Raw genomic sequence first — 115,343 nt, 5'->3', positions numbered from 1 at the left:
CCGTAGAGCTTGCCATCCTCGTACTTGGGCGTCCAGGGGCCCAGATCGCTGCGCCAGCCGCTGAACTCGGGCTGCTTGTCCAGATGGCCGTACAGCACGATGGTGTCGGCGCTATCCAGCTTGGTGGCCGGCACCTCAAAGAAGATGATAGGCGTGCGGCCTTCCAGACGAATGACTTCCAGCTTGAGCCCGGCCACTTTTTTGCTCTCGACCCAGCCCGCCGCGTCGCGTAGTACCCGTTCGATATGACCGTTAGCGGCCCAGTCGGCGTCGAACATCGGGCTCTTGGCCGGAATGGCGATGTAATGCGTCAGCGCGGGGACGATTTCATCGTCCCAAACCTGGGCTGCAAAGTCGGCAATGGCCGTGGCTTGGTCGGGCTGCAAGGGCAAGGCGGGGTCGCGAGCATTCATGATGGGGTTCCAGCTTGTGGCGGAGGAGCCTGTATTTTAGAGCAAGGTTCGGCGTTCAACCAAACGGCACAAGCAACGAACCAAGCACCAAACACCACAAGAGCCGCCCAACGTCAACCATGCCGATCATATAAATAGTTATTTGCAAATTCAGCCATCTCATAAAGGCAACCATCAGATAGCGTGAATCTTCACAATTCGCTCAAATAGATCGTTATGTGGACGCCAATTCAAAAAACTGAAAAGATAGACCAATACAATTTCTCACCCACGCACCATTCATAAAATTGGGCGTTCGGGTGTGTAGTTATGTTTTCTAAAAATTCAGGGAATTCAATGAAGTTCACTTCCATCGCATGCGCAGCAGTACTGGCTGCCGCTTCCATCGGCGCCGCTCAAGCGGCCCCCCTCGTCACCAACGGTGACTTCAATACAGGCACCGGCATCGGTTTGCTCGGCACCAAGGCAACAGCTCCTGGCTGGAGCTCGGACAATGAAGGCACCGCCTTCAACTTCCTGGTGGACCAGAATGCCGACACCACCGGCTTCCAGTCCAACTCCGGCACCATCCAGTTGTACGGCCCAGGTACGGGCTACTTCAATGGCTTCAGGGATAGCAGCAACGGCAACCGCTTTTTCGGTAGTGACGCTGACTACCTGCCCGCCAAGCTTTATCAGACCATCACCGGGCTGCAAGTCAACCAGCACTACACGCTGAGCTTCGAATGGGCAGGCGCGCAGTTTGTTCGGCAGGGCCCGAGCGAAGGCGTGGCGAACGCCAGCCAATGGCATGTCACCGTCGGTAACGGCGGCAACAATGTGCTGGACGTACGCACGACCATGCATGACAACCCCAATGGCAAAGGCTTCGGCGGATGGTTCGACGTTAGCTATGATTTCATCGCCCAAAGCACCTCGGCGACATTGACGTTTTTGGCTGAAGGCAAGAACCTGAACGGACCTTCTTTCGCCCTGCTAGACAATGTGGTCATCACGACTGCAGTCCCTGAGCCAAGCACCTACGCGCTGCTGTTGGCAGGTTTGGGCGCGGTTGGTTTTATTGCCCGCCGCCGTAAGGCTGACTGATTGATTGACGTACCGCTGAGTCGCGCAATCAGATCCGTCTTTCTTTGATTGTGTATTGATTCCGCCTCTGAGGCTCTGCAGGCAAACCGGGCAGCCACAAGGCGCCCGGTTTTCTATTCCGCGCCAGATCGCTGAACCTCCTTCACTCTATGAATCAAGCGCAATACTGGGTTAATTTGCTCAGCCAACTGGGCACTGATGCGTTCCGGCTTTGCCTGTGGCTGCTGCTGCTGAGCGCCGTCTTTGTGCCCTTGGAGTTTTATCTTTCACGCCGGCCTGCGACAGAAAAGCGGGCCAGGATTGAGCCCTTCGACTTCCTCTATTTCTTCATCAACGGTTTGCTGCCCAGCTTGCTGTTGACGGCTCCTTTGGCTTTGCTGGCCGTCCTTGCGAGGCAGTTGGTGCCCGAGGCGCTACCCCAAGTTGTGGCTACGCTGTCCCTATGGCTGCGGCTCCTGCTGGTGCTGCTGGTCAGCGAGGTGGGCTTTTACTGGGGTCACCGCTTTAGTCACAAGGTGCCGTTTTTGTGGCGCTTCCACGCAGTTCACCATGCACCCAAGGGCCTGAACTTTCTGGTCAATCTGCATGCCCATCCGCTGGATTTGTGCTTCAACCGCCTGTGCGGCTTCATTCCGCTCTATTTGCTCGGGCTGATCGGCCCAAGCGCCGGCGGCACTGTCACACCAATCGCACTGATCGTGTTCAGTACCTTTTGGTCTCATTTTGTGCACGCCGATGTGCGCTGGCGCCTGGGGCCGCTCGAGCAGTTGATCTCATCGCCGGCTTTCCACCATTGGCATCACAACCGGGACGAACGGCCCGACTGCAACTTTGCCTCGCTGCTGCCCTGGATGGACCGTCTGTTTGGCACGCATTACCTGCCCAAACATTGGCCGACCGCCTACGGCATCACCGCAGACCATCCGGCTGGACTATGGCAACAACTGGCCGAGCCGCTGAAGCCTGCCGCGCGCCCATCAGGGCCAAGTGCTACAAGCCAGGCCTAGCCAAATCGTTCGACCAGCCAGCTTTGCAAGCGAGCAAATACCTGCTCGCGTTCCGGCTCGTTGAATATCTCGTGAAACAGGGGCTCAAAGCACTGCGCCTTGACCAGGCCCTGCGGTGCGCTGGCTGCGAACTCGGCCGAGCCAGCCGGCGCCACGCACTTGTCGCTGCCGGCCCACATCAACAAGGTCGGCACGACCCAGTCGGCGCCATGCAAACGGACCAACTCGCCGCCGTCCACAATCGCCCGCGCCAAGGTCGGCGTGATGCGGTCATGCACCAAGGGGTCATCAACATAGGCTTTGACCACCGAGGCGTCACGCGAGATCCATCTGGTCTTGAGCCCGTTGCCGACCGCCAAATGCGGCGCCAGCGCCACACCGATGGCCAGTTGCAGGCGCTGGAAACTTGACATGCCGGGGTCAAGCGCGGGCGAACTCAACACCAGCGCGTCGATGGGGCGAAACCACATCGGCAATTGCCCGCCACTGCTAGCCGCCAGGCCGCCGGCCACAAAACGCGCAGCCACCTGGCCGCCCATGCTGTGCCCCAGCAGAATCAAGGGGCTGCGCCCCAGCTGAGGGTCGAGCCGCAGCTCGTCGATCACCAGGGCGAGGTCTCGCAGCAGGCATTCGCCATCGCTCACATCCCCGCGCGGGCCGCCCGACGCGCCGTGACCGCGCTGGTCGAAGCCCACCACATGCCAGCCCCAGTTGTTCAAGCGCGCAGCCAGAGCCTCATAACGCCCAATATGCTCACCCAGACCGTGGACGATCAAGACGGTGCCAAGTGCTGGCTCCATACCCGGCTTGCTCCACTGTCGCCAGTGCAGCGGTACGCCGTCATCACATCTCAAGGTACGCATGCACACAGTGTAGGTAGGCCATGCCGCCCCGCGCCTCAGTGCTTGCCCGATCGGTATAACTACGCAAACACCTGCCACACAAACGCAAGCCAAGCGCCGATGGTGGTGCGCACGGCTCTACACTCACGGGCGTAGCCAAGCCCTCCCGCCCCAGAAGGCCCCATGAGATCACTTTTTACCCTGCTGCTGTCTCTCTTGCTGGCCGCCTGCGCCGCGCCCAAGTACACCGTCGATGATGGACGTAAGGTTGATGAAAGCCTGCTGGCCAATATCCGGGCCTATGGCAGTGGCGAGCAGTCTCTGCGGCCCGCCATCGTGCGCAGCGCCGGCTTGAAAGACGCCCAATGCGATCACCAATGGGAGTTACCCTTCGCGGTCGCGACCAGCTATGGTTGGGACGAAAACGACCGCGTCGCTTGGGTGCGCGGACTCAATGTCGACGAGCGTTTGACGGTGGTGGCGGCCTCGCCCAACTCGACACTCAATCCGGGCGACAAGCTGCAGGCCGTGGCCGGCAGGGCAGACAAAGACAGCGAGGCGCTGCTGGCCCGACTGGCCGACGCGCGCGACGCCGGCAAGCCCTTTTTTGTCACCCTCAGCAACGGCGCCAGTCGATCCATCACGCCTTTTGAGGTCTGCCGGGGCTACGCCCGCTTAGCGCCCCCCAACACGCCCGAAATGCAGGACTACCACTGGTTGCTGAGCATGCATTCGCTGGATCTGTCGAAGGCACAGCTCAGCGAAGATGAAGCGCTGTGGGCGGTGCTGTGGACGCAAGGCCTGTCCGAAGAGGGCGGCGCGCGCATGAAGACCTATCACTACGGCACCAAGATCGTCGGCACCCTCTACAACTTGGCCACCCTCGCCACCGGCCTGCACGGCGCGGCCCTGGCGGCCGAAGCCGCAGTCACCGCGGCCAAGGAGGCCGCCAAATCGGTCGCCTCCGAGATCATCAAGCAGCAGCTGATCGAGCAAGGCAAGGCCCTGGCGATGCAGAGAATTCGCGAAGGCCTGATCGATGCCGGCAAGGAGCTGAGCAAGCAGCAAGTGATGAACGGCCTGCAGGCGGCTGCCGCCAACCGCAGTTCGCTGTCCGGCGTTGCATGGATCGCGTCCACCGTGTTTGACCAAGCCGATCAGTGGGCCTTCGAGCGCGCCACAAAACTCGGCGCCGACCCCTTGGCGGCCTTTAGCCTGCATCAGAAGTTGCTGGAGCGCCGCCTGGCGGGCAACGCGTTTGCGCTCGATATCGAACGCCTCGAATCCCTCAGCAAGCTGGCTCAGACCAAGGGCTTGGATGCGCAGGTTCAGGCCATTTTGCGCGGCTTCAAGGCCAGCGAGCTGGCCCTCGAAATCGGCGCCATGCCCCTGGCCAGCGCCCCCACCACCTTCTCCTACGAAAGCGCCAGCGACCCCGGCAGCAGCCCTTTCGCGCGCGGTTTGATCGACGCCATGTTGGATATTCCGACCGAGTCAGGCGGGCATAAATAATGAAAATGATGAGTGTGAAGGAAAAAATGAACGGGCGCTGGCCCGCGTCCTTGGGCCTAATCCTATTTTTGAGCGGATGGGCTATCGGCGCGCATGCGCAGACCGCGGTTCAGACTGCGGGGCAAAACGCGCCCCAGCCCCTTTCTGCCAGCTCAGCCCCTTCGGCGGCATCTGCCCCAGCGGTCGCGCCCGACGCCGCCTCAGCGCCCGCAGGCCTGGACAGCGCCGAAGCCGCAGCCCCTGCGCCGCCCAGCTGTTCGGTGCTGACCCAGCGCGCCATGTCCACCGAGCTGCGCGCCGCCACCGCGCTGAGCCAGAACAAGGGGGTCGACGAGACCGCCAAACTTTTTGACCGCGCGATTGCCCAATGGACCCTGGCGCTGGACGGCTGCGAAGGCCGGCCGCGTGAGCGCGCTCAGAAAAACCTCAACGACAGCGAACGCCAGCGCGCGCTGCTGGCCGAGCGCCAGGCCGCCGGTTCTCAGTGCGAGGTATCGCACCGCGACGCAGCCTCGCTGCAGGAGCTGGCCGCGCGGGCCTTTGGCGAACGCCGCTGGCAGGACGCCGCCTCACTCTACGGCAAGGCCGAAACCATGTGGGACTTGGCCGCCGAACATTGCACAGGCGCGCAGCAACAAATCGCCAACAAAAAGCGCGAGCAGGCCGAAATCGACGCCCACAATGCCGAACACTGCGCTCCTTTGTTTGAGCGCGCCCGAGAGTACACGCAGAAATTCAGAGCCGCAGCCGCCGGCTTGACCCCGACCGACAAGCAGCAACAGTCGCAGAGCTCAGAGACGCTCTGGCGCAAGGCCAATGCCGCCTGCAAGGGCAATGCGCAGGAGCTGGCCGGCAACAATGCCCAAGCGGTGGCGCGCGAGCGCGGCACGCCTTGGGTTGCCACTCAAGTCGCCGAGGCTGCGCCCGCGCCCGCAGCTGCGCCAAAACCCTCGCCAACGCCTGCGCCCACAGCACAGGGCGCAGCCTCCAGCAAGCCAAACCCGGCAACGCTCGTGACGGCAACAACGGCAGCAGCCGCCACTGTGGCCGCGCCAAGCGCGGTCACGGCCGCAGCGGTCGGCGCCGCCGCCCTGGCCGCCGTCAGCCCGCGTCCGGCCAGCGCTGAGCAGCCGCAGCAGCAACAGCAACAGGCGGTGCCTGCAGCCTCAGGCTCTTCATCAACCAACAAATCCAACGCTCAAGAGCTGGATGTACTCACCGGCGACACCCGCTACAAAGGCTTGTTCACCCGCGAAGAGGGTCAGGTCGTGACGGGCAACGGCCGGGTCGAGTGGGCCAATGGCGATGTCTATATCGGTGACTTGCTGCGCAGCGTGCGCCATGGCAAGGGCGAATTCATCTGGGCCAGCGGCCAGCGTTACAGCGGCGACTGGGTACAAAACAAGGCCACCGGCACCGGCAAGGTCGTGTTCACCAATGGCAATCAGTTCGAAGGCACGGTGATCGACGGCACGCCCGAGGGCACCGGCCAGCTTCAGTACGCCAGCGGCGATGTGTACAAAGGGCAGGTGCAACAAGGCCTGCCCCATGGCCGGGGCAGCTTCCAGTGGAAGGGCGGCCAGCAGTTCGAGGGCGACTGGGTGCGCGCGGTGCCGCAGGGCAAGGGCGTGCTGCGCTTTGCCAACGGCAACCGCTATGAAGGCGACATCGTGGCCGGCCAGCCGCAGGGCCAAGGCCTGATGCAACTCAGCTCGGGCGATCGCTATGAAGGCATGTTTCACCAGGGCGAGCCGCAGGGCCAGGGCAGCTACAACTGGAAGGCCGGCGAACGCTATGTGGGCGCCTGGGTGGCCGGCCGCAAGCATGGCAAGGGCATCTTCTATTGGCCCAATGGTGACCGCTGGGAGGGTGAATTCAAAGACGACTTGCGCACCGAGTTTGGCGAGTTCATCCCCAAGGAATAGGGCCGCATTTCAAGCAGAAGGAACCCGCATGAACACCCGCATTGAACTGCTCCCGCCCGATATCAGGCCTTACCGCGCCAGCACCAGCGGGGTCGACTATGTTCATGTCTTTGCGTCCGGCCGCCCCGGGCCGGTCGTGATGGTGCAGGCGCTGACGCATGGCAATGAGTTGTGCGGCGCGATCGCCTTGGACTGGCTGTTCCAGCAGGGGCTGGGGCGCAGCTTGATGCCGCTGCACGGCGAGCTGATCATCTGCTTTGCCAATGTCGAGGCCTATGCCCGCTTCAGCCCCGCCGACCCGAACGCCTCGCGCTGCGTGGACGAAGACCTCAACCGCGTCTGGCATGACAGCGTTTTGTTCGGCCCCGGTGACTCCCTGGAGCTGCGCCGCGCTCGCCAGCTGCAGCCCTTTGTGGACCGCGCCGATCTGCTGTTCGATATCCATTCAATGCAAGACGCTTGCCGCCCCTTGATGGTGTGCGGCCTGCTGGACAAGGGCGCCACCCTGGCGCGCGAACTGGGCATGCCGGGCGACCTGTTGATCGATACCGGCCACCCCTCGGGCCTGCGCATGCGTGACCGCGGTGGCTTCGGTGACCCCGCCAGCCCCAAGAACGCTTTGCTGATCGAATGCGGCCAACATTGGGAACAAAGCTCGGCCGACGTCGCCATCGACAGCCTAGTGCGCTTCCTCAAACTGAGCGGCATGGTGGACACGAGCTGGGCCGACGCCCGGCTGCGCCTTCCGCTGCCGCCCAAGCAGCAGCTGATCCGGGTCGACCAGGCCGTGACGGCCTTGAGCGCCGACTTCCATTTCCTGCAGCCGGTGCGTGGGCTCGATGTGATCGCCCGGGCCGGCACGGCATTTGCGCAGGACGGCGACACCGTTTTCACAACAAGTTATGACAACACCGTGCTGGTGATGCCGAGCCTCAAACATGGCAAACCGGGAAATACGATGGTGCGACTGGGGCGTTTTGACCCAACTTGAGCTGGATCAAGAACGAAGGGATCAAGAAGTGCGAACGTGACATCTTCATGACAGCCCATTCAAGACCATGAGCCCAAGTCCAGCCAAGCCCAGCCCTGCCAAAAAGTCCGCCACTCCGCGCGCCGCCAAAGCCAAGGCTGCACCGGCACCGCTTGAGAGGCCGCGCCGTGCCCGCAGCGGCGACACCGCCGGCTCAAGCAATGACAAACGCATCGCCCGCCAAGTTGTCAAAGAGGCCTTGGGCGCGGCGCGCGAGCGCCAGTTGGCCGCCTTGAAAGACATCGTTGCCAAGGGCGGGCCGGATGCCTTGGCCTCGTCGGTGAAAGCCATGGTGGCCGGGGCCTCGGCCGACGATGCGACCGCGCTGCGCGAAGCGCTGCTGCAGGAGCTGCACGCCACGCCCTTGAACGGCACACATCCAGACGAGGAGCTGTCGGCCGATTGGCGGCGCGGCGGCTACCCGTATAAGAACCTGATGTCGCGCAAGACCTATGAGCAGCAAAAATACCAACTGCAGGTCGAGTTGCTGAAGCTGCAGGCCTGGGTCAAGGCCACCGGGCAGAAGGTCATCATCTTGTTCGAGGGCCGCGACGCCGCCGGCAAGGGCGGCACCATCAAGCGCTATATGGAGCACTTGAATCCGCGCGGTGCGCGTGTGGTGGCGCTGGAAAAACCCAGCGAGGTCGAGCGCGGCCAATGGTACTTCCAGCGCTATGTGCAGCATCTGCCGACCGCCGGCGAGATCGTGCTGTTTGATCGCAGCTGGTACAACCGCGCCGGCGTCGAGCGGGTGATGGGCTTTTGCAGCAATGACGAGTACGTCGAGTTCATGCGCCAAGCCCCAGAGTTCGAACGCAACTTGGTGCGCAGCGGCGTGCACCTGGTCAAGCTCTGGTTCTCGGTCAGCCGAGCCGAGCAGCGCCGCCGCTTCAAGGAGCGCGAAGCGCACCCGCTCAAGCAATGGAAGCTGTCACCGATCGATCTGGCCTCGCTGGACAAATGGGACAGTTACACCAAGGCCAAAGAAGCGATGTTCTTCCACACCGACATTGCCGAGTCACCCTGGACCGTCGTCAAGTCAGACTGCAAAAAACGCGCGCGCCTGAACGCGATGCGCCATGTGCTGCACCAGCTGCCCTATACCAACAAGGATCTGGCCAAACTCGGTCAGCTCGATCCCTTGCTGGTCGGCCGGGCTAACTCGGTTTATGAGCGGGGTGAAGCGAAGGGCACGGCGGGCGCTTGATGCCTTTTTGGCCTCAGCCCCGATCGAACTTGAACACGGCCATGCTGGCCAGCAGGTTCGGGAAGCTGCGCACCGCCTGGCCGTCCTGGATGCCGAAGCTGTCCAGTATGCGCAGGCGGTTCTTGCGCGCCAGCACCTCGAAGTCGGCAAAAGTGCCGACCCGGATATTGGGCGTGTTGTACCACTCGTAAGGCAGCACCCGCGTCACCGGCATGCGCCCCAAGGCCACTTGCAACCGGTTCGGCCAATGGGCGAAATTGGGGAAGCTGACGATGCCGATACGGCCGACGCGCGCGGTTTCGCGCAGCATCGCCTCGGTATTGCGCAGATGCTGCAAGGTCTCCAACTGCAAGACCACATCGAAGCTCTGGTCCTCGAAGATGGTCAGCCCGTCTTCCAGATTGAGCTGGATCACATTGACACCGCGCTGAGCGCAGGCCAGCAAATTGGCATCATCCAGCTCGACACCGTAGCCGGTGCAGCCTCTATGCTTTTGCAAATAGGCAAGCAACTCGCCGGTACCGCAGCCCAGGTCCAGGACGCGCGAGCCGACCGGCACCAAGGCCGCGATTTGTTCGATGACGCCGGCGCTCATGCTGCCTCTCCTGCAATGCGAGTGAAATAGGCGCGCAAGACGCCGTGATAGCGCGGGTCCTCCAACAAGAAGGCGTCGTGCCCATGCGGCGCGTCGATCTCCGCGTAAGACACATCAAGCTTGTTGTCCAGCAAGGCCTTGACGATCTCGCGCGAGCGGGCCGGCGAAAAGCGCCAATCGGTCGTGAAGCTTGCGAGCAAAAACTTGCAGCGCGCGCTGGCAAAAGCGCGGCTCAGGTCGCCGCCGAACTCGCGCGCCGGATCGAAATAATCGAGCGCCCGCGTGATTAAGAGATAGGTATTGGCGTCAAAGTAATCGCTGAACTTGTCGCCCTGATGGCGCAGATAGCTCTCGATCTGGAACTCGATATCCTGAGTCGTGTAGCCCAGCTCGGCGGCGCGCATTTCGCGCCCGAACTTCTGCTCCATCGCGTCGTCCGACAAATAGGTGATGTGGCCAATCATCCGCGCCACACGCAGGCCGCGCTTAGGGATGGCGCCATGCTCGGCGTAATGGCCGCCGTGGAAGTCGGGGTCGGTGATGATGGCGCGGCGCGCCACTTCGTTGAAGGCGATGTTCTGCGCCGACAGCGCCGGTGCGGTCGCTATCGCGATGCAGTGGCGCAGGCGCTCGGGGTAGCGCAGCGCCCAGTCCAGCGCCTGCATGCCGCCCAAGGAGCCGCCCAAGACCGCCGCCAACTGCGTAATGCCTAACTCGTCAAGCACACGGGCCTGAGCATCAACCCAGTCTTGCACGGTGACGACGGGGAAATCGGCGCCGTAAACCTTGTTTGTCGCCGGATTGATGTCGCGCGGCCCGGTCGAGCCAAAGCAGGAGCCGAGGTTGTTGATGCCGATGACGAAGAACTTGCTCGTATCCAGCGGTTTGCCGGGGCCGATCAGGTTGTCCCACCAGCCTTCGCTTTTGTCCTGGCCCGCGTAGGTGCCGGCGACATGGTGGCTGGCGTTCAGCGCGTGGCAAACCAGCACCGCATTGCTGCGCGCGGCGTTCAGCTCGCCATAGGTCTCGTAGACCATCTCGTAGTCGCGCAACTCAAGCCCGCTGCGCAGGCGCAGCGGCTGCGCAAAAGCCATGCGCTGAGGGCTGACGTCGCCCAGTTGACCGCTATGTGGCATCAGTGAAAAGCCTCCTAAAAAACAAAACCGGCACCGCTAAAGGTAAGCGGACGCCGGCTTGCGGAGTCCCTTTTAGCGGAATTTATTGAGCGCCCGCAATTCGGTACAAATCGGCGCTATGAGGCATTATAGAAGGGCAGCGCGCCGCCCCTCCAGGCTCAAGGTGCCGTGCACAAGCAATGCACGACCGCCCCAAAGGGCTTGCGGCTGTTGCTGACTTCGGCGACAAAGGCCAACTCTGCACTCGCCTCCTGCAAGGCGGCGGGCAAGCTCAAACCCAACTCGGCGCGAATCGCTGCCGCAATCGACGGCGCCAACACATCCTCCAAGCTGCTCAGCAAACGCTCCCAGCGGCCCATCTCGCCTTCGACATAGCTGACCCGCGCATCGGTGCCCAGCTTGGCCTTGGCCGCGGCCGATTTAATCGCATCGTCCAGGCTGCCCAGGCGATCAACCAAGCCGCGCTCCAAGGCTTGCGCGCCGGTCCAGACGCGCCCCTGAGCGACGGCGTCCAGCTCGGCCACCGTCTTCTTGCGCGCGGCCGCTGCTTTGCCGGTGAACTCGGCATAGATGTGGTTGATGCCGGACTGCACCACCGAAGCCAAGCGCGGGTCGAGCGGGCGGCGCGGGTCGTAGCCGCCGGCCAGCCAAGTGGTGGTGTGGCCGCCGGTGTGGATGGACAACTTCTCCAGCAGCTTGTCGCCGGTCGGCAGCATGCCGAACACGCCGATCGAGCCGGTGATGGTGCCGGCCTCGGCAATCACCTCGTCCGATGCCATCGAAATCCAATAACCGCCCGAAGCCGCCACATCGCCCATGGACACCACGACGGGCTTGCCGGCCTTGCGCGTCAGCTCCAACTCACGCCGAATCACTTCCGACGCAAAAGCGCTGCCGCCGGGCGAATTGACGCGCAGCACCAGCGACTTGATGTTCTCATCCTCGCGCGCTTGGCGAATCAGCCTGGCGGTCGAATCGCCGCCGATGCGGCCCGGCCCGGCCGAGCCGTCGCTGATTTCACCCTCGGCCACCACGATGCCGACCGCCGGGCCATGTTCCAAGACCGGCTTCACATGCACCTGGTACTCGGCAAAGCTGACGCGCCGATAGCTATTGCCCTTGTCGTCCTTGGCGCCGTGCGCGATCAGCAACTCACGCACCTCGTCGCGAGTCTTGATGCCGTCGATCAGCTTGGACTGCAGCGCCAGCTTGGCCGCGTCGCCGCCGACGGCGGCCAGCGCTTCCGGCAGCTTCTCGATGCCAGCCGCCACTGCGCCCTTGGGCAGCTTGCGCGCCGACTCAATCGCGGCCGTGTAGCCCGTCCACAACTCACCCAGCAAATAACTCTCTGCTTCCAGTGACGCCGGCGACGGCGCGTTGGCAAAGTAGGGCTCGGCAAAACTCTTGAAGGTGCCCACGCGCAGCACATTGGCCGACACGCCCAAGCGGTCCAGCGCGTCTTTGTAGTAATTGCGATAACGCCCGAAACCCTCAATCCTCACCGACCCCAGCGGGTTCAAGTAAATCTCATTGGCCTGCGCGGCCAAAAAGTAGCCGCGCTGATCAAAGTGGTCGCCATAGGCAATGATCTTCTTGCCGCCGGCCTTGAAGCGATTCAGTGCTGCCGACACCTCGTGCAGCCCCGCCATACCGGCGCCGTCAAACTCGTCCAGCTGCAGCAAGACCTGGCTGATATGGGGGTCCTTGCCGGCGGTCTCCAGCGTCGCCAGCACATCGCGCAGCCGCGTCTGGCGCTGCGCATTGCCCTTGAGCTGCGCCATCACCTGCTCACGCGGCGAGCCAGAGAACTGCTCCACCAAGCTGCCGCGCAGATCCAGCACCAGGGTTGTCTTGTCTTTGAGCGGCGCAGGGCCGCGCGACATCAGGCCGCTGACCAGCGCAACCAACAGCGCCAACATCAGCAGGTTCAGCAAGAAACGCCGGCTCGCATCCAGCGCCGCCCAAAACTTGCGAATCACCCACCACAGGCCAAAGAACACGCTTTTCACGCCCATATTTTTGCCACTTGCGTGGGCTCCTCATTGATTGATCAGTTTGTGCCGGGCGATTGTGCAGCAAGGGCCGGCTTGGCCATGATGGCGACGAACAAATCGCTCGCCACCCAGGCCTGCAACCAGCCCCGCAGTGCCGGGTAGGGCGCAGCCTCGAACCAGACCGCGTCAACTCCGGCAAACTGCCGTATGAAGGGCAGCAAAGCCAAATCCAGCCAGCTCGGACTCGCCCCCAGCAAATAAGCTTGCCGCGCCAAGCGCTGTTCCAGCGGCGCCAGCATCAAGGCTTCGGCCTCGGCGCGCCAGGCCGGCTGAGTCTGCTGTGGGTGGCGATCAGGGTATTTGTAGCGGTCCAGCAACTGCTTGAACGGGCCATCGTTGAGCGCCAGCCAAGGCAGCGACTCGGCGTCCAGTTCTGGCCGGCGCCAACCCTGGGGGTCGGCCTGCGCCAAGGCCCACAACATGATGTCGGCGCTTTGCTCCAGGACCTCACCGCTGGGCAGCAGCAAGACCGGCACGGTGCCCTTGGGCGACAGGCGCAAGAGTTCGGGCGGTTTGGCGCGAAGCTGCACCTCGTGAATCTTCAGCTGAACGCCGGCGTAATGCAGAGCCAGCCGCGCCCGCATCGCGTAAGGACAGCGGCGAAAGGAATACAGCAGCGGCAGCAAGGCTGCGCTCGGGTGTCAGGGCGCCGGCGGCGCGGTGTCGATAAAGCTCTGGCGAGCGCTGAGCTTCTCGAAATGGCGGGCCAGGTTCGGATTCGCGTCACGCCAGGCAATGGCCGGGAAGCGGAAGTCCAGATAGCCCAAGGCGCAGCCGACCGCGATATCGGCGAGCGAAAAGTGATTGCCCCAGCACCAGGCTTTGTCGCCCAGGCCCTGGTTCATGGCCGTACAGGCGGCCGCAACCTTGTCGAGCTGACGCTGCACCCAGGCTTCGCAGCGCTGCTCGGGCGGGCGGCCGGCAAACTTGTTTTCCAGCAGGGCCAAGACGGCTGCGTCCATCACGCCATCGGCCAGTGCCTCCCAGGTCTTGACTTCGGTGCGCTCGCGGCCGCGCTCGGGGATCAGCTTGCCGACAGGCGACAGCGTGTCCACATATTCCACGATCACGCGCGAGTCAAACACCGCGCCGGTGATCGAATCCTGCCCGTCCATCACCAGGCAGGGCACCTTGCCCAGCGGATTCATCTTCAGAATCGCATCACTGCTCCAGACATCCTCCAGCACCAGCTGGTAGTCGAGCTTCTTTTCGGCCATCACGATACGCACCTTGCGAACGAAGGGGCTGGTAAGGGATCCGATGAGTTTCATTTTGCTTTGTGACCTGATTCTGTTTTACTTCATTCTAGCCACGCCAATGTTGCGCGCCAGACTGTACAAGTGAGGCTTTCTGGTGCAGGGGAAGCTCCGTCTCCATGCCAATCGGGCCATCAAAGGCCGGCGCTCGCCAATAGCTGAGCGCTGCGCTCATTAGAATCAGCACTGTTCCCCTGCTCAGCCTTGCTACTCATAGATGACCAAGTCCCCGACGCCGCTTGCCCGCCAGCCTTTAAAGTTAGCTTTTGCACTGCTCTTGAGTGCTTGCGTGTTGCCGGCCCAGGCCAAGGCGCCCAGCAAGCAGGCAGCCGAGCATGTCCCCAGCCTCAGCGATGTACCCATCAACGCCAAGCATGTGCTGGTGCTGGACGAGGGCTCGGGCAAGGTCTTGAAGGAAAAGCAGGCCGACAGCGTGGTGCCGATCGCCTCCTTGACCAAGCTGATGACCGCGATGGTGGTACTGGATGCCAAGTCAAATATGCAGGAAGTCATACGCATAGACAGCGCCGACCGGGACACCCTCAAGCACAGCCTCTCGTTCTTGCCGGTGGGCGCGCAGCTGACCCGCCAGGATGCTTTGACCTTGGCCTTGATGGCCTCGGAGAACCGCGCCGCAGCGGCTTTGGCGCGCACATTCCCCGGCGGCCTGGCCGCTTTTCAGCTGGCGGTCAGCGCGAAGATCCGCGCACTTGGCCTGACTCATACCCAGATCAGCGAAGCCACCGGTCTGTCGCCGCAGAACACCTCGACCGCCATCGAAGTGGCCAAGATTGCCGCAGCAGCCGCTCGTTACCCCGCGATCGCCGACATTACCAGCGATAAGAAAGCCACCATCCCCGTCAGTGGCCGCAAGCGCGAGTTTCACAACACCAATCGCCTGGTCGGCAAAAAGGGTTGGGACATCCGCTTGTCCAAGACCGGCTACACCGAGGAAGCCGGGCGCTGCCTGACCATGCGCATGCTGAGCGGCGGCAAGAACGTGACCGTCGTCTTGCTGGACGCCGACGGCTCGGCGGCTCGCCTGCAAGACGCCGGCAAGATCCGCCGTTCGCTGGAAAAAGCGCGCGGCTGATCTGGCCGCCCGCGCCGGTCCCTGGGGTCTGATGGGCGACGAGATAAAATCCCAGGGTTTGCCCTCAGTCTCACCCGGTCTCAGCACCGCATACGCCATGAACCTATCCGCCTTTTCCTCGATCAGCGCCCTTTCGCCGCTGGATGGCCGTTACGCCGCACGCGTGGCGCCGCTGCGCCCCTTGCTGTCCGAGTTCGGCCTGATGCACCGCCGGGTGCAGGTTGAAGTGGAATGGTTCATTGCCTTGTCGGACGCCGGCTTTGCCGAATTCAAGCCGCTGACCGGCGCCGCCCGCGGCCTGCTGCGCGGCCTGGTCTCGCGCTTCTCGGAAGTCGACGCGCAAGCCATCAAAGACATCGAGAAGACTACCAACCATGATGTGAAGGCGGTCGAGTACTGGCTCAAGTCGCGCTTCGAGAACAGCCCCGAGCTGAAGGCGGCCGGCGAGTTCGTGCACTTTGCTTGCACCAGCGAAGACATCAACAACACCAGCCACGGTCTGATGCTCAAGACCGCCCGCGCCGATGTGCTCTTGCCCACCATCGACCGCATCACCGCCAAGCTCACCGACATGGCCCACGCGATGGCTGCCACGCCTATGCTTGCCCGCACGCATGGCCAGACCGCCAGCCCGACAACACTCGGCAAGGAAGTCGCCAACGTCGTGGCGCGCCTGCGCAATGCGCGCAGCCGCATCGCCGACGTGAAGCTACTGGCCAAGATGAACGGCGCCGTTGGCAATTACAACGCCCATCTGTCGGCCTGGCCCGAGTTCGACTGGGAGGCCTTCAGCCAGCGCGTGATCGAGCAGCAGCTGGGCCTGACCTTCAACCCTTACACCATCCAGATCGAGCCGCACGACTATATGGCCGAACTGTTCGATGCTGTCACGCGCCTGAACACCATCCTGATCGACTGGTCACGTGATGTCTGGAGTTATGTGTCCTTGGGTTACTTCAAGCAGCGCACGATTGCCGGCGAGATCGGCTCTTCGACCATGCCGCACAAGGTCAACCCGATCGACTTCGAAAACGCCGAGGGCAATTTCGGGCTCGCCAACGCGCTGCTTACCCATCTGAGCCAGAAGCTGCCGATCAGCCGCATGCAACGCGACCTGACCGACTCCACCGTTCTGCGCAATATGGGTGTGGCGATCGGCTACGCCGTCTTGGGCTATGAGTCGCTGCTCAAGGGCCTGGACAAGCTGGAAGTCAACGAGGCCAAGCTAGCGGAAGATCTGGACGGAGCTTGGGAAGTGCTGGCCGAGCCGATCCAGACCGTGATGCGCCGCTTCGCCTTGCCCAATCCCTATGAGCGCTTGAAGGAACTGACCCGCGGCAAGGCCATCACGGCCGAGGGCGTGCGGGAGTTCATCAACGGGCTGGAAATCCCCGAGGCCGAGAAAGCCAGGCTGCTGGCGATGACGCCGGGCAGCTATGTGGGCAAGGCGGCAGAGTTGGCGAAACGCATCTAACTCGGCAAACCGATGCCACCTGAGCGCCCTGCGGGGCGCTTTTTTATTGCCTGTTTGCCAAGTCGGCAGCAGCGCACAAGCTAGGAAAGCGAGCAACAAAGCCCAGCTACTTGCAGCACCCTCACCACCCCGCCGGTAGCTTCTTCAGCAAGACCAAGCGCCCATCCCGCTGTTCGACATAGCCCCCTTGCAGCAACTGCTTGAAGATCCGACTGATCATCTCTCGCGAGGAGCCGACCCGCTCGGCGATGTCTTGCTGGGTCAGCTTCAGTGACAGCAGCCTTGGCCCGCCGTCCGGGGGCTCGGCGCCGGCCAACTCGTTGAGCATGCGGGCCACCCGCTGATAGACATCGTCCAGCGCCAAGCTCTTGACGTTGTCGGTCGAGCGGCGCAGCAGCAGAGCCAGACGCTGGATCAGGTGATAGGCAAAGTCAGGGTACTGGGCCAAGAACTTGCGCATATCCGCCCCGCGCACCATCACGCAACGCAGCGGCTCCAAACTGGCCACCGAGGCCGAGCGCGGCGCACCGTCCAGCAGGCTCAGTTCGCCAAAATACTCGCCCGGACCGAGCGTGTTGTAAATCACTTCGCGGCCGTCATCGCCGGCGCCGTAGACCTTGACCCGCCCGGCCAACAAGATGAAGAAGGCATCCGACTGATCGCCCTCGTTGATCAAGACGGCATGCGCCGGATAGTTTCGCGCATCACCACGGCTGGCGATCGCGGCCAGCATTTCATCCTGCAATTTCTCGGCCTGGTCCATACTCACTCCGAAGCGACGCCTATCAATAGCGGGCAATCAAGACAGACCGCGCCTGCGCCCCGCCCGCCGCAGTGTACTGAAGCCAAAGTCAGCCTTAGGCCAAGTCTTCCCAAGCCAGCGCCGCAATCTGCCAGCGGCGGCCGGTATTGAGCACTTGCACGGTCTTGACTCCCTCGGCCTCGAAGGCCTCGCCGTCAAGAACGCCCTGCTTGCGGTAACGCAGCCATGCCTGTGCGATGCGGCCATGGCGTTCGATGCGCTGCTGAGTGATCGCTTCATCAAACTGCTGCAGACGGCCGCCCGGGCGAAGCAGCTCGGCGCGCGGCAAGACAAAGTCCTGCACGCTCATACGGTGCAGGCCGGTGTCGTCGGCACGACTGATCACTGCTTCAGGCAGGAACATATAGGGCAAGGCCGCAAGACAAGGGTTGCGGCCTTGCCGGGTGTTAAAGACGGCAAAGAAGCGCCGCAGCAGACCCGCAATGCGCGCCTCCTCGTCAGCGGCCGCCGTCGGCTCGCCTGTCGCATAGACTTTGCTCAAGCCTTCAACGCCGGCAAACTGTGTGGTTTCCAGATAGCGCAGGCCTAAATCCTCTAGCAGCCGACCCGAGGCCTCGTTGAAGGGCGCGGTCGTGGCCATCACTTGGGGCTCGCCCAAGACCTCGCGGGCGTAATCCAGACAAGCACGCGCCGCCTCGCGGGCATAACCTTGGCCCCAATAGCGCGGCAGCAAGGCATAGCCGATATCGGGCACCGGCAGATAGTCGCGCTGCAGGATGCCGGCCATGCCCATCAATACACCGTCGCTGCCGCGCTCCACTGCCCATAGCCCCAAACCCTTTTCCCAGCAGGGGCGAATCAGCTTTTCTTCCATCCAGAAGCGGGCAGCGCCGAGGTCGCGCACGCCGGGATCATTGATATTGAGCTTCCAGGAGTCCTGCTGCAGCTGCTCCAGCACATAGGCCTCGTCGCCGGGCGCGAACCAGCGCAGGCGCAGTCTTTCGGTCGTCAACACAAGCATGCAGGCCGCCTCTTCATAAAACCCTGGACAATACGGCACCTTAAACGATGCAGAAAAAACAACCATGAACTTCATCCAGCAACTACGCCAAGCCGAAAGCCTCAACGACTCTTTGCTCTGTGTGGGGCTGGACCCGGAACCGGCCAAGTTCCCCGGTAGCTGGAAGGGCGACGCAGGCCGAATTTATGACTTCTGCGCCGCGATCGTGGACGCGACCAAGGACTTGGTCATTGCCTTCAAACCGCAAATCGCCTACTTCGCCGCCCACCGCGCGGAGAGCCAGCTGGAGCAGCTGATGGCGCATATCAAGCGCGTGGCGCCCCATGTGCCCGTGATCCTGGACGCCAAGCGCGGCGATATTGGCTCGACCGCCGAGCAATACGCCAAGGAGGCGTTTGAGCGCTACCAGGCCGACGCGGTGACGCTGTCGCCCTTCATGGGTTTTGACACCATCGAGCCTTATTTGCGCTATCCGGACAAGGGCGCCATTTTGCTGTGCCGCACCTCCAACCCCGGCGGCAGCGACTGGCAAAACCAGCGCCTGGCCGATGTGCCCGGCCAACCCAAGCTGTACGAGCATTTGGCCCGTTTGGCCCAGACCGACTGGAACAAGAATGGCCAGCTCGGCCTGGTGGTGGGCGCCACCTTCCCCGCCGAAATCGCGCGGGTGCGCGAGCTGGCGCCGACGCTGCCGCTGCTGATTCCCGGTGTTGGCGCGCAGGGCGGCGACGCCGAGGCGACCGTGCAGGCAGGCTGGGGGCCGACAGCGCCCATCATCGTCAGCAGCTCGCGCGCGGTGCTCTATGCCAGCTCGGGCGACGATTTTGCCGCCGCCGCACGCCGGGTCGCCATGCAAACCCGCGCACAGCTCAACCTGGCCCGCAAGCCAAGCAAACCCTGAGGCTTGCGCGCTAGAGACCGGCAAGGCGTGCACAAATACCCAGAATGCGCTCCGGCAATCATTTAGGCCCTGATTCAGGTGCTAACCCAATGGTCAAGTGCCAATTTGTCGGAGAGACTGCGGCCTTGAATCAAGTTTGAGCGAAGCGGTTGGCACAGTGAGCAAGGAACCCCAAGACGATTTGAGCAGCCTGGTCAGCCAGGAGTTGAGCCCGACCGATCAGCAAGCGCTGATGGAGCGCAATCTGCGCTGGCATGCGGCGCGGCTCTTTCTCGGCGCGGCCGGGGCCATCCTGCTGGCAGCAGCGCTCGTGCTGCTGCTGGGCCGCCAAAGCGACGAGATGTTTGACGGCCTTCTGCCGCCTGCCGCATCCGCCGGCATTGCGCTGATGAGCCTGCTGGCCTTGTGGCGCTTGCCGCGCCGCCTGGGCATGCTGGCCGTCATCTCGACCATGGGCTTGGTGATGGGCCTGACGGTGCTGATCGCCGTGTCCCGCAATACCGGTCTGTACTCGCTGAGTTTGTCGGTGCTGGGCCTGCTGGCTGCCTTCTCGACCGCGATGCTGGGGCTGCGGGTGGGCGTGGCGCTGGCCGCCTTCAGCGTGGCCGCCGTACTGGGCTTGGGCTGGGCCGAACTGCAGGGTTGGCAAAGCAGCGCCGCCGCCTTGACCAGCCTGCCGCTACGCACCGCCACCCATTGCTTGTTGATAGTCGTCGGGCTGATTCTGGGCTACGCCATGCTGCGCATGGTGCAGCGCTCGACCAGAGAAGCGGCCGAGCGCAATGCGCGCTTTCGCGGCCTCTTGAGCATGGCGGCCGATTGGTACTGGGAGATGAACCGCGATTACCGCTTCACCCATCTGGCCGAAGACACGCCGGGCAAGTCGGGGCTGGACTTACAAGCGCGCCTGGGCAAGACGCCCTGGGAGATCGAGAACCTGGGCGTCAGCGACGAAGACATGGACGCGCACCGCGCCGACCTGGAGTCGCACCGCCCTTTCCACGGCATGGTGGCGCGCCGCCGGGCGCTCGACGGCGGCATTGTCTACGTGTCCATCAGCGGCGAGCCGCGCTTTGACAGCCAGGGCAATTTCCGCGGCTATTGGGGCGTCGGCCGCGACGTCACCGACGAAGTGCAGGCCGAAAACGCCGTGCATGCCACCGAGACACGCTACCGCGAGCTGTTCCGCCGCTCGCCCAGCCCCTTGGTGCTGCACCGCTGGGGCCGTGTGCTGGACGCCAACCCGGCCGCGATGGCGATGTTCGGCTACACCCAGCGCAGCAGCATGATCGGCCAAGATCTGTTCTCGCATTACGAACCGGGCGACGACGAACGCGCCCGCCAGCGCGCGGCCAAGATCGAGGCCATGCCGGTGGGCGGCATGCTGCCGATGGCGGAGTTCCGCCTGCGCACACTTTCTAGGCGGCGCCGCCTGGTGTCGGCCACCAGCGTGCGGGTTGACGCCGCCAGCGGGGCGGCAACACTGAGTTTTTTCATCGACCAGACCGAGCAGTCACGCGCTCAAGAAGCCTTGCGCCGCTCCGAGGGCCTGCTCTCGCATCTGGTGGCCACCAGCCCCGATGTGATCACGCTGACCGAAATGAGTTCGGGTCGCTATGCCATGGTCAACAAGACCTTTGAGCGCCTGAGCGGCTATAGCAGCGAAGAAGTTTTGGGCCGCACGGCCGAAGAGTTAGGCGTCTGGCAAAACCTGGCCGAGCGCGACCATGTACTGGAGCTGATTCGTCTGAACGGGCGCTGCGATGAGTTCCCGGTCACGCTGCTGAACAAGGCGGGCGAGCCGATTTCCGTTTTGCTGTCGGCCGCGCCCTTTGCAATGGACGGCCAGCAATACCTGGTCACCAATTCGCGCGATGTGAGCGAATCCGAACGCAGCCGCCTGGTGCACCAGGCGATCCTGGAGAACGCCTCGATCGGCATCACGCTGACGCGGGACCAGCAATTCGTGCAGGTCAACCGCCTGGTCGAGGAAATGTTCGGCTGGCCCAGCGGCAGCCTGATCGGTCAGCATGGCAGCGTGGTTTGGCCCAGCAAAGAGAGCTACCAGTCGATAGGCCAGGAACTGGGCGCCAAGCTGGAGGCAGGCGAGCAAGTCGAGACCGAGCAAACCATGCGCCGGCGCGACGGCAGCACGTTCTTGTGCCGCTTGCTGGCCAAGGCGGTGGACCCGCACCACCCCAGCCGCGGCGGCACGATCTGGATTCTGGAAGACATCACCGAGCGGCGCCGGGTCGAGGCCGCCTTGGCGCAGGCCAAGGACGAAGCCCAGGCGGCCAGCCGTGCCAAGAGCGCCTTCCTGGCCAATACCAGCCATGAGATCCGCACCCCGCTGAATGGCTTGTTAGGCTTGGCGCGCATGCTGCAACAGCCCGATCTGAGCGAGGCCACCCGGCGCGGCTACCTCGACCAAATGCTGGACAGCGCCGAGAGCCTGTCAGGTTTGATCTCCGACATCCTCGACCTCTCCAAGATCGAGGCAGGCCGGCTGACGCTGGAAGCGGCGCCGTTCGGTTTGCGCGATATGTTGTCCACCATGCGCATGGCCTACTTCACGCTGGCGCAGGCACACCGCCTGGGCTTTCAGATCGATGTGGACGCCGATGTACCGGCCTGGGTGGTCGGCGACCAGGTGCGCATTCGCCAGATCCTCAGCAACTATTTGTCAAATGCCTTGAAATTCACCGAGTCCGGCTCGGTGTCGGTGCGGGTCCTGAGTTCGGGACATGAGCGTGTGCGCATTGAGGTGATCGATACCGGCCCCGGCATCGCGCCGGCCATGCATGAGCGCCTGTTCCAGCCCTTCACGCAGGCCGACGAGTCAACCACGCGGCGCTATGGTGGCACCGGCTTGGGCCTGTCGATTTGCCGCGAGCTGGCAACGCTGATGGGTGGCGAGGTCGGCGTGCAAAGCGAGCTGGGTCAGGGTTCGACCTTTTGGGCCGAGCTGCCGCTGCCGGCGGCGCCGACGCCGATCAGCAATCAGCCCCGCGAAGCCCGCGATAACGAAGACCTGCAAGGCCTGCGCGTGCTAATGGTGGAGGACCACCCGGTCAATATGATGATTGCCGTGGCGCAGCTGCAGCAATGGGGGCTGGAAGTGGCGCAGGCGATCGACGGCGCCCAAGCGGTCGAGGCCATTCTGGCCGCCGCCAGCATGGGCAAGCCTTTTGACGCGGTGCTGATGGACGTGCAGATGCCGGTGATGAGTGGGCACGAGGCCACGCGCGAGGTGCGCCGGCGCTTCAGCGGCGAAGAGCTGCCCATCATTGCCCTGACCGCAGCGGCGCTGGTGTCGGAGCGTGACGAAGCGCTGTCCGCCGGCATGAACGAATTCCTCACCAAGCCGATCGACGCGCCCAAGCTGCGCGCGACCTTGGTGCGGCTGATCGGGCACCGAGACAACGATCGCACGCGCACTTGACGGCCCGGCCCGGCGACAATCCGCCTATGAACAAGCCCCCTGCCCCCTTCGCCTCGCGCGCCGTCGCCATGCTGCCCGACAAGGGCGTGCCCGACTTGTTGTTCCTGCTGCTGCACGGGGCTGGCGCCGACGCCGCGCAAATGCGGCCGCTGGCGCAAGCGCTGCGGGCGCAGTACCCGCAGGCGGCCGTGCTCGCGCTCAATGCGCCGCAGGCTGCAGAGGGCGGTCAGCATTGGTACCCGCTGGATGGCTGCAATGACGACAACCATGGTGAGCGGGTGCAAGCCGCCCTGCCCGCCTTCATCGCTACGGTGCGCAGCTGGGCGGCGCAGTGGGACTTGCCCTGGCAGCATGTCGCTCTGGGCGGCTTTTCTCAGGGCGCGGTGCTGGCCTTAGAGGCTGCGCAGGCCGAAGCGCAATTGGTGGGTCGGGTGCTGGCCTTCTCGGGCGCTTACGCCACGCCGCCGGCGCATGCGCCACATGAGGTCAGCCTGCATATTCTGCACGGCCAACTGGACGGCGTCTTGCCCTATCAAGACCAAGTCAGCGCGGCCCGTAGACTGGTGCAGTTAGGCGCCGACATCACAGCCGATGTCCTGCCCGAGATCGGCCATGAATTGCACCCCGAGCTGATTGAGCGCGCGATGGAACAGCTGCGCACCTTCTTGCCAGCGCGGATGTGGAAAGAGGCGATGCAGGCGGCGGCCGAACAAGACGGAGCTGGGAAGAAATGACGGATGAAACTGCAGCACGCTTGCTCTTGGTCGAGGACGATGCTCGCTTGGCCGAGCTGGTCATCGCCAGCCTGAGCAAGGCCGGCTACCTGGTCAGCCATAGCGCCAGCGGCCTGGAGGGCGAGGCCATGATGCGCGCCGGCGGTTTTGATCTGGTGCTGCTGGACGGCCATTTGCCGGACAAAGACGGCTTCGACGTGCTGCGCGATGTGCGGCGCGACTTTGCCGGGCGCATCGTCATGCTGACTGCCCGCGACGATGACATCGACCAGGTGATGGGCCTGGACGGCGGCGCCGACGACTACATCACCAAGCCGGTTTCGCCGCGCGTGCTCTTGGCGCGGCTGAAGGCCTTGCTGCGTCGCGATACGCCGGCGCCTGCGACCTCCGACGAGATCGGTGAGCTGCGCTTCGGCGAACTGCTGATCAAGCCCGCTGCGCGTTCGGTCGTTTTGGCAAACGCCGACGTCGAGCTGACGACCGCCGAGTTTGATCTGCTGCTCTTCCTGGCCGAGCGCGCCGGCAGCGTCGTCACGCGCGACGACATCATGCAAGGCCTGCGCGGCCTGGAATTTGATGGCCTGGACCGTGCGATCGATGCGCGCATCTCTCGCCTGCGCAGAAAGCTTGGGGCCGTGGAGTACATCAAGACCGTGCGAGCTCAGGGTTATCTCTTTGCCAAAAACTAAAAACCCTTTGACGCGTTTGGCGCTGGGCGTGGGCCTGGCGGTGTTGGCGCTGGTGCTGCTGGTGCAAGGCGTGGTGCTGCTGGCCGTGGAAGAGATCAGCGATGACTATGTACGCCGCTTTATGCGCGGCACTGCGACCATGCTGGTGGAAGAGCTGCGTCCGCTGGACAGCGCTGCCCGCCTGCAGCGCGTCAAGCAGCTGGACGAACTGTTTGTCTACCCGGTTCAAATCATTTTGACCGACAGTCTGCCAAAACGTCTGAGTGCCACCGACCGTGATCGGCTGGCTCGCGGCGAGTTGCTGGTGCAGGGTTTCAACCGGCTGATTTACGCGGGCATCGCACCCGGCGATCCGCAGATCTTGCGCCTGGGGCCCCTGAATGCAGACAACCACCCCGGCAACGGCTGGGTGCTGCCGCGTGAGCTCTGGCTGCAGCTGGCCGTGGCCTTGGCGCTGGCGGCCAGCGTGGTGCCGCTGAGCTGGTGGCTGATGCGCCCGGCCTGGCGTGATCTGCGCCACTTGCAAGAAGCCGGCGAGGCGATGCTGGCCGGCCGGTTTGATGAACCGATCAAGGAGAGCCAAAGTCATTTGTTCGCGCCCATCGCGGCGGGCGGGCGCGCGATGCTGGCCAAGTTGGCCAGCGCCTTGGCCAGCCAGCGCGAGCTGACCGGCTCGATCTCGCACGAGCTGCGCACGCCGCTGGCGCGGCTGCGCTTCGCCCTCGACGCCTTGGTGGACGAAGAGGACGCCGCCCAACGCGAGCTCGCCGTGCAGGCCTGCGAGCGCGATCTGGACGAGCTTGACACCCTGATCGACACCAGCCTGATGCTTGCCAGGCTGGACATGGGCGCGCTGGAGGCGCGCTGCGAAATGGGAGACTTGGCGGCGCTCTTGGCCACCGAAGTGCAAAGCCTGGCGCCCTTGCTGGACGGCAAGAAGCTGCAAACCAATCTGACTTTGCCACCTCTTGTTCGCTTCGACGCCCGGCTGCTGCCTTATGGCCTGCGCAACGCGCTGCGCAATGCCGCCCGCCATGCGCGGGCTGAAGTGCTGCTGTCCGCCTCGGTCGAGCAGGGTCAGGTCTTGCTGATGGTCGATGATGATGGCGAGGGCGTGCCCGTAGCCGAGCGCGAAGATGTGTTCACGCCCTTCAAACGTTTGGCGAACAAGCGCAGCGGTCATGGCTTCGGATTGGGGCTGGCGATCGTGCGGCGGGTTGCTGAAGCGCATGGCGGCGCGGCCCGCATCGAGACCGCGCCGCTGGGCGGGGCCAGGCTGCTGATGAGCTGGCCCGCCCAGATACAAGATGCTTAGAAGTGGTAGTTCACACCCATGCTCAGCACATTGCTGGCATTGCCATAGGTCGACTGCGTCGGCATATTGTTGAAGCGCGTCAGCTCGGTGCGCAGCGCCCAGTTCTTGTCGAGCGCGTACTCCATACCCAGGCCGGTCTTGAAGCCCACCGCATGGTTTTTGTCAAAGCCCGAATAGCTGCGCTCATTGTGAGCGGCACCCAAGCGACCGTAAAACGCAAACTTGTCGTTCAAGGGCAGGCGGCCGATGGCATCCAGCGAATAGCTGGTGCTGGTGGACTCACCAGTGCCGATATGGGTTGAGCCCAAGCGAGTCACGCCCAGCTCGGTGGCGAAGTACTTGTTGAACTGGTAGCCGCCGTAGAGGCCCCAGCTGGTGGCGGTTTTGTCGGTAGAGACGGCGGGCTTGGTCGGGCTCTTCAGATTATTGCTGGAGCGGCCGATGTCGCCGCCCACATAAAAGCCTTGCTCGGCAGCTTGGGCCTGACCAGAGCCACCCAAGGCAGTCAAACAGGCCAGAGTCGTGGTGACGGCGGTGATTAGCTTCTTCATATGAGGTCCAACCTTTCTATTGTCAATAACGTTCTCGCTATACGGGTCCTGCTTGACAGCTGGCTGCTCCGAATGCGATGAAGTCATTGTGTTGAAAGGCCGCCTTGATGTCTGTGGGCCGAGTGTTTGGCTTGTGTGACGGTGTGTGACAGGTGGGCAAGTGGGCAGGTGGCTCGCGCCGACCGACAAGCGAATGACCTAGACCGGCGACGTCTGCAAGCCGCAGAGGGTAAATGTGGAGCCCTTCCCCATCTTTGACTGCAAGGCGATATCGCAGCCCAGATACGTTGCCTGCGCCTTGGCGATGGCCAGGCCCAAGCCATGGCTTTCGCTGGCCTTGCGGTCGTCAAAACTGCGGTAAGCATCAAACAGGTGCTTTTGCTGCTCCAACGCTATGCCGCTGCCGCTGTCGCGCACCTCCAAGCACAGCTGCCTTGCTAGCGGGTAGCCTGTACGCAGCCGGACTCCGACATACACCGAGCCTGCCGCTGTGTGTTTGATGGCATTGCTGATCAGGTTTTGCAGGATCGACTCCAGCATCTTTTTGTCTACCCAAACCGCTGTGCGGTGCAAGCCATCGACTGCCGCAAAGCGTAGGCATATACCTTTGCTGCTGACCTGCGCTTCAAACAAGGCATGCAAATCAGCAAAGAGCTGCGGCAGCTCCACCCACCCCATTTGCAGTTGCAAGGCGCCAGATTCCAAGCGCGACAACTCCAGCAGACGAGTCACTTGGCCGTGCAGCTCACCCAGAGCATTTGCCATTTTGGGGGCAACGGTGGCCACAGTTGAAGCGCAGTCTTGGCTCTGGGTTTGACTCAAAACCCCCAGATATAGGCCAAGCGCACGAATAGGCTGCTTCAGATCGTGGCTAACGCCGGCCAAAAACAGAGATTTGGCTTGGGACGCATTTTCTGCCGCCGCCCTGCGCTCTCCCAGGTCCTCAATGAGCTGCTGGTTCTCAAACCGCAGGCGCATAGATTCACGGTGCAGGCGGTTGGTGACATGCGCATAGCCAGAGGTCGAGGCAAGAAACACCAAAGTAAGGCCGGCCAAGGTGTAATGCTCGCCACCACCCGCAAGAGCCAAAAGAACGACAAACGGCAAGACCGTGGGCAACACGGCTGCGTAGAAGGCTGGCAAAAAAATCGAAACCGGCGCCACCGCGCCACCCGCCAACCCGGCCACGACGGAGCCCGCCATCAATAGAGACAGTGGCCTGCTCGCATCAAAATACATCCAGGTGAACGCGCCCCACGTCGCGCCGGTCAAAAACGAAGACAGCGTGAAACCCCACAGAATGGCCCGGTATCCCTCACCTTTCTCAAGACGGGGCTTCATGCGCCAGACAAACACCTCGCGCAACAATGACAGGAGGCCCCCCACCACAAACCAGATCGCAATGTGCAGGGTTGGCACATGCCCGTACATCAATCCCACACAGGTCAGCGCCATCAAAGTCACGCCAACATAGGGGAACGGAATTTCGTAGGCAAAATAGAGCGCGAATGCCTTTTCCTCATAGGCCCGAGCTGGTATCGACACCCGCCTTCTCCACATCATTGATGCCTCCCCATTGATTCAGCTCTATGCCCACCACCCGCATTCTCATCGCTGAAGACCATGCCATGCTCGCCGACGCATTGAGTATGCTGCTCAATGTGCAGGAGGATATGCAATGTGTAGGTATCGCCAGAGATGGCGCTAGCGCGCTGAGGCTGACGGTGCAAACCCAACCCGACATCTTGTTGCTCGACCTGGGCTTGCCCCAACTGGACGGGCTGGCTGTCATGAAAGCCTTGCAAGCTCAGGCCTCGCTGGTCCGAACCATCGTGGTCACTGCCCGCATGGATGCAGGCTCTGTGCGGGCCGCACTTGCGCTGGGCGCGGCCGGCTATGTACCCAAAAATGAAAGCAGCAGCGAGCTCCTGCTGGCCGTCCGGCGGGTGGCGCAGGGTCGGAGCTACATCAGCAATGAGATTGCCAATCTGTTTATGGATGCCGATGGTTCTTCCCCTGCCATCAAACTCACAGCCAGTGAAATCACCATCCTCCAATTGGTGGGCGAGGGCTTCACCAGCAAGGAAATGGGCATCAAACTCGGCATCAGCGAAGGCACAGTCCGCAAGCACCGAGAGAACCTGCGCAGCAAACTCGGCATACGCAATAGCGCAGAAATGGCGGCCTATGCCATTCGCACCCAAGCCAGTAGCCCCATCGAGCCCAAGGGCTGTTAACTCCTTAGCGCAGACTGATCCTGCGCTTGCTCCAGTTTGCCGTTGTGTGTACTCAAGCCGCACACAGTAAACACGGAACCCCGCCCCGGCGCACTTCTTACAGCAATCGACGCGCCAAGGTAGGTCGCCTGCGCTTTGGCGATGGCTAGGCCCAGGCCATGGCTTTCGCTGGCCTTGCGGTCATCGAAGCTACGGTAGGCATCAAACAAGTAACTTTGCTGCTCCAGCGCGATGCCGCTGCCGGTGTCGCGCACCTCGATGCACAGCTGGCGCCCGCGCCGATAGGCCTTGCGTTGCCGCACACCGATATACACCGTTCCCACTGCCGTGTGTTTGATGGCATTGCTGATCAGATTTTGCAAAATGGACTCCAGCATTTGCAGGTCCACCCACAGCGCCCGGCTGCGCAGCCGCTCAAGGTTTGCAAATCTCAAACGGATACCCTTGCCTGCGGCCTGAGCTTCAAACAACGCGTGCAGGCCGGCAAATAGCGAGTCCAGATCTACCCGCACCATCGTTACTTCTAACGCACCGGACTCCAGACGAGACAGTTCCAGCAGCCGGGTCACTTGGCCATGCAATTCGCCCAGAGCCATTTGCATTTTGGGCGCCACTTTGTCCACCACATCAGCGCGCTCCTGCCTTTGGGTGTGCTCCAGCACTCCCAGGTAGAGGCCGAGTGCCCTGATGGGTTGCTTCAAATCATGGCTCACGCCGGCCAGAAACAAAGACTTGGTGCTGGACGCATGCTCGGCCGCCGCTCTGCGCTCACTCAGGTCTTCAATCAACTGCTGCTTCTCGTAGCGCAGGCGCACCGCCTCGCGATGCATTCGATGGGCCGCATGGGCATAGCGAAACGTAACCATCAGAAACAGCAGGTTCAAACCCAGCACCACCCAGTGCCCCGCGCGGCCGTCTTGCAAGAGCTTGAGCAGATAAGGCCCATAGGCCCCAAGCACCAGCAGGTAAAAGGTCGGCAGGTACACCGATGTGGGCGCCACCGAGCCCACGATGATGACGGTCATATAGGTGCTCAGGATGGCCATGGTCGTGGGTTCGTTCACGTCAAAGTACAGCCATGCAAAAAATCCGGACACCAGCCCCAAGGGTAGCGACAGGGCGGCCCCGCCGCGTAAGGCAATGGCATAGCCATGTTCGGCGTTCACCCGTTTGCGCATGCGGCGATCAAACACCATGCGCGCAAGCACCGCCGCAATCGCCCACCCTGCCCAAAGCAACAGCCAGGCATCCGACACTTTGCCGTACAGCACCCAGCCGATGAGCCCCAGCAGCAAGAACGTAGGTGCGATGGGAAACGGCAGATCAAACAGCACATGCCTGGCAAAGACCTTTTCTTGAAAGGTCTGCAGCGATTCGACCGGAACTGCCTGAGACATCAGCGCCGCCCTCATGAGCTATTGATGGATGAATGGAGCGCCGCATTGTTACCACTTCGATGGACTCCGGCAAGCGCCGTCGGGTTCATGAGGCCTGCGTCTACGCACTTGTGCGTAGATCACCGCCCCTCCCTACGCACTTGGGCGAATGGCGGTTTGCCCCCACCAACCCTACATTCGTGAACACTGGCTTGCGCAAACCGTGGCAAACGACTTTGACCCGACCTGTCTCGACGTTAGCCCATCGCTGAAAAATTTGTTTCGAACCGCTGGCCCGCCACAAGCTCGCCGCACCTACCTTGAAGAAATCTTCATGAAACCTACCCTGACACGACTGGCTCTTGCCTTGCTGCCCCTGTTCGGCGCCGCTTCGGTGTCCGCCGCTACCGTCCCTTGGATCGGACCCAACGGAGGGAGCTGGAGTAACGCCGCCAATTGGGGCGGACCGTTTCCCGGCGTACTGGACGATGTGCAGTTGGGGAGCTTCAACACCCATGTCATAGGCAATATCGTCGTCGGCAGCGCGACTGGCACGGGCACGGTGCTCATCAACACTTCTAACGGCAGCGGCTTGAACCTCCGGGGCAATAGTTCGCTAGGCGGTTTGACGCTGGAAGAAGGATTCTTCAACAGCAATGCCACCACTTCGATCTCAGGTTCGTTGACTTGGCGCAACGGCAGTCTCCTAGGCCCAGGCACGACCCATGTTGAGGGGTCGGCAAGCCTGAGCTTGGCCAACGGTCTCCTCCTCACGGGTGGCCACACCCTGGTGCTGAAGGGCAGCACCAGCGCGCAAACGCTTGGTTTCTCATCCCAAAATGCGCTCACGATCGAAAACGCACGGCTGGTGAACGAGGGCACGTGGCTGGATGAAGCGACCGACAACTCCTCGTTCAAGAACCTGAACCCCCAGCTGGGCCTCGGCAACTTTGACAACGCAGGCAGCTTCACCAAGAGCTCGGCGACCGTCACCACATTCCAGTCTGGCGTGCTGTTCAACAACAGCGGCACGGTCAATGTCAATGTCGGCACGCTGCGCATCCTCGGGGGCGGCAGCAGCACCGGCAGCTTCAATGTGGCCGAAGGCGCCACCTTGGCCTTTGGCAACTTGACCACCTACAACTTGGGCGCGGCCGTCATCAACGCCGGCACCGTGACGATCGCCGGCAATGTCAACGCCGCACAAGGGCTACAACTGGGCGGCAACGCCGCCGTGAACGCGGGCGAGCTGAGGCTCGGCGCGGCCAGCAGCTTTGTCAATTTGAGCCTGAATGGCTCCGGTGCCATCAGCTCATCGTCGACCTTGCTCGTGACCGGCAACTTGGACTTGACCGGCGGCTTTTTGAACGGCTCAGGCACGACGCGTTCGACCGGAGAGTTGCGGATTTCGGGCGACGACACCATGGGCGTCGGCCCGACCCACCTCTTGCTTGCGGCCGGCAGCACCCAGCGGACTGGCCCGGGCGCCTTGAATATTTCTGGCCGGGTTCAGAACTTGGGAACTTGGTCGGAGCAGGCCACCAGCAACACCTTGATCACCGGCAACGGCCGCTTTGAAAACCCAGGCATCTTCAACAAGGATTCCGCCTTCATCACCTCCATAGGGGGCGGTGTCCTAGTGTTCGACAACAGCGGCACAGTCAATGTCAATGCCGGCACGCTGCGGCTTGTCAGCAATTTCAACAACCAGGGCCTGATCAACATCGCCAGTGGGTCCGAACTGCACGTCAACCACAGCGTCCTCAACAGATTCGTCAACGCCGGCACCCTGGCCGGCTCGGGCACGGTGCGCGCCGTGGACACGACCAACACCGGCATCCTGGCCCCGGGCGGGGTCGGCCAAGTCGGCCAGTTGCAGGTGCTCGGCAACTTGGCCACCAGCGGCAGCTTGCAGGTCGACCTGAGCCGCAGCAGCGCCGACCTGCTGGCGGTCAGTGGCAATGCGGACTTAGGCGGCACGCTGAATTTCTCCGTGCTCAGCGGCCAGCGCCTCGCGCGGGGCAGCAGCTTCACCGTGATGAGCTGGGGCAATCGCAGCGCCGCCAGCGAGTTCGCCAACCTGGACTTCTCGCAGGCTTCGGGCTACCGCCTCACCACCGACTATGGCGCCACGGGCTTGAGCGTGAAGGTGACGGGCCTGCCCTATACCTGGACCGGCGCCGCTGCGGGCGGCGTCTGGGACGTCGTCAACAATTGGAACGAGGGCAGCGACGGCCTGCCACAAGCCGGTGACGCGGTGCTGCTGGGCAGCGCGGACACACGCATCCGCACCACCCTCGCAGCGGCCACCGTCACGGGCACCGGCCGGCTGATCCTGGAAGGCGGCGCCCACCTGATCTTGAGCGACAGCGGCAGCCTGGGCGCCGCCTCGCTGCTGCAAGGCCGGCTCACCAACAACGGCCGCCTGGTGGTGACCGGCCCCAGCACCTGGATCAGCACGGAGCTGCGCGGCACCGGCGTGACCCGGCTGGAAGGCGCCACCGCCATTTCGGGCACCGACTTCGACGGCACCTCCTCCGTGCTGGGCGGCCACACGCTGGAACTGGCCGGCAACACCACCTTCACCGGCCGGCGCGGCATGTCGGTGGGCGACGGCGGTACCGTGATCAACCAAGGCAGCTGGGTGGACCAGGCGACGAGCAACGTCACCCTGGGCAACTTCAACGGCGGCACGGGCCGCTTCCTCAACCAGGGCAGCTTCACCAAGGTGTCCAATACGCGCACGCTGATCGGTGAGACCTCGCTGGACATCGAGAACACCGGCAGCATCAACGTCAACGCCGGATACCTGCGCCTGAGCGGCAGCCGCGTCAACAGCACTGGCACGCTCAATATTGCGGCGGGCGCCGAACTTAGCCTGGTGAGCAATGACGCCACGCTGGGCGGCAGCGTGTTGAACGAAGGCTCGCTGAGCCTGGACGGCGGCGTGCTCGCCATCGCCGGCGACCTGCTCGTGCAGGGCAGCGGCCTGACGCGAGTGAAAAGCATCGTCAACAACGACAACGCCTTGCGCATCGCCGGCAGCGTCGACTGGCATGAGTCGACCTTGCGCGGCAGCGGCAGCACCCGCATGGACGGCACTGTCATGCTGGTCGGCGACCGCAGCCGTGGCGTGCTCGGTGGGCAAACCGTGGAACTGACGGGCACCACCCGGCAGGTCGGAACGGGCGGCTTCAGCATTGGTCAAGGCGCGGTTTTGCGCAATCTTGGCACCTGGCTGGACGAGGCCCCGGGCAATGTGGGCCTCGGCAACTTCAATGGGGGAGCCACCGGTCGGTTTGACAACGTCGGCACTTTCACCAAGACCTCGGCCTTCGTCACCGAGATCGGCAACGGCCTGCCGCTGAACAACACCGGCACGCTCAACATCAAGGCCGGTACCCTGCGCATCAGCGGCGACGCCAGCCTCACGGCCGGGCAGATCCAGATCGCCAGTGGCGCCATGCTCGACCTGGCCAGCGGCAGCATCGCACTCAAGGGCACGGTTCAGAACGCGGGCACCGTGGCCCTGAATGGCGCCACGGTGTTGGTGACAGACAGCGCCACCGTGCAAGGCGGCCTGACAACCCTCAACAGCAGCACAGTCAACAACACCGGCCGACTCGTGCTGAGCGGCAACACCGACTGGATCATCGCCACCCTGACGGGCAGTGGCAACACGCGAATGGAAGGCGCCCTCACGCTGTCGGGCAGCAACGGCCGCGGCCTGACCGGCGGCCAGACGCTGGAGTTGGCCGGCAGCACCACGCAGACGGGCACCGGCAGCCTCAACACCGGCGGCGGCGCGCGCGTGCTCAACCTCGGCAACTGGGTCGAGGCGGCGAACGGCAACGCCCATCTCGGCAACTTCGCCGGCGGTGCGCTCAGTCGTTTCGACAACGTCGGCAGCTTCACCAAGACCTCGGCCTTTGTCACCGACATCGGCAACGGCCTGGTGCTGAACAACACCGGCACGATAGATATCCAGGCCGGCACGCTGCGCATCAGCCAGGCCTTCAACAACCAGGGCCAACTGAACGTGGCGGCCGGCGCCGAGCTGGCCAGCACCGTCGTGGACTTTGCCAACGCCGGCACCCTGGCCGGCGACGGCACGTTGCGCACGGTCGGCTCTTTTTTCAGCCTAAGCAACACCGGCATCTTGGCGGCCGGCGGCCTGAATGACGCCGGCACGCTGAGCCTCTTGGGCGGCCTGACGCAGCAAGCCGGCGGCATCTTTCTGGTCGACCTGGGCAGCACGGCGGTCGGCGGTTTTGATCTGCTGACCATCAGCGGCGCGGCCTCGCTGACCGGCACCCTGGCCGTGAACCTGCTGGACGGCGCGCACTTCAAGGTGGGCGACAGCTTCACGGTGATGACATGGAACCAGCGCCTGGGCGACAGCCAGTTCGCCAGCCTCGACCTCCGCCAAGCCGGCGGCTACAGCTTCGCGACCGAGTACGGCGCCAGCAGCCTGACGCTGCGCGTGATGACGGCCCCCGTGCCCGAGCCGGAAACTTGGGCGCTGATGGCGCTGGGCCTGGGCCTGCTGGCCTGGCGCCGCAGTGCCGCCCGCCACGCGGCCTAACCCCCAGCCGCTGGGCGCGCCACAGGCACAAGGCAAGCCCGCTTCCTGCCTCGTCCACACCTTCTTACCTTTTTGAAAGCTCAACATGACCCCACTACTCTCCCCCGCTACCGTCGTTCAACCAGTCTTGCCGACCTGGGTCAAAACATCTTTGGCCTTGGCCGCTCTGGCCTCGCTCCTGCAGGCAGCACCCTCGCATGCGGCCACGGCCAGCGCCAGTGGTGTGGGTAATACGATGACAAGACCGGGATTTGCAACGGCCAAGTTCAACCACCAGAGCGGTTTTGCCGAAGGAAATGGCTATGAGTTCCGCGGTGGCGTCGGGGCATCGGCCTTTGCGTCGGTCACAGGCGGAGAGTGTTGCGACAAAGTTACTTCGACGAGTGCAAGGGGCTCGGCCTCTTTTTCGGACAGTTTCCGGGTCACGCTGGGTCAAGTCGCCGACGTGGGCAGTGCCACATCCTTCTTGCTGACCGTGCCGATCTTGGCCCATGGCAGCGCTCAATTCGATTGGCAGCCCAATCCAGGAAGGCCCGAATTTACTTCCTTTGGCGGGGCCTACTACAAGTACAGCTGGTCGGTCGCGAATACTTCGGGCAAGGGCGAAGCCGGGGAGTCCAAATCTATAAATCGCCCGGAAGAAGTCTGGGATAGAAACACCGGCGGTCTCACCGCCAGTTTCATGGTGTCGCTCGGCCAGGTGGTGGACCTCAATCTCTACGCAGAGGCGTACGTGCAGGCCAATGTGTACGGCAGGGTCGGCTCAAGCGGCGCTGCGGATTTCGGCCACACCCTGCGTTGGGGTGGCGTGTCCAGCATCACCGGCTTCGACAGCGCAGGCCAACAGGTCGCACTGCCCACCGACTTCCAGCTGGCACTGCTCAGCGATACGAGCGGCTTCGACTACAGCCAGGCGGCAGGCCCCAACCCCTACACAAGCCCGCCCGTGCCCGAGCCGGGAACTTGGGCGCTGATGGCGCTGGGCCTGGGCCTGCTGGCCTGGCGCCGCAGTGCCACCCGCCACGCGGCCTAACCCCCAGCCGCTGGGCGCGCCACAGGCACAAGGCAAGCCCGCTTCCTGCCTCGGCCACACCTTCTTACCTTCTTGAAGGCTAAACATGACCCTACTACCGTCCCCCGCCACCGTCGTTCAGCCAGCCTTGCCGACCTGGGGCAAAACGGCTTTGGCCTTGGCAGCTCTGGCCTCGCTCCTGCAAGCAGCGCCCGCGCAGGCGGCCGAGGCCAGAGTCAGTGTTGGGCTTGATGACCAACGGATGATCAATCCAGGATTTGCGACGGCCAAGTCCGTTGACCAGGGCAGCTTTGCCGAAGGCAATGGCTATGAGTTCCGGGGTGGGGTCGGGGCATCCGCCTTTGCGTCGACCAAAGGAGTCCTGTCGGCGAGTGCCGTTGGCAGGGCGTCTTTCTCTGACAGCTTTCGGGTCACGCTGGGCCAAGTGGCCGACGTGGGCAGCGCGACCTCCTTCTTGCTGTCCGTGCCTATCCTGGCCCACGGCAGCGCCGACATCGATTGGGCGCCCAGTCCACGCTTTCCCGCATTCACTAGCACCAGCAACGCCATTTACGCGTACAGCTGGAGGGTTGCGAAAGCTTCGGGCAGCGGCAGACACGTCAAGTTCAAAGGTTTCAATACCCCGGAAGCAGTCACTGACACATCGACCGGCGGCCTCACCGCCAGTTTCATGGTGTCGCTCGGCCAGGTGGTGAGCCTCAATTTGACTGCGGAGGCGATGGCTATCGTGGGGGGCCCGGGTGGCGAAGCCAGCGCCGCTGCGGATTTCGGCCGAACCCTGCGCTGGGGTGGCGTGTCCAGCATCACCGGCTTCGACAGTACTGGCCAGCAGGTCGCACTGCCCACCGACTTCCAGCTGGCACTTCTCAGCGATACGAGCGGCTTCGACTACAGCCAGGCGGCAGGCCCCAACCCCTACACGAGCGCGCCCGTGCCCGAGCCCGCGACCTGGGCGCTAATGGCTGGAGGCATCGGCATGCTGGCCTGGCGCCGTCGTACGGTGCGGGGTTGACCATGAAGCGACCACGCGCGCGGCCAGCTTCAACGACATCGCCGGGGGTTTCACGCTGCTGGGTCCGCAAGCGCCGCATCTAGCGCCACATTTAGCCACCGCACTGTCTCTCAGTTATGGCACACTCTGATCCAGCGCCAGCCGGGGCGCTGCTGGATCCGCAGGCAGGGCTGAGCCCACCCGGACGGACGCGAGTTCATCAAGACCGCGTCCGCTCAAACTTCACTTCCGCTGTTTTGCCTTTGTGCGGCCTGATCGCGCGGATCGCAGGCTCTACACGCATGGAGGTTTCCCTTGACTACGAGCCATCACGGGGCTGCAGAGCAGCCCACCCTGACCGCCAATCCGGCGTCTTCCGCCCTTCCCGACCTTGCCGATCTGCAGCAACTCAAGCGCCAAGCGCGTGAACTGCTGCGCGCCTGGCGTGCCGGAGATCACCCCAGCCTGGAACGCGCTGCGCCCTACCGGCGCGATGATGCTGCCGCGCCGCCCAGCCTCAGCCTGGCCCAGCTGGTGATTGCACGCGAACTGGGCTTCCCCAGCTGGCCCGCCCTGCACCGCGCCGTCATGGCGCAGCAGGAGGCGCGCCAACTCGACAACGCCGCGCTGGTCACGCGCAGCCTGGCTTTGGCGCTGGGCCGGGGTTGGGACAGCCCGCAACCTGAGCGCGCCTTGGCGCTGATGCAGCAGCGCTTGCGTGGCCCATGCCCGCCGGGCCTGCGCGCGACCCTGGCCTTGGTGCGGGGTGAACTGGAGACGCTTGAAGCGGTGCCCGCTGCGGCACAGCGCCTGCCACCGTTAGATGCGCCGGCCTTGGCGTACGTGTGCTTCTCCAGCCTGCATCGCCTGGGCGAGCCCTGGGCGGGCGGCTTGATGCGCAGCGCCCAAGCCTTGCTCGTGGACTGTGCTCAAGCTGGCAGCGATCTCGATGCGCTGCGCATGCCCGACCCCGACGTGGAGCCCACGGCAGGGGCGACCGAGCCGCCAGGGCTCCCGCTTCTCTATGGCGCCATCGCCCGGGCGCAAAGCCCCGAGCTCGCCGCCGCGCTGCTGGCCGCCGGAGCAAACCCCAATGACGGCGAGTCGCTGTATCACGCCTGCGAAGACCCAGACCGCAGCCGGGCCGCGCTGCAGATCCGTCAGCTGATCGCCCATGGTGCGCGCTGGCATGGCACTAACGCGTTATTGCGTCTGCTCGACTTTGAAGACCCTTCAGGGCTCGCCATGGCGCTCAGCCTGGGCGCCGAAGTCAATGAAGCCGGCCCCCAGGGTGCCACTGCCTTGCATCATGCGCTGCGCCGGGGCCGCTCGGCGGCCTGCCTGAGCCAGCTGATCGCGCAGGGCGCCGATCTTTCGGCACGCGATGCCGAGGGCCGCACGCCGGCCACATTGGCGGCGCTGTTGGGTGAGCTTGAAGCGCTAGAACTGTTGGCGGCACAGGGCGCCCGGCCCGATTTGCCATCCGCAAAAGAGCGCTTCCTGGCCGCCTGCGCGGCCGCTGATGAAGCCAGCGCTCGCGCCTTGCTGCGAGGGCAACCCGATTTGCTTGATCAGCAACTGACGACCCATGAGCTGCGGCTGCTGCCCGACCAGGCGCAACGCCGCGCGCGAAGCTCGGTGGCCTTGATGTTGTCACTGGGCTGGCCGGTCGCGGTACAGGGCGATTGGCAAGCCAGCGCGCTCAACCAGGCTGCCTTCAACGGCGACGCGACCCTGGTGCAACTGCTGCTAGCTCACGGCGCCAGCTGGGAAGAACGCAACGGCTTTGGCGGCGATGTGATGGGCAGCCTGCAGCACGCCGCCGTGCATCTGCCCCAGCCCGGGGGCGACTACCTGGGCGCGCTGCAAGCGCTGTTGGCCGCCGGTGCGCCCTGGCCCTCGGATGAAGAGCGCGAGGCACTGCCGGAGACTTTGCAAGCCTGGCTGGATGAGCAGGGCTTGGCTTAACCCGCTAAGCCGCCAACCCGCTTCATCAGTTGGGGCAAATCAATCTAGGCTTACTTCCGTCCTCACCGTACCCGCCCGCTCCGCGCTCGCGGTCAGCGCCAGCCTTGTGCCCTTGGGCGCGCGCACCACCCACTCGCCGACCGCCCGGTCGGCGGTCAGGTCACGGTTGGGCAGAAAGGCCTGCTGAGAGGATTTGGGGCCATGGCCTTCGAGCTGCGGGCCTTCCATGCGCTCTTTGCCGCTGACCAGGCTAACGGCAGGATTGAGCGCAGGCAGATGGATCTCGAACATCACGCCGCGCACGACCTTGCGCTCCAGCGCCCGCTTGGTCACATAGGCCGGCAAATAGCCGCTATTGGCCACCGCCATGCGGATGCGCCAGGTGTCGGGGCCCAAAGCCCTCACCTCGGTGCGCAGCAGCTCCAGTTTGGGCAAGCTCAAGGCAATCTGGTTCATCCAGGCCGGGAAGCGCGCCGCCTCGCGCTCGCGCAGGGCGGGCGGCGGATTGCGCCAGTAGTTCATCTTGTCCCAACCGCCAATCTCGACGTCACCGAGTTGGGGATGATGGAACTCGGTCCAGTCCACATAGGCCTTGCCGCCGCATTGCTCGTCGCTCCACTTGAGCAGTTTCAAATCGTCTTCGACAGAATGATCGCGGTACCAGTCGATCCATTTATAGCCTTCGATTCCGGCCTCTTTATTCGGCGACCACAGCTCCACCACCCAGAACAGCGCGCCCAGATGTTCATAGACCCAGTCCTGCGTGCCGGTGATCACTTCCTTGGGGTGGTATTTGAAGTCGTGCCAGATGCTGATGGCCGGGTAGCCGCTGTGCTTCTCACCCAAGGCCGAGAAGCGCTTATAGGCCCACAGATCCTCCGGGATCATGTCGTCATCGCTGTGCCCGCCCATAGGCCGTAGGATCACGCCGCTGTGGGTGTGATAACTGATCGCTGCACCGATATTCGGGTGAGCGGTGATGAACTCCACCATCGCCCGCACCTCGGGCTCGCTGGTCGGGAAGGGCCCGGCGCCGACCTGTTTGTATTCCTGCCGCCACTCGGATGGGAAGTTACGGTTCAGGTCCAGGCCCTCGCGGTCCTTGTTGACCGTCACGGTCAGGCCGTCGTGGTTCTTGATGAAGCCCTCGGGCAGCAGGCGGTAATACTCGCCGCCAAACTCGCCCGGCTCGCGCGCCACCAGCAGGCGCGGCTCGTCGGGATGTTTCTTGTAAGTGCCATGCGGGTCGGGCACGCGCATGCTCAGAATGCGGCCGTCGCCGTCAATGTCCTCGGGCGTCAGGCCCTCGACCGGCTGCTCGTCATAGGGATAGGGCCGGGTCGAGGAGCGGATATGGCGGGGTCGGTCGGCCAGCGCCAGCTCGGCGCCGTCGGGGTTCAGGCGCGGCACCATATAGATGGCGCGGGTGTCCAGCAGCTGGGTCACTTGCCGACCTTGTTCATCCGGGGTGTCGTAGCTGGAGATCAGGTGGTGCAGGTAGTAGAGGCAGGTGGTCGAAGCGGTCAGCTCGGCGGCGTGGATATTGCCGTCGAGCCAGAAGGCGGGCTTGTCGACATCGGCGCCGGTGGCGGTGTTGGTCAGCACCAAGACCCAAATGTCCCGGCCCTCATGGCTGCGGCCGATCGAGCGCACCGAAACCAGATTCGGCCGCGCTGCGGCATAGGCAAACAGCAGCTCGGTCAGCGGCTCGTAACGGTAGAACTCATCGAAGCGGGGGATGGGCAATGCGGCCATAGGGGAGAGCTCGTTGAGGTGAAAGCGATCGACCCATTCTGCCTAAAGCTTGTGACTTGTATAGCAGGGGCTGCCCGTAGCTCGCCGCAAAGGCAATTCAAAACCAAGCGCAGCAACAAACGGCTACTTTGCTGCCGAGCTGGCCAAGGTCTTTTGGGCCCGCTCTTCTGGGGCTAGCTCGGCACGCGCCTTGGCAATCAAGGTATCGGGCAAGCTGGTTCGCAATGCGCTTTGCCGCACAGTTTGTACGACCTCGGCTCGGCCGCGCAGCAGTGGTTTGGGATGGATGAAATTGAACATCTTGCTGCTACTGCCCCTTGAACAGCCCCTGAAACTGCCGCGACACCGGCAACTTCTCCTCGCGGCCTTTCAGCGTCACGTGCATGGAGTTCTCATCCACCCGGACCGCGCTGGCGATGCAGCGGCTGTTGACCAGAACGCTGCGGTGCAACTGCCAGAACGCTTCAGCATCCAGGCCGGCCAACAACTCCTTGAGCGGCGTCCGGATCAACGCCTCACCGCCCTGATAGACGACGCGGGTATAGCGGTTGTCGCTCTCGAAATAGATCACCTCCTCGGGCGCGATCAGCTTGATCTCGCGGCCCAGCGAGGCCTGGATAGGTCTTGAGACCGGTTTGGCAGCCGGCAACAACTGCTGCAACATTTTTTGCAGATCGCCCGCTTGGGGAGCGGCCGCGCTCAAACGTGCCTGCACCCGCTGGACGGCCTGCGCCAAGCGCGCGTCTTCAACCGGCTTCAAACAGTAATCAACCGCCCCAGCTTCAAACGCCGACAGCGCATGGTCGCCATAGGCGCTCACGAACACCACCTGCGGCGGCGCGGCCAGCTCGCTCATGCGGCGCGCCACCTCCAGCCCGCTCAGACCCGGCATGCGGATGTCCAGAAAGCACAGGGCCGGCTCATGTTCCAAATAATCGTCCCAGGCATCGACACCGTTCTCGCTGGCGGCCACGATGTCCAGTTCCGGCCACAAGCGCTTCAAGGCGGCTAGCAGTTGCTCGCGCGGGCCTTCTTCGTCGTCGGCGATCAGGGCTTTGATGTTCTTCATGGTTTGGGCTCCACGGTATGAATCTCCAGGCTTGCCGAGCAACCAGGTGTCAAGGGTTTCAAGCTCAGACGCGCGCGCGCGCCATAGAGCTGCTGCAGCCGCTCGCGTGAATTCTGCAGGCCCAAGCCATCCACAGCAGCGCCGCTCAGGCCGGCGCCGTCATCGCACACCTCGATCAAGACCCGCCCCTCGGTCGGTTGGGCGATAGTGACGGTGATGCTGCCGCCGCGCAGCGCGGGCTCGATGCCGTGGCCGATGGCGTTTTCCACCAAGGTCAAGAGTAGGCCGGGCGGCAGCTGCAGCGATTCGTCCACGCCTGCGCCAACGTCGATTTGCCATTGCAGCCTAGACCCAAGGCGCGCCTGCATCACCTCCAGATAGCTGCGCACGATCTGCAGTTCCTCGGTGAGACTAAGGCTCTCGCGCTCGAACATCGGCAAGGTGGCGCGCAAGTACGCCGTGAAGGAGCGCAAGGTGCTGCCCGCACGCGGGTCCTGGGTGTCGACCCAATGTTGCACCGAGGCCAGCGTGTTGAACAGGAAATGCGGCTGGATCTGCGCGGTGGCCAGGCGACGGGCGAGCTTGAGATGGCGTTCTTGCTCCTCCAATTCACGCAGGCGACTGGCAATCTGCTGCGCCCTTATCAGCACCAGAAAGAACCAAGATATCAGCGCCAGCACGCCCACAGCAGCAACGATCAGCACCAGCGCCTTTTGGTCTGATCGCTCCAGCGCAGGCACAAAGCTCAAGGGCTTGAACTTCAGCAACAGGAAGACCGCCGTCAGCAAAGCTACGCTTCCCACGGTATACAGATTCAATCGATTTCTGGTCGGCTGCCGCCACAGTTGCTTGGCCACCCACAAGGCCAAGCTGCTCATCCCCAGCGCAAGCAAGGCCGCCCAGTGGATCAGTCCACGCGCCACATCGTTGTAATTGATCGCCAGCAGCACCAACACATTGCTGTAGACGTAATAGTCAATCGACTTGGGCCAGGGCTGCTGGCCAGCGCGGGCCATTTCCTCGGGCGTGAAGACGCGTCGTGGACCGGGCCAGACCCATTGGGTCCAGTCCAGTTTGAGCTTGCCCTCGGCATCGGCAGCGTTTGAAGATGTGCATCGCATGGCCGGCAGTCTAGGCCAGGCTCGCGATGTGTACTGGCCGGATGCGGCGAACAGCGGATCGCCGCGTTGAATGGCGGCTAGAAGGACATCAACTCACCGCCGACAAACACCTTCAGCTCGCCCGGCTGGAACGCCACCCAGGGCTCGTCGCGCGTCAGCGGCTCGGTCGCGATGATGGCAACGCGGTCGTTTTGCGTGGTCAGCGCGGCAAAGTCAACGCTGAGGTCTTCGTCCTGCAAATTCACCCGACCAAAGGGGTGGCGGCGCTGCAGATAGTGCAGGTGTGTCGAGCCATGCGCCCATAGCGCTTGGCCATTAGACAAAAGCATATTGAAGGTGCCGAAGGCATTGAGCTGCGGCATCAGCTCGGCCAGCGTGTGGGTCAACTCCTCGACCGAAGGCACATCGCAATGCGCCTTGCCCAGTTCCTGCATCAGCCAGCAAAAGGCACGCTCGCTGTCGGTCTGCCCGACGGGCTTGAAGGCCGCATGCAGGCGCGGCTCGAATTCTTTCAAATTGCCGTTGTGCGCAAACACCCAGTAGCGTCCCCACAACTCGCGCTGAAACGGGTGGGTGTTTTCCAGCGAGACCTGGCCCTGCGTGGCCTTGCGGATATGAGCGATGACGTTATCGCTCTTGATCGGATAACGCTGCACCAACTCGGCCAAGGGCGAGACTCGGGCGCTATGGTGGTCGACAAAATGGCGCAGGCCGCGACCCTCGAAGAAGGCGATACCGAAACCGTCCTTGTGCTCGTCGGCGCGATTCGCCAGCCCGGTGAAGCTGAACATCACATCGGTAGGCGTATTGGCATTCATGCCGAGCAGTTGGCACATGATGCATCAGCCTTCGAAGAACAGGCGCTTGAAGCCCTTCAGGCTGATCAAATTGCCGGGGTTGCTGGTTTCGTTCAAAACGCCACTCATGCGTTTGACCAAACGCTCGCTCTTGTTAGCGCGCCAGATCAAGAGGTCGATCAACCAGGGGTGGGCGTTGACCTGATTGGCGCGCTCGTAAAGGTCGAATTTAGGCTTGAGCGCCGTCAGGCTTTGCTCATAGGCCTTGCGAATCTGCGCGTCGCTGGCACCGTTGGCGCGGCCCGCCAGCAACGCATCGGCCGCCAGCATGCCGGTTTCCATCGCCTTGCCAATCCCTTCGCCGGTGAAGGAATAGGTGCTGCCGGCCGCTTCACCGGTGACCAACAAGCCGGGGCGGCTCCACTTGGCGCCGGTCAAGGTGCAGCGCAGCGGCGCGCCCTTCAATTCGCCCAGCAACTCACCTTCGCGCATCAACTCGGCAGCGGGCGGATAGCTCTCAACAAAGGCGTCGAAGATCTTGCGCAGATTCAGCTCTTTCTTGCTGCCTTTGCCGTCTTCCGACTTGTGACTGCCCGCCACACCGACGCCGATATTGAAGCAGCCGTCCGGCGCCGGGAAGATCCAGCCATAGCCGGGCCGCACCTTCTTGGTCCACACCACATCCATCGCCTTGATGCGCCCGACCATGCTGGGCGCGCGTACATAACCCCTTAGTGCTACGCCACTGGGCGTGTGGCGCTCGCACAGTCCGGCGGCCGTCAGTGCCTTGGGCACGGCGCCGGTGGCCAGGATCACCCAGTCGGCGCGGACTTCCCTCAATTCGTCGCCGACCTTCAAGGTCGCGCCGATCACGCGCGCTTGAGCATCCAGCAGCGGCGCCTCGAAGCGTGCCGGCGCCACAAACTTCGCGCCCGCGTCCTGTGCGCCTTGGCACAAGATGTCGTCCAGGATTCTGCGCGGCAGTACAGCCAGCTGACCGGGCACGTCGATACGGCCACCGCGCGGGCCGATGCAGCCGACATGCGCGACCGGCTGCGCACGCGCCATCACTTGGTCGAGCAAACCCAGGCGAGCCAAAGCGGCGTGGGAATCAGGGATCAACCCATCGCCGCAAATCTTGTCGCGGCCTTGGGGCAGTTGATCAAGCAGCAATACGTCCAGGCCCGCTTGCGCCAACACCCTGGCTGCTGCGCTACCGGCGGGGCCAGCGCCGATGATCAAAATTTCGCAAGCTGCGGGCAACGAAGCGCCCTCTGGCGGCATCGCCGGGTCGACCTTGCTCTTGGGTTCTGTCATGCATTCATCCTGGTTTGCGACCGCGCATTCTAGTGTTGCGTCAAGTCTTGGGGACGAACTGCGCTGAGCGCCCAGACCTCACAGACACTCCGGCTCTATCTTGGCCGCCTCATCGGCGCGCCGGGTCAGCCGGGCGGCCTGTGGCAGTACGAAAGCCACGGCCTTGTTGACGGTCTGCTCCAGGCGCTCGAACAGCATTTCAAAGCTCACAAAGCTTGAGCAGGCGACTAGCCCTTGATCAATGCCTCGACGGCGTCTGATGTCTCTTGCTTCAGCATGTCGCGCAACAACTCCATTTTCTCGAGCGCGGTCAAAATGTCCCAAGCATCCACGGCTTCGCTGCCTTTCTTTCCGATGGTCGCATACCCTTCGGTGATGAATTTTCGCCCTTCTACTTTCAAGGTCGCCAGATTCACCAGCGTAACCTTGAAGTAGACATAAGGGGCCAGAAAACCTTTGCGTTGGTTGTCGCCACTTTCCGAACGCATCTCGGTCTCGCGGTCCAGGTAGTAACCCAAGCCCTCAAAAGAACCCAAGCCGATAGATGCTTGATCGCGCGTGCGAATCTTGGACTCCGCACGGTGAGGCGTCAGCAGCAGCAGGTGGCTGGCATTCAACTGAGCCAGCGTAGGCGCGAGGGCGGCGGGCACGACCAGACGATCACCGTCAATCAACGCGGCCGGGTCACCCAGCACCTTGGCCGAAGACAGCTTAAGAGCAAACACCTTGGCCCCTGGGTCGGCGCGACGCACGCTTTGGTCCATAGCGGCCAATGCGGCCGCATCGAAAACACCGCCCGCCAAGGTAAAGGACTCTTTGACGTTGGCGTCCAGACGGGTGCCGGTTTGCTTCTCTCGCAAAATGACTTTGACGTCATCGCCGAGTAGCGAGATTGCTACATAGCTGCGCTTTGCCGCGGCCTCGCCACTGCCTTGTGCCCAAGCCACTGAAGTCAACGCCGCACAGGCCACGCCTCCCAAAAGCGCACGCCTAGCCAAACTCTTGACATTGAGCTGCACGCCGAAGAATTTAGATTCTTTCATATAGAACTCCCTGCGCCTATGTGTGGCGCCCAAACACTGGTCCAAAAAAAACCCGGTCGGCTTGGCGGCCGGCCGGGTTGTACTAAGTCGCCTTCAGCGAAGGCAACTCAATGCCCTTAGGGGGCTTACATCGTGAAGCGCAGACCCACGTAGTAACGCGAACCCAGCACGTCATAGACGGTGGCATTCGTACGCGTACCGGTGGTGTTGCCCGACACGCCACTTGGGATCGAAGGCGGCTTGGTGTTGAACAGATTGTCCACACCCAGGTAAACCTGCATCTTCTTCATCGTGTAAGTGCCTTGCAGATCGAAGTAGGTCTTGGAGGAGATCTTCGACTGATCGGGCGTTGCATCCGGGAAGTCAGCCATGAACTGGTCATCCAGCCTGGACTCGCCGATGAAGCTGGTCGTCGTCTTGACGCCAAAATTGCCCCATGTGTAGCCCAGATTGAAAGCCCACTTATTGCGAGCCGAGCCCACTTCGCCGGTGCTGTAATCGGTGTCGGCGCCTGGGCGCGGCACGTAGTAACCACGGATCAAGTAGGTGTAAGCCAAGCGTGCATCAAGGCGGCCCGGTCCGACGTTTTCGGCGTAGGCGGTTGTCAAATCGATACCACGGGTACCCAGGCCACCAGAGTTCTCCTGGGTCTGATTGACGTATTCCAAGGAACCGGCGCTGTTCGAGCCTGCATTGGCTTGACGGCGAACGACGAACTTGCAATAGCTTTGATCGCCACCGCCATAGCACTGGTTCAGCGTGAAGGTACGGCCGGGCGAACCGATCGCGTCGGTCACCTTGATGTCGAAGTAGTCAACCGTGATGGCGACGTTCTTCAGCACCGCGATGTCTTTTGGCGTGACTACAAAACCAAGCGTGGTCGACTGGCCCTTTTCTGCCTTCAGATTAGGGTTGCCGCTGTCGTAACCGCTCATGCCTTGCTTGTCGGCTTGATTCAGCGTGAACTTGCCTCCGTTAGCGGCCATATTGGCGGCCACACCGGCGTTAGCACGGCAGGCAACGTCTTTCGCGCTGGTGCCAGCCAAAGTCGTGCCTTCGCAAGGATCAGCGATGCCCGAAGGGAAGGTCTGTGCCGGTGCTGAGAACAACTCACCGACTGTAGGTGCGCGAGTCGAAGACGCAGTATTGGCACGCACGCGGAACATCGAGTTCACGGCCCAGTCCAGGCCACCGGTCCAGCTGGTGACATTGCCGACCGACGAGTACTTGCCCACGCGCACCGCGCCGGTGGCGTCCAAGCTCTTGACCAAAGCCAGATTCTTCAGCAGCGGGGCCTTGACTTCAACGAAGGCTTCCGAAACGTCAAACTTACCGGCAGTGTTTGGCAAGGCATTGCCGGCGTTCAGGCCGGCCTGCGTCAGCGCGTCAAAAGTCTGGTCGGAAGACTCTTCACGCCATTCGGCGCCGGCAGCAACGCCCAGCGGGCCGGCTGGCAATTCAAAGGCCTCACCCGAAACCGAAGCACCGACCACCTTTTGGGTGATCTTGGTGTTCATCGAGCTTGGCGCATTGATGTACTTGATGGCACCAGGGCTCAGCGTGTTGACGCCAAATACATTGGCCGGCACGCAACCTTGAGCGCGGGCATTGGCATCCATACAGATGGCTTCCGTGCGGTTGCCGTTGCCGTTGACGTCATTGACGTCGGGAATGGCTTCCAGCGCATTGCGGAAGTTCAAGACATTGACCTGGCCGGAACCGGTCTGGCCTTCCTTGGTGAAGCCATACGATGCGAAGGCTTCATAAGACCAAGACTTGGTCAAATCGCCCTTCAGGCCAGCCAAGGCGCGGAAGGTGTCGCGCTCGGCGCCGGCGGTGCGGCCGCCGAAGTCCGACATACGGCGGGTGAAGTTGTAGTCCTTCAGGCCGTCACCGTCACGGTCAGTCGCACGCGAGTACAAATAATCCGGCACCAACGGGTTGCGCATCTTCACGCCACCCACCATGAACTCGGCCGGGATCAAGCCACCCGAAGCCTTGTTGATGTTGATCGAATCCAGTGGATAGGGCTCGATATTGGAGCGAGTCTTGGTGGCGGCGTAAGTGCCTTCGAAGAAGGCAGTGTGCTCGTCGCTCAAGGCATAGTCACCCTTGGCGGCCAACAGGAAGCGGTCGGTTGGCACAGCGATCGCACGGTAAGCCTGGCGGTTAAAGCCGGTAGCACCCACGCCGTCACCGGCAGGGCCATTGGTCGAGAAGGGGATCTCCTTACCAGCAGCGTCATAGGTGTAGTTCTTGTTCTTACCGTCTGCGTCTTTAAAGAAGAAGCGGCCTTGCGGAGCGAAGCTGGAGAAGAACGGTGCGGTGACCGCGAACAAATCAGCCGCTTCACCGGTCACACCAGCGCCGGTCGAGATTTCGTCAGTGGCCCAACCGCGGTCGCGCGCATAGACGGCGCCTTCCTTGGTGTAGGCGCCATGAATCATCACATTGCCCTTGCCGTTAGCAAGGTTGGCGCCCATGGTGCCGCTCAAGATTTGCTTGGTACCGTCGCCTTCGGTGGTGCGGCCGGTTTGAGCATTGACGGTCAAGCCCTCAAAGCCCTTCTTCAGCACGATATTCACCACGCCAGAGATCGCATCAGAGCCGTAGGTGGCCGAAGAGCCGCCGGTCAGCGTTTCAACGCGCTCAATGAAGTCGGTTGGGATGGTATTCAGGTCAACGTCGGAAGAGCCAGGCACGCCCGACACAAAACGACGGCCGTTCACCAGCACCAGAGTACGCTGGGTACCCAGACCACGCAGGTCGATGGTGGAAACGCCAGCGCCGGAGGTCTGGAAATTGGAGTTGGTGCGGCTATTGCCGGCCACGAACAAAGGGCTCTTGGTCAGCAGCTCTTGCAAATTGGTCACGCCAGATGCGGCAATATCGGCCGAAGTCATGACCTGGATTGGCGCGGCGGAAACCGCATTCATCGACAGAATGCGCGAGCCTGTCACTTCCACACGCTCGATTTTTTGCGGCTCTGCGGTCTGCGCTTGGGCTGCGCCTGCGGCCATAGTGCCGACCACGATAAAAACAGCAGCGCCAATGGCGCTGACCTTGGGTTGTTTCAACATTTGGGAAGACTCCTCGGAGGATTGGTGGGTGACCAAGCTTTAGCCATCGGATCGCCGCCGCCGAGTGGACGGCGTGACCCCTGACCAATTTTTGCCACCTTCAGTCTAAAGCGGGTTTCCACCAATTTACCCAGGTATGAACACCTGTGGCAGCGGCGAGACAGGAGCCTAAATACGGGTCAAAGCTCGTGTAGAAGGAATTTTTCTAGCGCCATGTATCCCGTAGGGGTCACGCTCTCCCTCAAATAGAAAAAAGGGGCCGAAGCCCCTTTCTAAAACCTTCGATTGACGGCTTCTTGATCAGAAGTCGTAACCGCCGGTCACGTAAACGCGACGCTGCAGCGTGTCGCCATAACGTGGGTCATAGCCAACTTGGTGACCAGAAGAGTCACGCAGCGAGAACTCAGGTTCACGATTGAACAAGTTCTTCACGCCAACGGTCAGCGTAGCGGCCTTGTTATGGCGGTAGACACCTTGCCAATCCAGCGTCGACGAACGCGGCACATCGACGGCAACCTTGGTCAACTTATTGGTCGCGACGTCACGCACGTCGGCCAACTTGTCCTTGTAGCCCGACTTCCAGTTCAAGGTGAACGAGTTGGTGAACTTGCCCGTGTCCAAGGTGGCAGTTGCCAGCACCTTGTTGCGGAAGGTCACCGAAGCGCTGACGTCGTTGTACTGACCCAAGCTGTTGGTGTACTGGTCATTGGTGCCCGGCAGCGTATACGAAGATTCGATCACATAGGTACCGGCCAAGCCCAGGGTCAAACGGCCCAGGTTTTCGAGGTTGGTACGGCCGACGATGTCCCAGTCAATGCCACTATTCTTCGAGCGACCGATATTGGTCGAGACGCTCTTAAACGCGTAGTAAGGCTTGTCTTCGGCCGGCTGCTGATAGGTGGTGAACAGGTTGGCGAACTTGGCAGGCTCGGCAAAAGCTTGCGCAGCCGACACACCGCTGATCGCGTCGGTGATGTAGACGTTGTAGTAGTCAGCGCCGATGCCAAACGATGCATTAGGCTCGAAGCGGATACCGAAAGCCATTTGCTCCGACTTCTCGGGCTTGACCAACTCATTGCCGCCAGCCAATTGGCTGTATTGACGCCGAGTAGGCTGGCATGGCGAGGTGCCTGGGAATGGGCAGTCGAAGCTGGCAGCGGTGACGCCGTTGGACAACAAAGGCGAAGCCAGGGTCAACATATCAGGCGCCTTGAAGCCGGTGCCGTAAGAGCCGCGCAGCAGGACCTGTGGCACGACTTGGTAGCGGCCAGAGATCTTGTAGGTTGTCGCACTCAAGTCCTCACCAACAGACTTGCCGGTCACAGCGTTGTCGGTCTTCTTGATGGTGTCGTAACGCAGCGCAGCGGTCAGCTCCAGGTTCTTGATCACGGGGATCAACAACTCACCGAACACACCACCCGATTTGCGCTTGACGTCAAAAGTATTGGCGGCTGCGTAGTTATAGATCACGCCATTGACGGCATCGGCCGTTGGCGTGTTCGTGTACTGCTGCTCGCGAATGTCAGCACCCAGGCCCAGGCTCAAGTCACCGGCCGGCAGCTTGTACAACTCGCGCGAAGCGCGGAAGTCGGCGCCGGTCAGCGTTGTTTCGCCATTGCGCACGGTGCCGTGATAGATCGAATCGGCCATCAACTGCAGCGTTGCAGGTGTTTGCTTGCCGGCTTCTGCAAAGGGATCAAACTGGTTCTTTTGAACCATGCTGATGAACTCGTTCTTCTTGAAGTAGCCGCCGACATACTTCTCGTTGATCGAGTTTTGCGACCAAGTCAGACCACCATTCATGATCCAGCCGGCCAACTCGGCTTCGGCACCGATGACGAAATGCTTGGAGTCCGTGATGGTCTGCGAGTCACGTGTGCCGAAGTCTTGCGCACGATAGCTTGCAGTCACGCGTGGCTTGCCGAAGTTGGGGCTGGTCTTGTCGGTTTCGAGGGACAAGTTCGCGATCTGCGTTGGCGTCAGGTAAGGCGCAACATACTTCGCGAACAGGTCGGTCGAGGTCGGGATTGCCACCGGCACCGGATTTGCTGCAATACGGGCAGTCAGGTCAAAACGGGCGAGCGCCACGTCCGAGTAGAAGGACAGCTTGTCATTGACCTTGAACTGGCCCGAAACGAACAGCGAATCACGCTTGCTCTCGGGGTAGATTTCGATCGTGTTGGCATAGTCGAAGCCGCAGGTTTCTTGCACGCCGACCACATTAGTCAGGTTGGAGAAGTTACGGTCCGCGCACTTGCCGCCATTAGCCTTTGCATAGGGGTTGAAGGCGTAGGCAGGGAACAGGGGCTTGCCGTTGGCGCCGTTCTTGGCCGTCACCGTCACATTGGCCGGCACAGCCGAAGGGCTGGTACGGTCATAGATGTATTGTTTGCCGCCGTACTCGAAGGGGATGTAGGCGGTGCTGCCGAAAGCACGGTCGGTCGCCTTCAACTGCTGCTGCTGGTCATGGCGATAGGACATCAAGACGTTGAAGCGGTCCTTGTCGATGTCACCAATGCCATAGGTCAAGCTGGCATAGGCCGACTTGCCGCCGCCTTCCAGGGGCACCATACCGCTGGCAACGACGTTGCCGCCTTGGTAGTTCTTCTTCAGCACGAAGTTCACCACACCGGCAATCGCGTCCGAACCGTACAAGGCGGAAGCGCCATCGGTCAGCACTTCGATGCGGTCGATCGCGCTCATCGGGATCGAATTCAGGTTGACCGTGCTGCCGTCGCCGGTAGGCGCAATACGGCGGCCATTCAACAACACCAGGGTGTAGCTGGAGCCGATGTCGTGGATGTTGGCGGTGCTGATGCCGCCAGAGTTGGTACCGGCCGCCGTGTCAGCGATTTGAAAACCCTGCATGGCAGGCAGATTGCGGATCACGTCGGAGACCGAGGTCGCGCCCGAACGAGCAATGTCCTTGGCGGAGATCACCTGCACCGGCAGAGCACCTTCGCTGGAAATGCGCTTGATACTCGAGCCAGTGACTTCAATACGCTCCAGTTGAGCGTTCTGAGCCTGCGCCGAAACAGTCATCGCGCCCATCGCGGCAATCACAGCCAGGCGAACTGCGCTGGCTTTATGCGTTTTCAAAAACATCATTATTTAACCTTGGGGTAGTGGTTTATCACGATCGCTGCCGCCGATGACCCGCCTGTTTCGGGCGAGGCCGGCCAGGCCAGCTGCTTTTCGTTACGAAACTTTACCGACACCCCCTGCCAAAAGACATGGCGACATATCCCCGTGACGGCCATGCAACAAACCCCCGAAATCGGGGGTGCAAATGCGCTAGGGAAACCCCAATCAGAAACAGACCGAAACATCAACCCCTAGTTTTTTTCACTTTCAGCCGCCAAGCATGCAGCAGCGGCTCGGTATAGCCGCTGGGCTGCTCCAAGCCCTTGAAGACCAGGTCCAGCGCCGCTTGGTAGGCTGCCGAGTTGTCGAAGTGCCCGGCCATCGGCTGGTAATGCGCGTCGCCGGCGTTTTGCCCGTCCACCACCGCAGCCATGCGCTCGAAGGTTTCATGCACCTGAGCCGAAGTCGCCACACCATGCAACAACCAGTTCGCAATATGCTGGCTGGAAATTCTCAGCGTGGCGCGATCCTCCATCAGGCCGATATTGTGGATATCCGGCACCTTGGAGCAACCCACACCCTGATCCACCCAGCGCACCACATAGCCCAAAATACCCTGGGCGTTGTTGTCCAACTCCTGCTGAATCTCGGCTGCCGACCAGTTCGCTTGTGCGACCACCGGAATTTGCAGCAATTTATCCAGGATTGAATTGCGCTCGGCGTCCGCGTCGACTTGCTCCAACTCCTTTTGCACCGCTGCCACATTGACTTGGTGATAGTGCAAGGCATGCAGCGTCGCTGCGGTCGGCGACGGCACCCAGGCGGTATTGGCCCCCGCCTTGGGATGAGCGATCTTTTGCTCCAGCATCGCCGCCATCAGGTCGGGCATCGCCCACATGCCCTTGCCGATCTGGGCGCGGCCTCGCAAACCGCAGGAGAGGCCCGTCAGCACATTGCTGCGCTCGTAGGCCGCAATCCAGGCACTGGTCTTCATATCGCCTTTGCGGAACATGGGACCGGCCTGCATAGCGGTATGCATCTCGTCACCGGTACGGTCCAGGAAGCCGGTGTTGATGAAGGCAACGCGACTGGCGGCTGCCGCAATACAGGCCTTCAAATTGACGCTGGTACGGCGCTCTTCGTCCATGATGCCGAGCTTGACGGTGTTCTCGGGCAGGCCCAGCATCGCCTCGACAAGCCCAAAGATCTCGGAGGCAAAAGCGACTTCGGCCGGGCCGTGCATCTTGGGCTTGACGATGTAAACCGAGCCGGTCCGCGAATTGCCCTTGCGCTGCAAGTCATGAATCGCGATCGTCGTCGTGATGACGGCGTCCATGATGCCTTCAGGGATTTCCTGGCCCGCGCCATAAAGGATGGCCGGATTGGTCATCAGATGGCCGACATTGCGCACAAACATCAATGAGCGGCCATGCAGCTTGACCTCGCCACCTGTTGCAGCGGTGTAGGTGCGGTCGGGGTTCAGACTGCGCGAAAAAGTCTTGCCGCCCTTGCTGACTTCCTCGGTCAGCGTGCCTTTGAGAATACCCAGCCAATTGCCGTAGGCCAAGACCTTGTCCTCGGCGTCGACAACAGCGACCGAGTCCTCCAAGTCCAGAATCGTCGACAACGCTGCCTCCAAGATCAGATCGCTGACCCCCGCGGCGTCGCTCTGACCAATCGCAGTGCTTCGATCAATCTGAATGTCTAGATGCAAGCCGTTGTGGCACAGCAGCACCGAAGTCGGCGCCGCCGCCTCGCCTTGATAGCCGATGAACTGAGCGGGATCGGCCAGGCCGGTGACACTCGCACCCTGTGCCACGACCAAGCGGCCCGACTCGACGCGATAGGCGGTGGCATCTTTGTGTGATCCGTTCGACAAAGGCGCAGCTTGATCCAAGACCTGACGGGCAAAGGCGATCACCTTCTCACCGCGCACCGGGTTGTAGCGGCCGGCTTTCTCGGCGCCGCCGCTCTCCGAGATGACATCGGTGCCGTAGAGCGCGTCATAGAGTGAACCCCAGCGCGCATTGGCGGCGTTCAAGGCATAGCGGGCGTTCAAAATCGGCACCACCAACTGCGGGCCGGCCTGCAGCGCCAGCTCAGCGTCCACATGGGCGGTGCTGATCTGCAACGCGCCCGGCGCCGGTACTAGGTAGCCGATCTGCTCCAGATGCGCGCGGTAGGCGGGCATGTCGGTGATCGGGCCGGGGTGGGCTCGGTGCCAGGCATCCAAGTCGGTTTGAAGCCGGTCACGCTCGGCCAGCAAGGCGATGTTCTTGGGCGCCAGGTCGCTGACGATGGCATCGAAGCCGACCCAGAAAGCGGTGCCGCTCACGCCGGTGCCGGGCAGCACCTGCTGCTCGATGAAGTTAAAAAGCTCGGTCGCGACTTGCAAACCGTGGACTTGAGTGCGTGCGGTCATGGTGTGGGGCCTCGATACAAATAAAACGGAATGCCCAGAATCTATTCGACTTTGCTGACGCCATTCATCGCCTCAGACGCATGGAATACCTGATTAATTTGCATGAATCAGACGAAACACGAGTTTTTTAGCTCGGCACAGCAGCACAATCAGCGACATGGACCGCCTCAAGCAGATCGAATCCTTTGTTCTGGTAGCCACCCGCGGCAGCCTGACCGCCGCGGCACAAGTCGAGGGCGTGGCCCCGGCGGTGATGGGCCGGCGCATCGACGCGCTGGAATCGCGCCTGGGCGTCAAGCTCCTGCTGCGCACCACCCGGCGCATCAGCCTGACGCATGAAGGCAGCGCTTTTCTGGAAGATTGCCAGCGTTTGCTGGTCGACTTCAACAACGCCGAAGCCAGCGTCAGCGCCGGCGGCGTCAAGGCCAGCGGCCATTTGCGCATCACCGCCCCGGCCGGCTTCGGCCGCCGCCATGTTGCGCCCTTGGTGCCGGAGTTCTTGGCCGAGCACCCGGACGTCAGCATTTCACTGAACCTGAGCGACCGCGTGGTCGACATCAGCGGCGAAGGTTTTGATTGCGCGGTGCGCGTTGGCGACCTGCCGGATTCCAGCCTGGTCAGCGTGCGCTTGGCCGACAACCGGCGCCTGTGCGTCGCCACCCCGGCCTATCTGAAGCGCGCCGGCACGCCGCAGCACCCGAGCGAGTTGGCACGCCACAGCTGCCTGATGCTCAGCTCCGACGCCAGCCAGACGCGCGGCTGGGCCTTTAGCGTTGACGGCGAAGTGATCTTCGCGCGCCCGGGCGGCCGGCTCGATTGCAGCGACGGTCAAGTGCTGCACGACTGGTGCCTGGCCGGCTTGGGGCTGGCATGGCGCAGCACCTGGGAGGTCGAGGCCGACATCCAGGCCGGCCGGCTGGTCGCCGTGCTGGGCAGCTTCGCCGCGCCGCCGAATGGCATCTTTGTGCTGATCCCGCAGCGCAAACACTTGCCACTGCGCGTGCGTTTATGGATAGATTTTTTAAAACTGAGCTATGGCAACGATGCCTATTGGCTCAATAGATGACGATGAGCATGAATCTAGAAGCAATTTTGGCCTACCTCCACATCGCTGCCATTCTCAGTGTGGTGGTGTTTATCAGCAGCCAGGCGGCCCTTTGCCGCGTCGAATGGCTGAACGCGGCCGTCGTGCGGCGGCTAGTGGTGCTGGACAAAATCTATCTCACAGCCGGCGCCCTGGTCTTGGCCAGCGGCCTGGCGCGCACGATCTGGGGCATCAAGAGCGCCACCTGGTACGCCGGCCAGCCGCTTTGGTGGGCCAAGCTGGGGCTGATGCTCTTGATCTTGCTGCTCTCGGTCAAACCCAGCCTGGCCTTCAGGCGCTGGCTCGGTCAGCTGAACCATCAAGGCGCGCTGCCGCTCGAAGGCGAGATCAAGGCGGTGCGGGCGCAAATCATGCGAACCGCGCACCTGCTTTTGTTGATACCCGCAGCCGGCGTGATGTTGGCACGCGGTTTGGGCATCAGTTAAGTAACGACTTACTTGGCGGCGGCGTCAGCCACGCACTTCTTCTCAAAGCTGGTCTTGGCCGCGCCGGCCAGCTTCTTCTCGGCAGACTTGGCTGCGCAAGTGGCGGCAGCGTCAGCGACCGGAGCCGCTGCATCGGCAGCGGGTCCGCCGTCGGCCGTGCATTTTTTGACGAAGCTGGTCTTGGCCGCGCCATGCAATTTCTTCTCGGCAGCCTTGGCATCACAAGCGGGATTGCCAGCGGCCGGATGATCGGCATTGCACTTCTTCAAAAAGCTGGTCTGCGCCGCGCCGTGCAGCTTCTTCTCGGCGGCTTGCGCTTCACAAGTGGCGTCTGCTGCGTGAGCGACGCCGGCGAAGGCGAGCGTGGCCAAGGCCGCAAAGCTAATCAGTTTCTTCATCTGAGATCTTTCTGAGTGGATGGAAGGATTGAAAACTACCTGACGATCAATTCAAGCATGACAACGCGACAAGCTCAAGACGGGTTTACATGATGCGGCGCGGATGGGCGATGGCTTCATGCGCGGCATGCAAGCGCCGCACCAAGACCTGGATAAAGCCGCGGTCGAAGCGGTGCTGGCATTCCGGACTCAACATCCCCAGCGATTCGGGCGTGAAGGAGATCGTGGTGCAGATCTCACTCACCACTACATCGGTGCTGTGCCGCCGCAGGTCGGGGTTAGGCGCAAGGTAAGCCATCTCACCGACCGAGGTGCCCTGACCCAGCGTGGCGACCTTGTTTCCTTCCCTGAACACCTCGACCGCACCTTGCGCAATGATGTGAAAGGTATTGCCTTCCTGGCCACGCTTGTACAGCGCATGCTCCGGCGGAAAACGCCGCCAGCGGCCCCGGTGCACCACTTCCCACAGTTCCACATCACCAAAACCGGCAAAGAACTCCAGCGCGCGCAGCATATTGAAGCGCTCAGAATCCTTCACCTCATAAAGTCTGGCCAGCGGCACCAATTGCTTGGACACCAACTCCGACAGCGCGCGGCCAAAAGCTTCCCAGTCCGCATAGCGCTCTTCCGGGTGCTTGGACAGCGCCTTCAGAATCACCGCATCCAACTCCGCCGTCACGCCGCCGCGCAGCCCCACGAGCGAAGGCGGTGCCTGGTGGTAAATCTGGTGCATCAAGGCCATCTGGCTGGGCGCATCAAAGGGCGGGCGGCCGGCCACCAGGTGATAAAGCACGGCGCCGAGCGCGTAAACATCGGCGCGGCAATCGACATCGCCACCCTCGATCTGCTCCGGCGGCATATAGGCCAGCGAGCCAACCCGGTGCACCTGCGTCGAATCGGAATGCAGGTTCAGCGCGCTGCCGAAATCACTGACCTTGACATCGGTGACCTGACCCTGCCCGTCCAGCACCGCCAGCAAATTGGCCGGTTTGACGTCGCGGTGGATCAAGCCCTGGCGGAACACATAGCTCAAGGCCATCGCGCATTTGAAACCCAGCTCGACGATTTGGTCCAGCGGCAGCAGCCGGTCACTGCGGCAAAAATGCTTCAGCGTCACGCCGGGCACAAACTCCATCACCAGATAGGGCGCGTCCTGCTCGGGCACAGCGTCGAGGATTTGCACCACATTGGGATGCTGCAGCCGCCCGGCCAGCGCGGCCTCGGCGGCGTAGAAGTGGAAGCTGTAGTCGCCCTGCTGTCCGGCACGGCTTTGCGTGGCCCAAGACCGCATGCGCTTGATCGCCACTTCGGCCTTACGGAATTCATCGAAGGCCAGAAACACATCGCTGGTGGCGCCCTCACCCAGGCGGCGCAGCACCTTGTACTTGCCGATGTAGACCGGCAAGTCGAGATTTGGCTCCAATGGCAATTCGAGGTCCGAGGACATGACGACCATCATACGCAAGCGCCACCCGTAGAATCTCGAAATGATCCAAGCCAAGCAAGAACTGCTCGCCGCCCTGGGCGAAGCCATCCAGGAACTCAGCCCCGGCTCCACGCTGCTGGCTGCCTTTGAATCGCCCAAGCAGGCCAGCCACGGCGACTTCGCCTGCACGGCCGCCATGCAGATGGCCAAGCCCCTCAAGAAGAACCCGCGCGAATTGGCGCAGGCGCTGATTGATGCCTTGAACGCCCGCCCGGCCTTTCAGCGCTGGGTCGCCAGCATGGAAATCGCCGGCCCCGGCTTCATCAATATCCGCCTGACGGACGCCGCCAAGCAGGCCGTCGTCGCCGAAGTCTTGAGCGCTGGCGCGGGCTTCGGCCAGCAGCCGGCCAACGATCGCCATGTGATGGTGGAATTCGTCTCGGCCAACCCGACCGGCCCGCTGCATGTTGGCCATGCCCGCCAAGCCGCCCTGGGCGACGCGCTGTGCAGCTTGTTCAAGACGCAAGGCTCGCAGGTCACACGCGAGTTCTATTACAACGACGCCGGCGTGCAAATCGCCACGCTGGCCAACTCCACCCAATGCCGCCTCAAGGGGCTCAAGCCTGGCGATGCCGGCTGGCCGGAGAGCGCCTACAACGGCGACTACATCCAGGACATCGCCGACGCCTTCCTGGCCAAGCAGACGGTGGTGGCCGACGACCGTCAGTTCACCGCCTCGGGTGACATCGAAGACCTGGACAGCATCCGCCAGTTCGCCGTCGCCTACCTGCGCCATGAGCAAGACCTGGACCTGCAGGCCTTCGGCCTGAAGTTCGACAGCTACTTCCTCGAGTCCGGCCTCTACAGCAGCGGCCGCGTCGATGACACCATCGCCAAGCTGATGGCCAGCGGCAAGACCTTCGAAGAAGGCGGCGCGCTGTGGCTGCGCACCACCGATTACGGTGACGACAAAGACCGCGTGATGCGCAAATCGGAAGGCGGCTACACCTACTTCGTGCCTGATGTAGCCTATCACATCGACAAGTTCCAGCGCGGCTACAGCAAGTGCATCAACATCCAGGGCACCGACCATCACGGCACCATCGCGCGCGTGCGCGGCGGCCTGCAAGCGGCCAATGTCGGCATCCCGCAAGGCTTCCCCGACTACATCCTGCACAAGATGGTCACCGTGATGAAGGGCGGCGAGGAGGTCAAGATCTCCAAGCGGGCCGGCAGTTATGTGACGCTGCGCGATCTGGTCGACTGGACCAGCCGCGACGCGGTGCGCTTCTTCCTGATCGGCCGCAAGGCGGACACCGAGTTCACCTTTGATGTCGATCTGGCGCTGAAGCAGAACGACGAAAACCCGGTCTTCTATGTGCAGTACGCCCATGCGCGTATCTGCTCGGTGATCCGCAACTGGGTCGCGCGTGGCGGCGATGAGGCGACGCTCAATCAAGCTGACCTGAGCCTGCTGAGCGCGCCGACCGAAGCCGCCCTGATGCTCAAGCTGGCCGATTACCCGCGCATGCTGAGCAGCGCGGCCGAATCTCTGGCTCCGCATGATGTGGCGTTCTACCTGCGCGACCTCGCCGCTTGTTATCACAGTTACTATGCAGCCGAGCGGGTGCTGGACCAGACGCCGGCCTTGAGCCAGGCGCGTGCCGCCTTGCTCGCCGCCACCCGCCAAGTGATTGCCAACGCATTGGACGTGCTCGGCGTTACAGCACCCACCGTCATGAGTCGCGAAGCGATTGAGGAAAGCGCATGAGCCAGAGCAGCGTCAGTAGCAAAAGCAAGGTCAGCAGCAAGAAGCAAGGGCAGCGCGGCGGCTTTGTGTTGGGGCTGATCGTTGGCGTGCTGCTGGGCCTGGGCCTGGCCCTGGGCGTAGCGCTCTATATCGCCAAGGTGCCGATTCCCTTCATCAACAAGGTGCCGCTGCGTACCGCCGAACAAGACGCGGAAGAAGCCACTCGCAACAAGAACTGGGACCCGAACGCACCTTTGGCCGGCAAGGCCGGAGCCAAGGTTGCCAGTGGCGTGGTGGGCGGCGCAGCGCCTGCAGCGGCTCACAGCACAGCGCCCGCCGGCACCGCGTCCACGCCCGTCTTAGCGACGCCGGCCCTTGCGCCAGCCGCTCCCGCCAGCAGCGCTGCTCACACAGCAACGCCCGCCGCAAGCAGCGCGAAAGCTGCCGAGAAGACCGAAAGAACCGAAAAATCCGAGAAAGCGACCGACAAGGCGAGTGACAAAAAGGCTGACGCCAAAGCCGCCGCAGCGGCCGCCAGCGCCGAGCCCTTCATCTATTTTGTCCAGGCCGGCGCCTTCGTCAAAACCGAGGACGCCGAACAACAGCGCGCCCGCTTGGCCATGCTGGGTTTCAGCGCCAAGGTGCTGGAGCGCGAGCAGTCGGGCCGCACGGTGATGCGCGTGCGCATTGGCCCGCTGGACAACCGCGAAGAAGCCGAAGACCTGCAGCGCAAGGTCGAGGCCGCCGGCATCGAAGCCAATTTGGTGCGCGTGCAACGCTGATGGGCCGCAAGGCCAGCCCTTCCAAACCACTTATTCCCCGCCCTAGGATATTCAAGATGATGAAGCGTCGCGATTTCTCCGCAATCTGCAGCCTGAGCGCCGTTGGCGCCGCGAGTGTGCTCGCCGCCGGCCTGCCCAATCTGGCCATGGCGCAGGGCGGCCCGGTCGAAGGCAAGCAGTTTCAGCGCTTGTCCCAGCCGCTGCCGGTGGCGCCGGGCAAGATTGAGGTGGTCGAGTTCTTCTGGTACGGCTGCCCGCATTGCTACGCCTTCGAACCAGTTGTCCAGGCTTGGTCCAAGCAGCTGCCGGCCGACGTCAGTTTCCGCCGGGTGCATGTGGGCTTTCGGGCCAATATCAAACTGCACCAGCGCCTGTTCTTTGCGCTGGAAGCAATGGGCAAGGAAGAAGAGCTCTTGCCGCGCGTATTCAGCGCCTTCCATGTTGAACGCCTGAGCCTGGACGACGAGAAATCCATCCTCGACCTGGCAGCCCGCATGGGCCTGGACATGGCCAAGTTCACCGCCGCCTTCAACTCCTTTGGAGTACAAACCAAGAGCGCGCAGGCCAGCAAGCTGTCGGAGGCTTACCGCATCGACGGCGTGCCCGCTTTAGGCATTGGCGGCAAGTTCCTGACCTCGCCTGCCATGGCAGGCATCCAGGGGCAGACCGAGGCCCAGCATGGTCAGCAGGCCGTGGCGGTGGCCGATTACCTGATCAAGCTGCTGCGCAGCAACAAGGGTTGAAGCGATGACTATTCAGCGCCGCTTCTTCAATGCTGGCCTGGCAGGCCTAGCAGGTATCGCCGCAGTCGGCGCCCCCGGCCTCAGCCAGGCGCAAAGCGACAAGCCCGTCGAGGGCAAACAGTTCTTGCGCCTCGCACAGCCGCTGGCCAGCGCCGGCGCGGAGGGCAAGATCGAGGTGTTCGAGTTCTTTCTCTACACCTGCCCGCATTGTTTTGCCTTTGACCCCGCGCTGACGACCTGGAGCAAGACCTTGGCGCCGGACGTGTCGCTGCGCCGCATCCATGTAGGGGTGGGCGCCATGCACAAGCTGCACCAGCGCTTGTTCTATGCGCTCGAAAGCCTTGGCCGTTTGGGCGACTTGCATGAGCAGGTCTTCAAAGCGCTACAGATCGAGAAACTCGATCTGAGCAGCGAAAAAGCCATCACGGCCTGGGCCGTTGGCAAGGGCTTGGACGGAGCCAAATTTGGTGCCGCCTTCAACTCTTTCGGCGCGCAGACAAGGTTGGGCCAGTCGACCAAATTGGCCGAGGCCTACCGCGCCGATGGCGTCCCGGCCCTAGGTGTCGCCGGACGCTTCCTGACCTCGCCCAGCATGGCCGGCGGCATCCCGCAAGCCCTGGTCGTGGCCGATCATTTGATCAAGCTGGCACGCAGCAAGAGCTGAGCGGGAGGGCATAGCCACCCCCGGGCTAGAATGGTCTGCAAGAATTGTGCCGCCACTCAGATGATGCCTACCCAAACGCCCACTCAACGCCGCTGTGCCCCTGTTTTGCCCTCAAAGCTGCTGGGCCTGGCGGGGGTGGGCCTGAGCGCCTTGCTGACGCTGGCCGCAGGGCCGGCGTGGGCCGAGAAGGCCGACCACCTGATGCCCTTGAACATCGCTTCCGAGAAAGGTGGCAGTGTCGACGTGGCCAACCAGAGAACCGAGTTTCTCGGCGATGTGGTGCTGAGCCGGGGCAGCCTGGTGCTGCGGGCCGAGCGCATCGACCTGCGCGAAACCGGCGACGGCTATTACCAAGCGAACGCCAGCGGCAAAACCGGCAAGCAAGTCAGCTTCCGCCAGGCGCGCGATGTGCCCGGCGAGGCCATCGAAGGTTTTGCCGATGCACTTGAATACGATACCCGCAGCGATTCGGTGCGTTTTCTTGGCAATGCGGTGGTGCGCCGCACCCAGGGCAGCAAGGTGGCCGATGAGGTCACCGGCGCCTTGATCGTCTACAACAACCGCAGCGAAGTTTTCACGGCCGAAGGCGGCGCCACCTCGCCACACCCGAGCGGCCGGGTACGGGTGGTGTTGATGCCTCGTGGCGCTGCTGCGGCCGAGGCCAATGCAGCGCCGGCCTCAGCGGTGCCGCTGCAGCCCAGCGTGACCTTGCCGAAACGCCAACCTTGATGAGCAGCGCAGCTCACATCCCGGCGCTGGAGTCTGGCCCGCGCAGCCGCTTGGAGGCCGAGGGCCTGGCCAAGACATATGGGGTACGCCGGGTCGTCACCAATGTCCATGTCGGCGTCAACAGCGGCGAGGTGGTTGGCCTTTTGGGCCCCAATGGTGCAGGCAAAACGACCAGCTTTTACATGATCGTCGGCTTGGTGCGCGCCGATGCCGGCGAGATCCGCATCGACGGCCGCGCCGTGCAGCATTTACCTATCCATCAGCGTGCGCGCCTGGGCCTGAGCTATCTGCCGCAAGAGGCTTCGATCTTTCGCAAGCTGACGACCGAACAGAACATCCGCGCGGTGCTGGAGTTGCAAGTCGGGCCGGATGGCCGCGCCCTCTCGCCTGACCGCATCAACGAATTGCTAGAGAGCCTGCTGCACGACCTCAGCATCGAAAAGCTGCGCGACAGCCCGGCGCCGGCCTTGTCGGGCGGTGAGCGGCGGCGCGTCGAGATTGCGCGCGCACTGGCCACCCAGCCGCGCTTCATCCTGCTGGACGAGCCCTTTGCCGGCGTCGACCCGATCGCGGTGCTGGAGATCCAGCGCATCATCGGCTTCCTGAAGGCGCGCGGCATTGGTGTCTTGATCACCGACCACAATGTGCGCGAGACGCTGGGCATCTGTGACCGCGCCTACATCATCAGCGAAGGTTCGGTGCTGGCCGAAGGCACACCGGCCGAAATCATCGAGAACGCCGACGTGCGCAAGGTCTATCTCGGCGAAAACTTCCGCATGTGATCTGGTTAGCGGCGAATGAAACCCTCTTTGCAGCTACGGCTGAGCCAGCACCTATCGTTAACGCCGCAGTTGCAGCAGTCAATCCGGCTGCTGCAACTCTCGACCCTGGAGTTGAACCAAGAAGTCGAGCAGATGCTGGCGCAGAACCCGCTGCTGGAAACCGAGGAGGATTTCAGCGTCGCGGCGCCCGAGTTGGCCGAGATGCGCGCCAGCATCAGCGAAGCGACCGCCGCTGAGGACAGCGGCGCCGATATGGAGCTGGGCGGCGGTGGCGAGGCCGCGGCCGAGTTGCAGGCCGAGGACTTCGGCGCAGTCGAGCGCGAAGACTGGGAGAACGGCACCGAGCGCGATGACTTTGACGGCATCCGCGAGTTGCCGGCCAACAGCCCCGGCAGCAACTCAGGCAGCGGCGATGACGACGGCGAACATGCCGATCAATCCACGGGCGAAATCAGCCTGCAAGAGCACCTAACTCAGCAAATGGCTGGCATGGGCTTGTCGGAGTCCGACCGCATGGCCTTGCATGTGCTGATCGAATCATTGAATGAAGACGGCTATCTGGAAGACAGCCTTGAAGAAATCTCAGAGGCGCTGTCCGAGGACATCGAAGAGCGCGAAGACCTGCTGGACCATCTTCGTATCGCGCTGAAATGGCTGAAGAACATGACGCCCACCGGCGTCGGTGCGAAAGATTTGGCCGAATGCCTGGAGTTGCAATTGCGCGCCCTGCCGCGCAGCGCGGCGCAGATGATCGCCATCATGATCTGCCAAAAACACCTGGAGCTGCTGGCCCGGCGTGACTACAAGAGGCTGTCGGCCCTGACCGGTGCCGACGATGAGCTCTTGCGTGAGGCGCAGGCCTTAATTGTTTCACTGGAGCCCAAGCCGGGGCGCGCTTTTGCACGCGGCATGGCCGCAGCGGTAATCCCGGACGTGATCGTGCGCAAGGTCGGGCGCGAGTTGCGCGTCATCATCAACCCCGAGGTGGCACCGAAGCTGCGCATCAACGAGCTGTATGCGAACGCGCTGCGCCAAACGCGCGGCGGCATCACCAACAGCCCGCTCGGCGGTCAGCTGCAGGAAGCGCGCTGGTTCATCAAGAATATCCAGCAGCGCTTTGATACGATTTTGCGCGTCTCGCAGGCCATCGTGGAGCGCCAAAAAGCCTTCTTCACGCATGGCGCTTTGGCGATGAAACCGCTGGTGCTGCGCGAGATTGCTGATGAGTTGGGTCTGCATGAGTCGACCATCTCGCGCGTCACCACGGCCAAATACATGGCCACCGTGTTCGGCACTTTTGAGTTGAAATACTTCTTCGGCTCGGGGCTCAGCACCGAGGCCGGCGGCAATGCTTCGAGCACCGCTGTGCGCGCCTTGATCAAGCAATTCATCGACGCCGAGAACCCAGCCAAGCCACTGTCCGACAGCGCGCTGGCCGAAATGCTGGACGAGCAAGGCATACAGGTCGCGCGCCGCACCGTGGCCAAGTACCGCGAAGGCATGAAAATCGGCACGACCACGATGCGGCGGGTCAACTAAGGAGCAAAGACCTCATGTCTGTTTTCAAAACGATCGCCATTGCGAGCCTCATGTGCCTGAGCCTCGCCGCTTGTGTCAGCGTACCCAGCCCACGCAGCGTCAGCCCCGGCATGAGTGCGGCCGCCGTGCTGGCCCAATATGGTCAGCCGACGCAGATCTGGCCCGACCTTGACGGCAAAGGCGGCAAGACCTTGGAGTATTCGCAGCAACCGATGGGCAAGAGCGCGCTGATGATCCGCGTCGACGCCGATGGCAAGGTCATCAGCATCGAGGACACCTTGCAGCCCGCCGTGCGGGCCCGCGTGCAACCGGGCTGGACGCCCGATCAGGTCAGCCGCCTGCTGGGCAAGGAACGCACGCGCGTGACATTCAGATTCAGCGGCGAAGAGGTCTGGGACTGGACCGTGCCCGATGAAATGATGGGTCAGCGCCAGCGTTTCAATGTGCACTTCAAGGACGGCGTCGTGCTGCGCACCACCCACAGCATGATCTTCGACGATGAGCGCATGTTCCCGGGACGTTAAGCCCTATTTGGGGTAAAGCAGCATCTGCGTACAGCGGAACAGCGCCAGCGTCTTGCCCGTCTCGCGATGCGTCACCACCGCGTCCCACACTTGAGTCGTGCGGCCCAGATGCACCGGCTTGGCCCTGCACTCGATCACGCCGTCACGGGCGGTGCCCAAGTGATTGGACTTCAACTCAATCGTCGTGAAGCCGCTCGCACCGGCCGGCAAATTGGCGATGCAACCGTAACCCGCGCAGGTGTCGGCCAAGCTGACGATGCTGCCGGCATGCAAATAGCCGTTCGGCGCCATCACGACGGGACGCACCGGCAACTCGGCATGCACCTCGTCCAGGCCGGCCTGCAGAATCACGATGCCCAGCAAGCCGGGCAGGCTGGCCGCGCCGAATTGGGTCAGTTGGTCGGAAGTAAGCATCGGGTCCAGGATGTAAAAGTAAATGGGTGCAGTTTAGGTCGCGGCGCTGTTGCTGGGACAATAGCGTCATGGCCGCCAAAGAATCCCCAAAAACCGTACACCAGCTTTTTCTCTCTTGTGCCTCCGGCGTGGAGCGCTTGCTGGACGAAGAAGTTCGCCTGATCCTGCCCAAGACGCATATCGAGGTCTTGCGCGGTGGCATCGCGCTCAAAAGCGATCTCGAAGGCGTGATGAAGCTCAACCTCGAATGCCGCTTGGCGCAGCGCGTGATGATTGAGCTGACCTCGGGCGGCTACCGCCATGAGGACGATATCTATGCCTTGGCTCGCACGATTGACTGGACCGAGTGGATCACGCCGGCCGAGACCATCCGTGTGGACACCGTCGCGCGCCACTCGCCGCTGCGCAGCCTCAACTTCGCCACGCTGCGCGTGAAGGATGCCATCTGCGACGTACTGCGCGACGCCACCGGCGAGCGCCCCAGCGTCGACACCCGCTTCCCAGATTTGCCCATCATCTTGCACCTGAGCGAGTTCGACGCCACCCTCTATGTGGACACTTCCGGCGAGCCGCTGTTCAAGCGCGGCTGGCGCGAAGACAAGGGCGACGCGCCGCTGAAAGAAACGCTGGCCGCCGCGATGCTGGCCGCTGCCGGCTGGAAGGGCACGCCCGAGACCGGCGGCGCGCTGCACGACCCCTGCTGCGGATCGGGCACCATCGCGGTCGAAGCGGCGCAAATCGCCTGCGGCATGGCCGCCGGCATGCAGCGCCGCTTTGCTTTCGAGAAGCAATTGCCCTTTGTGCCGCTGCGCGGCCGCTGGCAAGCGATCAAGCAGGCCGCCAAGGACCGTGAGCATGCGCCGGCGGTGCCGATCTTTTGCAGCGATGTGGCCTTCCGCATGGTGGACTTCGCGCGCCGCAATGCCGAGCGCGCAGGCGTCGCCCAATACATTCAGTTCAACGGCGGCGATGCGCTGGAGCGGCCGGCACCAGAGCTGCCCGAGGGCATGCCCGGCACCATCATGATGAACCCGCCCTATGGCGAGCGGATCGAGGTGCGCGGCAAGGCGGCACATTACCGCGATGCCGGCGGCTCCGAGGCTCGCGACGCCGGGGACGACTTTTTCCCGCGCTTGGCCGCGCATTGGAAGCGCGCCTATACGCAAAATCCGGCCGGCTGGACCGCCTGGCTGCTCTGCCCGGATATGAAGTTACCTCAGCAGATGCGGCTGAAGGAATCGCGCCGCTTCCCCATGTGGAACGGCCCGATCGAGTGCAGGATGTTCCGCTTTGATCTGGTGGCCGGTTCGGCACGCACGCCAAAACCTGGCGCCGAGATTCAGCCAGAGTGATCTGGCCTTGGTGCATCAGCTGCTGCGGCTAGGCCGCCCCACGCGATGAAAAAGACGACCGCCACAGTGGCATTGCGATTTCTACGGCTCGTGCTTCTGCTGCTGTGCCTGAGCCCTATTCAAGCGGCGCAGGCCTGCTCCTGCCCCGTTCCGAGGCAGAACCCGGACGAAGGCTTCGAAAAAATCAGTCTGGTCTTCAGCGGCAAGCTGCTCTCCACCCGTCGTGTTGAGGGCTGGACGGGCACCCAAATTCGAAGTCGCTGGTTGGTGACGCAATCGATCAAGGGCCTGGCCTTGACCGAGGTGGAGATCGACTCGCCGCCGGACAGCGCCCAATGCGGGCTGCCAGATCTGCGCATCGGCATGCACGTCACCCTCGCTGCGCGGGGCTCGCTGCGCCAAGGCTTCCGCAGCGATTCTTGCACCTGGAACCAGACTGACTGGCCCCGGCTGGCCCGCTACCGGGCCGAGCGCCAAGCACTTCAAACACAGCTGCAGAAAGATCCAGAAAACACCAACGCGCTGATGGCGCAGGGACAGCTGTTTCTGAGCGCGGGCGAGTTTGATGACGCGATCAAGAGTTTCACGGCGCTGTTGAAACTGGCGCCCGATATGAACGAAGCACGCCTGGGTCGGGCAAAGGCGCTGAGGGCCGTCGGCGCGGTAGAAGCCGCCCGCTTGGATGAAGTGGCGGAGAAGGCCAAGCCGGACCAAGTTCGGCCGACCAGCGGCGAAAATTGAACTGCAGCACGAGCAGCCACGTCGAGTCGCAGGTTTAGCCCGTAGAACTTGCGGTAGCGGAAATCAGCACTCGGGCGACGGCGTGCAAAAAGCCCGGCGTTTTGCCTTAGGCTGCGGCCACACCATGTCCGGAGGGAGCCCCGCCAAATGCCAGCATCCGCCTCGCGCCCAGAATCAGGGCAGTTCCGCTGGCTGATGACCATGAGCCTGCTATTGATTGCGCTGCATGGCCAGGCCCAAGCCTGTCTTTGCATCAGCGAAAGCAGCTCCGAACAGCATTTTCTTGACGCCAGCCTGTTGTTTCGCGGCGAGCTGATCTCGCTGCGCTTACTCAGCGAGGCCGAAGATCACAATCGACCGCTGCGGGGGCGCTATCGCCTGCTGGAATCCTTCAAAGGGCCGACGGATCAGACCATCATCGAGGTGGACAGCCCGGCCGACAGCTGTGGCTTCAACGACCGCGTCGGCGCAATCCGGCTGATGGTCGCTAAGGGAGACGCCAGCGCCGGCTACACCAGTTCTCTTTGCCACTTCGCCCCCGACCCCGCGTCGATGCAGCTTCAGCAGCGCAAGCGGGCCGAAATGGACTTGCTGCTGCAGCAGCACCCCGGCGACAAACAAAGCCATTCAGCACGCGCCCGCTATTTTCTGGAATCCCATGCCTTCGAGCAGGCCATCACGGCCTATCAGGGTTTGCTGAAGCTCTGGCCAAGCGATACCAAAGCCTTGCTGGCGCTGGCACAGGCGCAGATGGGCCTGCATCGCTATGAGGCGGCCCTGGCCGGATTCGACACCTTGCTGGCCATGCAAGCGGAGCAAGCCCATGCCATGCGGGGGCGGCAAGACGCCTTGATGCGCTTGAATCGCCATGCCGAACTGGCCCGCCCGGGGCTCGATTTGCGCGGCTATCGGGCCGAGCCGAGGGAGCAAGGCAACTTCGCCGACGCCAATCTGCAAGGCGCCCAATTCCAGAACGCGCAGCTGCGCGGCTTTGACTTCAGCCGTGCCGACCTGCGCGAGAGCGATTTTCGCGGAGCCAAGCTGGATAGGGCCAACTTCAGTGCGGCCCGCTTGGACCGCGCACGTTTTAGCGTCGACACCCAGCTCGGCGCCGAAGCCCGCACGACCTTGGTGGGTGCCGATTTCAGCGACACCGTGCTGCATGGCGCCGACTTTTCCAACGTCGACCTGGCCGGCGCCAAGTTCCGACAGGCCCATTTGAAGGATGTCAACTTCAGCGGGTCTCGTCTGCGCGGGCTCGATTTGCAAGATGCGCGAATCGAAAATGTCGACCTGAGTGGCCATCAATTGGATTCAGCCAAGCTGCGCGGCGCCGTGTTCGTCAATAGCTCGCTGCGCGGCGCGAGTTTTTCAGACCCCTCGCCTTCTATGCAGGGTTTTTTCGCTCCGGTCGATTTACGTGGCACCGATCTGTCCGGCGCGCTGCTGAGCGATATCAACTGGGTCCCTGCCTTGATCGATTGCCGCACCGTCATGCCGCCCGGGACGGACCTGAGCAAGCTGCCCCTGCTGACGCTCTGGGTCGACTGCGAGGGCAGCCCGCCCCTCACAGCATTGAGTGCCGGCTACCCGTTCAAACCGGCCCAGCGCTCCCAATACATCCGGGGCTACGAATCGGGCCAAGGCTTCCATCTGTACGGCATCGAAGGCCGCCGCGGCCGAATGCAAGACATGAATCTGGAGGGCTACTACATCGATGACGGACGCTTCGACGCCAGCAATTTCAGCCGGGCCAAATTGCAGCAGTTGAGGATCAATCGCGGCTCCTTTGACGGCGCCGACTTCCGCCAGGCCGATCTGCGCAAAGCGCGTCTTTGGGCCGTCAGCCTGAAAGAGGCCGATTTCCGCGGCGCCGATCTGCGCGGCGCCTTGCTGCTGGAGCTGGATCTCAGCCAGGCGCTGCTGCAAGGCGCCAACTTGCAAGGCGCTTGCTACGGCATCGGCACTCGCTGGCCAACCGGCTTGCAGCTCGGCAAGGCCGGTGTGACACGCTGCCCCGCGCAATAGGGCCGATTCGCCCGGTTCAGGACGCAGCAGGCAAGGTCGCCGCCGGCCGACCGGCCAACCAGATCAGCGCAGCCGCTGTGCAGGCCAAGGGCAGCAAAGAGGCCCAGTTCATCCAGCTCCAGCCGCCGGTGGTGACCAAGGCGCCGCTTGAAAACGAAGTCAGGGTCATGGTGCTGTAGATACAGAAGTCCATCGCCGCCTGCGCGGTGGTCTTCTCCTCGGGCCGGTACGCCTGCGTGAACAGCGTCGTGCCGCCAATGAACAAGAAATTCCAGCCCACGCCAAGCGTCAGCAGCGCGGCGAGGAAATGCATCAGGTCAATGCCCGACAAGGCAATGCCGACGCAGATCAGATTCAAGAGCACGCCGACGCCCATCACCGACAAGGCGCCAAAACGCTTGATCAGGCTGCCGGTGAAGAAGCTCGGCACAAACATGCCCAGCACATGCCATTCCAGCACCAGGGCGGTCCTGTCAAAGGGCAGCGAGCATTGCGCCATTGCAATCGGCGTGGCGGCCATCAACAGATTCATCACGCCATAGCCGAGCGCACAAGCGGCGATCGCCACGACAAAGACCGGCTGGCGCGCCAACTCGCGCAGCGGTCGTCCATGGGGTGAAGCACCCGAAGCCACCGGCAGCGGCGGGAAGCGGATGAAGCTCATCACCGCCAAAGCCAGGGCGGCCACACCGATCAAGACCAGATAGGCGCCGGCAAAGGGCTGCGTCAGCAGGCCGCGGCTGGCATTGGCCAGGTTGGGGCCTATCACCGCGCCCATGATGCCCCCGGCCAAAACCCAAGAAATCGCCCGTTCCTTGTGCGATGGGGCCACCAGCTCGGTCGCGGCAAAACGGTAGAGCCCGGCATTGGCGTTGAAGTAACCCGCCAACAAGGTGGCGATCACCACCCACCAGAACTGCTTTTCGCTGACCGCCCAGGCGGCCATCGCACAACTCAGAATTGCCACCACCAAACCTAACTGAAAGGCGCGTCGGCGACCCAACGCGCGCTGATGCTTGGCCACCAGTGGCGCAAACATCGCGCCACCGGCCACATAGGCACAGATCGGCAACGTGGCCATCCAAGCAACCGGCGCCAGCGCCAAGCCAACCAGGCCGTTGATGGCGATGAAGGTGACGTTATTGGTGAGAAACAGCCCTTGGCAAATGGTCAGCAGCAGTAACTGAATATTCATGCGGGCGATTCAAAGACACTGCAAGGCCAGCCAACCCAGCACCGCAAGCGGCGCGGTATCGGCGCGCAGGATGCGGGGCCCAAGTTGGGCCGCGAGGAAGCCCCGCTCGCGTGCCGCCTGCTCCTCGGCAGGGCTCAAGCCCCCCTCGGGGCCGCTCAGCACCAAAGTCTGCCGAGCCGTGGCTTCGTTCAATGACTTCAAGGGCTGAGCCGCAGTGGGGCTAAGCAGCCAACGGCGTTGCTCGGTCGTCGGTGCCGGCAACTCCGCCAACCAGGCCGCCAGGGTCTTGACGGCAGCGATTTTCGGCACGCAGCTGCGGCCACTTTGCTCGCAAGCGGCGATGGCCACACCCGTCCAATGCGCTTGCTTTTTGTCGGCGCGCTCACCGTTGAGCCGCAACACCGAGCGCTCGCTCATCAGCGGTTGAATGCAGCTCACGCCCAGCTCGGTGGCCTTCTCGACCAAGCCGTCCATGCGGTCATTGGCTGGCATCACCACGGCCAGGGTCACCTCTTGCGTCAGCTCTCGCTGCACCAGTTGGCGCGCTTGCAGATGCACGCGCACCTCGCTGCGCCCCATCGCCACGACTTCGGCCTGCCATTCAGGGCCGGAGCCATCAAACAAGGTCAGCGGGCTGCCCGGCTGCAGACGCAAGACCTGCACATGGCGGGCGGCCGAGGGTGGCAAAAGCAAATCTGTACCGCTGAGGTCCGGCTTGCTCAGGGGGGTATCGACAAAAAAACGCGGGGGCATGATGGTGGCTGGCTCTGCTTCAAACAAGCCTGCAGTGTGCCAGCAAGTTCAAGCCAGATTCATGGATTGCGAATGATGGACATGGCCCGCCGCACCTGATCGGCCACCACTTCGCCCTGTGCTTGCTGCACCTCGGCCACAAAGCGCTGGCCCAGAGCACGCAAGGCCGCCAGATCGCCACAGCGCTCCACTTCCAGCACCATCTTGTAGCCCTTCATCAGGCCCAGATACTGTTTGGCATGGCGGGTCAAAAAGCCATACAGCTGCGCATAGTCCAGCGGCGAGACATCCACCTCGACCGGGATGTCCACCGCGCTCGGCCGGGCATCGGCAATCAAGCCCTGCGCCAACAAATACTCCAGGTCGGCCAGGACCGTGCCCTGTACCAGGCTTAGCCATTGAGCGGCTGTCTTGCCGCCGTCAATCATCAGCAAGAGATTGCGCATGCTGCGCGACATGGTCAGGCCGCGCGCTTTGATCTCCGCCCGACCCGCCTCGGTCTTGACGTAAGTCCGGTCCAGCATTGTTGCCTCCCCCTCAGAATAAGGTCGACTCTAAACGGGACCGGGCTGCTGCGCGCACACCCTCAAGGCACGAGGACTCAGGTCTTGTCGCGTAGTTCACGCCGCAGGATCTTGCCGACCGGCGTCTTGGGCAACTCATCGCGGAACTCGACCACCTTGGGGCGCTTATAGCCGGTCAGGTTGGCCTCGCAATAGGCGCGCACATCGGCCTCGGTGATGGGGTTGACGGTCGGATTCTTGCGCACGATCACGACCTTGACGGCCTCGCCGGCCTTGGCATCGGGGATGCCCACCGACGCGCATTCCAGCACGCCCTCCATCTGCGTCAACACATCCTCAATCTCATTGGGGTAGACGTTGAAGCCGCTGACCAGAATCATGTCCTTCTTGCGATCAACGATGCGGAAGAAACCGCGCTCGTCCATGGTGCCGACGTCGCCGGTGCGGAAGAAACCATCGGCCGTCATCACCTGCGCGGTTTCGTCCGGACGCTGCCAATAACCGGCCATCACCTGCGGCCCGCGGATGGCGATCTCGCCCCGCTCGCCATTGGCCACCGGCTGCCCCAAATCATCCAGCAGCAAGATCTCGGTGCTGGGCATGGGCAGGCCGATGGAGCCGGTATAGGCGGTGCTGTCGGTCGGGTTGCAACTGGCAATCGGCGAGGTTTCGCTCAGGCCGTAACCTTCGCAGATCGGGCAGCCGGTTTTCTCCAACCAGAGCTTGGCGGTGGCATGTTGCACCGCCATGCCGCCGCCCACCGCAATCACCAAACTACTCCAGTCAACGGTATTGAAGTCCTTGTGGTTGGCCATGGCCATGAACAAGGTGTTGACCGCCGGCAGGCTGTGAAAGCGATGCTGGCTGAGCTCCTTGAACATGCCCGGAATATCCCGCGGATTGGGGATCAAGACATTGCAGCCGCCCACATGCATGGACAGCATCATGTTCGTGGTGAAACCGAAGATGTGATACAGCGGCAGCGCACAAATGCTGACCAATTGCTCGCCGGCCGGCACCTTTTTGAGGGCGGGCTGATACCAGGCCTCGGCCTGCATCACATTGGCGACCAAGTTGCGATGCAAGAGCACCGCGCCCTTGGAGACGCCGGTGGTGCCGCCGGTGTATTGCAGCACGGCGATATCGTTTGGCCCGACGCTGGGCGCTTTGTAGCTGAGCGAGCGGCCTTTTGCGACCGCGTCATTGAAAGCCACCGCGCCGGGCAACTCGTAGGCCGGCACCAACTTTTTGACCTTGCGCACCACGTAGTTGACGATCAGCCCCTTGGGGAAGCCCAGCATGTCTCCCATGGACGCCAGCACGACATGCTTGGTCGGTACCGACTTGAGCACTTGCTGCAAGGTGGTCGCAAAGTTCTCCAGGATCACGATCGCCTTGGCGCCAGAGTCCTTCAGCTGATGCTCCAGCTCGCGCGGCGTGTAGAGCGGGTTGACGTTGACAACCACGAAACCGGCCCGCAACACGGCAGCGACGGCGACCGGATACTGCATCACATTGGGCATCATCAAGGCGACCCGGTCGCCCTTCTCCAGCCCCAGGCTTTGCAAATAGGCGGCCAGCGCCTGCGAGCTCTCATCGAGCTGGCCGAAACTGATCTGCCGGCCCATCATCTTGTAAGCCGGCTGTTGCGGGAACTTCTTGAACGCCGACGTCATCAACTCGACCAGCGACGGGTACAACTCCGCATGAATCTCGGCGGGCACGCCGTCGGGGTAATTCTTCAGCCAAGTCTTCTGCAGCATGGTTTTTTACGTCTCCGTTCGAATGAGCTGGATTCTCCCCGATGGGAGGGGTCTGGCGCATAGGGGGAAGCGATAGCGCCGGCCGTCTAGTGACAGCTACCCAAAATCCCTTTCACTCCACCGCCTTCAACATATCCTCCACCACCTTCTTCGCGTCGCCGAACACCATCATCGTCTTGTCCATATAGAACAACTCGTTGTCCAGGCCCGCATAACCCGCCGCCATCGAGCGCTTGTTGACGATGATGGTCTTGGCCTTGTAGGCCTCCAGGATAGGCATGCCGTAGATCGCACTGCCCTTGACATGGGCAGCGGGGTTCACCACGTCATTGGCGCCCAGGATGATGGCGACATCGGCCTGCGCGAACTCGGCGTTGATGTCTTCCATCTCGAAGACCTGGTCATAGGGCACCTCGGCCTCGGCCAGCAGCACATTCATGTGACCGGGCATGCGGCCCGCCACCGGGTGGATCGCGTACTTGACCTTGACGCCGCGCTCGGTCAGCTTGTGCGCCAACTCCTTGACCGCATGCTGGGCGCGCGCCACGGCCAGGCCGTAGCCCGGCACGATGATGACGGTTTCGGCATTGCCCATGATGAAGGCCGCGTCGTCGGCACTGCCGCTCTTGACCGAGCGCTGCACCGCACCACCGGCCGCCGCAGCGGTCGCATCGCCACCAAAGCCGCCCAAGATCACATTGAAAAAGCTGCGGTTCATCGCCTTGCACATGATGTAGCTCAGGATCGCGCCCGATGAACCCACCAGCGAGCCGGCAATGATCAGCATCGAGTTATTGAGTGAAAAGCCGATACCGGCCGCCGCCCAACCCGAGTAGCTGTTCAGCATCGACACCACCACCGGCATATCGGCGCCGCCGATCGGGATGATCAGCAAGACACCAAGCGCAAAACCCAGCACCAAGATGGTATTGAACGCGGCCCAAGACTGGGTCTCCCAGAAGCCGTAGCAGCTGATCACTGCTGCCAGCCCCAAGGCCAAATTGAGCTTGTGCTGGCCGGCAAAAGACACCGGCGCGCCCTGAAAGAGGCGGAATTTGTACTTGCCGGACAGCTTGCCGAAAGCGATCACCGAACCACTGAAGGTCACCGCGCCGATGAAGGCTCCCAGCGCCAGCTCAATCCGATTGCCGCCAGGGATCTCAACACTACCCGCTGAAGTAATGCCAAAGGCCGCCGGCTCCAGCACGGCCGTGGCCGCAATGAACACGGCCGCCAGGCCGATCATGCTATGCATAAAGGCCACCAACTCGGGCATCTTGGTCATCTCGACCTTTTGCGCCATATAAGCACCCAGGCCACCGCCAATCACCAGGCCGGCCAGCACATAAGTCAGGCCGAACAACTCGCCATTTGCCAGCTTGACGATCAAGGCGGCGGTGGTCACGGCGGCGATCAGCATGCCGACCATGCCGAAGATATTGCCGCGAATCGAGCTGGTCGGGTGCGACAAGCCCTTCAGCGCTTGGATAAAGAAGACGCTGGCGACCAGGTACAAGAGGGTGACGAGATTCATGCTCATTTCTTCACCTCCGTATTCTTCTTGTCCTTCTTTTTAAACATCTCCAACATCCGCCGCGTGACCAGAAAGCCGCCAAAGACATTCACAGCGGCCAGCGCCACCGCCAAGGTGCCCATGAACTTGCCCAGATCGGTGACGGTCAGGGCCGCAGCCATCATGGCGCCGACGATGACAATCGCCGAGATCGCATTGGTGACGGCCATCAGCGGCGTGTGCAGCGCGGGTGTCACGGTCCAGACGACGTGGTAGCCGACATAAATCGCCAGCACAAAGATGATCAGATTGGTGACCGTTGGGTTAACGAGTTGTTCCATGGCTTCAGCTCTTCTTTCTCTTGACTTCACCGGCCTGCGTCATCAGGCAGGCGGCAACGATGTCGTCATCCATCGGGACCTGGAACACGCCTTCTTTGCTGATCACCAGCTTCAAAAAGTCCAGGATATTGCGGGCATACAGTGCCGACGCATCAGCCGCTACCAGGGCCGGCAGATTGGTCTCACCGACCAGCGTCACGCCATGCTTGATGACAGTCTTGCCGGCTTCGGTGAGCGGGCAGTTGCCCCCATTGGCTGCGGCCAGGTCCACGATCACCGAGCCCGGCTTCATGCTCTTGACCATCTCCTCGCTGACCAGCACCGGTGCGGCGCGGCCGGGGATCAAGGCCGTGGTGATCACCACATCGGCCTGCGCCACCCGCTTGGCGACTTCGGCCCGCTGGCGGTCCAGCCAGCTCTGCGGCATCGCCTTGGCGTAACCGCCCACGCCGACGGCGGCTTCCTTTTCCTCGTCGGTGTCATAAGACACATCGATGAACTTGGCGCCCAACGATTCAACCTGTTCCTTGACGGCCGGCCGCACATCCGAGGCCTCAATCACCGCGCCCAGGCGCTTGGCCGTGGCAATCGCTTGCAAGCCCGCCACACCGACGCCCAGGACGACGACGCGCGCCGCCTTGACCGTGCCGGCCGCCGTCATCAGCATCGGGAAAAAGCGCTGATAGCGATCGGCCGCAATCATCACCGCCTTGTAGCCGGCGATATTGGCTTGGCTGGACAGCACGTCCATGCTCTGCGCCCGCGAGGTACGCGGCGCCGCCTCCAAGGCGAAGCTGGTCAGGCCGGCCGCCGCCAGCGCCTGCAGGCCGTCGGCGTCAAAGGGGTTGAGCATGCCGACCAGGGCAGCGCCCGATTTGACCAGCGCTAACTCCTCGGTCGATGGGCTGCGCACCTTCAGCAGCAAATCGGCAGCGAAAGCCGCAGCGCGGTCGACGATCTCGGCGCCTGCGGCCTGATAGGCCTCGTCAAGGACGCTGGCGCCCAGGCCAGCGCCGCTCTCGACGCGCAAGGTATGACCCTGGGCCTTCAACTTCTTGGCGGTCTCGGGCGTGATGGCCACGCGCGTTTCCCCGACTGCGCTCTCGCGCGGAACACCTATCAGCATGAATTTTCCCCTCCAGAGCCCGCACCGGGCACTCACCGGGTGCTAAGCCGTGCGGAGCTTACACAATAGATGCTCTTGATGACACCCGGACATGCCTGGGTACAACGGAGTTAGAGATGTCCACCAAGAATGAGCGTTGGAAGCCGGCGGTAACGGTCGCGGCGGTTATAAAGCAAGGCGGCCGCTATTTGCTGGTCGAAGAAGAAACGCCCGAAGGCCTCCAGTTGAACAACCCGGCCGGGCATCTGGATCCGGGCGAATCACCGCTGGAGGGCGTGGTGCGCGAGGCGCTGGAAGAAACCGCCCGCGACTTTGTGCCCGAGTCCTTGCTGGGCCTCTATATGGCGCGCTTTGTACGCGGCAAGCTCGGCGAGGATGTCACCTATATTCGGCTGGCTTTCAGCGGCCAGGTCGGTGAGGTGATCGCGGGACGCACGCTGGACCACGGCATCCATCGCACGCTGTGGATGACGGTGGACGAGATTCGCGCCAGCGCCACTCGCCACCGCAGCCCCTTGGTGCTGCGCTGCATCGAAGATCACTTGGCCGGCAAGCGATTGCCCTTGGATGCCATTCATATTGACCCCTCGCTCTACTCACCGCTGATCAAGGGCTGACAGCTTGCGGGACAATCGCCCACATGACTCAGAAGCAAAGAATCGTCGTCGGTCTCTCAGGCGGGGTGGACTCCGCCGTCACCGCCTATCTGCTCAAACAGCAGGGCCATGAGGTGATCGGCATCTTCATGAAGAACTGGGAAGATGACGACAGCGATGATGAGAACGGCAAATACTGCTCCTCGAATATCGACTTCGTCGACGCGGCCGCGGTTGCCGACGTGATCGGCATCGAGATCGAACATGTCAATTTCGCCGCCGACTACAAAGACCGCGTCTTTGCGACCTTTTTGCGCGAATACGAGGCCGGCCGCACCCCTAACCCCGACATCCTGTGCAATGCCGAGATCAAGTTCAAGGCCTTTTTGGACCATGCGATGCGGCTGGGCGCGGAGAAAATTGCAACGGGTCACTACGCCAGGGTTCGCGAGTTGAATGGACAAGTGCAGTTGCTCAAAGGCGTCGACAACAGCAAGGACCAAAGCTATTTCCTGCACCGCCTGAACCAGGCGCAACTGGCCAAGACGCTGTTCCCGGTCGGCGAGTTGCACAAGACCGAGGTGAGGCGCATCGCCGACGAGATCAAGCTGCCCAACGCCCGCAAAAAGGATTCAACCGGCATCTGCTTCATTGGCGAGCGGCCGTTCCGGGAGTTTTTGAATCGCTACCTCGCCCATCAGCCCGGCCCCATCAAGGACGAGCGCGGCCGCAAGATTGGCGAGCATGTAGGTCTGTCTTTCTACACCTTGGGCCAGCGCCAGGGTTTGGGCATCGGCGGGCTGAAAGACAAGGGTGCGCCGCGCGGTGGCGGCGACCATGAGCCCTGGTTTGTGGCCAAAAAAGACATGGCCAACAACACGCTGTATGCGGTGCAAGGCCATCAACACCCTTGGCTGCTCAGCCACACGCTGACCGCCGACGACATCAGCTGGACCAGCGCGCAGCCCCCCGGCGGCGGCCACGTCGCCGCCAAGACCCGCTACCGGCAAAGCGATGCCGCCTGCGAGTTCATGCCGTCAAACCCCGATGCGGCACATTTCAAGCTGCAGTTCGAGCAGGCGCAGTGGGCGGTCACGCCAGGCCAGAGCGCGGTGCTCTACGACGGCGAGGTTTGCCTGGGCGGCGGCGTGATTGCGCAAGTCATCGCCCAGCCATGACCAAGGACACGGGGCAAGCTCGCCGTCCTGTGTCAACCTTGCGCCCTTTTGCAGAAATCGGCCCCCACTTGAATACCTTTGACCGCTTGCTCGCGCGCTTCGCCCAGCCCAGCGTGGCGCTGCGCGTCGCCGTATTGGCGGTCTGCTTGCTGGAGCTGGCCGCCACGGTCGCGGCCCTGCTGGGCTTTCAAACCGATGCCTATGACGGCGCGGTTGCCGCCTTGTATATGCGCTTGGGCGGCGCCAGCAATGATGCGCTGCTGCTGATCGGCTGCTTTTTCTTGGTGCTCTTGTTCGCCTGGGCCTATTGGTGCTTGGCCCGGGACGCCAGCGCCGACCAACCGCCCCGCCATGCTTTGGCGCGGCTGATTGTGGTCAATCTTTTAGCCATCAGCGTGACGCCCGGCTTGCCGTTTTTGGTCACCGCCCTCGCGGCGGTCTTGCTGCGCGCCCGCCCGGCTTTCTTGTTTGCCCTGGCGCAAATTGCCATCAACCTGGCCCTTTACCGCTTGCTGCCGCTGCCCGCCTTGGTACAGCCTGACAGCGCCGTACCCGCTTGGTTGGACAGTTTGGGCCTGCTGATGGCGATGGTGGCCCTGCACGGCATGGCTTTTGGCCTGGGCCGCATGGTGGCCGCCGAGGCCGAAAAACGCCGTTGGTTGCAGGTGATGTTGGCCGAGCGCCTGAGCGGCGAGCAGTTGCAGGCCGAACAGCTGCGCTATAGCGAGCGGGCCATGATGGCGCGCGAGTTGCACGACGTGGTCGGCCATCACCTGACGGCCTTGAACCTGCAGCTGCAACTGGGCAGCGCCTTGCTGCAGCGCCACGACACGGGTGGCGCGCTGCTGGCGGTAGACAAGGCGCGCGAGAACGCCGCCGGCCTGCTGGCCGATGTGCGCGAGGCCGTCTCTCAGCAGCGCAGCGCGCCGCGCATCGACCTCACGACCGCGCTGCAGGCGCTGGCCGAAGGCATCGCCAGCACCCGCATCGAACTCGACATCGCCCCGGCCGCGCGCGACCTCGGCCCGCGCGTGGCCCATGCGCTCTTGCGCTGCGTGCAGGAGGCCGTCACCAACAGCGTTCGGCATGCCCGCGCCGCCACGGTGCGCATCAGCCTGAATTTGCAAGCCGGCCTCACACCGGGCGATGAAAACCCGGAGGTATGCGTCAGCATCGACGATGATGGCCGCGGCGCGCCGCAGCTCAAAGCCGGCAACGGCCTGCAAGGCATGAACGAACGAATGCAAGAATTGGGCGGCCGGATGGACGTGACCCGCAGCAGCCCCGGCTTCAGAATTGAGCTGCGCTGCCCACGCGACCCCAAGATGAATCCCTCGTCCTGAGCGCAGGCGACTCCTTGAATTTACTGGAAGGACGGTATGAGTAAACCGCTGATCAAACTCTTGCTGGTCGAAGACCAGCAGCTCGTGCGCGAGGCGCTCAAAGGCCTGTTGGCTCTGAGCGACGAAATCCGCATCGTCGGCGAGGCCAGCGACGGCGCCGAGGCGCTGGACATGATCGCCGCCCAAGGGCTGGAGCAAACGCCCGACATCGTGCTGTCGGACATGCGCATGCCCAGGCTGGACGGGCTGGGCCTGATCCGTGCCCTGGCGGCGCGCGGGCTCAACATCCCCGTCGTCTTGCTGACCACCTTTGACGACGCCGGCATTTTTGACGAAGCGGTGCGCTCCGGCGCGCGCGGCTTTTTGCTCAAGGCCATCAGCCCCGACACCTTGCTGGCTTCGCTGCGCGAGGTGATGAACGGCGGCACCGCGCTGCGGCCCTCGCTGACGGCACGCATGGAGCGGCCGGTCGCGGCGGCCGAGCGCTCTTTTGTCGCGACAGAGCAGCCCGACCCGCTGTCACCGAAGGAGCTGCAAGTGCTGCGCCTGGTGGCCAGCGGGCGCAGCAATACCGAGATCGCCGCGCTGCTGGGCAATAGCGAGGGCGTGATCAAGAACCACTGCTCCTCGGTGTTCTCCAAGATGGGTGTGCGCGACCGCACGCAAGCGGTGCTGCGCGCAATTGACCTGGGCTGGATTTAGAACCTAGCCTCACTCGCTGATGCTGCGGCCCAGATTCAGCACCCAGTAATTCCCATATTTGCCGGGCCCGCTAGCGCAAGCCAGCGCGACGTCTCGAAAGTCGGCCTGCATGATGTTTTCGCAATGCTTGGCACTGCCGACCCAGGTCTGCAGCACTTCGTCTAGGCTCTCTTGGCCTGCGGCCAGGTTTTCGCCCACACGGTAGGCCAGGTAGCCGCTTGCACGAAGCCGCTGCCGCAGCGTGCGGCCGTTGGTCGACAGGTGGTTGAGTTGCTCGCCCTGCGCCAGCTCGGTCGCATGGCTTTGTGCCGCCTGCGCCAGCCGGCCCTCCCAGCGCAGCGGGCCGGCCGGCCCAAAGTCCTGCGAACCACAGCTACGCAGCTGGGCTCGAAAAGCATTCAGGTCTTGTATCACTTGCTCGACCGGAACCTTGTTTTGGCAGCCGAGCTCAGCCTCTTGACCACAGGCCGGCGTAGCCCCAAGAGCCACAAGCAGCGCAAACAAAGATCTCGAAAACATGGACGGGGCAAACAGGGCTGGTGCGGTAGAGCGCGAATCCTAACCGCCCATCCGCCAAAGTCGCCACTCGCGCCGGCCCGAGGCCTTTCATCTCTTGGCACAGCAAAACCCTGGCGCGCATGGCAAGATCCGCTCCGTTCATTCAAATTGAGACATCACTCCCACTATGGCTGACGCAACTTCCGCATCTTTGGGTCAATTGAAGATTGACCGCCAGGCGCCTACGGCCAAGAGCAAGCGGCCACGCAAGACCTGGCCCTGGGTCTTGGGCGGCGCCCTGGCCTTGGGCGCGACGGCGATGTTCTTGATGCCGTCCAAGCCCGAAGTCCAAGCCAGCACCGTGCTGCAGAGCTACCCCTCGCAGCAGTACCTGCAGCTGACGGCCTCCGGCTACGTGGTCGCGCAACGCCGCGCGGCAGTGGCCTCCAAGGGCAGCGGCCGTCTGATCGAGCTGAATGTGCGCGAGGGCAGCCTGCTCAAAAAGGGCGATCTGATCGCACGCCTCGACGCCAGCGATGTGCAGGCCTCGATTGGCACGGCCTTGGCCGGCGTGCGCCAGGCCGAAGCGGGCCTGCGCCAAGCGCAGGCGCAGGCACAACAAGCCGGCGTTGAACTCGGCAATGCCGAGGCCGAAATGCAGCGCAGCAAAAGCTTGCAGGCGCAGGGCTTTGTCTCGGCTCAAGCACTCGACGCCAACCAGCGCCGGCTTGACGCCGCCCGCGCCGGCGTGGCCGCAGCACAGGCCAGCGTGGGGCAGGCGCAGGCCAGCCAGGGCCAGGCACAGGCCTTGCTGGCGGTGCAGAACGTCGCCCGTGACTACACCGAGATACGCGCGCCTTTTGACGGTGTGGTGCTGAACAAGAACGCCAATGTCGGCGACATGATCACGCCCTTCTCCAATGCCTCGGGCTCGCAAGGTGCGGTTGTCACCATGGCCGACCTGAGCACGCTGGAGGTCGAGGCCGATGTGTCCGAAGGCAGCTTGGCCAAAGCGACCAAGGGCCAGCCGGTCGAGATCACGCTGGACGCGCTGCCCGACATGCGCTTCACCGGCCAGGTTGCCGGCATTGTGCCGACGGTGGACCGCGCCAAGGCCACGGTGATGACCAAGATCCGTTTCGACAAACTCGACCCGCGCATCCTGCCCGAGATGAGCGCCAAGGTCAGCTTTCTGTCCAAGGCGCCGACGCCGGCCGAGCAGCAGCCGGTCTTGGCCGTCAACCCCAAGACCTTGCTGGACAAAGACGGCAAGCAGTGGCTGCTGCGCATCAAGCGCGACGGTGACAAGGAATTGCTGGAAGCCGTCGAGGTCAAGGTCGGCCGCAAGCTCGGCGATGTGGTGGAAGTGACAGGCGCCGTCAAATCGGGCGATCGCATCGTGCTGGCGCCGAGCGCCAAGCTCAAAGACGGCGGCCAAGTGACGCTGGCTGCGAAGTAAAGCGCCATGAGTGCAGACCAAGAAGCGCTGATCCGCATCCGCGACCTGTCCAAGTCCTATCAACGCGGCGGTCAAGAGATTCCCGTCCTGCTGGACATACAGTTAGACGTGGTGGCCGGGGACTTTGTCGCCCTGATGGGCCCCAGCGGCTCGGGCAAAAGCACCTTGCTGAATTTGATCGCCGGCATCGATCAGCCCAGCAGCGGCCGCATCGAGATTGGCGGCATCGACATCGCCACGCTCAGCGAGGGCCAATTGGCCAATTGGCGCGCCGCCCATGTCGGCTTCATCTTTCAGTTCTACAACCTGCTGCCGGTCTTGACCGCCTTCGAGAACGTCGAGCTGCCCTTGCTGCTGACCGGGCTCTCGGCCAAGCAGCGCCGTGAGCATGCGCTGGCGGCGCTGGAGATGGTGAAACTATCCGATCGAATGGATCATTACCCGAACGAACTCTCGGGCGGCCAGCAGCAGCGCGTCGCGATTGCCCGCGCGCTCGTCAGTGACCCGACCTTGATCGTGGCCGACGAGCCCACCGGCGACCTCGACCGCGTCACCGGCTCCGAGGTCCTGGACCTGCTGCAGCAGCTGAACCGGGACCTGGGCAAAACCATTGTGATGGTCACCCATGACCCCAAAGCTGCAGCAAGGGCGCGCCGCATGGTGCATCTGGAAAAAGGCGTCTTGGTCAGCGAAGCAGAAATGAACGCACAGGCCTGAAGCCTCAGAAAAAGCCGCCATGTTCATCTTCAAGCTCCTGCTCAAGAACGCTTTTCGCCACAAGCTGCGCACGCTGCTGACCATGGTCGGCCTGGTGGTCGCGATCTGTGCGTTCGGGCTCTTGCGCACCATCATCAGCGCCTGGTATGCCGGCGTTGAAGGCTCAAGCAGCACGCGCCTGGTGACGCGCAGCGCGATCTCCTTGACCTTCCCGCTGCCGATGAACTATGCGCAGCGGCTCAAGGGTGTGGACGGCGTCAGCAGCATTTCCTGGTCAAACTGGTTTGGCGGCGTCTACCTGACCGAGCGCAATTTCTTCCCGCAGTTTGCCGTCGAGCCGGCCAGTTATTTGGCGCTCTACCCTGAGTACCGGCTCAGCGATGCGGAACGGCTGGCCTTTCTGCGCGACCGCCAAGGCGCCATCGTCGGGCGCAAGCTGGCCGATAAGTATGGCTGGAAGGTCGGCGACCAGATCCCCATTCGCGGCACCATTTATCCGGGCACCTGGACCTTCACGCTGCGCGGCATCTGGGACGGCGCCGAGGCCAAGACGGACGAAAGCCAGCTGCTGTTTCACTGGGCCTTTCTGAATGAGTCGATACGCAAGCTGGCACCCAAACGGGCCGATGCGGTGGGCGTCTACATCATCGGCATCAAAGACCCGCAAAACGCTGCGCTGATCTCGCAGCGGGTCGACGCCGGCTTCAAGAACTCGCTGGCCGAAACTCTGACCGAAACCGAGTCGGCCTTCCAGCTCAGCTTTGTGTCTATGAGCGAAGCAATTTTGCTGGCGATCGAAGCGGTCAGCTACATCATCGTCGTCATCATCATGGCGGTGATGGCCAACACCATGACCATGACCGCCCGGGAACGCCTGGCCGAATACGCCACGCTCAAAGCCTTGGGCTTCGCGCCCAGCTTCGTCGTCAAGCTTTTGTTCGGCGAGAGTCTCTTGATCGCGTTGCTGGGTGGCCTAGCCGGTTTGTTGTTGACGCTGCCGCTCGCGGCGGGCTTCGGCAAAGCCATAGGCACGCTGCTGCCGGCCTTTCATGTCTCGGGTCTCACGATGAGCTTGCAGATGCTGGCGGCCTTGGTCGTCGGCGCGGTGGCTGCGGCCTGGCCGGCGTGGAAGATGAGCCGGATTGATATTGTTCAAGGGCTGAGGCACGTCGCGTGAAACAGATTCCCCTCAGTTACATCGCACGCAACCTTTGGGTGCGCCGCGTCACCACGCTGCTGACGGCCGGCGGCATGGCCCTGGTCGTCTATGTGTTCGCCACCGTCTTGATGATGAGCGAAGGCATACGCGCGACCCTGGTTGCGACCGGCCAGCCCGACAATGTGATTGCCTTGCGCAAGGGCGCCGGCGCCGAAATCAATAGCAGCATAGACCGCATCCAAGCCAGCATTCTGGAAAGCTTGCCAGGCATAGCGACCGATGCAGCCGGCCAGCCACTGATCACCAAGGAACCGGTGGTGCTGAACAACCTGCCTAAACGCGGCAGCGGCAAACCAAGCAATGTGACGGTACGGGGCACCAGCGAGCGCGGCCTGCAACTGCGCCCGCAGGTGCAAATGATAGAGGGCCGCATGTTCCGGCCCGGCACCTCGGAGATCGTTACCGGCAAAGCGATCGCGCGCGGTTTTCAAGGCGCGGGCTTGGGCGAGACGCTGCGCTTCGCCGGCCGCGACTGGACGGTGGTCGGCGTGTTCGACGCCGGCCGCACCGGCTTTGACTCCGAAATCTGGGGCGATGCGGAGCAGATGCTACAGGCCTTCCGGCGCGGCGCGTTCTCCAGCGTGGTGTTCCGGCTCGCCGACGCGAGCCAGTTCGAGGCCATCAAGGCCAAGCTCGCCGACGACCCGCGCCTGACAGTCGAGCTCAAACGCGAGGCGGTGTTCTATGCCGAACAAAGTGAGGCGCTGGCCAAGTTCATCAGCATCCTCGGCACGGCGCTGTCGGTGATTTTCTCGGTCGGCGCCATCGTCGGCGCGATGATCACGATGTTCGCGGCGGTAGCCTCGCGCGTCGGTGAGATCGGCACCTTGCGGGCCTTGGGCTTCCAGCGCGGCGCGGTACTCTTGGCCTTTATGTTGGAGTCGCTGCTCTTGGCCTTGGTTGGCGGCTTGATTGGACTCGCCGCCGCTTCGCTGATGCAAACGGTCAATATCTCGACCACCAATTTCCAGACCTTCTCGGAGCTGGCCTTTCAGTTCAAGCTGACCCCGGCCATCGTCTGGCAAACGCTGCTGTTCTCCCTGTTCATGGGCTTTGTCGGCGGTTTCATCCCGGCTTGGGGTGCGGCGAGGATGAAGATTGTGGATTGCCTAAGAGCGGCTTAATAGCGGCCTATTGGGTTGGCTGACAGGGCGGCTCTCGCCCGACTCCACAACAGGCCCAAGCTCCAAGCCAACACAAAGCCGCCGAACAAGGCCCAAACTGCCCAGGCCTCATGACCATGGGCATGAGTCATCGCCAAGTACAAAGCCGCCAACTTGATCAGCAGCCAAAACAGGCGCGCGAACAGATCCCACCAGCGTTCGGCATGCTCATGCACATGCTCCTCTGCATGTGCATGAGCCGCCGAGCCGGCCGGTGCAGTGGCATCAAAGTACGCTATCAAAGCGCCAAAAATGACGCCCGCCGCCAGGCACACCAGCCAAGATTCGCCGTGCAACAAGGTCAGCACCAACACCGCCGCACCGCCGCCCCAAGCCAGCGGGGCAGGCCAAAAACGATATCCGCCTGCGGCCCCATGTTCGGCTTCCAGATGCCCCTCATGGGCAGACAAGAAACTGTCCGCCGCAGCCGACAAGATCATGCCGGCCGTACCCAAGACCACCCCAAACTCGGCCAAGCGCGCGGTCGTCATCACCCAGGCCACCGGCAGCACCACAGCCCCGCCAAGAAACAGCAAGTAAAAGAACGAGCGCAGCGCGAACGATTGCTTGTGCTTGATGATGGCAGCCCAGACCGCTGCAAAGTACAGACCCGACAACAAGCCCACCAAGACCTCGATCACCAACTCCGCCACCTTGGACGGCTCGAACAAGGGTGCCAACTCGGTCGCGGCGACCCAGGCATGCAAGCCGACGCCGTAAAAGGATTCACTTTGCCCGCGCAGCAGGAATTGGTCACCGCTACCCCATTTGCCGCCCAACAAGACCAGGCGCCCGGCCAAGGCATCGGGCTTGAGCAGCGCTTGGCTGAAGTTCAGGCTTTCGACCGCAGCCGGGCGAATCACGCGCAGCTCGGGGCCATGGGCCGAGCTGCGCGCGCCAAGACAGGCCGCATGCCAGTCCTTGGCCTCAGCGAGCTGGGCCTGTATGGGCTCACGGCTCAGCTCGGCCGCCGCCACACCCAAGGGGGTCAGGCCTTGCCCGCGATCGAAGTAGAGGCCGTTCTCGCTCAGATCGGGCGAAGCGAATTGAACCTCGCTGCCAAACAGCGCCAGCCAATCTTGATCCAAAGCGCCGGGGTCGCCGCCCGTATAGCCTTGCGGGCAGACCATCACCAGCTGAGTCAGGCGCGAAAGCTTTTGCAAGCTGTCAAACAAGCGCCGCCGCGCCGGCCATTCATCCGGTGCGGCCGGAGACAAGTCGAGATCGATTGCCAGCACCTTGGGCGGCGCGCTCTGCAGCGCATCGAACAGCTCGCGCAGCTTGTCGGGGTCGAGCGGCGATCGCTGCTGAAAGATATTGCGATGCTCGGCATCGTCAATGCCTATGACCGAAATGCAGTCCAAGGTTCGGCCCGCACACACCGGCGGCAGCTTGTCCGCATGACCCAGCCGCGCCAGCAAGTCCAGCTGCACATTGGCGTCGACGAACTCGCGCACGGGGGTCTCGAAGGGCTTGAGGCAGAACGCGACGATGGCGGACATCACCACCGCATTGAGAATGCGCGCGCCCCAGAGTGACCAAAACTGATCGGGGATGCGCAAGCGCAACAGTAAACGGCCTGTCAGGCCCAAAGGTGAAGATGCCATCTTGATTGCCCGGTTCGAAGGCGGCACTATGCCATCACGCCGTTGCAACTGGCGGTTACGCTATATTAAGTCGGCATTTCGTCTACAAGCAGCAACATCGGGAAACAACAATGCATCGTCACCAGCCGCCTCGACAGATCTCTCGTTTTCGCCGGACGGCCCGGCTTGCGCCGGCGCTGCTACTGAGCGCCATGCTGGGCGGCTGCCTCGCCACGGTAAGCACGGCGGTCAACGATATGAGCCACTCATTGAGCGACTCGATGGCGCCCAAGATTAACGTCCTGGTGCCCTCGAAGAATGCCGATGCCGGGACCTTGCGTTCGCTGCTGATTCTGTCCGACGGCACCGAAGTATCGAACCAGGTCGCGATGGATCTGGAAGCCGCCATGAACAAGCTGCGCATTGAAGAGCGCCCCTTCTACAAGCGCGTGCAGTTGGGTGGGCGCATCAATGGCCAAGTTTCCGACGCGCAATTAGCCGAATTGGCAGCCAAGGCCGGCACGGAAGGCGTCGTCATCGTCAGCGGCGGCGTCAGCGAAATACGCAACGCTAACTCGACCGAAGAGCGCAGCACCTGCGCGGTGCAGACCAAATTCTTGAAAGCCTGCCCGAAGGAGCAAGTACGCAGCACACGCGTCAGCTGCACCGAGACGCGCGGCTTGGCCGCTGCACGCATCAAGGTCTTCCGCGCCAGCGACAAGCGCAGCGTCTTCACCGACAACGTCGGCGGCGAGAGCGCCCAGCGCGTCTGCTCCGACGAGCTCAACGTGGTGCGCGCCGACCCCAGGCAGCTGAGCGGCAATGCAGTGCAGAACACCGGCGCCAATGTGATGCGGGTGCTGGCGCCGTCCTATGAGCTGCGGCCGCTTGACTTGATGAGTGCCGATGCCGGCCTGCCGGCCGCGCAGCGCAAGGACTTTGACGCGGCGGTCAAGTTCGCCGAGGCCAAGCGCATGGACGAAGCCTGCCGGCGTTTCGAGGAGCTTTACCTCGATCACAAGGAGTCCCCGGCGCTGACCTTCAACAACGCTTTTTGTGCCGAAGTGCGCGGCGACCTGCTGCGCGCCTCTCAGGGCTACCGGCGTGCGTCGGAGTTGATCAACGCGCCTAACTCGCAAATAGACCGGCGCATTGCCATCACCGAAAAAGCCATCCGAGAGAACCCGGTCGCCTTCATGCCGGCCGATCTGGCTGGCACGCAGCTGAGCAAGCCGCCCACCATCAAGGGCGACGGCCGGCGCGTCGCGCTGGTGATCGGCAATGCGCGCTACCAACGCAGCGCGTTGGTCAACCCGGTCAACGATGCCCGTTTGGTGGGCGACAAGCTGACCCGCATCGGCTTTGATGTGCTGACCCTAGAGAACGTCGATTCAGCCCGCTTTGCCACCGCGACACGCGACTTCGCCAAGCGTGCCAAGGGTGCCGACATCGCGCTGTTCTATTACGCCGGCCACGCCATCCAGGCCGACGGCGAGAACTTCCTGATGCCGGTGGACAACGCCAAGATGCGCTCGATCGACGATGTGCGCGATCAAGGCAGCGTGCAGCTGGCCGACATCGTGGCCCAGCTCGAAGTGGCCGCTCCGGCCGTCAAGCTTTTGGTCATCGACGCTTGCCGCGACAACCCGCTGCCGGCCACCAGCCGCAGCTTGGCCGGCGGCGGCCTGGCCGACATCAAGCAAGTGCCGCAAGGCGGCCTGATCGCGTTTGCCACCTCCCCCGGCAGCACGGCCGAGGACGGGACTGCCCGCAACAGCGTCTTCAGCAAGCATTTCGCCGCGCAGCTCAGCGTGCCCAATCAAAGTATTGAGCAGACTTTCAAAAAGGTCCGCGAAGCCGTCAAGGCGGAGACCAAGAACAAGCAGGTGCCCATGGAAAAGAGCGATTTGACCGGTGACGTTTTCCTGGTGCGTGCCAAATGAAGCGGGTGAACAATCGCCGCCTGCTGGCCAGCCTGTTCTTGAGTCTGCCGGCGCTGGCAAGCGCCTCGGCCTGCTTGTACAAGGGCGCGGACGCGACGGCGCGTGTCATCAACCGCTCCGGCGAAATCACCACGCCCTTCCCCGAGCCGCTGTCATCGCCCGACTGCCGCCGCCTGCGCGTCGCCACCGGAGAGGTGGCGGTGTATGCCTTGGCTGCCTCCCAAGCCGCGCCCGAGATGCGCCGCGTCAGCAGCGGCGCCTTGATCGTCGGCGCCGGCAACGCACCGACCGATGCCGGTGGCGTCCCGCAGCTGATGCAGCAGATCAAAAGCGTCTTGGACGGTGGTCAGCGCCTGCGCAGCGGCTCCTCGCGCGGCGCCAATGAGGACTACATCCTGACGGCGATTCCGAGCGGACGACTGGCCGAGCCGCAGGCCGACCTCTTGGTGCCGCTGGGCCAGACGGCCGATGCCGATCTGGCCAGCTTCGAGCTCAGTCTGAAGGGCAAAGTTGTGCACCGCCAACAAGGGCCGGCGCAAGAGCTGCGCTTGCCCGCAGCACATCTGAAGCGCGGCAACACGCTGCAATGGACGCTTAGCTACGCGGGCCAGCGTCACCAGGGGCAAATCGTGGTCGAAGACCCGGCGCTGCTCGCGCAGCGCAAGCAAGAGTTGCTACAGCACAGCCAGGCCGAGCCCGACCCGCTGCTGCGCCAGCTGCGCTTGGCCGCTGCACTGGTGGACGAAGGTCAGGTCTGGGCCGCACGCGAGATCATTCGCGCCGGCCTGACGCCCTGAAACAAGGGCGCTCAGACCAGAGCGCCCGCAAAACTCAAGTCCGACGCGTTCGCGCGCCAGCAACAAAGCCCATGCCGGCCAGACCCAGCAACATCATCAGGCTGCTGCTGACTTCAGGCACGGCCGAAATCCAATGCGCCGTCTGAATGTCTGCGGTGTCTGCCAGCATGGTTTGATCAATCCAGCTGCGATAGCTGGCGAGCTGGACGAACAGCGATGAATGCACCCCTGCCGTCACATCAACCGCCGAGGTGATGCCCCACAAGGCCGAGGTCGAATCCGTCACATGGCCGCGGAACAAAGCGCCACCGCTATCGCCCCCTTGCACATAGGGCGCCGCATTGCCAGGGCTGACCGCCTGCAGGTAATTGACGGTCGCGAGGTCATTGATACTGTTGTCGGTGACGTCCAACTGGGGGATGAAATCCACCACCTGCGTAAACCCATAACCACGAGGGCTGTGGTTCTTACCGCTGACGATGGTGGCATCCAGCCCTGAATACCAAGAACCCACAGGAGCCGGCGCCAGACTATCGGCCCACAAATCCAGCTGCGGGCCTGCGATCGAAGATGTCAGCCGCAAAAGCGCCAGATCATCCGAAAGCTGAACGCCGTTGCCTGCGTTGTAACGCGCCGCCACCACACTGTTACCCAAGCCGTTGCTGAAGCTCGAGCCAATGCCCAGTCCGACATGGCGCGCCGTCAACACCCAGTTCGGCGCAATCTGCACCGCACTGGCAGCACTGCCCGACACCTGCTCGAACGCCGTCGTGGCCGTGCCCCCAACAATCGCATGCGCCGACTGCGCCAGCCCCAGGCTCAGCAGCGTGGCGCCAGACAAATTTGTCAATGTCAACAGCAGGGATGCAGCTTTGAGTTTCATGATGATGAATTCCGATTGAAGTGCGAAGTTGGTCAATGCTTGCTTCAAAAACTAATGCCGAGTGTAGACGGACAATCTTCAGCGCAAGCCCCCTCTAGCGTGGGATTGTGAATTTGCACAAGGCCCGTAAATTGATTGAACTCAAGAACGACCGCTGCCCGGTCAGCATTTGGGTCTGCAATGAAAAAAGGGCTCCCTGTTATGGAAGCCCTTCGTCGAACTCAAGCCAGTGAAGCACGCCGGGAGCCGGCTTCGAGCCGGCTCAGGTGTGACTTATGGTTTGCAGCTGTAGACGTTCACATCATCGACGATCCAGCCCAGCGGCGCGCCGCAGCCGTCGTTGCCCGAGGCAAAGCGCAGCTTGACCTTAGCACCGGTGGCGACACCGGTCAGCTTCGACAGGTCGACGATAGAGCGGCCCCATGATCCGCCTGCTGCCGTGCCAATCGGGCTGAGATCGTTGCCCGAGAAGCCGGGCTGACCTGCCAAGGGGTCATCATTACCATCGGCCACGCTGGTCAGAACGGCGTTGTAGCCGTTGTAGACGAAGGCCGTGGCTGGGACCACCTTCCAAGCCGCCCCATTCACGCTGTATTGCACATTGCCACCGTCAAAGCCCGGTTCAGTCAGCACGAAGTGATCAAAGCTGAGCTTCAGGCCGTCCGCAGGGACGGTCACTTCCGGGCTATCCAGATATTGAGCGCCGGCTTGATTGACGTTGGTCGCACAGGACTGGTTGTTCGGGTGATAAGAGATGATGGCAGAACCGGGACGACCACCTGGCAACCCACTGATCACGGACCAGTTGCGCGGTGTGAACGAGGGGTTGACACCGGCATAACTCACCAACCACTTGGCACCACCCCTACGACCACCTTCGAAGTTGTCCGACAGCAGCGAAGTCACCGTGCCCGCAGCGCAAAGTGCCGGTGGGCTCTTCTTCAGAATCGGGCCAAAGCCGCACTGAGTAGGTGCCGTGCGCAGTTCAACTGCCAAAGCCATTTTGTCAACTTGGGCGCAATCCGACTCGGTGATCACATCGCCCGACACATTGCCGGTCTTCAGATCATTCAGCGGCTTGCCGGTCAAGTCTTTACACGATGCAGCCAAGGCATCTGCGTGGGCGGCAAAACCGCTGGATGGACCTTGGTACACGCTTTGAGCGCGGTAATAGAGATGCGCCGCCTTGGTCAAGCCGATGCCGGCAATGGTTTGGCCGTTGTAATTGCCGCCGTCCACCAGCAGGGCGTAGCCATGGTTGGGCACACCCGAATTGCCATGGACGCCGCCGTTGTCGGCAGCCGAGCACGCGTATTGAACGTCAGAGACCTTGCCTGGGTTGCCATAGCAAGTCGGGCTGTACATGTCGCGGATCGCGCCACCAAAGGCAGTAGAGTCTTCGCCAACCAGCCAACGGACGTTGTTGTATGCAGGCGTAGCGCCACCGGCTGTCCGGCTCAGCTTGGCTGTCACGCCATTCGCCAGTTGTTCCTTGATGGCTGTGCCATCAAGCTGTGTCACCGACAGCGTAGGGATCGTGATAGTTGCATCCACGCCACCCGGAGCAATAATGGCCGTGCTGCCGGTGTTGTTGCCAATGATGACGCCTGTGGCGCCGGCATTCTGGGCATTCTTGACCTTGATCACGAAGCTGCAGGTGCCGCGGTCGATGAAGGCGATCTTGCCGGCGAGCGAATTGGCAGGCAAAGCGGAGCATGCCAGAGGATCAAGGCCGCCAATACCCATCACGCTGCCGCTGAGAATGAAACTCGTCGGGCCAAAACCAGCAGCACCTGTTGCCTTGACCCCAGCAATTGCGGCTGGAGCGGTGATCTCGACTTCAGTCTTGGGGGCATTTGCATTGACGACGCAGGCATTGGTGCGGGCTGCATCAGGCGTGTCACCACCGCGGCCATTGAGACGGTCCACCGTCTCGCCCCAGATATCCGAATAGGCTTCGTTCAAGGCACCGGACTGATAGGAATAAATCAGGCCGTGGGTGTATTGGGTGTAAGCATGACCCCACTCGTGCGCGGTGACGTCATCGGTCGTGGTGCCGGGGCAGAAGGAGATGTAGGTGCCGTTCCACGAAGCATTTGGACAAGCATCGCCACGGTTGAAGATCGAGTGCATCGTGGCACCCTTGCCATCGAAGGAGTCGCGGCCAAACCCGTTCTTGAACAAGTTAAAAATATCGGCCGAGGCATTGAGCATATTGTCAGCCTCTGCAACGCCGGTCGGCAGACCCTGACCCTCAACCCAGAACGGGTTGTTAGGATAGTTCGGCACTGGAGGCAATTTGCCCTGACCATCGTAGGCGCGACGATTCAAACCGTCATGGATGCCGGTGATTTGGTCGACGATTTTGCTGGAATGCGCGCCCACATAAACGAACTCGCGCACATCGCTGCCATTGCCGACTTCAACCTGCCACACCAAGTGGTTGTCACCCGAGATACCTTGAGTCAGGCCTTGGCGATAAATCATCAGTTCGGGCTTGCCGGCGCTGATCTTCTTGCCCGCATTCGAGGCAGCTACCCGGGCGAGCGCAATCTTGCTGGCTTGCTCGGCTGTGAAGCTTGGGCTTGGGTTGACGTTGATGCCGGGAATGAAGCTGCCGTTCACCGAGTACAAATTGCCAGCCGCATCGAAGTGCGACTTCAACTCGCCGCCCAAGACCGGCAGGCCGTGATAGACCTGCTTACGGGTCAGATGGCTGAAGCCTTGACGATCGGTCTGAACGGTCGCGGCCGACAGTTCGGTGTCCACATTGGCAATGCCGAAGAGGCCGGAGTGATCGCGGAAGAATTGCTGCGAGGCATTGTGCTTGTCTACTTCGCCAACTGAACGAGCACTGGCTTGCGCCTGCAGCTTGCCGCCCTTGGGCGCGCGCACAAAGCTGACGCCACCGGTCGCTTCGTGGATGGATACATTGGGCGTAGCTCCGGATGTGGCAGCAAGCCTATCGATCGCGGCACGAACGGTCGGCAGCGTAGCGTCAGCCTGAGCATAAGCACCAAAGAGCAGGCCGACGGAAACAGCGACCAGGGTTTTTTGCAAGGTATTGCGAGACATAAAGGATTCCTTGTACGGCGCGGATAAGCGCCGCATCAATGATGAAAATGGACTGCGGATAAGCAGTGTTTTACTTAGGCTGCGCGGCGGCGGCGAGCAAAGGCCACACCGGCCAAGCCCAGGCCAAGCAAGGCCACACTGCTGGGCTCAGGAACCGCACCAACTTGCAAGTCATCGATGGCCGCATACTGGCCCAGATCGAAGGTGCCATCCTCGACACTGAAGGTCAGCTTCTTGATAGCGAGCGAGGAATAAAAACCAGTGATGCCGCCTTCGACCAGCGCCTTGCCCTCGAACTTCTCAACCGAGTTATTGCTCAAAGTGAATTCAAAGTAGGTCACTGATTGGAAGAAAGTGCCGTCGTAGTCGGTGGCAAAGAATTTGCCGCGCAGCGCATGTACATCTGCACCAGTGAAATCAAGCGTTAGCGCCACATAGTTTTTGTTGGTGCTCAGGGCACCGAGATTGAAGTAGGTGTCACCGATCGCTGATGCGGTGAAGCCATAGCCATTGCCGGCCGAGACCGCAGCATCCGACTCGCCAAAGGCGTTGAAGTTTTCCAGGTAGGAATGCGTCGCATCGACATGGTCATCCGGCGTTGTCCAAACCGACGGCAAAGCGAACGAGGATGCCGACAGCAGCGCGATGGCGCTTGCGACAAAAAGGCGATGAGTAGTGCGCATTCAATAAACCCTTGTGATGGCTGATAAGGTAAACAAGCCGAAATCCTGATCGGACTTCGTAACCGGATGTTTCCATTATTCCTGCCGCTTGAGCACCCCGAGCCTGCGGGAAGGGTATGTCATGAGAGGGGAAATACGGCGGGGAAACTCTCTATGTGCAGCGCAGCAAAAATGTTGTTTAATGCGTTAAACGAAAGTCAATACCCGCCTTTGCTTTCGATGCCTAACGCGCAAAACAAGGGGCGGTATCCCGGGTCACTTCTCCGCTTGAAGGGCTAGCGCTCAGTGTTGGCGGGCTCGCCTCGCCACAGCTTCAAAGTGAGCACATAGTCGCTGGCCGCAATCGCCTTGCCGGACACCGGATAGGGCGCCAAGCTCAGCAGGCGCAATGCATAACCATAGGCATAGGCGGTTTGCGCGAGGCCTTCGGCGGCATTGAGCTCGCGCAGCTCCTTTGGCCCAGTACCTTGTTGCAGCCAAACCCGCACGGTCGCATCACCGGCCCATATGCACTGCTCGCCTTTTGGGCAGCGAGAGTCAGCGCTGACGCCCTCAAAGCCGATGCGCAAGCCCGCCCGATCAAGCACCGCTGTGCCCTTAAGCGCTTCGCCCATTTGCGCGAAATCTCCGGCCTTGAGGCTGAACTGGGTGCCCAGTTCAATCTGCGCAGGTCGAGCCGATTGATCCATGCTGCACGCGCTCCCCGCCAATGTTGCAAACACAAGCAATGCGCTGATAGTTACGGCGAATTTCACTGCACAACTCCTGCCACCAGACTGAACAAGCCCGTCGACAAGCACCCAGCCCAAAGCTGCTTGCTCGTCAAAAGGTCCTAAACAGTATTACACGCACACGCACACGCACACGCACCGCAGCGGACACTCAAGCGTCAAACACGCTTGCAGTTCGACCGAGTCTGCGCGACTATCGTGGCATGAAAACCAATCCCCTTGTCAGCCCATCACAGGCATGCGGCAGATGGAGCAAGCCGCTTCACCGGCGCTGGGCAGCAATACGCAGCGCACTGTGGATGACTGCAGCAATCACGACAGCCGCTTGCGCCGAGGACCCCATGAATGCAAAGAAACAGACACCTCGCACGCCGCCGCTCTCGTCAAGCGAGAGCGCAGCAGCGACTCAAAGCCCTGCAGCAGACAGTCTCACCCTTTGGCGAGGGATACAGGCCGAGGTCGGCGACGCGGCTTGTGATGGCCCGCATCAATGTCACAGCAGCGCCGTCGGCGCCAAACCTTGCGGCGGGCCGGACAGCTATCTGGCTTGGTCCAGCAAAGTGACCGACCCCAAGAAGCTGCAATCACTGCTCGAGCAACATCGCGCCGCGCGCCTGGCGGAAAACCAAAGCAGCGGCATCGTGTCCAACTGCGCCATGGTGACCGACCCCGGCGCCCGCTGCATCCCCAATCCCAAGGGCTCTGGTTTGGTGTGCGTCTTGAATGATCGTCATAGCGGCGGCAATGCGGCTATTTGAACTAGCGCCAATCAAAGAGAAATTTCCACCAGAGATTTCCCTGTAAGACAAGGATTTACTCCCCCCTCATTTCGGGGGGAGTGCAGACCCCTAGTCATCGGGGTAAGTCCGAACGTGAATTTCTTCACGTTACGAATATGGTCCAGCCCAGGCGCCGAAATGCGCGCCCCGGCTCACCCGTCAATCCTTTACCCAGGAGTTCCAATGTTCAAAAACATTCGGCCGCTGTACGCCAGCACCGCCCTCGCATGCTTGATGCTGATCAGCGCGCCTGCGCAAGCAACGACCTCTACCGTGCTTGACTTTGAGCCGGCCAACTTGACCGGTCTGTACTTTGCTGGTGACAGCTTTGAGCAAGCAGGCTATAGGTTTTCAACCATGTTGGATGCCGGCACCATAGACACAGCCGCCGCGCTTGGCGCTGCCGCCCCGACCCTAAATGCAACGCAGTTCTATACGGCGCTCAATGAAAGCGGCCTGCACATGGAGCGCAGCGACGGCAATTTGTTCAGCTTACATGGCTTTGACCTTGCCTTTGTGCCGCTGACACCTCCAGCAAGCAGCGGCCCCACCGTGATCCTCATGGCCGTGGCCACGTATCAAGATAATTCCTCGGATTGGAACGCTTGGTACCTCAATTCAACGAGCTTTCTGACTCTGAATAACCCGGGCCATTTCGCCTATGCCACCGATGTGAAGTCGATCGATTTCTTTGCATGTTCCTTCGACGGCGTGAGCATCTGCGGAGAGTCACTGCAGAACAACGGCCAATTTGCGATCGACAACATCAGCGTCAGCGCCGTGCCAGAGCCATCGGTAGGTTTGATGCTGGGCCTGGGTCTGGCCGCGTTGACATTGCGCCGCCGCTCGTGGACGCGTTGAAGCGCCAGCAAGCAAGCAAGCAATAACACGCGCAAGTAACTCCCTATCGCAAGGACATTTCAAATGAAACTTCTTCGTATCAGCCTGGCCGTCAGCCTGGCAGCCTTGAGCCTGAGTGCAGCCGCCCAGAGCAATGGCACCAAAGTCTATATCGTGCAACTGAACGATGCACCGGTCGCAACCTTCGCCGGCAATAGCGCCGCAGGTCTGGCCGCCACCAAAACGGCCCCCGGCGTGCGCTTGAATGCCGCCAGTGCCAATGTATTGAAGTACCGCAGCTTTCTGGCTGGTCAGCAAAACAAAGTGCTGGCCAAAGTCGGCTCACCCCGCCCCATCCACAGCTATAGCGTCACCTTCAACGGTTTTGCCGCTTCACTGACCGACGCGCAGGCCAAGGCTCTGATGGGCTCGGCCAATGTGGCGTCGGTACGTGAATCGCAGCTGATCAAGGCCGACACAACCCGCACACCCGGCTTCTTGCAGCTGACCGCCCCCGGCGGCCTGTGGTCTCAGTTGGATGCTGCCGCTCGCCAAATCAAGGGCGAAGACGTCATCATCGGCGTGATCGACACCGGCGTTTGGCCCGAGAACGCTTCCTTTGGCGACAAAGAAGACCTCAACAAAAAACCCGTGCCGTATTACCAATCCGGCAACCCGGTCTACGGCCCGCCTCCGGCCAAATGGAAAGGCATATGCGAGATCGGCGAAGGCTTCACCGCCTCCATGTGTAACTACAAGCTGATCGGTGCGCGGTCTTATGGCGAAGCTTGGTTGGAGGGCGCAGCCAACAGCGGCGGCAAATACTGGTTGCATCCTCGGCTTGAATACAAATCCCCTCGGGACGGCGCCGGCCACGGCACACACACCGCCTCCACGTCGGGAGGCAATGCCAACGTTCAGGCTGCGGCCAACGGCGCGCCTATCGGCGCCATCTCTGGCATCGCACCCCGCGCTCGTATCGCTGTGTACAAGGCCCTTTGGACGGCTCAAAACACTGCAGGCAATACCGACAACGACGGCGGCACCACGGCCGACATCTTGAAAGCGATTGACCAAGCCGTTGCGGATGGCGTGGACGTGATCAATTACTCGGTCAGCGGCTCTCAGACCAATATCGCGGACGATGTCGAAATTGCTTATCTGAACGCCACCGCTGCTGGCGTGTTTGTGGCGGCTTCGGCAGGAAATAGCGGCCCGGCCAATAAGGTGGCGCACATCAGCCCTTGGCTGATGACGGTGGCAGCTTCGACCCATGATCGATATACGATTGCCGACGTGACCTTGGGCTCAGGCGCCAGCTTCAGCGGCCCATCGGCGCAAGGCAGCGGGGTTGCCAGTACCGCATTGGTGCGCTCGATTGATGTGATCAAGGGCGACTATGCCAGCCTCCCCCAGGCCGAAAAGGAAGCCGCAGAGCGCTGCTATTTGCCTGCCAACGGCGGCACCGCCAACACGATGATCGATCCGGCCAAGGCTGGAGGCAAGATGGTCATCTGCTACCGCGGTGGCAATGTGTTGGTGGACAAGGCTGCTGCCGTCAAAGCTGCTGGCGGCGCGGCGATGATCATCCAGAATGTGCCAAAGATTGGCGACACCCCAGCTTCCGCCAACACCACCCTGCTGCAACCCTATGTCGTTCCGACGGTGCATCTGACGAATAGCACCTACGCCGCGATCAACAACTACGTGCTGGCCCAGGGTAATGCAGCCACGGCCAGCTTCGGCCCGGGCGTGCAAGCAACGGGCGTTGTGGCGCCCGTGATGGCCAGCTTCTCTTCGCGTGGCCCCAACAAGGGCAATGGCAATATCCTGAAGCCTGATATCACCGGCCCTGGCGTTGACATCTTGGCTGGCTATATCGACGACACCCAGACCCAGATCGAGCATGATGGCACGATTGCCGGCACCTTCACGCCTCGGCCTAACGCCGCATCGCTGCAGGGCACCTCGATGTCCAGCCCGCATGTGGCCGGCGCTGCGGCATTGCTGAGACAGGCCCACCCGACCTGGTCGGTGGCCGCCATCAAATCGGCCCTGATGACCTCGACGACCGGCGTCAAGCTGGCCTCTGGTGCGCCGGACCTGGATCGTTGGGGCTATGGCGCTGGCCATATGAACCCGAATGGTGCTACAGCAACGCCCTTGGTCTATGACAGCGGCCCGGCCGACCACGGCCGTTTCCTCTGCGGCATTGGCCTGACACCTCCCGCAGGCATTGGCAAGTGCTCGGACCTCGGCTCCATCCAGCCCTGGAACTTGAACTTGGCCTCGCTGACGGCAACCGATGTGGTGGGTGCGCGCACCTTGACCCGCAAGGTCACCAACGTCAGCAACGCGACCAAGACCTTCAATGCCACGGCCTCGCTACCCGGCTGGACGGTGCAGGTCACCCCTTCGACCTTGAACTTGGCACCAGGCGCAAGCGGCACATTCACGACCACCTTGACGCTCAATACAGGGTCCCCAGTGAACACCTGGTCCTTCGGCAGCTTGAGCTGGAGTGATGGCGTGACGCAAGTCACCAGCCCCTTGAGCGCCAAGGCGGCCGGCTTCTTGGCACCGGTCGAGGTGCTTGATGTACGGGCCAGCGGCAGCGGCAGCAAGGTCTTGTCAGTGGTGTCGGCCTATACCGGCCCGCTCGGTGTGGCAGCTGTCGGCTTGGTGCCGGCTACACGCAACAACAGCAGCATCGCGTCGGGTGCGCGCCAATGCTTTAACGTTGCCGTGCCAACAGGCGCCGTGCAAGCTCGTTTCCAGCTGTTTGACGCCGACACTTCGGCCAAGTCCGATCTGGATCTTGAGGTCTACAACGGCCTGAACGGCACCGGCACCCTAGTCGGCAGCAGCGGCGGCGCTACTGCGGATGAGTTGGTAGTCTTGAACGCGCCGGCGGCCGGCAACTATTCGGCTTGCGCAATTGGCTACACAGTTCCCGCCGGTGGTGTGACCTACGCCCTGTCAAGCTGGGTGCTAGGCCCGGTGACTGGCGCCCAGACTCTGCGCGCCAGCGCGCCGGCCTCGGTCTATCAAGGCGGCAGCGCTTCGATCGGACTAGGCTGGAAGGTCGCTCCAGGCCATCGCTATCTCGGCCAAGTGGAGTTCTTGGACACACGCAGCTCTCCAGCGGTGAGTTTGGGCAAAACCGCGGTGATGGTGGACAACCGCTGATCCCCACGCTAAGCAAGCAACTCAAAAGCCCCTGTTAGCAGGGGCTTTTTTTCGTCCTAACAATTCTCAGAACTTCATTGCCCTTGCCCAGGAGTCGAGGCGGCTCTGGGGAAAGGGTCCAGATGCTCCGGTGGCGGCGCGAGAACAGCAGCAGCTTGCAAGCCGGCCGGCGCAAACACCCAGTCTTGCGCCTTGGCGACAGCGCTGCCGTCGGCTTGGGTTTGCCGTAGCAAGGGCTGCTCGGAGCGGCTGTGCACCGCAGCGAAGGTCTTGGGGTTGGCAGCGTCCGGCACCAGCACCCAGTCGGGCTTGCCGGTGAAGGGGTCGGGATAGGCGCGGCGCAAATGGTGGCGGGTCTTGGGGCCGCGTCGGTCGGCCAGCAAGTCATCCAGGCTGGCGGGGTATTGCGCCAAACCCGGCGAGGTCTTCAGGTAACTGCCTATCGCCTGGGCGATCTCTTCACCGCGAAACTCCAGCTCGCGTTCGCGCTCACGCTGCGCGGCCGTGCTCCAGGCCTGGCCCAGCGCAGCCAGACCCGCTGCCGTGATGGCGACGAAGAAAAGCAGGCCGAGGTAGCTAAAGCCGCGTTGCAGCTGCATGGCCAGACTACCAGTCCGCAAAGAGACGTCCATCGCTAGCACGGCCTGCCGCACCGCTGCGCACGTCATAGACCTGCCCAGTCGCGACGGCATCGGGCGGCGGTACCAGCACGACCCAGGCCTCGCGGCTGCCGGTCAGCGGGTCCTCGGGGATCTCGCGGATGTAGCGGGCCGTGGCCAGCTCTTCAAGCGAATCGGGATAACGGCCTTTATCGGCGGCAAATTGATCGAGCGCATCGCGCATGGTGCTCAGCGAGCTGCGCAGCGCGGTTTCCTTGGATTTTTGCAAGCTGTTGAAATAGCGCGGTGCGGCGATCGAGGCCAGCAGCGCGACGATGGCCATCACCACGATCAGCTCGATCAGGGTAAAGCCTCTAAGTTTTGCGGCACTCTTCATCACCAGTCCTTGTAGCGCGAGCCGTCCAGCGCGCGGCGCTCGGAGCGCGAGAAAACATCAAACACATCGCGCCCCGGACGCGGCTCATCAGGCGGACTGTCGGCCGCGCGCTGGCCCCAGGTTTCAGCCGGTTCCAAGCTGGGGTCGGCAAATGGGTCGCGCGGCAGGCGGCGCAGCAAATAGAGTTTGCGGCCCTCAACGCTGCGAGCATCGGGCACGCCGGCAACCAGTGCCTGCAGATTGGGCGGGTAGCCGCTGTCCTCGGGGCTGGCCTTGATCTGGCCGGCCTCGACGGCTTTTTTATAAGCGTCGAGCGCGCCGCGCAGCGTGCGCAGGCCGGCCCGCAGCTCATGCTCGCGACTGCGCTGCACCGACATCTCCAGCAGCGGCCGAGCCGAGCCGGCGAGCATGGCCAAAATGGCCAGCACCACGAGCATTTCTATGAGCGTGAACCCACGTGTAGACATAGCTCAGCGCGGCGCATCCACCGTCAACAAGCCCGAACCTTCCATCCGAACGGACGGGCTCTCGCCGTTCAGCCCGCTGGCGGACAAGCTGTTCAAGCCAATATTGAGCACCTGACCGTTGGCGGTGGGCAGCGCACGCAGCACCACCACCCGCTCGCCGCGCGGCGCTAACTCGACGGGCAGGCGGCCCGGGTTGGCGCCCGCGCTGGCACCGGCCGGCTGCAGCTTGGTCGGGTCATATTCCAGCTCGCCCTTGATGGTCAGGCCAGAATCGTTCTTCAGCGTCACCGAGACGGTGCCACCGGCCGCTACTTGCGGATTCACGTCCAGACGCACCGTGACCTCCTGATTGGCCGCCTCGGCCGTGGGTGCTGCCGTCATTGCATTGGGCATCGGCCGCGCCAGCGCAGCAGCTTGGCTTGCCCCGACCGCCGCCACACCAACTTTGGCGTTAGCTTTGAGCAAGCTGCTGAAAGCCCCCGGCGAGGCGTCGGTGCCGCTGGCCATGCGCGTCATCGCTACTTCCGGCACGGCGAGGCTGCGCACGATGCGCGGCGTGATCAAGAGCACCACCTCGGTTTTGTTGCGGGTGGAATTCTGCACACCGAACAGGGTCCCCAGCACCGGCATTTCCGACAGGCCCGGGATGCCGCTGGCCGAGCGGCGGTCTTCGTCGCTGATCAGGCCGGCCAAGACCTGCGTCTCGCCATCGTTCAGGCGCAAGGTGGTCGAGGTCTTGCGGGTGCCGATTTCGTAGGCGGTGGTGCCGCCCGGGCCGGTGACCTGGCGGATCAGATTGCTGACCTCCAGGCCGATCTTGATCACCACATCGTTGTCGAGCTGAATGCTCGGCTCAACATCGAGCTTCAGGCCAATGTCCAAATAGCTGACCGAGGCCGCCACCGAGGTGGAGCCGGTGAAGTTGGTGGTGGTGGTGAAGACGGGCACTTTCTGGCCGATGTGCACATTGGCCTTTTCGCGGTTGCGCACGCGAATTTTCGGGTTGGCGAGGATATTGCCATTGCCCGAGGTGCCACGAATCGTTGCCGCCACAGCCGGATTGGCAATCGTGGCCCGGAATTCATTGCGCCGGCCCAGTTCGACCTGACCGTCCACAAAGGGCAAACCAAAGTTGACCTTTTCAGGCCACTTCAGCCCCAGATCGGTGACGCGGTCGGTCGACAGCTCCATTACCTCGACCTCCAACATCACTTCCGCATCCGGCAGGTCGATCGAGGCGATCAGCTTTTCGACCAAGCGCATCACTTCAGGGGTGTCCCGCACCACCATCAGGTTGAGGCGCTCGTCGATATGGATGTCACGCACCTTGGTGATGGTGCGCACCATGGCCTGCACCTGCTTGACGTCGGCATTAGCCAAAAAGAGCGTGCGGGTGATCAGCTCCTGATGCTCGCGCTGCTTGGCCGCCGTGTTGGGGAAGATCAAGACAGAGCTGTCGTTCAAAAGCTTGCGGTCCAGCCCTTGGGTGGACAGCAGCACGCGCATCGCCTCATCGAGCGACACATTGCGCAAAAAGATCGTCACCTTGGCGTCGGCACGCACGTCCTTGTCGAAAACGAAGTTGATGTTCGAGCTGCGCGACAAGGCCTCGAAGACCTGGCGCATCGCCGCATCGCGGAATTCCAGCGTGACCGGTTTTTGAAACGCAGGCCCCATATCGGTGTTGGCGGCCTCCAGCGGCCGCGCCTGTGCCGATTGGCTCAACAACAAACGCGCACCGGCGTGGCCGGGCGACTCGGCCAGAATTTCCCGCGCCAGCTGCTCGCTGCGATCGGGCTTGCCCTCGCGTAAGGCTTGGCGGGCCAGCACCAGCTTGGTTTCCTGGCGCCTGCCGCGGTCCAGTTCGGACTCGAACCAAGCGATACGCGGATTCTTGGGGTCGATCTCGCGCAGGCGCTGCAGCGCCTCGGAGGCTTCGTCCCAGCGGCCGGCGGAGCGCAGACCTTCGATCTGCACCAGCAGCCTGGACGTCAGCTGGGATGTGATGCGCAGCTGTGCGACCCGCAGCGACTGTTCATGCGGCTCCAGCTTGCGCGCCGCTTCGAGCACCTCGTAGGCTTGAGGTAACTGATTCGCTCGTACCAAATCATCCGATTGGCGCAGCGCCGGATGCGCGCAGGCAGCCAACAGGGCGGCAGCACTCAGTGTCAAAAATAACTGCTTCATGGCGTGGGCTTGAACGAAATGGTTTGGAGGAGCTTGGCGGGCAGCCAGGTCACACTGAGCCCGCGTTCATTGACTTGATCGACGCGCCATTGACCGTCCACCACATCACCGGCCTTGACGGCCAAGCTGCGCACAGGGCCGGCCAGCAGGGCCGTGGCTTGATCGCCTTCGACCAAACGGCCAATCAACTGATAGGGGAAGGCCGGCGCCACCGGTTCAGGCGGCGGCGCCGGCGGCGCAGCGACTTGTTTAGGCGCGGGCGGTGGCGGAGGCGGCGCCCAGGCCGCGAAGTAGCCATCGGCCGGCACATCCCAGGCCTTGCGTTCGACCGCGGCCCAGTTGGTCACGACAAAGGCGGGTGCAGCAGCAGCGGCCGGCGCGTTCTTGCGCGCCGCGCTTGCCTGAGCAGGCGCCCGCCGCTCGCCGGCCACCGGCTGCACCAGTGAATCGTCACCGTCAGGGCTCAGCGCCGACCACAACGTGGCGGCCAGGGTCAGGGCCAAAGCGCCGCCCAGTACATAGCGACGCTGGCTGGAATTGATCTGCTGCGCTTGACTCATGATTTGCTGCCCGCACTGCGAGGGTCGATGCGGCCATGCAGGGACCAGACCAGATCGGCCTCCAACTCGGGCGCGTTCGGTGAGGCGCGGCGCAGCTTGAAAGAGTCAAGACTGAGCGCGGGGTCATGGCGCAGGGCCGCGTCGATGAAGGCGCGCAGCTGGGCATAGCCGCCGGTCAAGGGCATAGTGACACGCAGCCGCTCCAGGCCGGCGGCCGTGTCAAGCGTCAGCCGGTGCTCGGTGCGTGCGCCGACCAAGCCCATATTCAGGCCGATTTCGAGCAGATCGGCGAGGCGCTGCTGGCGCTGATCCGCCGTCGGCAAGGCTTGTTGCCATTGCTGCGCGGTGGCCGGCGCGGCGGCGGTGCCTCTCAGCAAACCAGCGGCGCGCTGGCTGCGCAGCTGGCGGTTCAGGTCATCCATATCGGCCTGGGTCTGTGCAGTCTGCGCGCTCCAGCGCTGCCCCTGCACAAGCAGAACCAAGGCCAGCAAGAGCGCAGCCGCCCCCAGCAGGCCCGGCCAGCCCAGGCGCTTCAGCGCCAGTTTCAATTCCATCGCACGCGTTTTCATTTCTTCTCGTCCTTGGCGGCGAGCGCAGCCAGCTCAAGCTGCAACAAACTCGGCCGCAGCTTGGCGCTCAGCTCAAAGCGCTGGCCCGACAGGCCTTGCTCGGCATTCTGGAAGCGGCTCAGGACCACATCGCCCCAGGCCGGCGCAGCCGCCAAGCGGTCCACCAGCGCCAGCGCGGCCCCCTTGTCCTGCGCCAAACCTTCCAATCGCAACTCTTGGCGAGCTGCGTTGAAGTCCAAAGCCAACCAACTCAGCGTACCTGCGGGCCCGGCGTCTGCACCGGCCTGTTCGACATTGGCGAGCAAGGCCTCCCAAGGCTGGCGCAGCAGGCCCTGTACCTCGGCGGCGGTACGCTGCTGCTCCAGCTCGGCCGATTTGAGCGGCGCGGTTTTGCTTGTCGGGGCGAGCGGCTTGGGCGCGCCGGGGGCTAGGTTTCGCAGTTCGGCCTGCAGCGCTGCGCGCTGCTCGGCCGCCTGCAGCAGTTGCTGCCGACCAAGGCCTGCGCTCCAGCCCGCCAGCAGCAGGGTAAAAAGGCCCAGGCCCAAGAGCGGCCAAGCCAGGCCCGAGCGTGGCGTGCGAGCGCCCAGAAAATCAGGCAGCGGCAAGGCCAGCGCACGCGCTGCGGCAGGCACCTCAAACCAAGCCAATTCGGGGCCGCGCGCGTCCAGGCGCCCGGCGACCTGCAGGCCCGGCCAGGCCTGCGAGGCCAGAGGCACAGCCGAGTCCAAGCCGTAGCCGCCGACCCAAATCTTGGCCCGGTGCGCAGGCTCGCCCACCCCACACAGCTCGCGCAAGGTCTCGGCCAAAGCGACTTGGGTGGGCGCGGCCAGGCGCAGCTGTCGCAAGACGCCCGGTCGGCCATCCTCCAGCAGCAGCCAAGTCAAGACCTGACCCTCCACCCAGGCCAGCGCGGCGCAAGGCGCCTTGAACCAGTCCGGCTGCTGCGCGGCCAAGCGTCGCAACAACGGTGCCCAGGCCGGCTGCACGCTGCGCAAAGAGACGTCAAATTGCTGGGCCGAGGCCTGCAAGCCCGCACCGGCCGCGCCATGCAGCGCGCTGGCGCCACATTGTTCCGGCGCGCCTGCGCTGCTCACGCGCCAACTGGCGATAGCCCAATGCTTGGCGACGGCGCCGAAGTAATGCCCGAAGAGCTGGCGCGCATAGGCCTGCAAAGCACTCTCATCCTGCAACGGCAGGCCCGGCTCGCAGACCAGCTCATGCAAGAGCTGGGCCGACACGGTGATCTCGGCCGCCGCGCCGGCATGCGCATGGCACCAATCAGCAAATACCTGTGGCTTGGCGTCGCCGGCTTGGCTGACGCCTTCGGAGCCAAGGAAGAGCGCTTGCGGCTGCGCGAAGCTGGCGAGCAAGCGCCGTCGAAGCCGCTTGAAAGCGTAGGGGCTGCTATTCATCGAGGGTGACCCTCTCCAATTCCTCGAAAGTGGTCTCGCCCCGGCAGACCGCCGCCAAAACCATGCTGCGCAGCGGCTTCATGCCACGCGCACGGGCGGCTTCCTTGATCTGGGACATCGGCGCGCGCGCCGCGATCAGGTCGCGCAAGGCGTCGTCGAGCTTGAGCAATTCGGCCACCGCGCGCCGGCCCTTGTATCCGGTGCCACGGCAATGGCCGCAGCCCTCGCCTTTGAGGAAATTCGTGTCTTGCTGATCGCTCAAGCCATAACGAGTCAGCGTCGCAGCATCGGGCTGAAAAGGTCGCGCGCAATGCTTGCAGGTCAGCCGCACCAGGCGCTGCGCCAAGACCGCATTCAGCGCCGAGACCACGTTGTACAGGTCCAGCCCCATGTGCATGAAGCGGCCGATCACATCGAAGGCGTTGTTGGCGTGCACGGTGGAGAACACCAAGTGGCCGGTCAGCGCCGCCTGCACCGCGATCTGTGCGGTCTCGGCGTCACGAATTTCGCCCACCATCACGCGGTCTGGGTCGTGACGCAGGATGGAGCGCAGGCCGCGTGAGAAGGTCAGGCCTTTTTTCTCGTTGACGGGGATCTGCACCACGCCGGCCAACTGATACTCGACCGGGTCTTCGATGGTGATGATCTTGTCATCGCCGGTGTGGATCTCGGCCAGCGTCGCGTACAGCGTGGTGGTCTTGCCACTGCCGGTCGGCCCCGTCACCAGCAACATGCCATGCGGTTGGCGCGCTTGGGCGCGGATGGCGGCGCGCTCATCTGGCGGGAAGCCGAGCGCATCAAGAGTTAGGCTGCCGCCGGTCTGCTCAATGCGGGCGCGGTCCAAGACCCGCACCACGGCGTCTTCGCCGAACACGCTGGGCATGATGGACAGACGGAAGTCCACCACCCGGCCCTGCACCTTGAGCTGAAAACGGCCGTCCTGCGGCAGGCGGCGCTCACCAATGTCCAGCTCCGACATCACCTTCAGCCGCGACACCAGCTGCTCGGCCACCGGTGCGCCGTCAACCGTGCGCACCATAGACATCACACCGTCGACGCGGAACCGAATCGACGCGCCGCGCGCCGTGCATTCGATATGCACATCGCTGGCACCGTCTTGCAGCGCGTCGTACAAGGTCGCATTGAGAAGGCGCACCACGGGGCTGGCCTGCTCGGACATCATCAAGGCAGACAACTCCAGCGCGCCGCCATCGGCCTCGCCATCGACGGCCGCCTCTTCGACGTCGGACAGCGCTCGGAAGTCGGCCTCGCCGGCTCCTAGCCAATGGGTGATGGCAGCCGCCTCGCAGCGAAGCCAGCGCACCGGCTCCTGCAAGCGCGCCTCGACGCTTTGCAGCAGCAAGGGGTCGGCCACGCGGTCGCCCAAGAGCATCTTGCGGCCGCCGGCGCCCAAGGCCAAGACCGCGCGCCAGCGCTGCGCCTGCGCCTGCGGCCAATGCTCGAAATCGAGCTGCCAGGGGCCAAACTCGGCCGGCAACACCCCGGCGAGCGAGTGATTGCTAACGACAGTATTCACTGGACTTGCTCCACCAGCTGAAAAATTGGCAAATACATCAGCACGATGATCCCGCCTATCAACACACCCATGATCAACATCAGCGCCGGGTTGATCGCCCGCGTCAGCAGCTCGGTCAGGCGGGCCGCTTCTTCGTCGTGAAAGGCCGCCGCGCGTTCCAGCATCGCCGCCACCTCGCCGCTGCGCTCGCCCACCCGCACCATGCGGCGCGCCACCGGCGTGGCCAGATCATTCGCTTCCAGCGCCTCGGACAAGCGCTCGCCGCGCTCAATCTGCGCCGCCGCTGCAGCCACCGCCGGCCGCCAGGGCTCGGCCACCACATCTTGAACAATGCGCAGCGAGGCCAGCACCGGCACGCCCGAGGCCAAGAGCATGGCCAGGCTGCGGTACAGGCGCGCCAAGGCCAGCACACGCAGGCGCGGCCCCAGTCCGGGCAGCGTCCACAAGCTGGCCTGCACACGCCGGCGCAGACTTGGGCTGCGCCAAACGGCAAGGGCCAGCACGACGACCGCTGCAATGCCCGCGAGCACCGCAAAAGGATGGGCACCGGCGGTTTGGCCAAAGCCAATCAAGACCCGCGAGGCCCAAGGTAAGTCATTGCCCAGCCCGTCCAGAATGCCGGCAAAACGCGGCAAGACATAGAGCAGCAAAAACAGAATCACCGCGCCGCCCACAGTCAGCAACATCAGCGGGTAGACGCAGGCAGCAATCAGGCGCGCGCGCAGGCTTTCGACCCAGGCCAGGTAGCGCGCATGTTGGGCCAAGGCAGCGCTGAGCTGGCCGGTGCGCTCATTGGCGGCGACGATGGCGCAGATCAATTCATCAAAGGCTTGCGGCTGCTCGCGCAACGCCACCGACAAGGCCTGGCCCTGCTCGATATGCGAAATCACCGCATCCAGCGCCAGCCCGACCGATTCGCTGGCCTCTTTCTCGCGCAAGGTGTTGAGCGCTTCCAGCAAGGAGATGCCCGCGTCCAAGAGCACGGCCAACTCCTGGCTGAACAATTGCAAGGGGAATTTCTTGCCGGCGCTGCGGCCGGCGCGTCCGAGCTTGGCAGGCGCGGCTTCTTGCACATCCAGCACATGCTGGGGCGCCACACCCAAGGCGGCGGCCACCGACTGGCGGTCGGGCGCGTCTACGCGTTGCGTGCGCACCCCGTCGGGGTGAAAAACGCGGGTCAGGTAAACAGGCATGGGCTGGCCGCTGCGGGCACGATCAAAAAACTAGCAAAAATACAACCGTCAGATGCTTACCAACTGACCAGGTCGGCATCTTCACCTTCGCCACCCGGGCGGCCATCACGGCCAAAGGACAGCAGGTCGTACTCGCCATGTTCACCCGGCGAGCGGTACTGGTAATCGTTCTTCCAGGGGTCTTTGGGCACGGCCTTGCTCAGATAGGGACCGGCCCAGCGCGGCTCGTCGGCCGGCTTGGCGACCAACACCGCCAAACCCTGCTCGGTCGTGGGGTAACGACCCACGTCCAGCCGGTATTGATCGAGTGACTTTTGCAGCCCGTCGATCTGGGCCTTGGCCGCCTTGACCTCGGATTTGCCGATCTGGCCGAAAAACTTCGGGCCCACATAGCCCGCCAGCAAGCCGATGATGACCATCACCACCAGCAATTCAAGCAGAGTGAACCCGCCCTCAGGCTTTTTTTTGCCATCACTTACGCAGAATGAAACCATGAATATTTCAGATAAATTTGTTTGTTGCTTGATCGCCGGTTGCCGCATTTGCCGCCACCTAGCCTCTTCGCTCGGTACTATTTCACCCACCCGGCCATGCCGCCATTGGGGCTTGACCGCCCCCCCGTGACGGGGGGCATATGACACTTTAGCGGCCGAGCATGACAATCTGTATGGCTCATGGCGAGCGCATGCACCCCGACTTGAGAGAGTTCCCTCAGACGGTGCCGTGCTTGAGTTTGGATGATTGCGTCGCGCCCAACTGACCGGTCTTTCGGCGCATGCCGCAAGAACATGGGCGAAGACGGCGCTTGCCAACAAGGTCTAGCCAATGAATGGCCAGAGATTAGGACGCCGGCCCTTTGATCTTCTATTCTGCGGGCCTACGGGGCAACAGGAATTTTTGAACTTGGAAGACCGCGGATCGGTTAGACCGATTCCAGCATCGCCAGCATCACCCCGATCAGGCCCGCCACCAGCAAAATCACAATGGGAACCAGACTGAGCAAGAAACCCAGGCCTCGGCTGGCCGGCTCCCGGATATAGCTGCGCGCATACAGGGTGCGCCCCAACAGATAGACCGCCCCGATGGCTGCCATCCCATTGGGAGACCAGAACTGAGCGGCCAGCCACAAGGCCGGCAAATAGGCCACCAGCAATTCCAGCGTGTTCATCTGCACCCGGTAGTAACGCTCAAACTTTTCATGACCGGTGATGGCCGGCGCCTTGATGCCATAGGCCGAACGGGCTCGGCCAACCAAGGCCGCAAGGCTCATGTATTGCACAACAGCCAGCAGGCTGACAAAAATAACGGCGTTCATAGGCGGATTGAAGCGAAGGGTTGCCCGCATTCTGGGGCCAGTTGGCCCATTTCAAAACAAATGCCGCATGAAAAAATCGGCGATCAAGCGGTCAAGCGCGGGCAAGGATGCCCGCTCGAAACCAGGCGGATCATTCAGCAGTTCACCCAACAAACCGCTCAAGTCAGGCGGCAGCGGCGACAGCAAAGCGCCATGCCCGGCTTGCGGTAGATCGGCCAACCATTCACAAGAAAGGGATGGGCCGCCCCGACCTTTCTTGATCCCCTCGGGGGACGGACGACGTAGGTCGTCGGCCTGGGGGCGCTCAAATTCGCCACCGCAAGCCTTGAGCACCGCATCGCTATGCCACAGCGGATGCAGCCAGCGGTCTTGCCGCGCTGTCACCAAGGCCAACGGGATGAGCGGCCGCGCAAAGCTGCTCATGTCAAAGTCAGCGGCCGCCGGCACCGCCGCGACCACGGCCGCAATGCGCGGGTCGCTATAGGCCTGCGGCTGGGCGTCGGCAAATTTGACGGCTATCACTTGGCGCGCCAGCCACTGCTTGAGGCCATCCAGCCACCCCCCGTTCAGCTGGGTCGTCAAGCCAACGCAGGCCTGGAAATCCGCTTCCAGATGAGCCTCGCAATGGGCTCTGAAGCCCGCCGGCGACCAGCGCCCGCCGGCCAGACTCAGCACGGTATGGCCCCCAGCCGACATGCCGTAAGCGCCGACCTTGTCCAGCTTCAGCCAGGGCGCAAAGCGTGCATCAGCCGCCACCGCATCAATCGCCCGCGACATCTCAGCCGGCCTCAGCTTCCAGGAATCCGGGCCGGGCCGACTCGGGTCTTTGTAGTTGTCGGCCCGGTGCTCGGGCATGGCGACAACAAAGCCGGCCTCGACCAGCGCCCGCGCCAGATCGGAATGCACGATGGGCGAACCACCCGAACCATGCGAGATCAGCACCAGCCGCCCATTGCCCGGCAGCGGCGCCGCACCGGCCGCCACGCGCATGCTCATACGGCCAAAGGCCAGCGTCTGCTCGGGCGCGAGCGTCGGATAAAAGAGCGTGACCGGTCCAGCCAGCTCAGCAGCCACAGGCCCGGCAGGGACGGCGATCTCGGTCATACCCATATTGGCCAAGGCCGGGAGCTGGATCAAGCCTAGCCCCAAGCTCACCCCCAAGCATTTCAGTTTGACCACATCAAGCAGCTTCATCCCCACTCCCCACATTGCCATATCCAAGGCACCCGCCTTTGGACTTGTGGCCCGCAGCATGCGGAAAGTGGGCGCGCCCGTCTGGCCGAAAGCCGCGATTGCAGCTTTCGCACAGGCCGATTTCAGGAATCGGCCAGCGCTTGTTGGCGGTATTCGCTCGGCGTCAGGCCGGTGGCGGCCTTGAAGGCGCGGTTGAAGGGGCCGATGGATTGAAAGCCCGCCTCCAAAGCGATGGTCAGCACCGGGGTCGACCGCCGTGCCGGCGCCGCCAAAGCCGCGCGGGCCTCATCCAAGCGGTAGCTGTTGACGAAACTGCTGAAGTTGCGCTGACCCAAGCCTTGATTGATCAGACGGCGCAGCCGGTACTCGGGCAATTGCATGCGCTCGGCCAAGCGGGCGAGGGTCAGGTCTTCACTGCGATAGAAACGCTCCTCCAGCATCAGCCGCTGCAAGCGCGCGAGCAAGTCCTGCTCGGCCAGGTCGGGACCCTCCTTCACGGCGGGTGCCTTTTTAACATCGGCCAAAGGCGACGCGAGCGAAGCTTCGCCCGAATTCGCCTGCACCGCCTGCGCCGCCAGCAAGCCCGTCACCGGCAAGCGCAACAAGCCCCATGCGAGCACGAGCACGATCAGCAGCAATCCGGCCATGTCCAGGCTGGCCGACAAATCAGACAGCCTGCCCTGCGGTGCTTGCAGACGCACCGCCACCATCGCCGCCATATACAGGCCACCGGCGATCACAACGAAGGCCCGCAGGCGGCGCCGCCGCTCGACCAAATCGCCCTGCCAATGGCGCAACGCCGTCAGCCCGATCAAAACGCCGAACACAAGCGGCAAGAGTCGCTGCAGCAGCACGGCAGCGGCGGCCAGCGGCCAATGCTGGGTTTGGCCGGCCAACCAGGCGCAGTTCAGAAAGCTCAGGCCCGCCACCGCCAACCAGACCAGGCCATGCTGAGGGGCCAAGACGAATTCATCATCAAACAAGGCGCGGGCGAACAGCCAGAACAAGGGCGCATTGCCCACTGCCACCGCAACCCAGGGCGCCTGCCCCAGGCCGGACACCCCGGCTTCAAACAGCGGCGAAGAACTGATGGCCTGCACGATCAGACCCAAGGCCAGCAAAGCGCCTAAAACCGCCGCTGCGCTGCGGCGGGCGGCCGATTCACGCAGCAGATTGGCGCCCAGCAAGCCCAAGCAAATCACCAAGCCGCCGCGCAAAGCTCCGTCAATCGTTGCAGTTACGAGCTCAGCGGACGGCGCGGGTTGGATGGGCATGGCGCGATGATAAAACGCCGCCCGGCGCTCGCCGCTCAGTCACCAAACACAATCTTCTTGCGCTCGCCGACCCAGCCCTCGAGCTGCGGCCCGTAGACCTCTTCGACCCGGTTGCGCTTGATCTTGAAGGTAGGCGTGATGAAGCCGTTGTCGACCGTCCATGGTGTCTTGATGACGACCAGGCAGTCGAGCTGCTCATGCGGGTCGAGCCCGGCGTTGATCTCGTCCAGATGGGCGCTCAGCTGGGTGCTGAGTGCGTCACGCTCGGCTGCGGTGCCGCTATGCCCGGCTGCACCGGGCGACAGCATCACCACACCGACCGGTTGCCCCATGCTGGCACCCGTCACCACGCAGGCTTCGACAGAAGGATGCTGACCCAAGCGATCCTCAATCGGCGCCGGCGCCACATACTTGCCCTTGCTGGTTTTGAACAAGTCCTTGACCCGGCCGGTGATGCGCAACAAGCCCTGGGCATCGATTTGCCCCTTGTCGCCGGTGCGCAGCCAGCCGTCCGGAGTGATCACCTCGGCGGTCAGCTCCGGCTGCTTGTAGTAACCCAACATCAAAGCGGGGCTGCGCATCAGCAGCTCGCCATTGGCCGGGTCGACGCGCGTCTCTATGCCCTCATAAGCCGGGCCGACGGTGCCGATTTGATCGGCACCCGGCAGGGTGATGTGCGAGACGGCCAGGTTCTCGGTCATGCCGTAGCCTTCGCAGATATTCAGGCCGAGCTTGCGGTACCACTGCAGCAAGGCGACCGGCATCGGCGCGGCGCCGCCGGCGGCGATCCTGCATTGGTCCAGACCCAGCGCCTTCATGATCTTGCGGCGCACCAAACCACCGATGATGGGCAAGGAGAGCAGGAAATCGAGCTTCTTCTGCGGCATTTTGGCCTGCACACCCTGCTGGAACTTCACCCACAGGCGCGGCACCGAGAAGAAGATGGTCGGGCGGGCACGTTGCAGGTCGGCGGCAAAGGTGTCCAGGCTGTCGGCAAAGTAGACGGCAAAGCCGGTGCGCAACCAACCATGCTCCACCAAGACGCGCTCCACCACATGTGCGAGCGGCAGGTAAGAGAGCATGCGGTCGTCGGCGCTCATGGGAATGCGCTTGAGCGCGGCGCTGAGCGCCCAGGCGAAGGATCCAAAGGAATGCATCACGCCCTTTGGCGCGCCGGTGGTGCCCGAGGTGTAGATCAGCGTGGCCAAGTCGTCGGCCTGGCGCATGGGCTCGCCCGCCAGCGGCTCATTGCGCGCGCAGATCGCGTCCCAGCTTTCGTAAGACTTCTTCGCATCGTCGGGCGAGAGCGGATAGCTGATGCAAGGCAGACCGTCGGGGACGCCGGGCTTCATGCCGGCCCAGCCATCGAGTTTGCCGACAAAACAGGCCTTGGCCTCGCTGTGCGTCAAGATCTGCCGAATGGTCTCGGGCGCCAAGGTAGGGTAGAGCGGCACCGAGACATAACCGGCCATCCAGATGGCCAAATCGCTCATCAACCACCAGGCGCAGTTTTTGGACAGGATCGCCACCTTGGCGCCGGGCCCCCAACCCTGTGCCTCGCCCTGCGCCTTCAGGTGCGTGGCCATGCGCCGCACTTGGTCGCCGACTTGGCTCCAGGTCAGCTCCTGCACCGCCCCACCACCCATAGGCTGAGTCAAGGCAACACGGGGGCCCAGGCTGCGCTCCCAATGATAGAAGCGCTGCAGGGCTAGGCTGTCGGCGGGAATGGTCGGCATGATTTTCTGTCTCCGTTGAATTTATGACATTCAGGGTTTGAGACTAGCCAAGGTCACGCCCGCAGCCTAGCGGGTTTATGCGGGGATGTGGTGCTTCAGAGTCACGGCTCTAGTTCCAGTTCCATGGCACGCAAGACTCACTCGGCTTCGGCCGCTTGCAGCGCTTTCAGGGCTTCGGCCACCTGTTGATGGGCTACGCCGGCGGCCAGATGCACCGGCGCGCCCGTCAGCGCGGCCGCGCCTTCGCGCTTCAACCGTGCCACCCATTGACCGGCATCGCGTCCGCCGGCGAAGCCCGCGCTTTGCAGCAAGGGGCTGCCGTCGGCCGCATTGAGCTTGAAATAGAACTGCCCATCGCTTTCGCGGAACTGCTTGAACACGGGCAATGCCACTTTGAGGCTCTTGACCGGCGCGGCCACCACGGCCGGCGCCGAGAAATTACGCAAACCAACCGCTTGGCGCAGCTCGGCCAACAGTGGTGCTGCAATCGCGCGCGCTTTGGCCGCGCCCTCTTGCAGCGTCGCTTCGATCAACTCGGGTTGCGCCATCAAGGCCTCATAGCGGCTGCGCAGCGGTGCGATCTCGGCATCAATCAGTTCGAACAATTGCTGCTTGGCCTCGCCCCAGGCCAGGCCGGCGCGCAGCTCGACCCGGAACTGCTCGCGCTGCGCTGGCGTCGCGAAGGCATCGTAAATCGTCACCAAGGTCTGGCCTTCCGGATCTTTGGCTTCGCCGGGCAGCTTGGAGTCGGTGACGATGTGGGCGATGGCATCTTTCAGGCCCTTGGCGCCGCCTTCGAACAGCGGAATGCTGTTGTCATAGCTCTTGCTCATCTTGCGGCCGTCCAGCCCCGGCAGCAGGGCCACGTCCTCTTCGACATTGGCCTCGGGCAAGACAAAGAACTCCTTACCTTGGCCAAACAGATGATTGAAGCGCTGCGCCACGTCACGCGCCATCTCGATGTGCTGAACCTGATCGCGG

General features: G+C 62.8%; 97 protein-coding genes (2 of these 97 running past the window's edge). 44 read left to right on the top strand and 53 right to left on the bottom strand.

Going from position 1 to position 115,343, the window contains the following annotated elements; genetic code table 11:
- Nucleotides 1-413, bottom strand: the 5' end (the start) of a protein-coding gene (locus PRZ03_RS01890; RefSeq protein WP_273598768.1) for a M20 family metallopeptidase. 1,063 nt of this gene lie to the left of the window's left edge; the window shows 413 of its 1,476 coding nt (coding positions 1-413); its start codon is at nt 411-413; its stop codon lies beyond the left edge, outside the window.
- 336 nt (nt 414-749) lie between these two features.
- Between PRZ03_RS01890 and PRZ03_RS01885 the strand changes: the two genes are divergently transcribed.
- Nucleotides 750-1,499: a PEP-CTERM sorting domain-containing protein gene (locus PRZ03_RS01885; RefSeq protein WP_273598767.1), complete on the top strand. Its 750-nt coding sequence runs from the start codon at nt 750-752 to the stop codon at nt 1,497-1,499.
- A gap of 149 nt (nt 1,500-1,648) precedes the next feature.
- Nucleotides 1,649-2,506 (top strand): sterol desaturase family protein, encoded by an 858-nt coding sequence (locus PRZ03_RS01880; RefSeq protein WP_273598766.1) that lies wholly within the window; start codon nt 1,649-1,651, stop codon nt 2,504-2,506.
- Here the strand turns inward: PRZ03_RS01880 and PRZ03_RS01875 are convergent.
- Entirely contained in the window at nt 2,503-3,369 is an 867-nt protein-coding gene (locus PRZ03_RS01875) for an alpha/beta hydrolase (protein ID WP_273598765.1), read from the bottom strand. The two genes, PRZ03_RS01880 and PRZ03_RS01875, sit on opposite strands and share 4 nt — an antisense overlap.
- 162 nt (nt 3,370-3,531) lie before the next feature.
- Between PRZ03_RS01875 and PRZ03_RS01870 the strand changes: the two genes are divergently transcribed.
- From PRZ03_RS01870 to ppk2, 4 genes are all read left to right on the top strand, one after another.
- A complete protein-coding gene (locus tag PRZ03_RS01870; RefSeq protein WP_273598763.1) occupies nt 3,532-4,860 on the top strand; it encodes a hypothetical protein in 1,329 nt (442 codons plus the stop codon).
- 8 nt (nt 4,861-4,868) lie between these two features.
- Nucleotides 4,869-6,785: an MORN repeat-containing protein gene (locus PRZ03_RS01865; protein WP_273598762.1), complete on the top strand. Its 1,917-nt coding sequence runs from the start codon at nt 4,869-4,871 to the stop codon at nt 6,783-6,785.
- A 28-nt stretch (nt 6,786-6,813) separates the two neighbouring features.
- On the top strand, nt 6,814-7,776 hold the full coding sequence (locus PRZ03_RS01860) for a M14 family metallopeptidase (protein ID WP_273598761.1): 963 nt from the start codon (nt 6,814-6,816) through the stop codon (nt 7,774-7,776).
- Between the two features lie 67 nt (nt 7,777-7,843).
- Complete coding sequence (ppk2, locus tag PRZ03_RS01855) at nt 7,844-9,022, top strand: polyphosphate kinase 2 (RefSeq protein ID WP_273598760.1); 1,179 nt, start codon at nt 7,844-7,846, stop codon at nt 9,020-9,022.
- 13 nt (nt 9,023-9,035) lie between these two features.
- On the opposite strand, the gene metW is transcribed toward ppk2, so the two are convergent.
- The 5 genes from metW to PRZ03_RS01830 form a co-directional block, all read right to left on the bottom strand.
- On the bottom strand, nt 9,036-9,617 hold the full coding sequence (gene metW, locus PRZ03_RS01850; RefSeq protein ID WP_273598759.1) for a methionine biosynthesis protein MetW: 582 nt from the start codon (nt 9,615-9,617) through the stop codon (nt 9,036-9,038).
- A complete protein-coding gene (gene metX, locus PRZ03_RS01845; protein ID WP_273598758.1) occupies nt 9,614-10,753 on the bottom strand; it encodes a homoserine O-succinyltransferase MetX in 1,140 nt (379 codons plus the stop codon). The genes metW and metX overlap by 4 nt, the downstream gene beginning before the upstream one ends.
- A 158-nt stretch (nt 10,754-10,911) precedes the next feature.
- Nucleotides 10,912-12,768 carry a signal peptide peptidase SppA gene (sppA, locus tag PRZ03_RS01840; RefSeq protein ID WP_273598757.1) on the bottom strand — a complete coding sequence of 619 codons (1,857 nt, stop codon included), beginning with the start codon at nt 12,766-12,768 and terminating at the stop codon, nt 10,912-10,914.
- A gap of 35 nt (nt 12,769-12,803) precedes the next feature.
- Nucleotides 12,804-13,433, bottom strand: coding sequence for a glutathione S-transferase (locus PRZ03_RS01835; protein WP_273598756.1), 630 nt, complete (start codon nt 13,431-13,433; stop codon nt 12,804-12,806).
- 15 nt (nt 13,434-13,448) lie between these two features.
- Nucleotides 13,449-14,078, bottom strand: coding sequence for a glutathione S-transferase C-terminal domain-containing protein (locus PRZ03_RS01830; RefSeq protein WP_273598755.1), 630 nt, complete (start codon nt 14,076-14,078; stop codon nt 13,449-13,451).
- Nucleotides 14,079-14,280: 202 nt separating this feature from the next.
- Here PRZ03_RS01830 and PRZ03_RS01825 point away from each other — a divergent pair, with 202 nt between their 5' ends.
- Nucleotides 14,281-15,156: a serine hydrolase gene (locus PRZ03_RS01825; RefSeq protein WP_263534914.1), complete on the top strand. Its 876-nt coding sequence runs from the start codon at nt 14,281-14,283 to the stop codon at nt 15,154-15,156.
- 97 nt (nt 15,157-15,253) lie between these two features.
- Entirely contained in the window at nt 15,254-16,630 is a 1,377-nt protein-coding gene (purB, locus tag PRZ03_RS01820) for an adenylosuccinate lyase (protein WP_263534915.1), read from the top strand.
- Nucleotides 16,631-16,751: 121 nt separating this feature from the next.
- Here purB and PRZ03_RS01815 read toward each other — a convergent pair whose 3' ends face one another.
- Both PRZ03_RS01815 and PRZ03_RS01810 read right to left on the bottom strand, forming a co-directional pair.
- Nucleotides 16,752-17,393 (bottom strand): Crp/Fnr family transcriptional regulator, encoded by a 642-nt coding sequence (locus PRZ03_RS01815; RefSeq protein WP_263535065.1) that lies wholly within the window; start codon nt 17,391-17,393, stop codon nt 16,752-16,754.
- A 94-nt stretch (nt 17,394-17,487) separates the two neighbouring features.
- A complete protein-coding gene (locus PRZ03_RS01810; protein WP_273598754.1) occupies nt 17,488-18,414 on the bottom strand; it encodes a GNAT family N-acetyltransferase in 927 nt (308 codons plus the stop codon).
- A 64-nt stretch (nt 18,415-18,478) separates the two neighbouring features.
- On the opposite strand from PRZ03_RS01810, the gene pyrF reads away from it, so the two are divergent.
- The 5 genes from pyrF to PRZ03_RS01785 all read left to right on the top strand — a co-directional run bounded on the left by pyrF (nt 18,479) and on the right by PRZ03_RS01785 (nt 25,495).
- Nucleotides 18,479-19,315, top strand: a complete 837-nt coding sequence (gene pyrF / locus PRZ03_RS01805; RefSeq protein ID WP_273598753.1) for an orotidine-5'-phosphate decarboxylase — start codon at nt 18,479-18,481, stop codon at nt 19,313-19,315.
- A gap of 157 nt (nt 19,316-19,472) precedes the next feature.
- Complete coding sequence (locus PRZ03_RS01800) at nt 19,473-22,757, top strand: PAS domain-containing hybrid sensor histidine kinase/response regulator (protein ID WP_273598752.1); 3,285 nt, start codon at nt 19,473-19,475, stop codon at nt 22,755-22,757.
- A 26-nt stretch (nt 22,758-22,783) separates the two neighbouring features.
- Nucleotides 22,784-23,491 (top strand): esterase, encoded by a 708-nt coding sequence (gene ypfH, locus PRZ03_RS01795; RefSeq protein ID WP_273598751.1) that lies wholly within the window; start codon nt 22,784-22,786, stop codon nt 23,489-23,491.
- Nucleotides 23,488-24,180 carry a response regulator transcription factor gene (locus tag PRZ03_RS01790; protein WP_273598750.1) on the top strand — a complete coding sequence of 231 codons (693 nt, stop codon included), beginning with the start codon at nt 23,488-23,490 and terminating at the stop codon, nt 24,178-24,180. The genes ypfH and PRZ03_RS01790 overlap by 4 nt, the downstream gene beginning before the upstream one ends.
- Nucleotides 24,167-25,495 carry an ATP-binding protein gene (locus PRZ03_RS01785; protein WP_273598749.1) on the top strand — a complete coding sequence of 443 codons (1,329 nt, stop codon included), beginning with the start codon at nt 24,167-24,169 and terminating at the stop codon, nt 25,493-25,495. The genes PRZ03_RS01790 and PRZ03_RS01785 overlap by 14 nt, the downstream gene beginning before the upstream one ends.
- Here PRZ03_RS01785 and PRZ03_RS01780 read toward each other — a convergent pair.
- Nucleotides 25,492-26,046: an outer membrane beta-barrel protein gene (locus PRZ03_RS01780; protein WP_273598748.1), complete on the bottom strand. Its 555-nt coding sequence runs from the start codon at nt 26,044-26,046 to the stop codon at nt 25,492-25,494. The two genes, PRZ03_RS01785 and PRZ03_RS01780, sit on opposite strands and share 4 nt — an antisense overlap.
- Nucleotides 26,047-26,244: 198 nt before the next feature.
- Nucleotides 26,245-27,591, bottom strand: coding sequence for a sensor histidine kinase (locus tag PRZ03_RS23900; RefSeq protein ID WP_273598747.1), 1,347 nt, complete (start codon nt 27,589-27,591; stop codon nt 26,245-26,247).
- A gap of 44 nt (nt 27,592-27,635) precedes the next feature.
- Between PRZ03_RS23900 and PRZ03_RS01770 the strand changes: the two genes are divergently transcribed.
- Entirely contained in the window at nt 27,636-28,283 is a 648-nt protein-coding gene (locus tag PRZ03_RS01770) for a response regulator (protein ID WP_273598746.1), read from the top strand.
- On the opposite strand, the gene PRZ03_RS01765 is transcribed toward PRZ03_RS01770, so the two are convergent.
- Nucleotides 28,280-29,680: a sensor histidine kinase gene (locus PRZ03_RS01765; protein WP_273598745.1), complete on the bottom strand. Its 1,401-nt coding sequence runs from the start codon at nt 29,678-29,680 to the stop codon at nt 28,280-28,282. The genes PRZ03_RS01770 and PRZ03_RS01765 overlap by 4 nt on opposite strands.
- 313 nt (nt 29,681-29,993) lie before the next feature.
- Between PRZ03_RS01765 and PRZ03_RS01760 the strand changes: the two genes are divergently transcribed.
- The 4 genes from PRZ03_RS01760 (at nt 29,994) to PRZ03_RS01745 (ending at nt 38,236) form a co-directional block, all read left to right on the top strand.
- Nucleotides 29,994-34,244 (top strand): beta strand repeat-containing protein, encoded by a 4,251-nt coding sequence (locus PRZ03_RS01760; protein WP_273598744.1) that lies wholly within the window; start codon nt 29,994-29,996, stop codon nt 34,242-34,244.
- Between the two features lie 85 nt (nt 34,245-34,329).
- Complete coding sequence (locus PRZ03_RS01755; RefSeq protein WP_273598743.1) at nt 34,330-35,277, top strand: PEP-CTERM sorting domain-containing protein; 948 nt, start codon at nt 34,330-34,332, stop codon at nt 35,275-35,277.
- Nucleotides 35,278-35,362: 85 nt separating this feature from the next.
- Nucleotides 35,363-36,289 (top strand): PEP-CTERM sorting domain-containing protein, encoded by a 927-nt coding sequence (locus tag PRZ03_RS01750; RefSeq protein WP_273598742.1) that lies wholly within the window; start codon nt 35,363-35,365, stop codon nt 36,287-36,289.
- A 294-nt stretch (nt 36,290-36,583) separates the two neighbouring features.
- Entirely contained in the window at nt 36,584-38,236 is a 1,653-nt protein-coding gene (locus PRZ03_RS01745; protein WP_273598741.1) for an ankyrin repeat domain-containing protein, read from the top strand.
- A gap of 39 nt (nt 38,237-38,275) precedes the next feature.
- Here PRZ03_RS01745 and PRZ03_RS01740 read toward each other — a convergent pair whose 3' ends face one another.
- The 10 genes from PRZ03_RS01740 to PRZ03_RS01695 form a co-directional block, all read right to left on the bottom strand.
- Nucleotides 38,276-39,991 (bottom strand): M14 family metallopeptidase, encoded by a 1,716-nt coding sequence (locus tag PRZ03_RS01740; RefSeq protein ID WP_273598740.1) that lies wholly within the window; start codon nt 39,989-39,991, stop codon nt 38,276-38,278.
- Between the two features lie 123 nt (nt 39,992-40,114).
- On the bottom strand, nt 40,115-40,291 hold the full coding sequence (locus PRZ03_RS01735) for a hypothetical protein (protein ID WP_263534931.1): 177 nt from the start codon (nt 40,289-40,291) through the stop codon (nt 40,115-40,117).
- 7 nt (nt 40,292-40,298) lie between these two features.
- Nucleotides 40,299-41,060 carry a LytR/AlgR family response regulator transcription factor gene (locus tag PRZ03_RS01730; RefSeq protein WP_273598739.1) on the bottom strand — a complete coding sequence of 254 codons (762 nt, stop codon included), beginning with the start codon at nt 41,058-41,060 and terminating at the stop codon, nt 40,299-40,301.
- Nucleotides 41,057-42,181 carry a sensor histidine kinase gene (locus tag PRZ03_RS01725; RefSeq protein WP_273598738.1) on the bottom strand — a complete coding sequence of 375 codons (1,125 nt, stop codon included), beginning with the start codon at nt 42,179-42,181 and terminating at the stop codon, nt 41,057-41,059. The genes PRZ03_RS01730 and PRZ03_RS01725 overlap by 4 nt, the downstream gene beginning before the upstream one ends.
- Before the next feature lie 77 nt (nt 42,182-42,258).
- Nucleotides 42,259-43,017 carry a class II glutamine amidotransferase gene (locus PRZ03_RS01720; protein WP_263534934.1) on the bottom strand — a complete coding sequence of 253 codons (759 nt, stop codon included), beginning with the start codon at nt 43,015-43,017 and terminating at the stop codon, nt 42,259-42,261.
- Nucleotides 43,018-43,023: 6 nt separating this feature from the next.
- Entirely contained in the window at nt 43,024-44,295 is a 1,272-nt protein-coding gene (locus PRZ03_RS01715) for an NAD(P)/FAD-dependent oxidoreductase (protein WP_273598737.1), read from the bottom strand.
- Nucleotides 44,296-44,522: 227 nt separating this feature from the next.
- Nucleotides 44,523-45,338 (bottom strand): PI-PLC domain-containing protein, encoded by an 816-nt coding sequence (locus tag PRZ03_RS01710; protein WP_273598736.1) that lies wholly within the window; start codon nt 45,336-45,338, stop codon nt 44,523-44,525.
- A gap of 125 nt (nt 45,339-45,463) precedes the next feature.
- The gene (locus PRZ03_RS01705) at nt 45,464-48,418 is read right to left on the bottom strand and encodes a TonB-dependent receptor domain-containing protein (protein WP_273598735.1); all 2,955 of its coding nucleotides are present in this window, start codon (nt 48,416-48,418) and stop codon (nt 45,464-45,466) included.
- A 300-nt stretch (nt 48,419-48,718) separates the two neighbouring features.
- Nucleotides 48,719-51,526 (bottom strand): TonB-dependent receptor plug domain-containing protein, encoded by a 2,808-nt coding sequence (locus PRZ03_RS01700; protein ID WP_273598734.1) that lies wholly within the window; start codon nt 51,524-51,526, stop codon nt 48,719-48,721.
- A gap of 220 nt (nt 51,527-51,746) precedes the next feature.
- On the bottom strand, nt 51,747-53,924 hold the full coding sequence (locus tag PRZ03_RS01695; RefSeq protein WP_273598733.1) for a malate synthase G: 2,178 nt from the start codon (nt 53,922-53,924) through the stop codon (nt 51,747-51,749).
- A 157-nt stretch (nt 53,925-54,081) separates the two neighbouring features.
- Between PRZ03_RS01695 and PRZ03_RS01690 the strand changes: the two genes are divergently transcribed.
- Nucleotides 54,082-54,990: a LysR family transcriptional regulator gene (locus PRZ03_RS01690; RefSeq protein WP_263534938.1), complete on the top strand. Its 909-nt coding sequence runs from the start codon at nt 54,082-54,084 to the stop codon at nt 54,988-54,990.
- Between the two features lie 8 nt (nt 54,991-54,998).
- Nucleotides 54,999-55,454, top strand: coding sequence for a DUF2214 family protein (locus PRZ03_RS01685; protein WP_273598732.1), 456 nt, complete (start codon nt 54,999-55,001; stop codon nt 55,452-55,454).
- 8 nt (nt 55,455-55,462) lie between these two features.
- Here PRZ03_RS01685 and PRZ03_RS23895 read toward each other — a convergent pair whose 3' ends face one another.
- Nucleotides 55,463-55,852 carry a hypothetical protein gene (locus PRZ03_RS23895; RefSeq protein ID WP_318014133.1) on the bottom strand — a complete coding sequence of 130 codons (390 nt, stop codon included), beginning with the start codon at nt 55,850-55,852 and terminating at the stop codon, nt 55,463-55,465.
- Between the two features lie 85 nt (nt 55,853-55,937).
- The gene (locus PRZ03_RS01675; protein WP_273598731.1) at nt 55,938-57,299 is read right to left on the bottom strand and encodes a serine/threonine-protein kinase; all 1,362 of its coding nucleotides are present in this window, start codon (nt 57,297-57,299) and stop codon (nt 55,938-55,940) included.
- Nucleotides 57,300-57,339: 40 nt separating this feature from the next.
- Between PRZ03_RS01675 and argS the strand changes: the two genes are divergently transcribed.
- From argS to PRZ03_RS01635, 8 genes are all read left to right on the top strand, one after another.
- Nucleotides 57,340-59,049, top strand: coding sequence for an arginine--tRNA ligase (gene argS, locus PRZ03_RS01670; protein ID WP_273598730.1), 1,710 nt, complete (start codon nt 57,340-57,342; stop codon nt 59,047-59,049).
- Nucleotides 59,046-59,810, top strand: coding sequence for an SPOR domain-containing protein (locus PRZ03_RS01665; protein ID WP_273598729.1), 765 nt, complete (start codon nt 59,046-59,048; stop codon nt 59,808-59,810). Before argS ends, PRZ03_RS01665 begins: the two co-directional genes overlap by 4 nt.
- 56 nt (nt 59,811-59,866) lie before the next feature.
- Nucleotides 59,867-60,553, top strand: a complete 687-nt coding sequence (locus PRZ03_RS01660; protein ID WP_273598728.1) for a thiol:disulfide interchange protein DsbA/DsbL — start codon at nt 59,867-59,869, stop codon at nt 60,551-60,553.
- A gap of 4 nt (nt 60,554-60,557) precedes the next feature.
- The gene (locus PRZ03_RS01655) at nt 60,558-61,217 is read left to right on the top strand and encodes a thiol:disulfide interchange protein DsbA/DsbL (protein WP_273598727.1); all 660 of its coding nucleotides are present in this window, start codon (nt 60,558-60,560) and stop codon (nt 61,215-61,217) included.
- Nucleotides 61,218-61,322: 105 nt separating this feature from the next.
- Entirely contained in the window at nt 61,323-61,946 is a 624-nt protein-coding gene (lptA, locus tag PRZ03_RS01650; RefSeq protein ID WP_273598726.1) for a lipopolysaccharide transport periplasmic protein LptA, read from the top strand.
- Complete coding sequence (gene lptB / locus PRZ03_RS01645; protein WP_273598725.1) at nt 61,946-62,728, top strand: LPS export ABC transporter ATP-binding protein; 783 nt, start codon at nt 61,946-61,948, stop codon at nt 62,726-62,728. The genes lptA and lptB overlap by 1 nt, the downstream gene beginning before the upstream one ends.
- A gap of 15 nt (nt 62,729-62,743) precedes the next feature.
- A complete protein-coding gene (locus tag PRZ03_RS01640; RefSeq protein ID WP_273598724.1) occupies nt 62,744-64,267 on the top strand; it encodes an RNA polymerase factor sigma-54 in 1,524 nt (507 codons plus the stop codon).
- Nucleotides 64,268-64,281: 14 nt separating this feature from the next.
- Entirely contained in the window at nt 64,282-64,791 is a 510-nt protein-coding gene (locus PRZ03_RS01635) for an outer membrane protein assembly factor BamE (protein ID WP_273598723.1), read from the top strand.
- Between the two features lie 3 nt (nt 64,792-64,794).
- On the opposite strand, the gene PRZ03_RS01630 is transcribed toward PRZ03_RS01635, so the two are convergent.
- Complete coding sequence (locus PRZ03_RS01630; RefSeq protein WP_409993914.1) at nt 64,795-65,214, bottom strand: PaaI family thioesterase; 420 nt, start codon at nt 65,212-65,214, stop codon at nt 64,795-64,797.
- Nucleotides 65,215-65,273: 59 nt separating this feature from the next.
- On the opposite strand from PRZ03_RS01630, the gene PRZ03_RS01625 reads away from it, so the two are divergent.
- The 3 genes from PRZ03_RS01625 to PRZ03_RS01615 all read left to right on the top strand — a co-directional run bounded on the left by PRZ03_RS01625 (nt 65,274) and on the right by PRZ03_RS01615 (nt 69,326).
- On the top strand, nt 65,274-66,557 hold the full coding sequence (locus PRZ03_RS01625) for a THUMP domain-containing class I SAM-dependent RNA methyltransferase (protein WP_263534952.1): 1,284 nt from the start codon (nt 65,274-65,276) through the stop codon (nt 66,555-66,557).
- Nucleotides 66,558-66,602: 45 nt separating this feature from the next.
- A complete protein-coding gene (locus tag PRZ03_RS01620) occupies nt 66,603-67,298 on the top strand; it encodes a tetratricopeptide repeat protein (protein ID WP_273598721.1) in 696 nt (231 codons plus the stop codon).
- 147 nt (nt 67,299-67,445) lie between these two features.
- Complete coding sequence (locus tag PRZ03_RS01615) at nt 67,446-69,326, top strand: pentapeptide repeat-containing protein (RefSeq protein WP_273598720.1); 1,881 nt, start codon at nt 67,446-67,448, stop codon at nt 69,324-69,326.
- A gap of 16 nt (nt 69,327-69,342) precedes the next feature.
- On the opposite strand, the gene PRZ03_RS01610 is transcribed toward PRZ03_RS01615, so the two are convergent.
- From PRZ03_RS01610 to PRZ03_RS01580, 7 genes are all read right to left on the bottom strand, one after another.
- Nucleotides 69,343-70,521, bottom strand: a complete 1,179-nt coding sequence (locus PRZ03_RS01610; protein WP_273598719.1) for an MFS transporter — start codon at nt 70,519-70,521, stop codon at nt 69,343-69,345.
- Between the two features lie 9 nt (nt 70,522-70,530).
- Nucleotides 70,531-71,274: a 16S rRNA (uracil(1498)-N(3))-methyltransferase gene (locus PRZ03_RS01605; RefSeq protein ID WP_263534955.1), complete on the bottom strand. Its 744-nt coding sequence runs from the start codon at nt 71,272-71,274 to the stop codon at nt 70,531-70,533.
- Between the two features lie 59 nt (nt 71,275-71,333).
- The gene (locus PRZ03_RS01600) at nt 71,334-71,798 is read right to left on the bottom strand and encodes a hypothetical protein (RefSeq protein ID WP_273598718.1); all 465 of its coding nucleotides are present in this window, start codon (nt 71,796-71,798) and stop codon (nt 71,334-71,336) included.
- 77 nt (nt 71,799-71,875) lie between these two features.
- Nucleotides 71,876-73,561: a long-chain-fatty-acid--CoA ligase gene (locus PRZ03_RS01595; protein WP_263534957.1), complete on the bottom strand. Its 1,686-nt coding sequence runs from the start codon at nt 73,559-73,561 to the stop codon at nt 71,876-71,878.
- 112 nt (nt 73,562-73,673) lie between these two features.
- Nucleotides 73,674-75,101, bottom strand: coding sequence for an NAD(P)(+) transhydrogenase (Re/Si-specific) subunit beta (locus tag PRZ03_RS01590; protein ID WP_273598717.1), 1,428 nt, complete (start codon nt 75,099-75,101; stop codon nt 73,674-73,676).
- Nucleotides 75,098-75,415 carry an NAD(P) transhydrogenase subunit alpha part 2 gene (locus PRZ03_RS01585; protein ID WP_263534959.1) on the bottom strand — a complete coding sequence of 106 codons (318 nt, stop codon included), beginning with the start codon at nt 75,413-75,415 and terminating at the stop codon, nt 75,098-75,100. Before PRZ03_RS01585 ends, PRZ03_RS01590 begins: the two co-directional genes overlap by 4 nt.
- A gap of 4 nt (nt 75,416-75,419) precedes the next feature.
- Complete coding sequence (locus PRZ03_RS01580; protein ID WP_273598716.1) at nt 75,420-76,541, bottom strand: Re/Si-specific NAD(P)(+) transhydrogenase subunit alpha; 1,122 nt, start codon at nt 76,539-76,541, stop codon at nt 75,420-75,422.
- 116 nt (nt 76,542-76,657) lie between these two features.
- On the opposite strand from PRZ03_RS01580, the gene PRZ03_RS01575 reads away from it, so the two are divergent.
- The 4 genes from PRZ03_RS01575 (at nt 76,658) to PRZ03_RS01560 (ending at nt 80,360) form a co-directional block, all read left to right on the top strand.
- Nucleotides 76,658-77,158 (top strand): NUDIX hydrolase, encoded by a 501-nt coding sequence (locus PRZ03_RS01575; protein ID WP_273598715.1) that lies wholly within the window; start codon nt 76,658-76,660, stop codon nt 77,156-77,158.
- Between the two features lie 23 nt (nt 77,159-77,181).
- Nucleotides 77,182-78,315 carry a tRNA 2-thiouridine(34) synthase MnmA gene (mnmA, locus tag PRZ03_RS01570; protein WP_273598714.1) on the top strand — a complete coding sequence of 378 codons (1,134 nt, stop codon included), beginning with the start codon at nt 77,182-77,184 and terminating at the stop codon, nt 78,313-78,315.
- Nucleotides 78,316-78,383: 68 nt separating this feature from the next.
- The gene (locus PRZ03_RS01565; protein ID WP_273598713.1) at nt 78,384-79,658 is read left to right on the top strand and encodes a sensor histidine kinase; all 1,275 of its coding nucleotides are present in this window, start codon (nt 78,384-78,386) and stop codon (nt 79,656-79,658) included.
- Nucleotides 79,659-79,694: 36 nt separating this feature from the next.
- Nucleotides 79,695-80,360 carry a response regulator gene (locus tag PRZ03_RS01560; RefSeq protein ID WP_263534964.1) on the top strand — a complete coding sequence of 222 codons (666 nt, stop codon included), beginning with the start codon at nt 79,695-79,697 and terminating at the stop codon, nt 80,358-80,360.
- 9 nt (nt 80,361-80,369) lie between these two features.
- Here the strand turns inward: PRZ03_RS01560 and PRZ03_RS01555 are convergent, their stop codons facing one another.
- The gene (locus PRZ03_RS01555; RefSeq protein WP_273598712.1) at nt 80,370-80,879 is read right to left on the bottom strand and encodes a CAP domain-containing protein; all 510 of its coding nucleotides are present in this window, start codon (nt 80,877-80,879) and stop codon (nt 80,370-80,372) included.
- 166 nt (nt 80,880-81,045) lie between these two features.
- Here PRZ03_RS01555 and PRZ03_RS01550 point away from each other — a divergent pair, with 166 nt between their 5' ends.
- Genes PRZ03_RS01550 through PRZ03_RS01535 form a run of 4 tightly spaced genes read left to right on the top strand, consistent with a single transcriptional unit; the run spans nt 81,046 to nt 85,377 of the window.
- The gene (locus tag PRZ03_RS01550; RefSeq protein ID WP_273598711.1) at nt 81,046-82,317 is read left to right on the top strand and encodes an efflux RND transporter periplasmic adaptor subunit; all 1,272 of its coding nucleotides are present in this window, start codon (nt 81,046-81,048) and stop codon (nt 82,315-82,317) included.
- A 6-nt stretch (nt 82,318-82,323) separates the two neighbouring features.
- Nucleotides 82,324-83,034 carry an ABC transporter ATP-binding protein gene (locus tag PRZ03_RS01545; protein ID WP_273598710.1) on the top strand — a complete coding sequence of 237 codons (711 nt, stop codon included), beginning with the start codon at nt 82,324-82,326 and terminating at the stop codon, nt 83,032-83,034.
- 19 nt (nt 83,035-83,053) lie between these two features.
- Entirely contained in the window at nt 83,054-84,211 is a 1,158-nt protein-coding gene (locus PRZ03_RS01540) for an ABC transporter permease (RefSeq protein WP_263534968.1), read from the top strand.
- Nucleotides 84,208-85,377, top strand: a complete 1,170-nt coding sequence (locus PRZ03_RS01535; RefSeq protein WP_273598709.1) for an ABC transporter permease — start codon at nt 84,208-84,210, stop codon at nt 85,375-85,377. The genes PRZ03_RS01540 and PRZ03_RS01535 overlap by 4 nt, the downstream gene beginning before the upstream one ends.
- Here the strand turns inward: PRZ03_RS01535 and PRZ03_RS01530 are convergent.
- A complete protein-coding gene (locus PRZ03_RS01530) occupies nt 85,374-87,023 on the bottom strand; it encodes a CHASE2 domain-containing protein (protein WP_273598708.1) in 1,650 nt (549 codons plus the stop codon). The two genes, PRZ03_RS01535 and PRZ03_RS01530, sit on opposite strands and share 4 nt — an antisense overlap.
- A 110-nt stretch (nt 87,024-87,133) precedes the next feature.
- On the opposite strand from PRZ03_RS01530, the gene PRZ03_RS01525 reads away from it, so the two are divergent.
- Together PRZ03_RS01525 and PRZ03_RS01520 are read left to right on the top strand one after the other, a co-directional pair.
- Nucleotides 87,134-88,945, top strand: a complete 1,812-nt coding sequence (locus tag PRZ03_RS01525) for a caspase family protein (RefSeq protein ID WP_273598707.1) — start codon at nt 87,134-87,136, stop codon at nt 88,943-88,945.
- The gene (locus tag PRZ03_RS01520) at nt 88,942-89,742 is read left to right on the top strand and encodes a hypothetical protein (RefSeq protein ID WP_273598706.1); all 801 of its coding nucleotides are present in this window, start codon (nt 88,942-88,944) and stop codon (nt 89,740-89,742) included. Before PRZ03_RS01525 ends, PRZ03_RS01520 begins: the two co-directional genes overlap by 4 nt.
- A 34-nt stretch (nt 89,743-89,776) precedes the next feature.
- On the opposite strand, the gene PRZ03_RS01515 is transcribed toward PRZ03_RS01520, so the two are convergent.
- The 4 genes from PRZ03_RS01515 to PRZ03_RS01500 form a co-directional block, all read right to left on the bottom strand.
- Nucleotides 89,777-90,625, bottom strand: a complete 849-nt coding sequence (locus tag PRZ03_RS01515) for a trypsin-like serine protease (RefSeq protein WP_273598705.1) — start codon at nt 90,623-90,625, stop codon at nt 89,777-89,779.
- A 273-nt stretch (nt 90,626-90,898) separates the two neighbouring features.
- Nucleotides 90,899-93,700: a M4 family metallopeptidase gene (locus PRZ03_RS01510; RefSeq protein ID WP_273598704.1), complete on the bottom strand. Its 2,802-nt coding sequence runs from the start codon at nt 93,698-93,700 to the stop codon at nt 90,899-90,901.
- A gap of 74 nt (nt 93,701-93,774) precedes the next feature.
- Nucleotides 93,775-94,383, bottom strand: coding sequence for a PEP-CTERM sorting domain-containing protein (locus PRZ03_RS01505; RefSeq protein WP_273598703.1), 609 nt, complete (start codon nt 94,381-94,383; stop codon nt 93,775-93,777).
- 275 nt (nt 94,384-94,658) lie between these two features.
- Entirely contained in the window at nt 94,659-95,072 is a 414-nt protein-coding gene (locus PRZ03_RS01500) for a hypothetical protein (protein ID WP_273598702.1), read from the bottom strand.
- Nucleotides 95,073-95,455: 383 nt separating this feature from the next.
- Here PRZ03_RS01500 and PRZ03_RS01495 point away from each other — a divergent pair, with 383 nt between their 5' ends.
- The 3 genes from PRZ03_RS01495 (at nt 95,456) to PRZ03_RS01485 (ending at nt 99,922) form a co-directional block, all read left to right on the top strand.
- On the top strand, nt 95,456-95,872 hold the full coding sequence (locus tag PRZ03_RS01495; RefSeq protein WP_273598701.1) for a hypothetical protein: 417 nt from the start codon (nt 95,456-95,458) through the stop codon (nt 95,870-95,872).
- Nucleotides 95,873-96,076: 204 nt separating this feature from the next.
- On the top strand, nt 96,077-96,754 hold the full coding sequence (locus PRZ03_RS01490; protein ID WP_273598700.1) for an NF038120 family PEP-CTERM protein: 678 nt from the start codon (nt 96,077-96,079) through the stop codon (nt 96,752-96,754).
- Nucleotides 96,755-96,817: 63 nt separating this feature from the next.
- Nucleotides 96,818-99,922, top strand: coding sequence for a S8 family serine peptidase (locus PRZ03_RS01485; protein WP_273598699.1), 3,105 nt, complete (start codon nt 96,818-96,820; stop codon nt 99,920-99,922).
- A gap of 74 nt (nt 99,923-99,996) precedes the next feature.
- On the opposite strand, the gene PRZ03_RS01480 is transcribed toward PRZ03_RS01485, so the two are convergent.
- The 15 genes from PRZ03_RS01480 to PRZ03_RS01410 form a co-directional block, all read right to left on the bottom strand.
- Nucleotides 99,997-100,521, bottom strand: coding sequence for a type II secretion system protein (locus PRZ03_RS01480; RefSeq protein ID WP_273598698.1), 525 nt, complete (start codon nt 100,519-100,521; stop codon nt 99,997-99,999).
- Between the two features lie 7 nt (nt 100,522-100,528).
- Nucleotides 100,529-100,918 (bottom strand): type IV pilin protein, encoded by a 390-nt coding sequence (locus PRZ03_RS01475; protein ID WP_273598697.1) that lies wholly within the window; start codon nt 100,916-100,918, stop codon nt 100,529-100,531.
- Nucleotides 100,918-101,385 carry a type II secretion system protein gene (locus PRZ03_RS01470; protein WP_273598696.1) on the bottom strand — a complete coding sequence of 156 codons (468 nt, stop codon included), beginning with the start codon at nt 101,383-101,385 and terminating at the stop codon, nt 100,918-100,920. Before PRZ03_RS01470 ends, PRZ03_RS01475 begins: the two co-directional genes overlap by 1 nt.
- A gap of 3 nt (nt 101,386-101,388) precedes the next feature.
- Entirely contained in the window at nt 101,389-103,572 is a 2,184-nt protein-coding gene (locus PRZ03_RS01465; RefSeq protein WP_273598695.1) for a secretin N-terminal domain-containing protein, read from the bottom strand.
- Nucleotides 103,569-104,132, bottom strand: coding sequence for a hypothetical protein (locus PRZ03_RS01460; protein WP_273598694.1), 564 nt, complete (start codon nt 104,130-104,132; stop codon nt 103,569-103,571). The genes PRZ03_RS01465 and PRZ03_RS01460 overlap by 4 nt, the downstream gene beginning before the upstream one ends.
- Nucleotides 104,129-104,701: a hypothetical protein gene (locus PRZ03_RS01455; protein ID WP_273598693.1), complete on the bottom strand. Its 573-nt coding sequence runs from the start codon at nt 104,699-104,701 to the stop codon at nt 104,129-104,131. The genes PRZ03_RS01460 and PRZ03_RS01455 overlap by 4 nt, the downstream gene beginning before the upstream one ends.
- Nucleotides 104,698-106,113 carry a PilN domain-containing protein gene (locus tag PRZ03_RS01450; protein ID WP_273598692.1) on the bottom strand — a complete coding sequence of 472 codons (1,416 nt, stop codon included), beginning with the start codon at nt 106,111-106,113 and terminating at the stop codon, nt 104,698-104,700. Before PRZ03_RS01450 ends, PRZ03_RS01455 begins: the two co-directional genes overlap by 4 nt.
- Nucleotides 106,106-107,650 (bottom strand): GspE/PulE family protein, encoded by a 1,545-nt coding sequence (locus PRZ03_RS01445; protein ID WP_273598691.1) that lies wholly within the window; start codon nt 107,648-107,650, stop codon nt 106,106-106,108. The genes PRZ03_RS01450 and PRZ03_RS01445 overlap by 8 nt, the downstream gene beginning before the upstream one ends.
- Complete coding sequence (locus PRZ03_RS01440; protein WP_273598690.1) at nt 107,647-108,843, bottom strand: type II secretion system F family protein; 1,197 nt, start codon at nt 108,841-108,843, stop codon at nt 107,647-107,649. Before PRZ03_RS01440 ends, PRZ03_RS01445 begins: the two co-directional genes overlap by 4 nt.
- A 56-nt stretch (nt 108,844-108,899) precedes the next feature.
- On the bottom strand, nt 108,900-109,337 hold the full coding sequence (gene gspG, locus PRZ03_RS01435) for a type II secretion system major pseudopilin GspG (protein ID WP_273598689.1): 438 nt from the start codon (nt 109,335-109,337) through the stop codon (nt 108,900-108,902).
- A 428-nt stretch (nt 109,338-109,765) separates the two neighbouring features.
- The gene (locus PRZ03_RS01430; RefSeq protein WP_273598688.1) at nt 109,766-110,158 is read right to left on the bottom strand and encodes an MAPEG family protein; all 393 of its coding nucleotides are present in this window, start codon (nt 110,156-110,158) and stop codon (nt 109,766-109,768) included.
- 51 nt (nt 110,159-110,209) lie between these two features.
- Nucleotides 110,210-111,352: an alpha/beta hydrolase family protein gene (locus PRZ03_RS01425; RefSeq protein ID WP_273598687.1), complete on the bottom strand. Its 1,143-nt coding sequence runs from the start codon at nt 111,350-111,352 to the stop codon at nt 110,210-110,212.
- Between the two features lie 122 nt (nt 111,353-111,474).
- Entirely contained in the window at nt 111,475-112,626 is a 1,152-nt protein-coding gene (locus PRZ03_RS01420; RefSeq protein ID WP_273598686.1) for a helix-turn-helix domain-containing protein, read from the bottom strand.
- A gap of 35 nt (nt 112,627-112,661) precedes the next feature.
- Nucleotides 112,662-114,362, bottom strand: a complete 1,701-nt coding sequence (locus tag PRZ03_RS01415) for an AMP-binding protein (protein ID WP_273598685.1) — start codon at nt 114,360-114,362, stop codon at nt 112,662-112,664.
- A 137-nt stretch (nt 114,363-114,499) separates the two neighbouring features.
- Nucleotides 114,500-115,343, bottom strand: partial view of a tryptophan--tRNA ligase gene (locus PRZ03_RS01410; protein ID WP_273598684.1) — the 3' portion only. The gene runs 488 nt beyond the window's last position; only the last 844 of its 1,332 coding nucleotides appear in the window; the start codon falls outside the window, past its right edge; the stop codon is at nt 114,500-114,502.

Source organism: Roseateles albus (genome assembly GCF_028595345.1).
Taxonomy (GTDB): Bacteria; Pseudomonadota; Gammaproteobacteria; order Burkholderiales; family Burkholderiaceae_C; genus Paucibacter_A; species Paucibacter_A albus.
This window is presented reverse-complemented; position numbering and strand designations above follow the sequence as displayed.

Excerpts from the sequence above, each read along its gene's own strand:
- PRZ03_RS01885 (WP_273598767.1), top strand. The coding sequence starts at position 750 with ATGAAGTTCACTTCCATCGCATGCGCAGCAGTACTGGCTGCCGCTTCC.
- PRZ03_RS01880 (WP_273598766.1), top strand. The coding sequence starts at position 1,649 with ATGAATCAAGCGCAATACTGGGTTAATTTGCTCAGCCAACTGGGCACT.
- PRZ03_RS01875 (WP_273598765.1), bottom strand. The coding sequence starts at position 3,369 with ATGCGTACCTTGAGATGTGATGACGGCGTACCGCTGCACTGGCGACAG.
- PRZ03_RS01870 (WP_273598763.1), top strand. The coding sequence starts at position 3,532 with ATGAGATCACTTTTTACCCTGCTGCTGTCTCTCTTGCTGGCCGCCTGC.
- PRZ03_RS01865 (WP_273598762.1), top strand. The coding sequence starts at position 4,869 with ATGAGTGTGAAGGAAAAAATGAACGGGCGCTGGCCCGCGTCCTTGGGC.
- PRZ03_RS01860 (WP_273598761.1), top strand. The coding sequence starts at position 6,814 with ATGAACACCCGCATTGAACTGCTCCCGCCCGATATCAGGCCTTACCGC.
- ppk2 (WP_273598760.1), top strand. The coding sequence starts at position 7,844 with ATGAGCCCAAGTCCAGCCAAGCCCAGCCCTGCCAAAAAGTCCGCCACT.
- metW (WP_273598759.1), bottom strand. The coding sequence starts at position 9,617 with ATGAGCGCCGGCGTCATCGAACAAATCGCGGCCTTGGTGCCGGTCGGC.
- metX (WP_273598758.1), bottom strand. The coding sequence starts at position 10,753 with ATGCCACATAGCGGTCAACTGGGCGACGTCAGCCCTCAGCGCATGGCT.
- sppA (WP_273598757.1), bottom strand. The coding sequence starts at position 12,768 with ATGGGCGTGAAAAGCGTGTTCTTTGGCCTGTGGTGGGTGATTCGCAAG.
- PRZ03_RS01830 (WP_273598755.1), bottom strand. The coding sequence starts at position 14,078 with ATGAAACTCATCGGATCCCTTACCAGCCCCTTCGTTCGCAAGGTGCGT.
- PRZ03_RS01825 (WP_263534914.1), top strand. The coding sequence starts at position 14,281 with ATGACCAAGTCCCCGACGCCGCTTGCCCGCCAGCCTTTAAAGTTAGCT.
- purB (WP_263534915.1), top strand. The coding sequence starts at position 15,254 with ATGAACCTATCCGCCTTTTCCTCGATCAGCGCCCTTTCGCCGCTGGAT.
- PRZ03_RS01815 (WP_263535065.1), bottom strand. The coding sequence starts at position 17,393 with ATGGACCAGGCCGAGAAATTGCAGGATGAAATGCTGGCCGCGATCGCC.
- PRZ03_RS01810 (WP_273598754.1), bottom strand. The coding sequence starts at position 18,414 with ATGCTTGTGTTGACGACCGAAAGACTGCGCCTGCGCTGGTTCGCGCCC.
- pyrF (WP_273598753.1), top strand. The coding sequence starts at position 18,479 with ATGAACTTCATCCAGCAACTACGCCAAGCCGAAAGCCTCAACGACTCT.
- ypfH (WP_273598751.1), top strand. The coding sequence starts at position 22,784 with ATGAACAAGCCCCCTGCCCCCTTCGCCTCGCGCGCCGTCGCCATGCTG.
- PRZ03_RS01790 (WP_273598750.1), top strand. The coding sequence starts at position 23,488 with ATGACGGATGAAACTGCAGCACGCTTGCTCTTGGTCGAGGACGATGCT.
- PRZ03_RS01780 (WP_273598748.1), bottom strand. The coding sequence starts at position 26,046 with ATGAAGAAGCTAATCACCGCCGTCACCACGACTCTGGCCTGTTTGACT.
- PRZ03_RS01770 (WP_273598746.1), top strand. The coding sequence starts at position 27,636 with ATGCCCACCACCCGCATTCTCATCGCTGAAGACCATGCCATGCTCGCC.
- PRZ03_RS01765 (WP_273598745.1), bottom strand. The coding sequence starts at position 29,680 with ATGTCTCAGGCAGTTCCGGTCGAATCGCTGCAGACCTTTCAAGAAAAG.
- PRZ03_RS01760 (WP_273598744.1), top strand. The coding sequence starts at position 29,994 with ATGAAACCTACCCTGACACGACTGGCTCTTGCCTTGCTGCCCCTGTTC.
- PRZ03_RS01755 (WP_273598743.1), top strand. The coding sequence starts at position 34,330 with ATGACCCCACTACTCTCCCCCGCTACCGTCGTTCAACCAGTCTTGCCG.
- PRZ03_RS01750 (WP_273598742.1), top strand. The coding sequence starts at position 35,363 with ATGACCCTACTACCGTCCCCCGCCACCGTCGTTCAGCCAGCCTTGCCG.
- PRZ03_RS01740 (WP_273598740.1), bottom strand. The coding sequence starts at position 39,991 with ATGGCCGCATTGCCCATCCCCCGCTTCGATGAGTTCTACCGTTACGAG.
- PRZ03_RS01735 (WP_263534931.1), bottom strand. The coding sequence starts at position 40,291 with ATGTTCAATTTCATCCATCCCAAACCACTGCTGCGCGGCCGAGCCGAG.
- PRZ03_RS01730 (WP_273598739.1), bottom strand. The coding sequence starts at position 41,060 with ATGAAGAACATCAAAGCCCTGATCGCCGACGACGAAGAAGGCCCGCGC.
- PRZ03_RS01725 (WP_273598738.1), bottom strand. The coding sequence starts at position 42,181 with ATGCGATGCACATCTTCAAACGCTGCCGATGCCGAGGGCAAGCTCAAA.
- PRZ03_RS01720 (WP_263534934.1), bottom strand. The coding sequence starts at position 43,017 with ATGTGCCAACTGCTCGGCATGAATGCCAATACGCCTACCGATGTGATG.
- PRZ03_RS01715 (WP_273598737.1), bottom strand. The coding sequence starts at position 44,295 with ATGACAGAACCCAAGAGCAAGGTCGACCCGGCGATGCCGCCAGAGGGC.
- PRZ03_RS01710 (WP_273598736.1), bottom strand. The coding sequence starts at position 45,338 with ATGAAAGAATCTAAATTCTTCGGCGTGCAGCTCAATGTCAAGAGTTTG.
- PRZ03_RS01705 (WP_273598735.1), bottom strand. The coding sequence starts at position 48,418 with ATGTTGAAACAACCCAAGGTCAGCGCCATTGGCGCTGCTGTTTTTATC.
- PRZ03_RS01700 (WP_273598734.1), bottom strand. The coding sequence starts at position 51,526 with ATGATGTTTTTGAAAACGCATAAAGCCAGCGCAGTTCGCCTGGCTGTG.
- PRZ03_RS01695 (WP_273598733.1), bottom strand. The coding sequence starts at position 53,924 with ATGACCGCACGCACTCAAGTCCACGGTTTGCAAGTCGCGACCGAGCTT.
- PRZ03_RS01690 (WP_263534938.1), top strand. The coding sequence starts at position 54,082 with ATGGACCGCCTCAAGCAGATCGAATCCTTTGTTCTGGTAGCCACCCGC.
- PRZ03_RS01685 (WP_273598732.1), top strand. The coding sequence starts at position 54,999 with ATGAATCTAGAAGCAATTTTGGCCTACCTCCACATCGCTGCCATTCTC.
- PRZ03_RS23895 (WP_318014133.1), bottom strand. The coding sequence starts at position 55,852 with ATGAAGAAACTGATTAGCTTTGCGGCCTTGGCCACGCTCGCCTTCGCC.
- PRZ03_RS01675 (WP_273598731.1), bottom strand. The coding sequence starts at position 57,299 with ATGTCCTCGGACCTCGAATTGCCATTGGAGCCAAATCTCGACTTGCCG.
- argS (WP_273598730.1), top strand. The coding sequence starts at position 57,340 with ATGATCCAAGCCAAGCAAGAACTGCTCGCCGCCCTGGGCGAAGCCATC.
- PRZ03_RS01665 (WP_273598729.1), top strand. The coding sequence starts at position 59,046 with ATGAGCCAGAGCAGCGTCAGTAGCAAAAGCAAGGTCAGCAGCAAGAAG.
- PRZ03_RS01660 (WP_273598728.1), top strand. The coding sequence starts at position 59,867 with ATGATGAAGCGTCGCGATTTCTCCGCAATCTGCAGCCTGAGCGCCGTT.
- PRZ03_RS01655 (WP_273598727.1), top strand. The coding sequence starts at position 60,558 with ATGACTATTCAGCGCCGCTTCTTCAATGCTGGCCTGGCAGGCCTAGCA.
- lptB (WP_273598725.1), top strand. The coding sequence starts at position 61,946 with ATGAGCAGCGCAGCTCACATCCCGGCGCTGGAGTCTGGCCCGCGCAGC.
- PRZ03_RS01640 (WP_273598724.1), top strand. The coding sequence starts at position 62,744 with ATGAAACCCTCTTTGCAGCTACGGCTGAGCCAGCACCTATCGTTAACG.
- PRZ03_RS01635 (WP_273598723.1), top strand. The coding sequence starts at position 64,282 with ATGTCTGTTTTCAAAACGATCGCCATTGCGAGCCTCATGTGCCTGAGC.
- PRZ03_RS01625 (WP_263534952.1), top strand. The coding sequence starts at position 65,274 with ATGGCCGCCAAAGAATCCCCAAAAACCGTACACCAGCTTTTTCTCTCT.
- PRZ03_RS01620 (WP_273598721.1), top strand. The coding sequence starts at position 66,603 with ATGAAAAAGACGACCGCCACAGTGGCATTGCGATTTCTACGGCTCGTG.
- PRZ03_RS01615 (WP_273598720.1), top strand. The coding sequence starts at position 67,446 with ATGCCAGCATCCGCCTCGCGCCCAGAATCAGGGCAGTTCCGCTGGCTG.
- PRZ03_RS01610 (WP_273598719.1), bottom strand. The coding sequence starts at position 70,521 with ATGAATATTCAGTTACTGCTGCTGACCATTTGCCAAGGGCTGTTTCTC.
- PRZ03_RS01605 (WP_263534955.1), bottom strand. The coding sequence starts at position 71,274 with ATGCCCCCGCGTTTTTTTGTCGATACCCCCCTGAGCAAGCCGGACCTC.
- PRZ03_RS01600 (WP_273598718.1), bottom strand. The coding sequence starts at position 71,798 with ATGCTGGACCGGACTTACGTCAAGACCGAGGCGGGTCGGGCGGAGATC.
- PRZ03_RS01595 (WP_263534957.1), bottom strand. The coding sequence starts at position 73,561 with ATGCTGCAGAAGACTTGGCTGAAGAATTACCCCGACGGCGTGCCCGCC.
- PRZ03_RS01590 (WP_273598717.1), bottom strand. The coding sequence starts at position 75,101 with ATGAGCATGAATCTCGTCACCCTCTTGTACCTGGTCGCCAGCGTCTTC.
- PRZ03_RS01585 (WP_263534959.1), bottom strand. The coding sequence starts at position 75,415 with ATGGAACAACTCGTTAACCCAACGGTCACCAATCTGATCATCTTTGTG.
- PRZ03_RS01580 (WP_273598716.1), bottom strand. The coding sequence starts at position 76,541 with ATGCTGATAGGTGTTCCGCGCGAGAGCGCAGTCGGGGAAACGCGCGTG.
- PRZ03_RS01575 (WP_273598715.1), top strand. The coding sequence starts at position 76,658 with ATGTCCACCAAGAATGAGCGTTGGAAGCCGGCGGTAACGGTCGCGGCG.
- mnmA (WP_273598714.1), top strand. The coding sequence starts at position 77,182 with ATGACTCAGAAGCAAAGAATCGTCGTCGGTCTCTCAGGCGGGGTGGAC.
- PRZ03_RS01560 (WP_263534964.1), top strand. The coding sequence starts at position 79,695 with ATGAGTAAACCGCTGATCAAACTCTTGCTGGTCGAAGACCAGCAGCTC.
- PRZ03_RS01555 (WP_273598712.1), bottom strand. The coding sequence starts at position 80,879 with ATGTTTTCGAGATCTTTGTTTGCGCTGCTTGTGGCTCTTGGGGCTACG.
- PRZ03_RS01550 (WP_273598711.1), top strand. The coding sequence starts at position 81,046 with ATGGCTGACGCAACTTCCGCATCTTTGGGTCAATTGAAGATTGACCGC.
- PRZ03_RS01545 (WP_273598710.1), top strand. The coding sequence starts at position 82,324 with ATGAGTGCAGACCAAGAAGCGCTGATCCGCATCCGCGACCTGTCCAAG.
- PRZ03_RS01540 (WP_263534968.1), top strand. The coding sequence starts at position 83,054 with ATGTTCATCTTCAAGCTCCTGCTCAAGAACGCTTTTCGCCACAAGCTG.
- PRZ03_RS01530 (WP_273598708.1), bottom strand. The coding sequence starts at position 87,023 with ATGGCATCTTCACCTTTGGGCCTGACAGGCCGTTTACTGTTGCGCTTG.
- PRZ03_RS01525 (WP_273598707.1), top strand. The coding sequence starts at position 87,134 with ATGCATCGTCACCAGCCGCCTCGACAGATCTCTCGTTTTCGCCGGACG.
- PRZ03_RS01520 (WP_273598706.1), top strand. The coding sequence starts at position 88,942 with ATGAAGCGGGTGAACAATCGCCGCCTGCTGGCCAGCCTGTTCTTGAGT.
- PRZ03_RS01515 (WP_273598705.1), bottom strand. The coding sequence starts at position 90,625 with ATGAAACTCAAAGCTGCATCCCTGCTGTTGACATTGACAAATTTGTCT.
- PRZ03_RS01510 (WP_273598704.1), bottom strand. The coding sequence starts at position 93,700 with ATGTCTCGCAATACCTTGCAAAAAACCCTGGTCGCTGTTTCCGTCGGC.
- PRZ03_RS01505 (WP_273598703.1), bottom strand. The coding sequence starts at position 94,383 with ATGCGCACTACTCATCGCCTTTTTGTCGCAAGCGCCATCGCGCTGCTG.
- PRZ03_RS01500 (WP_273598702.1), bottom strand. The coding sequence starts at position 95,072 with ATGGATCAATCGGCTCGACCTGCGCAGATTGAACTGGGCACCCAGTTC.
- PRZ03_RS01495 (WP_273598701.1), top strand. The coding sequence starts at position 95,456 with ATGAATGCAAAGAAACAGACACCTCGCACGCCGCCGCTCTCGTCAAGC.
- PRZ03_RS01490 (WP_273598700.1), top strand. The coding sequence starts at position 96,077 with ATGTTCAAAAACATTCGGCCGCTGTACGCCAGCACCGCCCTCGCATGC.
- PRZ03_RS01485 (WP_273598699.1), top strand. The coding sequence starts at position 96,818 with ATGAAACTTCTTCGTATCAGCCTGGCCGTCAGCCTGGCAGCCTTGAGC.
- PRZ03_RS01480 (WP_273598698.1), bottom strand. The coding sequence starts at position 100,521 with ATGCAGCTGCAACGCGGCTTTAGCTACCTCGGCCTGCTTTTCTTCGTC.
- PRZ03_RS01475 (WP_273598697.1), bottom strand. The coding sequence starts at position 100,918 with ATGAAGAGTGCCGCAAAACTTAGAGGCTTTACCCTGATCGAGCTGATC.
- PRZ03_RS01470 (WP_273598696.1), bottom strand. The coding sequence starts at position 101,385 with ATGTCTACACGTGGGTTCACGCTCATAGAAATGCTCGTGGTGCTGGCC.
- PRZ03_RS01465 (WP_273598695.1), bottom strand. The coding sequence starts at position 103,572 with ATGAAGCAGTTATTTTTGACACTGAGTGCTGCCGCCCTGTTGGCTGCC.
- PRZ03_RS01460 (WP_273598694.1), bottom strand. The coding sequence starts at position 104,132 with ATGAGTCAAGCGCAGCAGATCAATTCCAGCCAGCGTCGCTATGTACTG.
- PRZ03_RS01455 (WP_273598693.1), bottom strand. The coding sequence starts at position 104,701 with ATGAAAACGCGTGCGATGGAATTGAAACTGGCGCTGAAGCGCCTGGGC.
- PRZ03_RS01450 (WP_273598692.1), bottom strand. The coding sequence starts at position 106,113 with ATGAATAGCAGCCCCTACGCTTTCAAGCGGCTTCGACGGCGCTTGCTC.
- PRZ03_RS01440 (WP_273598690.1), bottom strand. The coding sequence starts at position 108,843 with ATGCCTGTTTACCTGACCCGCGTTTTTCACCCCGACGGGGTGCGCACG.
- gspG (WP_273598689.1), bottom strand. The coding sequence starts at position 109,337 with ATGGTTTCATTCTGCGTAAGTGATGGCAAAAAAAAGCCTGAGGGCGGG.
- PRZ03_RS01430 (WP_273598688.1), bottom strand. The coding sequence starts at position 110,158 with ATGAACGCCGTTATTTTTGTCAGCCTGCTGGCTGTTGTGCAATACATG.
- PRZ03_RS01425 (WP_273598687.1), bottom strand. The coding sequence starts at position 111,352 with ATGAAGCTGCTTGATGTGGTCAAACTGAAATGCTTGGGGGTGAGCTTG.
- PRZ03_RS01420 (WP_273598686.1), bottom strand. The coding sequence starts at position 112,626 with ATGCCCATCCAACCCGCGCCGTCCGCTGAGCTCGTAACTGCAACGATT.
- PRZ03_RS01415 (WP_273598685.1), bottom strand. The coding sequence starts at position 114,362 with ATGCCGACCATTCCCGCCGACAGCCTAGCCCTGCAGCGCTTCTATCAT.